At 62.5% G+C, this 111,799-nt stretch carries 105 protein-coding genes and 5 pseudogenes (2 of these 110 running past the window's edge); 72 read left to right on the forward strand and 38 right to left on the reverse strand.

Features of this window, described 5'->3' with window-relative positions; genetic code table 11:
- Nucleotides 1–601, forward strand: partial view of a multicopper oxidase family protein gene (locus JNA92_RS08645; protein ID WP_241804301.1) — the final stretch only. 785 nt of this gene lie to the left of the window's left edge; 601 of the gene's 1,386 nt are visible here — the last part of the coding sequence; the start codon falls outside the window, past its left edge; the stop codon is at nt 599–601.
- On the forward strand, nt 601–1,080 hold the full coding sequence (gene tadA, locus JNA92_RS08650) for a tRNA adenosine(34) deaminase TadA (protein ID WP_241804302.1): 480 nt from the start codon (nt 601–603) through the stop codon (nt 1,078–1,080). The genes JNA92_RS08645 and tadA overlap by 1 nt, the downstream gene beginning before the upstream one ends.
- Nucleotides 1,081–1,188: 108 nt before the next feature.
- Here tadA and mltF read toward each other — a convergent pair whose 3' ends face one another.
- The gene (gene mltF / locus JNA92_RS08655) at nt 1,189–2,646 is read right to left on the reverse strand and encodes a membrane-bound lytic murein transglycosylase MltF (RefSeq protein ID WP_241804303.1); all 1,458 of its coding nucleotides are present in this window, start codon (nt 2,644–2,646) and stop codon (nt 1,189–1,191) included.
- Nucleotides 2,647–2,942: 296 nt separating this feature from the next.
- Here mltF and purL point away from each other — a divergent pair, with 296 nt between their 5' ends.
- Both purL and JNA92_RS08665 read left to right on the forward strand, forming a co-directional pair.
- On the forward strand, nt 2,943–6,842 hold the full coding sequence (gene purL, locus JNA92_RS08660) for a phosphoribosylformylglycinamidine synthase (RefSeq protein WP_241804304.1): 3,900 nt from the start codon (nt 2,943–2,945) through the stop codon (nt 6,840–6,842).
- A gap of 3 nt (nt 6,843–6,845) precedes the next feature.
- Entirely contained in the window at nt 6,846–7,157 is a 312-nt protein-coding gene (locus JNA92_RS08665; RefSeq protein WP_241804305.1) for an NGG1p interacting factor NIF3, read from the forward strand.
- Nucleotides 7,158–7,169: 12 nt separating this feature from the next.
- Here the strand turns inward: JNA92_RS08665 and JNA92_RS08670 are convergent, their stop codons facing one another.
- From JNA92_RS08670 to tatA, 4 genes are all read right to left on the reverse strand, one after another.
- A complete protein-coding gene (locus tag JNA92_RS08670) occupies nt 7,170–9,290 on the reverse strand; it encodes a Het-C domain-containing protein (protein ID WP_241804306.1) in 2,121 nt (706 codons plus the stop codon).
- A 96-nt stretch (nt 9,291–9,386) separates the two neighbouring features.
- Complete coding sequence (gene tatC, locus JNA92_RS08675) at nt 9,387–10,136, reverse strand: twin-arginine translocase subunit TatC (RefSeq protein ID WP_241804307.1); 750 nt, start codon at nt 10,134–10,136, stop codon at nt 9,387–9,389.
- Nucleotides 10,133–10,423, reverse strand: a complete 291-nt coding sequence (tatB, locus tag JNA92_RS08680) for a Sec-independent protein translocase protein TatB (RefSeq protein WP_241804308.1) — start codon at nt 10,421–10,423, stop codon at nt 10,133–10,135. The genes tatC and tatB overlap by 4 nt, the downstream gene beginning before the upstream one ends.
- A complete protein-coding gene (tatA, locus tag JNA92_RS08685; RefSeq protein WP_241804309.1) occupies nt 10,423–10,656 on the reverse strand; it encodes a twin-arginine translocase TatA/TatE family subunit in 234 nt (77 codons plus the stop codon). The genes tatB and tatA overlap by 1 nt, the downstream gene beginning before the upstream one ends.
- Nucleotides 10,657–10,801: 145 nt before the next feature.
- On the opposite strand from tatA, the gene gspK reads away from it, so the two are divergent.
- A complete protein-coding gene (gene gspK / locus JNA92_RS08690) occupies nt 10,802–11,767 on the forward strand; it encodes a type II secretion system minor pseudopilin GspK (RefSeq protein ID WP_241804310.1) in 966 nt (321 codons plus the stop codon).
- Nucleotides 11,768–11,846: 79 nt separating this feature from the next.
- On the opposite strand, the gene JNA92_RS08695 is transcribed toward gspK, so the two are convergent.
- The gene (locus JNA92_RS08695) at nt 11,847–13,907 is read right to left on the reverse strand and encodes a PhoX family protein (RefSeq protein WP_241804311.1); all 2,061 of its coding nucleotides are present in this window, start codon (nt 13,905–13,907) and stop codon (nt 11,847–11,849) included.
- Between the two features lie 223 nt (nt 13,908–14,130).
- Between JNA92_RS08695 and JNA92_RS08700 the strand changes: the two genes are divergently transcribed.
- The 12 genes from JNA92_RS08700 to gspN are packed head-to-tail and all read left to right on the forward strand — an operon-like array spanning nt 14,131 to nt 24,773.
- Nucleotides 14,131–15,771: a lipoprotein UxpA gene (locus JNA92_RS08700; protein WP_241804312.1), complete on the forward strand. Its 1,641-nt coding sequence runs from the start codon at nt 14,131–14,133 to the stop codon at nt 15,769–15,771.
- Nucleotides 15,768–16,193 (forward strand): pilus assembly protein PilZ, encoded by a 426-nt coding sequence (locus JNA92_RS08705; RefSeq protein WP_241804313.1) that lies wholly within the window; start codon nt 15,768–15,770, stop codon nt 16,191–16,193. Before JNA92_RS08700 ends, JNA92_RS08705 begins: the two co-directional genes overlap by 4 nt.
- A gap of 3 nt (nt 16,194–16,196) precedes the next feature.
- Nucleotides 16,197–18,149 carry a type II secretion system secretin GspD gene (gene gspD, locus JNA92_RS08710; RefSeq protein ID WP_241804314.1) on the forward strand — a complete coding sequence of 651 codons (1,953 nt, stop codon included), beginning with the start codon at nt 16,197–16,199 and terminating at the stop codon, nt 18,147–18,149.
- A complete protein-coding gene (locus JNA92_RS08715) occupies nt 18,149–19,597 on the forward strand; it encodes a GspE/PulE family protein (RefSeq protein ID WP_241804315.1) in 1,449 nt (482 codons plus the stop codon). The genes gspD and JNA92_RS08715 overlap by 1 nt, the downstream gene beginning before the upstream one ends.
- A 3-nt stretch (nt 19,598–19,600) precedes the next feature.
- The gene (gene gspF / locus JNA92_RS08720; RefSeq protein WP_241804316.1) at nt 19,601–20,803 is read left to right on the forward strand and encodes a type II secretion system inner membrane protein GspF; all 1,203 of its coding nucleotides are present in this window, start codon (nt 19,601–19,603) and stop codon (nt 20,801–20,803) included.
- Nucleotides 20,804–20,821: 18 nt separating this feature from the next.
- Nucleotides 20,822–21,256, forward strand: coding sequence for a type II secretion system major pseudopilin GspG (gene gspG / locus JNA92_RS08725; RefSeq protein ID WP_241804317.1), 435 nt, complete (start codon nt 20,822–20,824; stop codon nt 21,254–21,256).
- A 3-nt stretch (nt 21,257–21,259) separates the two neighbouring features.
- On the forward strand, nt 21,260–21,697 hold the full coding sequence (gene gspH, locus JNA92_RS08730; protein ID WP_241804318.1) for a type II secretion system minor pseudopilin GspH: 438 nt from the start codon (nt 21,260–21,262) through the stop codon (nt 21,695–21,697).
- A complete protein-coding gene (locus tag JNA92_RS08735) occupies nt 21,694–22,062 on the forward strand; it encodes a type II secretion system protein GspI (protein WP_241804319.1) in 369 nt (122 codons plus the stop codon). The genes gspH and JNA92_RS08735 overlap by 4 nt, the downstream gene beginning before the upstream one ends.
- Nucleotides 22,059–22,649 carry a PulJ/GspJ family protein gene (locus JNA92_RS08740; protein ID WP_241804320.1) on the forward strand — a complete coding sequence of 197 codons (591 nt, stop codon included), beginning with the start codon at nt 22,059–22,061 and terminating at the stop codon, nt 22,647–22,649. Before JNA92_RS08735 ends, JNA92_RS08740 begins: the two co-directional genes overlap by 4 nt.
- Nucleotides 22,646–23,734: a GspL/Epsl periplasmic domain-containing protein gene (locus JNA92_RS08745; protein WP_241804321.1), complete on the forward strand. Its 1,089-nt coding sequence runs from the start codon at nt 22,646–22,648 to the stop codon at nt 23,732–23,734. The genes JNA92_RS08740 and JNA92_RS08745 overlap by 4 nt, the downstream gene beginning before the upstream one ends.
- Complete coding sequence (gene gspM, locus JNA92_RS08750; protein WP_241804322.1) at nt 23,731–24,117, forward strand: type II secretion system protein GspM; 387 nt, start codon at nt 23,731–23,733, stop codon at nt 24,115–24,117. Before JNA92_RS08745 ends, gspM begins: the two co-directional genes overlap by 4 nt.
- On the forward strand, nt 24,114–24,773 hold the full coding sequence (gene gspN / locus JNA92_RS08755; RefSeq protein WP_241804323.1) for a type II secretion system protein N: 660 nt from the start codon (nt 24,114–24,116) through the stop codon (nt 24,771–24,773). The genes gspM and gspN overlap by 4 nt, the downstream gene beginning before the upstream one ends.
- Nucleotides 24,774–24,834: 61 nt before the next feature.
- Here gspN and JNA92_RS08760 read toward each other — a convergent pair whose 3' ends face one another.
- From JNA92_RS08760 to JNA92_RS08775, 4 genes are all read right to left on the reverse strand, one after another.
- On the reverse strand, nt 24,835–29,361 hold the full coding sequence (locus JNA92_RS08760) for a hemagglutinin repeat-containing protein (protein ID WP_241804324.1): 4,527 nt from the start codon (nt 29,359–29,361) through the stop codon (nt 24,835–24,837).
- Nucleotides 29,362–29,388: 27 nt separating this feature from the next.
- The gene (locus JNA92_RS08765) at nt 29,389–31,068 is read right to left on the reverse strand and encodes a ShlB/FhaC/HecB family hemolysin secretion/activation protein (RefSeq protein ID WP_241804325.1); all 1,680 of its coding nucleotides are present in this window, start codon (nt 31,066–31,068) and stop codon (nt 29,389–29,391) included.
- Nucleotides 31,069–31,228: 160 nt separating this feature from the next.
- The gene (locus JNA92_RS08770; RefSeq protein WP_241804326.1) at nt 31,229–31,783 is read right to left on the reverse strand and encodes a L,D-transpeptidase family protein; all 555 of its coding nucleotides are present in this window, start codon (nt 31,781–31,783) and stop codon (nt 31,229–31,231) included.
- A gap of 18 nt (nt 31,784–31,801) precedes the next feature.
- Complete coding sequence (locus JNA92_RS08775) at nt 31,802–32,353, reverse strand: NUDIX hydrolase (RefSeq protein ID WP_241804327.1); 552 nt, start codon at nt 32,351–32,353, stop codon at nt 31,802–31,804.
- 126 nt (nt 32,354–32,479) lie between these two features.
- Here JNA92_RS08775 and JNA92_RS08780 point away from each other — a divergent pair, with 126 nt between their 5' ends.
- The 5 genes from JNA92_RS08780 to purT all read left to right on the forward strand — a co-directional run bounded on the left by JNA92_RS08780 (nt 32,480) and on the right by purT (nt 35,622).
- On the forward strand, nt 32,480–33,079 hold the full coding sequence (locus JNA92_RS08780) for a CoA pyrophosphatase (protein WP_241804328.1): 600 nt from the start codon (nt 32,480–32,482) through the stop codon (nt 33,077–33,079).
- Nucleotides 33,080–33,119: 40 nt separating this feature from the next.
- Entirely contained in the window at nt 33,120–33,644 is a 525-nt protein-coding gene (locus JNA92_RS08785; protein WP_241804329.1) for a gamma carbonic anhydrase family protein, read from the forward strand.
- Nucleotides 33,637–33,837 (forward strand): DUF1289 domain-containing protein, encoded by a 201-nt coding sequence (locus tag JNA92_RS08790; RefSeq protein WP_241804330.1) that lies wholly within the window; start codon nt 33,637–33,639, stop codon nt 33,835–33,837. Before JNA92_RS08785 ends, JNA92_RS08790 begins: the two co-directional genes overlap by 8 nt.
- A gap of 59 nt (nt 33,838–33,896) precedes the next feature.
- Nucleotides 33,897–34,364 carry a VUT family protein gene (locus JNA92_RS08795; protein ID WP_174142354.1) on the forward strand — a complete coding sequence of 156 codons (468 nt, stop codon included), beginning with the start codon at nt 33,897–33,899 and terminating at the stop codon, nt 34,362–34,364.
- A 76-nt stretch (nt 34,365–34,440) separates the two neighbouring features.
- Nucleotides 34,441–35,622, forward strand: coding sequence for a formate-dependent phosphoribosylglycinamide formyltransferase (purT, locus tag JNA92_RS08800; RefSeq protein WP_241804331.1), 1,182 nt, complete (start codon nt 34,441–34,443; stop codon nt 35,620–35,622).
- A 100-nt stretch (nt 35,623–35,722) separates the two neighbouring features.
- Here the strand turns inward: purT and JNA92_RS08805 are convergent, their stop codons facing one another.
- The 3 genes from JNA92_RS08805 to JNA92_RS08815 all read right to left on the reverse strand — a co-directional run bounded on the left by JNA92_RS08805 (nt 35,723) and on the right by JNA92_RS08815 (nt 39,326).
- A complete protein-coding gene (locus JNA92_RS08805) occupies nt 35,723–37,024 on the reverse strand; it encodes an MFS transporter (RefSeq protein ID WP_241804332.1) in 1,302 nt (433 codons plus the stop codon).
- 277 nt (nt 37,025–37,301) lie between these two features.
- A complete protein-coding gene (locus tag JNA92_RS08810; protein ID WP_241804333.1) occupies nt 37,302–38,507 on the reverse strand; it encodes a transporter associated domain-containing protein in 1,206 nt (401 codons plus the stop codon).
- A gap of 9 nt (nt 38,508–38,516) precedes the next feature.
- Nucleotides 38,517–39,326, reverse strand: coding sequence for a cytochrome C assembly family protein (locus JNA92_RS08815; protein ID WP_241804334.1), 810 nt, complete (start codon nt 39,324–39,326; stop codon nt 38,517–38,519).
- 295 nt (nt 39,327–39,621) lie between these two features.
- Between JNA92_RS08815 and ffh the strand changes: the two genes are divergently transcribed.
- From ffh to JNA92_RS08845, 6 genes are all read left to right on the forward strand, one after another.
- A complete protein-coding gene (gene ffh / locus JNA92_RS08820; RefSeq protein ID WP_241804335.1) occupies nt 39,622–40,998 on the forward strand; it encodes a signal recognition particle protein in 1,377 nt (458 codons plus the stop codon).
- Nucleotides 40,999–41,233: 235 nt separating this feature from the next.
- A complete protein-coding gene (gene rpsP / locus JNA92_RS08825; RefSeq protein ID WP_012315971.1) occupies nt 41,234–41,485 on the forward strand; it encodes a 30S ribosomal protein S16 in 252 nt (83 codons plus the stop codon).
- A gap of 5 nt (nt 41,486–41,490) precedes the next feature.
- Nucleotides 41,491–42,027, forward strand: a complete 537-nt coding sequence (rimM, locus tag JNA92_RS08830; protein ID WP_241804336.1) for a ribosome maturation factor RimM — start codon at nt 41,491–41,493, stop codon at nt 42,025–42,027.
- Nucleotides 42,028–42,030: 3 nt separating this feature from the next.
- Nucleotides 42,031–42,783: a tRNA (guanosine(37)-N1)-methyltransferase TrmD gene (trmD, locus tag JNA92_RS08835; protein ID WP_008094486.1), complete on the forward strand. Its 753-nt coding sequence runs from the start codon at nt 42,031–42,033 to the stop codon at nt 42,781–42,783.
- Nucleotides 42,784–42,825: 42 nt separating this feature from the next.
- A complete protein-coding gene (gene rplS / locus JNA92_RS08840) occupies nt 42,826–43,176 on the forward strand; it encodes a 50S ribosomal protein L19 (protein ID WP_008094487.1) in 351 nt (116 codons plus the stop codon).
- A 94-nt stretch (nt 43,177–43,270) separates the two neighbouring features.
- The gene (locus tag JNA92_RS08845; RefSeq protein WP_241804337.1) at nt 43,271–43,678 is read left to right on the forward strand and encodes an acyl-CoA thioesterase; all 408 of its coding nucleotides are present in this window, start codon (nt 43,271–43,273) and stop codon (nt 43,676–43,678) included.
- A 4-nt stretch (nt 43,679–43,682) separates the two neighbouring features.
- Here JNA92_RS08845 and JNA92_RS08850 read toward each other — a convergent pair whose 3' ends face one another.
- A complete protein-coding gene (locus tag JNA92_RS08850) occupies nt 43,683–45,509 on the reverse strand; it encodes a cation:proton antiporter (protein WP_241804338.1) in 1,827 nt (608 codons plus the stop codon).
- Between the two features lie 68 nt (nt 45,510–45,577).
- Between JNA92_RS08850 and xerD the strand changes: the two genes are divergently transcribed.
- The 6 genes from xerD (at nt 45,578) to JNA92_RS08880 (ending at nt 51,229) form a co-directional block, all read left to right on the forward strand.
- Complete coding sequence (gene xerD, locus JNA92_RS08855; RefSeq protein ID WP_241804339.1) at nt 45,578–46,474, forward strand: site-specific tyrosine recombinase XerD; 897 nt, start codon at nt 45,578–45,580, stop codon at nt 46,472–46,474.
- 152 nt (nt 46,475–46,626) lie between these two features.
- Nucleotides 46,627–47,388, forward strand: coding sequence for a bifunctional protein-disulfide isomerase/oxidoreductase DsbC (gene dsbC, locus JNA92_RS08860; protein WP_241804340.1), 762 nt, complete (start codon nt 46,627–46,629; stop codon nt 47,386–47,388).
- Between the two features lie 82 nt (nt 47,389–47,470).
- Nucleotides 47,471–48,775 (forward strand): homoserine dehydrogenase, encoded by a 1,305-nt coding sequence (locus tag JNA92_RS08865; protein ID WP_241804341.1) that lies wholly within the window; start codon nt 47,471–47,473, stop codon nt 48,773–48,775.
- A gap of 158 nt (nt 48,776–48,933) precedes the next feature.
- Entirely contained in the window at nt 48,934–50,343 is a 1,410-nt protein-coding gene (gene thrC, locus JNA92_RS08870) for a threonine synthase (protein ID WP_241804342.1), read from the forward strand.
- 126 nt (nt 50,344–50,469) lie between these two features.
- Nucleotides 50,470–50,868, forward strand: a complete 399-nt coding sequence (locus JNA92_RS08875; RefSeq protein WP_241804343.1) for a histidine kinase — start codon at nt 50,470–50,472, stop codon at nt 50,866–50,868.
- 79 nt (nt 50,869–50,947) lie between these two features.
- The gene (locus JNA92_RS08880; RefSeq protein ID WP_241804344.1) at nt 50,948–51,229 is read left to right on the forward strand and encodes a DUF3509 domain-containing protein; all 282 of its coding nucleotides are present in this window, start codon (nt 50,948–50,950) and stop codon (nt 51,227–51,229) included.
- Nucleotides 51,230–51,357: 128 nt separating this feature from the next.
- Here the strand turns inward: JNA92_RS08880 and JNA92_RS08885 are convergent, their stop codons facing one another.
- Together JNA92_RS08885 and JNA92_RS08890 are read right to left on the reverse strand one after the other, a co-directional pair.
- Nucleotides 51,358–52,218, reverse strand: a complete 861-nt coding sequence (locus JNA92_RS08885) for a TIGR02285 family protein (protein WP_241804345.1) — start codon at nt 52,216–52,218, stop codon at nt 51,358–51,360.
- 14 nt (nt 52,219–52,232) lie between these two features.
- Complete coding sequence (locus JNA92_RS08890; protein ID WP_241804346.1) at nt 52,233–53,432, reverse strand: CaiB/BaiF CoA transferase family protein; 1,200 nt, start codon at nt 53,430–53,432, stop codon at nt 52,233–52,235.
- Nucleotides 53,433–53,564: 132 nt separating this feature from the next.
- Here JNA92_RS08890 and JNA92_RS08895 point away from each other — a divergent pair, with 132 nt between their 5' ends.
- Both JNA92_RS08895 and recJ read left to right on the forward strand, forming a co-directional pair.
- Entirely contained in the window at nt 53,565–54,107 is a 543-nt protein-coding gene (locus JNA92_RS08895; RefSeq protein WP_046784361.1) for a YaeQ family protein, read from the forward strand.
- Nucleotides 54,108–54,119: 12 nt separating this feature from the next.
- Complete coding sequence (recJ, locus tag JNA92_RS08900; protein ID WP_241804347.1) at nt 54,120–55,829, forward strand: single-stranded-DNA-specific exonuclease RecJ; 1,710 nt, start codon at nt 54,120–54,122, stop codon at nt 55,827–55,829.
- A 112-nt stretch (nt 55,830–55,941) separates the two neighbouring features.
- Here recJ and JNA92_RS08905 read toward each other — a convergent pair whose 3' ends face one another.
- On the reverse strand, nt 55,942–56,205 hold the full coding sequence (locus tag JNA92_RS08905; protein ID WP_115274004.1) for a DUF3077 domain-containing protein: 264 nt from the start codon (nt 56,203–56,205) through the stop codon (nt 55,942–55,944).
- Between the two features lie 139 nt (nt 56,206–56,344).
- Nucleotides 56,345–56,626 carry a hypothetical protein gene (locus JNA92_RS08910; RefSeq protein ID WP_241804348.1) on the reverse strand — a complete coding sequence of 94 codons (282 nt, stop codon included), beginning with the start codon at nt 56,624–56,626 and terminating at the stop codon, nt 56,345–56,347.
- Nucleotides 56,627–57,078: 452 nt separating this feature from the next.
- Here JNA92_RS08910 and JNA92_RS08915 point away from each other — a divergent pair, with 452 nt between their 5' ends.
- Nucleotides 57,079–58,185 carry an NADH:flavin oxidoreductase/NADH oxidase gene (locus JNA92_RS08915; RefSeq protein WP_241804349.1) on the forward strand — a complete coding sequence of 369 codons (1,107 nt, stop codon included), beginning with the start codon at nt 57,079–57,081 and terminating at the stop codon, nt 58,183–58,185.
- A 9-nt stretch (nt 58,186–58,194) separates the two neighbouring features.
- On the opposite strand, the pseudogene JNA92_RS08920 reads toward JNA92_RS08915, so the two are convergent.
- The 6 genes and pseudogenes from JNA92_RS08920 to ydcS form a co-directional block, all read right to left on the reverse strand.
- A pseudogene (locus JNA92_RS08920) lies at nt 58,195–58,391 on the reverse strand (toxin-antitoxin system HicB family antitoxin); the annotation flags it as partial.
- A 126-nt stretch (nt 58,392–58,517) separates the two neighbouring features.
- Complete coding sequence (locus JNA92_RS08925; RefSeq protein WP_241804350.1) at nt 58,518–59,942, reverse strand: gamma-aminobutyraldehyde dehydrogenase; 1,425 nt, start codon at nt 59,940–59,942, stop codon at nt 58,518–58,520.
- A gap of 17 nt (nt 59,943–59,959) precedes the next feature.
- Nucleotides 59,960–60,766 carry an ABC transporter permease gene (locus JNA92_RS08930; protein ID WP_241804351.1) on the reverse strand — a complete coding sequence of 269 codons (807 nt, stop codon included), beginning with the start codon at nt 60,764–60,766 and terminating at the stop codon, nt 59,960–59,962.
- Nucleotides 60,756–61,679, reverse strand: a complete 924-nt coding sequence (locus JNA92_RS08935) for an ABC transporter permease (RefSeq protein ID WP_241804352.1) — start codon at nt 61,677–61,679, stop codon at nt 60,756–60,758. Before JNA92_RS08935 ends, JNA92_RS08930 begins: the two co-directional genes overlap by 11 nt.
- A gap of 1 nt (nt 61,680) precedes the next feature.
- The gene (locus JNA92_RS08940; protein ID WP_241804353.1) at nt 61,681–62,721 is read right to left on the reverse strand and encodes an ABC transporter ATP-binding protein; all 1,041 of its coding nucleotides are present in this window, start codon (nt 62,719–62,721) and stop codon (nt 61,681–61,683) included.
- Nucleotides 62,722–62,837: 116 nt separating this feature from the next.
- On the reverse strand, nt 62,838–63,989 hold the full coding sequence (gene ydcS, locus JNA92_RS08945) for a putative ABC transporter substrate-binding protein YdcS (protein WP_241804354.1): 1,152 nt from the start codon (nt 63,987–63,989) through the stop codon (nt 62,838–62,840).
- Nucleotides 63,990–64,195: 206 nt separating this feature from the next.
- On the opposite strand from ydcS, the gene JNA92_RS08950 reads away from it, so the two are divergent.
- The 9 genes and pseudogenes from JNA92_RS08950 (at nt 64,196) to wspR (ending at nt 73,381) form a co-directional block, all read left to right on the forward strand.
- On the forward strand, nt 64,196–64,885 hold the full coding sequence (locus JNA92_RS08950) for a tellurite resistance TerB family protein (protein ID WP_241804355.1): 690 nt from the start codon (nt 64,196–64,198) through the stop codon (nt 64,883–64,885).
- Nucleotides 64,886–65,073: 188 nt separating this feature from the next.
- Nucleotides 65,074–65,490, forward strand: a pseudogene (locus JNA92_RS26060) (MCP four helix bundle domain-containing protein); the annotation flags it as partial.
- Nucleotides 65,464–66,636 (forward strand): annotated as a pseudogene (locus JNA92_RS08955) (methyl-accepting chemotaxis protein); the annotation flags it as partial. The pseudogenes JNA92_RS26060 and JNA92_RS08955, both read left to right, overlap by 27 nt.
- A 5-nt stretch (nt 66,637–66,641) precedes the next feature.
- A complete protein-coding gene (locus JNA92_RS08960; RefSeq protein WP_241804357.1) occupies nt 66,642–67,148 on the forward strand; it encodes a chemotaxis protein CheW in 507 nt (168 codons plus the stop codon).
- A complete protein-coding gene (locus JNA92_RS08965) occupies nt 67,145–68,389 on the forward strand; it encodes a CheR family methyltransferase (RefSeq protein ID WP_241804358.1) in 1,245 nt (414 codons plus the stop codon). The genes JNA92_RS08960 and JNA92_RS08965 overlap by 4 nt, the downstream gene beginning before the upstream one ends.
- On the forward strand, nt 68,386–69,051 hold the full coding sequence (locus JNA92_RS08970; RefSeq protein WP_241804359.1) for a chemotaxis protein CheW: 666 nt from the start codon (nt 68,386–68,388) through the stop codon (nt 69,049–69,051). The genes JNA92_RS08965 and JNA92_RS08970 overlap by 4 nt, the downstream gene beginning before the upstream one ends.
- Nucleotides 69,048–71,315: a hybrid sensor histidine kinase/response regulator gene (locus tag JNA92_RS08975; RefSeq protein ID WP_241804360.1), complete on the forward strand. Its 2,268-nt coding sequence runs from the start codon at nt 69,048–69,050 to the stop codon at nt 71,313–71,315. Before JNA92_RS08970 ends, JNA92_RS08975 begins: the two co-directional genes overlap by 4 nt.
- Nucleotides 71,312–72,325, forward strand: a complete 1,014-nt coding sequence (locus JNA92_RS08980) for a chemotaxis response regulator protein-glutamate methylesterase (protein ID WP_241804361.1) — start codon at nt 71,312–71,314, stop codon at nt 72,323–72,325. Before JNA92_RS08975 ends, JNA92_RS08980 begins: the two co-directional genes overlap by 4 nt.
- Nucleotides 72,326–72,376: 51 nt before the next feature.
- The gene (gene wspR / locus JNA92_RS08985; RefSeq protein ID WP_241804362.1) at nt 72,377–73,381 is read left to right on the forward strand and encodes a Wsp signal transduction system regulator diguanylate cyclase WspR; all 1,005 of its coding nucleotides are present in this window, start codon (nt 72,377–72,379) and stop codon (nt 73,379–73,381) included.
- Nucleotides 73,382–73,420: 39 nt separating this feature from the next.
- Here the strand turns inward: wspR and JNA92_RS08990 are convergent, their stop codons facing one another.
- Complete coding sequence (locus JNA92_RS08990; protein WP_241804363.1) at nt 73,421–73,816, reverse strand: hypothetical protein; 396 nt, start codon at nt 73,814–73,816, stop codon at nt 73,421–73,423.
- Nucleotides 73,817–74,027: 211 nt separating this feature from the next.
- On the opposite strand from JNA92_RS08990, the gene prfB reads away from it, so the two are divergent.
- From prfB to JNA92_RS09025, 7 genes are all read left to right on the forward strand, one after another.
- Nucleotides 74,028–75,123 (forward strand): peptide chain release factor 2 gene (gene prfB, locus JNA92_RS08995; protein ID WP_241804364.1). Its coding sequence is split into 2 segments (ribosomal slippage): nt 74,028–74,099 and nt 74,101–75,123, totalling 1,095 coding nucleotides; the frame shifts between segments, so codons are not numbered across the junction.
- Between the two features lie 89 nt (nt 75,124–75,212).
- The gene (gene lysS / locus JNA92_RS09000) at nt 75,213–76,715 is read left to right on the forward strand and encodes a lysine--tRNA ligase (protein ID WP_241804365.1); all 1,503 of its coding nucleotides are present in this window, start codon (nt 75,213–75,215) and stop codon (nt 76,713–76,715) included.
- 259 nt (nt 76,716–76,974) lie between these two features.
- Nucleotides 76,975–77,679, forward strand: a complete 705-nt coding sequence (locus tag JNA92_RS09005) for a TetR/AcrR family transcriptional regulator (RefSeq protein ID WP_241804437.1) — start codon at nt 76,975–76,977, stop codon at nt 77,677–77,679.
- A 29-nt stretch (nt 77,680–77,708) separates the two neighbouring features.
- Nucleotides 77,709–78,257 (forward strand): hypothetical protein, encoded by a 549-nt coding sequence (locus JNA92_RS09010; protein ID WP_241804366.1) that lies wholly within the window; start codon nt 77,709–77,711, stop codon nt 78,255–78,257.
- 74 nt (nt 78,258–78,331) lie between these two features.
- Nucleotides 78,332–79,609, forward strand: a complete 1,278-nt coding sequence (locus tag JNA92_RS09015) for a flavohemoglobin expression-modulating QEGLA motif protein (protein WP_241804367.1) — start codon at nt 78,332–78,334, stop codon at nt 79,607–79,609.
- Nucleotides 79,581–80,504, forward strand: coding sequence for an alpha/beta hydrolase (locus JNA92_RS09020; protein ID WP_241804368.1), 924 nt, complete (start codon nt 79,581–79,583; stop codon nt 80,502–80,504). The genes JNA92_RS09015 and JNA92_RS09020 overlap by 29 nt, the downstream gene beginning before the upstream one ends.
- Complete coding sequence (locus JNA92_RS09025) at nt 80,501–80,827, forward strand: hypothetical protein (RefSeq protein ID WP_241804369.1); 327 nt, start codon at nt 80,501–80,503, stop codon at nt 80,825–80,827. The genes JNA92_RS09020 and JNA92_RS09025 overlap by 4 nt, the downstream gene beginning before the upstream one ends.
- Before the next feature lie 73 nt (nt 80,828–80,900).
- Here JNA92_RS09025 and JNA92_RS09030 read toward each other — a convergent pair whose 3' ends face one another.
- From JNA92_RS09030 to JNA92_RS09040, 3 genes are all read right to left on the reverse strand, one after another.
- On the reverse strand, nt 80,901–81,689 hold the full coding sequence (locus JNA92_RS09030) for an OmpA family protein (protein ID WP_241804370.1): 789 nt from the start codon (nt 81,687–81,689) through the stop codon (nt 80,901–80,903).
- A 50-nt stretch (nt 81,690–81,739) separates the two neighbouring features.
- A complete protein-coding gene (locus JNA92_RS09035) occupies nt 81,740–82,153 on the reverse strand; it encodes a DUF4398 domain-containing protein (protein WP_241804371.1) in 414 nt (137 codons plus the stop codon).
- Nucleotides 82,154–82,423: 270 nt separating this feature from the next.
- Nucleotides 82,424–82,768 (reverse strand): pilin assembly protein, encoded by a 345-nt coding sequence (locus tag JNA92_RS09040; protein ID WP_241804372.1) that lies wholly within the window; start codon nt 82,766–82,768, stop codon nt 82,424–82,426.
- 169 nt (nt 82,769–82,937) lie between these two features.
- On the opposite strand from JNA92_RS09040, the gene ppc reads away from it, so the two are divergent.
- The 7 genes from ppc (at nt 82,938) to JNA92_RS09075 (ending at nt 90,078) form a co-directional block, all read left to right on the forward strand.
- On the forward strand, nt 82,938–85,565 hold the full coding sequence (ppc, locus tag JNA92_RS09045; RefSeq protein ID WP_241804373.1) for a phosphoenolpyruvate carboxylase: 2,628 nt from the start codon (nt 82,938–82,940) through the stop codon (nt 85,563–85,565).
- Nucleotides 85,566–85,822: 257 nt separating this feature from the next.
- Nucleotides 85,823–86,473 (forward strand): adenylate kinase, encoded by a 651-nt coding sequence (gene adk, locus JNA92_RS09050; protein WP_241804374.1) that lies wholly within the window; start codon nt 85,823–85,825, stop codon nt 86,471–86,473.
- A gap of 87 nt (nt 86,474–86,560) precedes the next feature.
- Nucleotides 86,561–87,235, forward strand: coding sequence for a tRNA (adenosine(37)-N6)-threonylcarbamoyltransferase complex dimerization subunit type 1 TsaB (gene tsaB / locus JNA92_RS09055; RefSeq protein WP_241804375.1), 675 nt, complete (start codon nt 86,561–86,563; stop codon nt 87,233–87,235).
- 129 nt (nt 87,236–87,364) lie between these two features.
- The gene (locus tag JNA92_RS09060; RefSeq protein ID WP_241804376.1) at nt 87,365–87,652 is read left to right on the forward strand and encodes a hypothetical protein; all 288 of its coding nucleotides are present in this window, start codon (nt 87,365–87,367) and stop codon (nt 87,650–87,652) included.
- A gap of 3 nt (nt 87,653–87,655) precedes the next feature.
- Complete coding sequence (locus tag JNA92_RS09065) at nt 87,656–88,525, forward strand: DUF72 domain-containing protein (RefSeq protein ID WP_241804377.1); 870 nt, start codon at nt 87,656–87,658, stop codon at nt 88,523–88,525.
- 29 nt (nt 88,526–88,554) lie between these two features.
- On the forward strand, nt 88,555–89,385 hold the full coding sequence (locus tag JNA92_RS09070) for an isocitrate lyase/PEP mutase family protein (protein WP_241804378.1): 831 nt from the start codon (nt 88,555–88,557) through the stop codon (nt 89,383–89,385).
- A gap of 6 nt (nt 89,386–89,391) precedes the next feature.
- On the forward strand, nt 89,392–90,078 hold the full coding sequence (locus JNA92_RS09075; protein ID WP_241804379.1) for an extensin family protein: 687 nt from the start codon (nt 89,392–89,394) through the stop codon (nt 90,076–90,078).
- A gap of 2 nt (nt 90,079–90,080) precedes the next feature.
- Here the strand turns inward: JNA92_RS09075 and JNA92_RS09080 are convergent, their stop codons facing one another.
- Nucleotides 90,081–90,701, reverse strand: coding sequence for an energy transducer TonB (locus tag JNA92_RS09080; protein WP_241804380.1), 621 nt, complete (start codon nt 90,699–90,701; stop codon nt 90,081–90,083).
- Between the two features lie 104 nt (nt 90,702–90,805).
- On the opposite strand from JNA92_RS09080, the gene JNA92_RS09085 reads away from it, so the two are divergent.
- Entirely contained in the window at nt 90,806–91,582 is a 777-nt protein-coding gene (locus tag JNA92_RS09085) for a class I SAM-dependent methyltransferase (protein WP_241804381.1), read from the forward strand.
- 53 nt (nt 91,583–91,635) lie between these two features.
- On the opposite strand, the gene JNA92_RS09090 is transcribed toward JNA92_RS09085, so the two are convergent.
- From JNA92_RS09090 to JNA92_RS09100, 3 genes are all read right to left on the reverse strand, one after another.
- Nucleotides 91,636–92,265: a TetR/AcrR family transcriptional regulator gene (locus JNA92_RS09090; protein WP_241804382.1), complete on the reverse strand. Its 630-nt coding sequence runs from the start codon at nt 92,263–92,265 to the stop codon at nt 91,636–91,638.
- A 191-nt stretch (nt 92,266–92,456) separates the two neighbouring features.
- The gene (locus JNA92_RS09095) at nt 92,457–94,091 is read right to left on the reverse strand and encodes a phosphoethanolamine transferase (RefSeq protein ID WP_241804383.1); all 1,635 of its coding nucleotides are present in this window, start codon (nt 94,089–94,091) and stop codon (nt 92,457–92,459) included.
- Nucleotides 94,092–94,358: 267 nt separating this feature from the next.
- Nucleotides 94,359–95,042 carry a response regulator transcription factor gene (locus JNA92_RS09100; RefSeq protein WP_241804384.1) on the reverse strand — a complete coding sequence of 228 codons (684 nt, stop codon included), beginning with the start codon at nt 95,040–95,042 and terminating at the stop codon, nt 94,359–94,361.
- Nucleotides 95,043–95,210: 168 nt separating this feature from the next.
- Here JNA92_RS09100 and JNA92_RS09105 point away from each other — a divergent pair, with 168 nt between their 5' ends.
- The 4 genes from JNA92_RS09105 (at nt 95,211) to JNA92_RS09120 (ending at nt 98,198) form a co-directional block, all read left to right on the forward strand.
- Nucleotides 95,211–95,969, forward strand: coding sequence for a phosphatase PAP2 family protein (locus JNA92_RS09105; RefSeq protein ID WP_241804385.1), 759 nt, complete (start codon nt 95,211–95,213; stop codon nt 95,967–95,969).
- Nucleotides 95,970–96,120: 151 nt separating this feature from the next.
- The gene (locus JNA92_RS09110; protein WP_431312457.1) at nt 96,121–96,510 is read left to right on the forward strand and encodes a hypothetical protein; all 390 of its coding nucleotides are present in this window, start codon (nt 96,121–96,123) and stop codon (nt 96,508–96,510) included.
- Between the two features lie 135 nt (nt 96,511–96,645).
- Nucleotides 96,646–97,335 (forward strand): histidine phosphatase family protein, encoded by a 690-nt coding sequence (locus tag JNA92_RS09115; RefSeq protein WP_241804386.1) that lies wholly within the window; start codon nt 96,646–96,648, stop codon nt 97,333–97,335.
- A 2-nt stretch (nt 97,336–97,337) separates the two neighbouring features.
- Entirely contained in the window at nt 97,338–98,198 is an 861-nt protein-coding gene (locus JNA92_RS09120) for a phosphatase PAP2 family protein (RefSeq protein WP_241804387.1), read from the forward strand.
- Nucleotides 98,199–98,820: 622 nt separating this feature from the next.
- Here the strand turns inward: JNA92_RS09120 and JNA92_RS09125 are convergent.
- Nucleotides 98,821–99,159, reverse strand: a complete 339-nt coding sequence (locus JNA92_RS09125) for a hypothetical protein (protein WP_241804388.1) — start codon at nt 99,157–99,159, stop codon at nt 98,821–98,823.
- Between the two features lie 379 nt (nt 99,160–99,538).
- Between JNA92_RS09125 and JNA92_RS09130 the strand changes: the two are divergent.
- Nucleotides 99,539–99,979: pseudogene (locus JNA92_RS09130) on the forward strand (IS66 family transposase); the annotation flags it as partial.
- Here JNA92_RS09130 and JNA92_RS25915 read toward each other — a convergent pair.
- From JNA92_RS25915 to JNA92_RS09150, 4 genes and pseudogenes are all read right to left on the reverse strand, one after another.
- Nucleotides 99,980–100,174, reverse strand: a pseudogene (locus JNA92_RS25915) (cysteine hydrolase); the annotation flags it as partial.
- 497 nt (nt 100,175–100,671) lie between these two features.
- Nucleotides 100,672–101,691, reverse strand: a complete 1,020-nt coding sequence (locus JNA92_RS09140; protein ID WP_021782306.1) for a zinc-binding alcohol dehydrogenase family protein — start codon at nt 101,689–101,691, stop codon at nt 100,672–100,674.
- Between the two features lie 10 nt (nt 101,692–101,701).
- The gene (locus JNA92_RS09145) at nt 101,702–101,995 is read right to left on the reverse strand and encodes a putative quinol monooxygenase (RefSeq protein WP_021782307.1); all 294 of its coding nucleotides are present in this window, start codon (nt 101,993–101,995) and stop codon (nt 101,702–101,704) included.
- A 563-nt stretch (nt 101,996–102,558) separates the two neighbouring features.
- Nucleotides 102,559–103,467, reverse strand: a complete 909-nt coding sequence (locus JNA92_RS09150) for a LysR family transcriptional regulator (RefSeq protein WP_028697238.1) — start codon at nt 103,465–103,467, stop codon at nt 102,559–102,561.
- Between the two features lie 121 nt (nt 103,468–103,588).
- On the opposite strand from JNA92_RS09150, the gene JNA92_RS09155 reads away from it, so the two are divergent.
- A complete protein-coding gene (locus JNA92_RS09155) occupies nt 103,589–104,332 on the forward strand; it encodes an SDR family oxidoreductase (RefSeq protein ID WP_021782309.1) in 744 nt (247 codons plus the stop codon).
- A 448-nt stretch (nt 104,333–104,780) separates the two neighbouring features.
- Entirely contained in the window at nt 104,781–104,975 is a 195-nt protein-coding gene (locus JNA92_RS09160; RefSeq protein WP_021782310.1) for a hypothetical protein, read from the forward strand.
- 167 nt (nt 104,976–105,142) lie between these two features.
- Here JNA92_RS09160 and JNA92_RS09165 read toward each other — a convergent pair whose 3' ends face one another.
- The gene (locus JNA92_RS09165) at nt 105,143–107,359 is read right to left on the reverse strand and encodes a putative bifunctional diguanylate cyclase/phosphodiesterase (protein WP_241804389.1); all 2,217 of its coding nucleotides are present in this window, start codon (nt 107,357–107,359) and stop codon (nt 105,143–105,145) included.
- Between the two features lie 334 nt (nt 107,360–107,693).
- Here JNA92_RS09165 and JNA92_RS09170 point away from each other — a divergent pair, with 334 nt between their 5' ends.
- From JNA92_RS09170 to JNA92_RS09185, 4 genes are all read left to right on the forward strand, one after another.
- Nucleotides 107,694–107,993, forward strand: coding sequence for an Hsp20 family protein (locus JNA92_RS09170; protein WP_241804439.1), 300 nt, complete (start codon nt 107,694–107,696; stop codon nt 107,991–107,993).
- 104 nt (nt 107,994–108,097) lie between these two features.
- Complete coding sequence (gene clpK, locus JNA92_RS09175) at nt 108,098–110,869, forward strand: heat shock survival AAA family ATPase ClpK (RefSeq protein WP_241804390.1); 2,772 nt, start codon at nt 108,098–108,100, stop codon at nt 110,867–110,869.
- A 58-nt stretch (nt 110,870–110,927) separates the two neighbouring features.
- A complete protein-coding gene (locus JNA92_RS09180) occupies nt 110,928–111,398 on the forward strand; it encodes a phosphate-starvation-inducible PsiE family protein (protein ID WP_103444535.1) in 471 nt (156 codons plus the stop codon).
- A 189-nt stretch (nt 111,399–111,587) separates the two neighbouring features.
- On the forward strand, nt 111,588–111,799 hold the beginning of the coding sequence (locus JNA92_RS09185; RefSeq protein WP_021782314.1) for an Hsp20/alpha crystallin family protein. It continues 244 nt past the right edge of the window; only the first 212 of its 456 coding nucleotides appear in the window; its start codon is at nt 111,588–111,590; its stop codon lies beyond the right edge, outside the window.

Consider the following 111,799-nt stretch of genomic DNA (forward strand, 5'->3'; position numbering starts at 1 on the left):
CGAGTACTGGCTGGGGCCAGGCATGCGTATCTGTCTGGCGATCCGCATCCCCCAGGCAGGTGAAGAAATTTCCCTGCGCGATGGCTTCGTCCGCTTGGGCACGTTGCGCTCGGTGCCCAGCAATGATGCGCCCAGCGACTGGCCGCCTGCCTTGCCACCGAACCCGGTGGCCGAGCCGGACCTGGAGAATGCCGAAAAGCTGAACTTCAATTTCGAATGGGTGGGCAAGGTTTCGGTCAACACCGACAATGGCAGGCCGCCTAGCCTGTGGCAGATCAATGGTCAGGCCTGGGACATCACCGACAAGACCTGCGCCGACCGGCCGATCGCCACGCTGCAAAAAGGCAAGAGCTACATCTTCGAGTTGAAGAACATGACCCAGTACCAGCACCCGATTCACCTGCATGGCATGAGCTTCAAGGTGATTGCCTCCAACAGGCACAAGATCGTCGAGCCGTGGTTCACCGATACCTACCTGCTTGGCAAGAACGAGCGGGCCCAGGTGGCGCTGGTGGCCGATAATCCAGGTACCTGGATGTTCCACTGCCACGTCATCGACCACATGGAAACCGGCCTGATGGCCGCGATTGCGGTGGTCTGATGCGCCCACAGATCATCGATCGCAGCCATGATCAGGCGTTCATGCGCCTGGCCCTGGACCTGGCTGCACAAGGTGCAGCGCTGGGCGAGGTGCCGGTGGGGGCGGTGCTGGTGCAGCACGGCCAGGTCATCGGGCAGGGCTTCAACCGGCCTATCATCGACAGCGACCCCAGTGCCCATGCCGAAATGGTCGCCATCCGTGCGGCGGCGAAATCCGCCAGCAATTACCGGCTGCCGGGCAGCACCTTGTACGTGACCCTGGAGCCTTGCAGCATGTGCGCGGGGTTGATCGTGCATTCGCGGGTGGCGCGGGTGGTCTACGGTGCGCTGGAGCCCAAGGCGGGCATCGTGCAGAGCCAGGGGCAGTTCTTCAGCCAGGGCTTTCTGAACCATCGGGTAATGTTCGAGGGCGGGGTACTGGCTGAAGAATGCGGGCAGATCCTCAGCGACTTCTTCAAGGCCCGGCGGGCCAAGGCCTAGCCTGTTTTTGCCGCATCGCCGGCAAGCCGGTAGCTACAGGTGCGGCGCAACGACAAGACTGGCGCTGACCCTGTGGAAGCCGGCTTGCCGGCGATAGGGCCTTGAGCGTCACATCGGCGGCGACTGCTCTGCCGGCTTGTCCTTGTTCACGCCAGGCACATGCAGGCTGCCCTCGGCCACCTGGCCTTCCAACTGCGGCTGGGTCACCCAGGTGAGGATGTCGTAGTAACGGCGGATGTTGGCCACGAAATGTACCGGCTCGCCACCCCGGGCGTAACCGTACTTGGTCTGGCGGTACCACTGTTTCTGCGCCAGGCGCGGCAGCATCTTCTTCACGTCCAGCCACTTGTTCGGGTTGAGCTTTTCCCGTTTGGCCAGCGTGCGCGCGTCTTCAAGGTGGCCGCTGCCGACGTTGTACGCCGCCAGGGCGAACCAGGTGCGGTCTGGCTCCTTGATGCTGTCATCGAGCTGCTGCTTGACCAGCATGAAGTATTTGGCGCCACCTTTGATGCTCTGCCTGGGGTCCAGGCGGTTGAACACGCCCATCGCCTGGGCGGTGCGCTGGGTCAGCATCATCAGGCCGCGTACGCCGGTCTTGGACGTGACTTCCGGTTGCCACAGCGATTCCTGATAACCGATCGCGGCCAGCAGGCGCCAGTCCACCTGTTCAACCTTGGCGTAGCTCTTGAAGTATTTTTCGTACTTGGGCAGGCGCTGCTGCAAATGCTGCGCAAAGGTGTAGGCGCCCACGTAACCGAGCACGTCGACGTGGCCGTAATAACGCTCTTTCAAGCGCTGCAGCGTGCCATTTTTCTGGGATTTGTCGAGGAACTCGTTGACTTCGTTCAGCAGGCTGTTGTCTTCGCCTGGGGCCACTGCCCAGCGTTGGTTGCGGGTTTCGCCAAGGTCGAAGGCTACCCGCACGTTGGGGAAGTACACCTGGTTCATCGCCAGTTCGTTGGAGTCGACCAGGGTCAGGTCGATCTGCCCTTCATCGACCATGCGCAACAGGTCGACCACCTCGACCGCGTCGGACTCTTCGTATTCCAGGCCCGGATACCGCCTTTTCAATTCAGCCAGCTGGTCGGCATGGCTGCTGCCTTTGAGCACCATGATCTTCTTGCCGACCAGGCCCTGGGGGGCGGTGGGGCGCGAGCGGCCGTTGCGATAGATGACTTGAGGGGTCACTTCCAGGTAAGGATGGGAGAACCTTGCCTGGGTCTTGCGCCGTTCGCTGCTGACCAGGCCGGCCGCTGCCAGCACAGGGCCTGACGGTTTGCCCAGGTCGTCGAACAATTCGTCGAGGTTGTCGGCGGTCTCGATCTCCAGCTTCACGCCAAGATCGTCGGCGAAACGCTTGACCAGCTCGTACTCGAAGCCGGTTTCGCCGTTGCGGTCCTGGAAGTAAGTGGCCGGGCTGTTGCGGGTGATCACGCGCAGCACGCCGTCCTCCTTCACGCGCTCGAGGGTGCTGGGTTTTTCAACGCAGGCACCGAGCAACAGAAAGAGACCGGTTGCGAAAAGCCATTTGGCGCAACGCTGGCGCAAAGCAGTATGGGCGAACATAGCTTGCAGTATACGCAAAGGACGGGGGGCGCCATATCTCGACAACTGCCAGGTTGTCTGGTAGCGCGTTCTGTGATGCTGGCTCCCGGCAGCACGGCGCAAGCGGCAGGAAAAAAGCGACCTGCGCGGCACCTGTTTTTTCCTGCAGCGTGCAGCGTGCGGGCTGTCGCTTTTTTTGACCCCGAAGTCCGGTTCCGCCGCCCGGCAGCATTGCCCTCTGGCGGGTGCCGCAAGCCGCGGAATTAGGCTAGAATGCACGGCCTCTAAGCACACCCCTTCCTGAGGCTGTCCCGACGATGTTGATCCTGCGCGGCGCTCCTGCCCTTTCTGCCTTTCGCCACGGTAAATTACTCGAGCAACTGAGCCAGAAAGTCCCCGCTGTTACTGGTTTGTATGCCGAATTTGCCCACTTCGCCGATGTCGACGGCGAGCTGACCGCCGACCAGCAGCAGGTGCTGGGCCGTCTGCTCAAGTACGGCCCGAGCGTGCCGGTGCAGGAGCCGACTGGCCGCCTGTTCCTGGTCGTGCCGCGTCTGGGCACCATCTCGCCTTGGGCCAGCAAGGCCAGCGACATCGCCCACAACTGCGGCCTGCAGTCGATCCAGCGCCTGGAGCGCGGCATCGCCTACTACGTTGCCGGTGAGCTGAGCGATGCCGACGCCGCCGTGGTCGCCGCCGAACTGCATGACCGCATGACCCAGCGCGTGCTGGCCCAGCTGGAGCAGGCGAGCGACCTGTTCAGCCACGCCCAGCCCAAGCCGATGACGTCGGTCGATATCCTGGCCGGTGGCCGCGACGCGCTGGCCAAGGCCAACATCGAGCTGGGCCTGGCCCTGGCCGAAGACGAGATCGACTACCTGGTCAACGCCTTCCAGGGCCTCAAGCGCAACCCGAACGACATCGAGCTGATGATGTTCGCCCAGGCCAACTCCGAACACTGCCGCCACAAGATCTTCAACGCTAGTTGGGACATCGACGGCCAGGCTCAGGAAAAGAGCCTGTTCGGCATGATCAAGAACACCTACCAGATGCACAGCGAAGGCGTGCTGTCTGCGTACAAGGACAACGCCTCGGTGATCGTCGGCAACGTTGCCGGCCGCTTCTTCCCGAACCCTGAAACCCGCCAGTACGGCGCGGTGCAGGAGCCGGTGCACATCCTGATGAAGGTCGAGACGCACAACCACCCGACCGCCATCGCGCCGTTCTCCGGTGCCTCCACCGGCTCGGGCGGCGAAATCCGTGACGAAGGTGCTACCGGCCGTGGCGCCAAGCCCAAAGCCGGCCTGACCGGCTTCACCGTGTCCAACCTGCGTATCCCGGGCTTCGAACAGCCATGGGAGCAGGCCTACGGTAAACCTGAGCGGATCGTTGACGCCCTCGACATCATGATCGAAGGCCCGCTGGGTGGCGCAGCGTTCAACAACGAATTCGGTCGCCCGGCGCTGACCGGCTACTTCCGTACCTTCGAGCAGGCCATCAACACCCCGCACGGTGAAGAAGTGCGCGGCTACCACAAGCCGATCATGCTCGCTGGCGGTATGGGCAACATCCGTGAAGACCACGTACAGAAGGGCGAAATCACCGTCGGCGCCAAGCTGATCGTGCTCGGTGGCCCGGCCATGCTGATCGGCCTGGGCGGCGGCGCCGCTTCGTCGGTGGCCACCGGTGCCAGCTCCGCAGACCTGGACTTCGCCTCGGTGCAGCGCGAAAACCCGGAAATGGAGCGTCGTTGCCAGGAGGTCATCGACCGTTGCTGGCAGTTGGGCGACAACAACCCGATCGCCTTCATCCATGACGTCGGCGCCGGTGGTATTTCCAACGCCTTCCCTGAGCTGGTGAACGACGGTGGCCGCGGTGGCCGCTTCGAACTGCGCAACGTGCCCAACGACGAGCCGGGCATGGCCCCGCACGAAATCTGGAGCAACGAATCGCAAGAGCGTTATGTACTGGCCGTCAGCGCCGTCGACTTCGAACGCTTCCAGGCCATCTGTGAGCGCGAGCGCTGCCCGTTCGCCGTCGTTGGCGAGGCCACCGAAGAGCCGCACCTGACCGTGACCGACAGCCACTTCGGCAATACGCCGGTGGACATGCCGCTTGACGTGCTGCTGGGCAAGCCGCCGCGCATGCACCGTTCGGTCACGCGCGAAGCCGAGCTGGGCGATGATTTCGACCCGAGCAAGGTGGACCTGGACACCGCCGTGCAGCGTGTTCTGAACCACCCGGCGGTCGCCAGCAAGAGCTTCCTGATCACCATCGGCGACCGCACCATCACCGGCCTGGTGGCCCGCGACCAGATGGTCGGCCCGTGGCAGGTTCCGGTCGCCGACTGCGCCGTCACGGCCACCAGCTTCGACGTGTACACCGGTGAAGCCATGGCCATGGGTGAGCGCACGCCGCTGGCAGTGCTCGACGCGCCTGCGTCCGGGCGCATGGCGATCGGTGAAACCCTGACCAACCTGGCTGCCGCGCAGATTGAAAAGCTGTCCGACATCAAACTGTCAGCCAACTGGATGTCCGCTGCCGGCCACCCAGGCGAAGACGCCCGTCTGTACGACACCGTCAAGGCTGTCGGCATGGAGCTGTGCCCGGAGTTGGGCCTGACCATCCCGGTCGGCAAGGACTCCATGTCGATGAAGACCAAGTGGAGTGAAGAGGGCGTCGAGAAGAGCGTCACTTCGCCAATGTCGCTGATCATCACCGGCTTCGCCCCGGTCAGTGACATCCGCAAGACCCTGACCCCGCAACTGCGCATGGACAAGGGCGAGACTGACCTGATCCTGATCGACCTGGGCCGCGGCAAGAACCGCATGGGTGCGTCGATCCTGGCCCAGACCTACGGCAAGATCGCCGCCCAGGCGCCGGACGTCGACGACGCCGAAGACCTCAAGGCGTTCTTCGCCGTGATCCAGGGCCTGAACGCCGACGGCCACCTGCTGGCCTACCACGACCGGTCCGACGGCGGCCTGCTGACCACCGTGCTGGAAATGGCCTTCGCCGGCCACTGCGGCCTCGACCTGCAACTGGACCCGCTGACCGACAACAGCAAGGACGTGCCGGCCATCCTCTTCAACGAAGAGCTGGGCGCTGTCATCCAGGTTCGCCAGGATGCCACCCCGGACGTGCTGGCGCAGTTCAGCGCCGCTGGCCTGGGCGAAGGTTGCGTGGCGGTGATTGGCAAACCGGTCAACAACGCCGAGGTGTCCATCAGCCTGAACGGCCAAGTGCTGTTCGACGACGACCGCCGCATGCTGCAGCGCCAGTGGGCCGAGACCAGCTACCAGGTCCAGCGTCTGCGCGACAACGCCGACTGCGCCGACCAGGAGTTCGACGCCCTGCTCGAAGAAGACAACCCTGGCCTGTCGGTCAAGGTGGGCTACGACGTCAACGAGGACATCGCAGCGCCGTACATCAAAAAAGGCGTGCGCCCGCAAGTGGCGATCCTGCGTGAGCAGGGCGTCAACGGCCAGGTCGAGATGGCTGCCGCCTTCGACCGCGCCGGCTTCGCCGCCATCGACGTGCACATGAGCGATATTCTCGCTGGCCGCGTCGACTTCGAAGCCTTCAAGGGCCTGGTTGCCTGCGGTGGCTTCTCCTACGGTGACGTGCTGGGGGCCGGTGAAGGCTGGGCCAAGTCGGCCTTGTTCAACGCCCGTGCCCGTGATGCCTTCCAGGCCTTCTTCGAGCGTACCGACAGCTTCGCCCTGGGCGTGTGCAATGGTTGCCAGATGATGTCCAACCTTCACGAGCTGATCCCTGGCACCGAGTACTGGCCGCACTTCGTGCGCAACCGTTCGGAGCAGTTCGAAGCCCGCGTGGCCATGGTCGAGGTGCAGAAGTCCAACTCGATCTTCCTGCAGGGCATGGCGGGTTCGCGCATGCCGATCGCCATCGCCCACGGCGAAGGCCATGCCGAATTCGCCAGCGAAGAGGCATTGCTGGAAGCCGACCTGTCCGGTTGCGTGGCCCTGCGCTACGTCGACAACCACGGCAAGGTCACCGAGGCCTACCCGGCGAACCCGAACGGCTCGCCGCGCGGTATCACCGGCCTGACCAGCCGCGACGGCCGCGTGACCATCATGATGCCGCACCCGGAGCGCGTGTTCCGCGCCGTGCAGAACTCCTGGCGCCCGGATGAGTGGCAGGAAGATGCCGCGCTGATGCGTATGTTCCGTAACGCGCGCGTCTGGGTGAACTAAGGCGTGTACAAGCTCGCCTTCTTCGTCCCGGCCAGCCACGTCGACGTGGTCAAGGCCGCCGTATTCGCCGCCGGTGGCGGGCGTATCGGCGACTACGACCACTGCGCCTGGCAAACCCTCGGCCAGGGCCAGTTTCGCCCGTTGGACGGCAGCCAGCCGTTCCTCGGGCAAACCGGCCAGGTCGAGGTGGTCGAGGAGTGGAAGGTGGAGCTGGTGGTGGCTGATGACCTGATCGCTCAGGTCGTCGCTGCGCTGCGGCTGAGCCATCCGTACGAGACGCCGGCCTTTGAGGTCTGGCGCCTGCTGGATTTCTGAAACCGGTGGTTTTCAGCCAAAGGGCGAAGGGCCCGCGTCCGGGCTGTTGACGATGCTCCAGAAGCTCGTATCGGTTATCTGTTCTATTTCCTCGACGTGCTTGACGACAGTCTCCAGCGCCTCCCCTATACCCTTCATTGCTTCTGCCAATTCGTCTGTCTGCAACTGCCTGAGCGTTTCGACGGACGCCCCCTGCTCGATCCGTTGTGGATTGGCGAGCGCCCAGTCCTTGACGATCTGATCGAATCGGTCGGTGTCGTAGGGGTGAACAATCATGCCCTCAGCCAATACACGGGGGTCGCCAGACGCTGCGCTGTTTTCCTGCCAGTGATCGAACATCGCTTGGCCTACGACCTTCACGGCTTCTGTTGCCATCTGTACCGCCAGGGTGTGGAAGGGATGCGTGTCGTGGTCCTTGGCCAGTTGTGAATGGGTTGCCAGGGCGCTGGCATCGCTGTTGGGGTCAGTGTCCAGCAGTGTTTGCAGGGTTGCGATGTGATCGCCTGCCCATTTGAGCAGGGGCTTCTTGATCAGGTTGGTGGCGTAGCCAATCGCCTCGTTGGGCAACTGAGCGACTTTTGTCACCTGGTTGATCCAGCGGTAGATCTCGTTTTTACGTACGTTGTCGCGGGCCTTCAGGTAGAGCTCATACGCATTGCGCAGCAGAGGATCCTCATCCTCGAGCAATATCAGCATGACCTGGTCGAAATCGCTGCGTTCGCCAGGCTCGGGCGTGGGGGATGACTCATCACCATAGAGCAAGTTGGCCAGCGGGTCGGCGACGCTACCGACGATGTCCAGAGCGCCGAACATGCCGGTGACCACAGGCCAGGCATGCCTGCTGTTTTCTCTGGCCTCGATCCCCGTGGTCCAGACCAGCACCTTGTCGTGCCCCAGTTTTTTCAAGCTGAGCTCGACAAAGTTCGAATGGGCAAAGTAGTCCTCGAGCACGTGCAAGGCCTCGCCAAAGTGGCGCATGCCCTCGGTAGTCATGCCCTCCTTCTTGGCCGCCTCCAGCTGTTTGACCATGTAGGCGATCGATCGGCGGATGTAACGTTTCATCGAACGCTTGGGCAGCACCGCATTCTGCTTGTGTTCAGGGAACACAAGGGCAGTGAAGTCTTTGTCGATGCTGCGCGGGTCGAAGGCATTGCGGTCCAGCGTGGTCGGGTTGTCGATGTGTTCGTGGGCCCGGTAGACCCCAAGCATCTGTGGGGTCACCCGGTAGTGTGCGCGGTCTTCGGGTGTCTGCTGCAGGCTATGGAATTCCTTCAGGGCAAACAGGTCGACAATGGCTGTCAGCTTCTTGCGCGAGACTCTCGGCAGTTGGCCTTTGGCGATGCTCTGAATGATTTCAGCGGTATCGACGCCTGCACCTTGCACCGGATGAACCAGTTTTGGGTCAATCAGTTGCGAGTAGTCCCGCAACCAGTTGCCGAAGTAGATGGCCTTGCGCTGGGCGCTGTCGAAGCCGGCGACCTCCAGTGCGTCCTCAATCGATTCATGGCCGAAGGATCTATGGCTGGCCTTCTTGTCGCCCCGGCCGGCACCGAATTCGTCAGTGTGGGGTGGCTCCTGGGTCGGGAACGCCACAACCAACGGTGTTTCAGTGCCTGAGTGGGTAAAGATCGCGAACGTCCTACCCGCTTCGATCGGCTCATTGTAGAAGAGCAGCGTCTGGGCAAAGGCGACCCCGAGGTTTTCTGCTGGGGGCTCGGTTGCCGGTTCGGTGCCTGCTGCGCCCTCATATCGACGAAGCAGCTTGTGAACATGCAGGGCAAAAACCTGCATCAGCGCCAACAGCAACGTGGCGGTGATCTCCGGATTTTCAAGTGCCTGATCTATGACTTCGCGCTGTACCTGGATCTGTTCCGCGTCCGGGTCATAGGCGGTCCATGTCGGCAGGCCCGTCTCGACCCTGAATGCGGGGTTGGCCAGCGTGTCGTCAGCCAGATGCCGTTGCAACTCGACAAATACCGCAGGCGCAAAGCCACTGCCGAACACCGACCTGAACAGGTGGGTGAACAGCTGGGCATCGAGGGTTTTGGCGAGATTGCCCAACTGCTCCAGGGCAAGGCTGCTGCTGAATGTGGTGTCGCCAATGACGTCTGAAGTTTCAAGGGGCTCGTTCATGGTGTTCCTCGCGATGGGATCGGATGAACAAGCAGCATGTAGACGAGGCATTACGAAGTTAACGAGGCAGCGCTACCGAATCAGCTGATGCTCCTCTCACGTTGTCGGCCCACCCGCCTTGCTGTGGACCAGCGCGCAGGCCACCAGGCCCAGCTCGAACAGTATCCACATGGGCACCGCCAGCATCGTCTGCGAAAACACGTCCGGCGGTGTAAGAATCATCCCCACCCCAAAGCACCCAACGATCACGTAGGGCCTGCTACGCCGCAACGTGGCCACATCGGCCAGCCCCACCCACACCACGATGAACGTTGCCACCGGGATTTCGAACGCCAGGCCGAACGCCAGGAACAGCGCCATGATGAAATCCAGGTACTGGCTGATGTCCGTCATCATCGCCACGCCATCGGGCGTCACGCTGGCAAAGAAACCGAACATCATGGGGAATACCAGGTAGAACGCGAAGGCCATGCCGGCGTAGAACAGCACGATGCTCGACACCAGCAAGGGCAGGGCGATGCGCCGTTCGCGCCGGTAAAGGCCCGGCGCAAGGAAGCCCCAGGCCTGGTGCAGCAGCAGCGGCATGGCCAGGAACAGCGCGCACATCGCCGTCAGCTTGAACGGTGTGAGAAAGGGCGAGGTGACACTGGTGGCGATCATGCTGGCGCCTTCCGGGAGGAAGCGGCGCAGCGGTTCGGAAATCAGTGTGTAGAGCTGTTGGGCGAAGGGGAACAGGCCGGCGAACACTACCGCGACCAATAGCAGGCAGCGCACCAGGCGCTTGCGCAGGTCGCGCAGGTGCCCGGTGAGCGGCATGTGTGCCGCTGGGTCCAGGGCGATGCTCATGAGGTGGTCTCCCGAATGACGGTAACGGGTGCAGCGTCAGGCGCCGGTTCCGCCTTCAGGCTGATGCCCTGGCGCAGTTGCTGCTCGAGGCGCTGCAGTGGCGCGCTGTCGAGGTCGGGCATGTCGATTTCCCGTTCCATCTGCGCGCGCAGCCCCCGCATTGCCCGGCGCGCCTGGCCCAGGCCACGGCCCAGCGTACGCGCAGCGACGGGCAAGCGTTCCGGGCCAAGCACCAGCAGCGCGACGATGCCTACCAGCAGCATCTCGCTGAAGCCTACCTCGAACATCAGGCCTGCCGATCCGCGTGCGGTTGTGGGGTGGGCGAACGGGTCAGTGGCTCCTGTTGTACCTGCTGCGGTGCGGCTGCGGTGCTGGCATCGCTGTCACCGCCCATGGACTTGCGAAAGCCCTGGATCGCTTCGCCAACATCACTGCCCAGGCCCTTGAGGCGCTTGGTGCCAAACAGCAGAAACACGATCAGCAGTACGATCACCAGTTGCCAGATTCCGATGCCACCCATTACGACCACTCCTGTAAGGCCATGAAAAGAAAGGCCAATCCTGCCTCGCGTAGATGACGCGAACATGACTGCAAGGTATTTGCAATGTGCCTGCAACAACGCCCCTGTTGACTGGCGCCTTGTCTGGTAAGAGGAGTGCTGCGCCATGGGTGGCAAGCGACAGCAGGGCGCTGCACTGCTGATGGTGTTGGTGGTACTGGCGATGCTCGCGGCGGGGATGGCCTGGCTGGTGGAGGATGGGCGGCGTCAGGTCGATGACGTGCAGTTGCTACGCCAGCGGGTACAGGTGCGGGCCATGGAACAGGCTGGCCTGGCCTATGCCGAGCAGGCCTTGCGTGACCCCGCCTGGCGGCTTAGCCCGCTGTTCTGGCAGGCGCTGCGGGGGCAACCGCTGAAATACGACTTTGGCGCCGGCCAGGCACAGCTGCGGGTGTACGACCAGCACACCTGTTTCAACGTCAATGCGCTGTTGGGGGATGACGGTGAACGTGCCGAACGCCAGCTACGGCGTTTGCTGGGTGACAACATGGCCGCGCAACGTCTGGTCGACGCCTTGGCGGACTGGCTCGACAGCGACAGCGATGCGCGCCTGCAGGGGGCCGAAAGTGCCCAGTATCTGCGCCAGCAGCCGCCTCGTCTGGCGGCCAACCAGCCGATGCTCGATACCAGTGAGTTGAACCTGCTGCTCGAGCCAGATGCCTCGCGCCAGCACCGTTATCCAATGTTGTGTGCGTTGCCGCAGACCACCGGCTGGCGCCTGAATGCCAATGCCGTAGGGCTGGAGCATCTGCCATTGCTCGAAGCGCTTTATGAAGGGCGGTATCCCCGTTCGTTGCTCAGCCGCATCGTCAGTGGTCGGCCGGCGTCAGGCTATGTAGATGCTGCGGCATTGCGCCAGGCGCTGGGGGCGGTGGACGACGAAACATTCGAGCGGTTGAGCGAGGGGTTGCTGCTCAACAGTGGGCATTTTCAGTTGCAGCTTTCGTTCGAAGAACAGGGCAGGACGATACGCAGCGCGTTTGAGCTGGAGGCCGTGGGGGTGGTGCAGTGGCATGCACGGGTGCCGGCGCAGCAGGTGCGGGTGAAGAGTCGGGCGCCGATGGTCTGGTGATCATGTTCAATGGCTGCCGTGCAGCCCATCGCCGGCAAGCCGGCGATGGGCTGCAAAGCGGCCCTGATGCACAAACCGATCAGGCAGTCCCGATTTCCCCGCCATCATCACGCTGGATCACCACGGTCGAAGCTCTCGGCCGTACCGTGGTCCCGGCCGGGGTCACATCGGTGGCCTTGTCGGTGTAAGGCCAGTTCTGCGGGTGCTGGATGTTGACGAACATCGACTTGTTGTCCGGGCTGAAGGCAATGCCGGTCACCTCGCAGCCGTTAGGCCCGACGAAGAAGCGACGTAAATCCACCTGGTTCTGGGCATTGACCGGTATCTGTTTGCCAGTGGCATCCACCAGGTCGGTAGGGATCACCGCCAGCACCTGATCATTGGTGTAATCGGTGACCGTGCTCTCGCCGTTGTCCGTCTCGAACCACAACACGCCACGGCTATCGAAGCTCATGCCGTCGGGGCTGGCGAACTGGTTGAGCTCGGTCAGGCCCGAGCGGTTGATATCGGCGGTACCGGCAGCGTTGGCGCCGAACACGAAGATGTCCCAGGTGAAGCTCAGGTGATCGTCGCTGTCGTGCCAGCGGATGATGTGGCCGTGGCGGTTCGGGCCACGCGGGTTGGCCGCATCGACTTTGTCCGGAGTGCGCGCGCTGTTGTTGGTCAGCGTCAGGTAGACATCGCCATTGAGCGGGTGGACCGCTGTCCATTCCGGGCGGTCCATCGGCGTTGCACCCACTGCATCGCCCGCGCCGCGGGTGTTGAGGATGATGCCTGCCAGGTCACCGTACAGCGCCCCGAGGGTGCTGCCGCCAGTGGTAGCGGTGGCCACGTCGAGCAGAATCCACTCGCCTGTGCCGTCTGCATTGAAGCGGGCCACGTAGAGGTTGCCCTGGTCCATGTACTTGGCGCCGGTGGCCAGGCGGTCGGCCGGGGTTGCGTCGGCGGCATCCCACAGCGCGGTGGAGACGAACTTGTACAGGTACTCGTTGTTAGAGTCGTCGCCCATGTACCAGACCAGCGGTTTACCGGCCACCGCCAGGCCCGGGCAGCAGCCCTCGTGGCGGAAGCGGCCGAGCGCGGTACGCTTGGTGGCCAAGGTGCTGCTGTTGTACGGATCGATCTCGACGATGTAGCCATAGGTGCTGGCTTCGTTGCGGTAGTCGTCGGTGGCGCTGGCCCCTTTGATGGTCACGTCGAAGCGGGCGAACTCATCGCTTTGTTCGGTGCTGTCACCGGCAGCGGTCTCCCACTTGTACTGGCCGCTGGAGGTGCCGACGCCGATGCGTCGCTGGTCTTCCGGGCGGGTGTCTTTGTTGACGAAGATGCCCGGCCAGTTCTCTTCGCAGGTCAGGTAAGTGCCCCACGGGGTGTAGCCGTTGCCGCAGTTGTTGTTGGTGCCGCGGCAGTGGGTACCGTCAGCCGAGTACTTGGTCTTGACGTGGTCGGTGCCGCGCAAGGGGCCGGTGATTTCCATGCGTGAGGCGGTCGTGAAGCGGCGGTTGAGCGGGTCGTTGTCGACCACCTGCCAGCGCCCGTTGAGCTTCTGCAGGCGCACCACGCCAGCACCGTGGGCGTTGATTTCCTTGCGCACTTCTTCGGCCGGGCGATTGCCGCTGGCGTCGGTGGTCGGGCCGTTGGGATGCAGGGCGGCGGCATCGATGTATTCGAAGTTGATCGCCAGCAGGCCGTCTTCGGAGCTGCCATTGATAGGGAAGAAATGCATGCCGTCATGGTGCATGCCCATGGCGTTGGCCTGGTCGCTGGAGGTATTGCTGCCGTCCGACTTCCACGGGTTGCCGTTGCTGTTGATCGGCGTACCCCACGGTGCCAGCACGTAGGCACTGTAGCCTGCGGCGACGACACAGGCATCGGTGCGTGAGCCCGCGATGGACTGGAAGCCCAGTGCCAGTTTCGGTACTTCAGGTTCGGTAACCGGCGGCTCGGTTGCCGGGTCATCGTTGTCGGAATCGCCACTGTCGAAGCAGCCGGTCAGGCCGGTACCGGCAATCATGGCGATAGCGGCACCCAGGCTGCCACGCATCACGCTGCGACGGCTTAGGTAGGCGTCCATGACGCTGGCCATCGGCAGGTTGCCACTGTGGTTGCGGTCCAGGTTGTCGCCGGTTTCTCGACTCATCAGGGTGTCCTTGTATTGGCTGAGTTGGAGGAAACCGCGACTTTAGAGCGCAAAGATGATGATTCTTTGGCAGAAATATTAACGTCGCTTTAAAACTTTAAGTTCTTATCGCTTGGTCAGAAAGAACAATCTGGAATGGTTGTCGGATTTCTGCCATCAAACTGTAATGCCAACGCCGCAACATCCGGGGCCCAGAAAGAACTCGATAAGGATGGCGGGCCCGATGGTAAGCAGTGTGTACAGGCGCGAGATGATCAGATGGATGGGTGTCGGTGCCCTGGCACCGTTGCTCGGTGCCTGTTCTGCATTCCCGGGCCAGCGCGGCGGCAATGCCAGCCTGGACCTGTTGTACGTCGCCGACACCCTCGATGCGCGCCAGCCCGGCCGGCCCGTGGTGCCGGCAACGCGCCTGGGCCCGGTCAGCCACCTGGGCCGGGCACCGTGGATGACCGGCGCCAGCGCCAGCGCGGCTCACCCTGAGCTCGCGCCTTTGCTCGATGCCAGCCAGGCGGCCAGCGTGCAACTGGGTGGCTATGCCGTGCTCGCGGCCCTGTTGGAACAACTGCGCGCCGAGGCGGGGCCGGGCAATAGCCTGACCCTCGAGAATGGCCAGGGCTGGAACGGAAGTGGCCTGGCCTATCTGACCCAGGGCGAGAGCGGTGTGCAGGGGAGCCAACTCTTGGGTAGCGAAGCGCGTGTGAGCAGTGATGAGCGCGTGCTCTGGCCACAGCGCAGTGCCGCGCTTTACCACCAGTCTTCGGCGATGACGCTTGCTGCAGGCATTGCCGATGAACAACGCAAAACCTTGGGCCTGGAGCCTTTGCACGTCTTCGAGCGCGGCGGTGCACGCATCGCCGTGGTGGGCGTCACCGACCCTTACGCCCAGGACCAGAAAGCCTCCCTCAAGCAGTGGTACCAATCGCTGCTGCCGACCTTCGAGCAGGCCCGCCGCGAAGCGGACCTGGTGGTGGCGCTGGCGGATGTCGGCACCGGCCCAGGCCTGTGGCTGGCCGAGCGCGTGGCGCAGATCGATGTGCTGCTCTGCGCGCGGGGCCAGGACCTGTGGCCCACACCGGTACAGGCGACCCAGGCCAGTGGCCGGCGCATACCGGTGTTGTTTGCCGGTTGCCGGGGCAGCGGTGCATTCCGCCTGCGCTGCCAACAGGTCGCTGGGCAATGGCAGTTCGATGGGCGTTTTGTTCCGGCAGTGGCCCAGCAACTCTCAGCCGCAGCGCAGTTGCGCGCCAGCCAGTTGCAGGCCGAGTTGCGTCAGCAGCGTGCAGGCCATGCAGCGTGGCTCGACCAGCCGCTTGCGCTTGCGCCCCAGGCGCTGTGGCGTCGCGACACGCGTGGCGGCAGTTGGGACGCGTTGCTGCACCAGGCCCTGGCCGATGACAGCAGTATGCCGGTGCTGTTGCCGGGCCTTCGCTATGACTACCCATTGGCCGCTGGCGAGGCCATCACGCGCGAGCACCTGATCAGCCTCACCGGTGGCTACCCGGCACCGGTGGTCGAGGCGCCGGCCCGGCAGGTCGAGCAGGTGCTGGAAAACGCGGCCGAGCAACTGTTCGGTGACCCTTTGCTGCTGGACAACAGCCAGGACCTGCCACGCTGGCAGAGCCAGGCCTGGGGGGTGAGCTACAGCCCACAAGGCAAACGCATCACTGGCCTGGAGCCGGTGCAGGGCCTGTGCCGCACCTTTGGCCTGCAATTCGAGCAGCAGGCGGGTGAGCCGTTGTGGCAGCGGGTCGAGGCCTGGCTCGGGCGACAGCGGCCGGGTTGGCAACTGGCGGCCTTGCAGGTACCGCAGGTGCGCTACGTGCAAGGCCACCCAGGCTGGCACCCACGGCAGCTGATGTCATGACACTCGCCGCTCGCCTGATGACCGGCAGCCTGCTCACGCTGGCCGGGTGGCTTGCCGCCCAATGCGTGCTGCAGCTGGCGCGCCAGCCGCAACCGGCCAGCGCCCCGGTCGCCCGCGACGCGCCGCTGCCGGGGTTGCTGGTCGGCCATTGGCAGGCCCCAGGCGACGATGGCTCGATTGCGCTCACCCGCTTGCCATTGCAGTACCTCGGCGGCCTCAAGGCACAGCCGTTGTCGGCCAGCGTCGTGGTGCTGCGCTATGGCCAGCAGGTGCGTACCTTGGGCCGTGGCCAGCGCCTGGCACCAGGGATCGTATTGCAGGACATCGACGCCGATGGCCTGATTTTCGACAACCAGGGGCGGCGCGAACGCTTGCCCTGGCCGCCACGCCCCGTCGTGACCGGCTTCAAGCGGCAAGGATGAACGATGCGGGTGAAATATTGCGTGGCCGCTGCCTTGGCCCTGGCCCTGTCTGCGGCCTGGGCAGAGGAACCGGAAACCTTCGATGACAACGGCTCACCGCTTTACGAGGTGAACTTCGTCGACACCGAGCTGGGCGAGTTCATCGACAGCGTGTCGCGCATCACCGGCACCACCTTCATCGTCGACCCGCGGGTCAAAGGCAAGGTCACGGTGCGTACCGTCGACCGCCACGATGCCGATGCCATCTACGATATCTTTCTTGCCCAGCTGCGTGCCCAAGGCTATGCCGCGGTCGATCTGCCCAATGGCAGCGTGAAGATCGTCCCCGACCAGGCCGCGCGCCTTGAGCCGGTGCCGGTGGAGGCCGCCGGCAAGCCCAGCGAAGGCAGCGATGGCGTGGCCACCCGCGTATTCAATGTGCGTAACGCCGCCAGCGAGCAGATGCTCGGTATTCTCAAGCCGCTGATCGACCCCCGTGTCGGTGTGATCACTCCTTACCCTGCGGCAAACCTGCTGGTGGTCACTGATTGGCGCAGCAACCTCGAACGCATCGACAGCCTGTTGCGCCAGCTGGACCAGGTCAGTGACGAACCCCTGAAGGTCATGCCGCTGCGCCATGCCAGCGCCGCCGATACCGCCCAGTTGCTGACCCGCCTGTTGGCCCGCGAGCAGGGCGCAGATAGCACCCAGGTGGTGGCTGACCCACGCAGCAATGCCTTGCTGGTACGTGGCAGCACCGACCGTGTGCGAGCCTTGTTGGGCCAGCTCGATCAGCCCAGTGAGAACCGGCACAGCAGCAACACCCAGGTGATCTACCTGCGCCATGCCAATGCTGGCGAGGTGGTGAAGGTGCTGCGCGGGTTGAGCCAGGAAGGCGTCGTGCCCAGCGAGGGCACAGGCGAGGGCGAGGCCAAGGACCAGCCGGTGATGGCCGCCGCCAGCGATTCGGGCATACGCCTGGAGTACGAGGAGGGCACCAATGCCGTTGTCATGGTCGGCCCCGACAGCGAACTGGCCGCCTACCGCTCCATCGTCGAGCAGTTGGACATTCGCCGCGCCCAGGTAGTGGTCGAAGCAATCATCGCCGAAGTGTCCGACAGCCGCGCCCAGGAGCTTGGCGTGCAGTGGCTGTTCGCCGACGAAAAGTTCGGCGCTGGCATCGTCAACTTCGGCAGCAACGGGGTGAACATCGCCAACATCGCGGGCGCCGCCGCCAGTGGCGACAACGAAGCGCTGGGTGACCTGCTGTCGGCCACCACAGGCGTGACGGCCGGTATCGGCCACTTCGGCGGTGGCTTCAACTTCGCCATGCTGATCAACGCACTGAAGGGCAAGAGCGGCTTCAACCTCTTGTCCACGCCAACCCTGCTGACCCTGGACAACGCCGAAGCATCGATCCTGGTCGGCCAGGAAGTGCCCTTCGTCACCGGCTCCGTGACGCAGAACAACGCCAACCCCTACCAGACCATCGAGCGCAAGGAAGTAGGGGTGAAGCTGCGCATAAAACCGCAGATCAATATCGATAACAGCGTACGCCTGGATATCGTTCAGGAAGTCTCATCGATCGCCGACTCCAGCGCCGCCAGCGACGTGATCACCAACAAGCGCGAGATCAAGACCAAGGTCATGGTCGAGGACAATGGCCTGGTGATCCTTGGCGGGCTGATCAGCGATGAGCTGAGCACCAGCGATCAACGTGTACCGTTTCTCGGTGATATTCCAGGGCTGGGCCGGCTGTTCCGGTCCGAGGCCAGCAAGAACACCAAGCAGAACCTGATGGTTTTCATCCGCCCGCGGATCCTGCGTGACGGGCCCAGCCTGGCGGGGTTGAGCGAAGACAAGTACCGCACCCTGCAGCAGACCACGCCGCTCAAGCTGCCAGGCCTTGCGCAGGACGGCCAGCTGCTGCGGGTGTTCCCCGCCAGCCGCGCACGCCTGGACGGGGGGGACTGGTGATGTTGCCCTATCGCCTTGCGCGTCAGGCCGGGCTGGCCATGGCGCCGTCCGAGGCTGGCTGGCAGTTGTGGCTGCGCCGCGATGCCGACAGTAACCAGCTGCAGGAGCTGCTGCGTGTGCACGGCCAGCCCGTGGCCCTGCACTACCTGGAAGCTGCGGCGTTCGACGAACGCCTCGGCCAGTTGTATCAGGCCGGGGATGCCGCCACCGAAGCACTGATCGAAGGCATCGGCGAACAGGTCGACCTGGACAGCCTGATGAGCGAAATGCCGCGCATCGAGGACCTGCTCGAAAGCGATGATGAAGCGCCGGTGATCCGCCTGATCAACGGCCTGTTCGGCCAGGCCCTGCGCCTGCGCGCTTCGGACATCCATATCGAGACCTTCGAGCAGAGCCTGGTGGTGCGGCTGCGTGTCGACGGCCACCTGCGCGAGGTGTTGCGCCCGCCGCGCGCGTTGTCGGCCATGCTGGTGTCGCGGATCAAGGTCATGGCGCGCCTGGACATCGCCGAGAAACGCCAGCCCCAGGACGGCCGTATCACCTTGCGCGCCGCCGGGCGTGAGGTGGACGTGCGCGTCTCGACCTTGCCCGGCATCCACGGTGAGCGCGTGGTCATGCGTGTGCTCGACAAACAGGCCAGCTTGCTGGCGTTGGACAACCTGGGCATGCCCCCGGCAGTACTGCGCGGCCTGCGCAGCTGCCTGACAAGGCCAAACGGCATCGTGCTGTCCACCGGGCCGACCGGGTCGGGCAAGACCACCACCCTGTACGCCAGCCTCAACAGCCTCAATGACGGCAGCCGCAATATCCTCACCGTGGAGGACCCGGTGGAATACGCCATCGCCGGCATCGGCCAGACGGCCATCAACCCGCGCGCCGGGCTGACCTTCGCCAGCGGCCTGCGTGCCATCCTGCGCCAGGACCCGGATGTGATCATGCTCGGCGAAATCCGCGACCAGGAAACTGCGCAGATCGCCGTGCAGGCGAGCCTCACCGGCCACCTGGTACTGTCGACGTTGCACACCAACAGCGCAGTGGGCGCGGTCACCCGCTTGCGCGACATGGGCGTCGAGCCGTTCCTGATCGCATCGTGCCTGCGCGGTGTACTGGCCCAGCGCCTGGTGCGGCGGTTGTGCCATTGCGCCGTGGCGCAGCCACTGCAGCCGGCCGAACGTGCGCTGTGGCCTGAGCTCGCGGCGCTGGGCAGCAGTTACCACGCGGTGGGCTGCGAGCAGTGCCAGAGCACTGGCTATATCGGCCGTTTGGGCCTGTACGAATTTATCGAACTGGACGCCGGTCTCATCGGCCTGCTGTATGACGGCGCCAGTGAACTGGCCATGCAGGACTACCTGGCCGAGCGCCGCCAGAGCCTGGTGGCGATGGCCAGTGACTGCCTGGCCCGCGGCGAGACCAGCCTGGCCGAAGTACTGCGTGTGGTGCAGGGCTGACCCATGCCGACCTTTCGTTACCAGGCCGTTGATCTGGCCGGCAAGACCCACAAAGCCAGCCTGCAGGCCGATAGCGAACGCCACGCACGCCAGTTGCTGCGCGAGCAGGGTTTGTTCCCCCGCCAGTTGCAGCGCTTGGAAAACGGTGCCCGGCAGCCTCGCCGACAACGCTTGAGCCGTGCCCAGCTGTGTGAGCTGACACGCCAGCTGGCGACCTTGACCGGCGCGGGCATCCCCCTGGTCGATGCCTTGGCGACGCTTGAACGCCAGTTGCGTCAGCCAGCCCTGCACGGGGTGCTGGTGGCTGTGCGGGGCTCGCTCGCCGAAGGCCTTGGCCTGGCCCGCAGCCTGGCCCGCCAGGGCGCGCCTTTCACCGGCCTGTACTGCGCGCTGGTCGAAGCCGGTGAGCGCTCGGGGCGGTTGGCCCAGGTGCTTACCCGGCTTGCAGACCACCTGGAACAGGTACAGCGCCAGCAGCACAAGGCGCGGACCGCACTGATCTACCCCTGCGTGCTGATGGGGGTGTCGCTGGCGGTGGTGATCGGCCTGATGACCTTCGTCGTACCCAAGCTCACCGAACAGTTTGCCCATGCCGGGCAGAGCCTGCCGCTGATCACCTCCTTGCTGATCGGCCTGAGCCAGGGCCTGGTGCACGCCGGCCCCTGGCTGCTGGGGCTGGCGGCCCTCACGTCGCTGCTGGCCAGCTGGTTGCTGCGCAAGCCGCACTGGTGCCTGCGCCGCGACGACCTGCTGTTGCGCCTGCCGCGCGCAGGCGGGCTGTTGCAGGTGCTGGAAAGTGCCCGCCTGGCGCGCAGCCTGGCGATCCTCACCAGCAGCGGCGTCGCGCTGCTCGAAGCCTTGCAGGTGGCCACTGAAACCGTCGGCAACCGGCGCATCCGCCTGGCCATGGAGCAGGTGCGCCAGCAGGTGCAGGGCGGCACCAGCCTGCACCGGGCGCTGGACGCCTGCCAGCAGTTCCCGCCCTTGCTGGTGAACATGGTCGGCAGTGGCGAGGCCAGCGGCACCTTGGCCGACATGCTCGAGCGGGTGGCCGACGACCAGGAGCGTGGCTTTGCCCGCCAGGTGGATACGGCCATGGCGCTTTTCGAACCCCTGATGATCCTGGTGATGGGCGCCGTCGTGCTGTTCATCGTGCTGGCGGTGCTGCTGCCGATCATGCAACTCAACCAGGGCCTGCAACTGTAGATGACTAGGAGCAACCCCATGCAGCATCGACGCAAGCGCCAACACGGCTTCACCCTGATGGAAATCATGGTGGTGATTTTCATCATCGGCCTGCTGATCGCCGTGGTTGCGCCCAGCGTGCTGGGCAACCAGGACAAGGCCATGCGGCAGAAAGTCATGGCCGACCTGAGCACGCTCGAGCAGGCGCTGGACATGTACCGGCTGGACAACCTGCGCTTTCCCAGCAATGAGCAAGGCCTGGCTGCGCTGGTGAAAAAACCGGCCCAGGAGCCGCTGCCGCGTGCCTGGCGCAGCGATGGTTATGTACGCCGCCTGCCGGATGACCCGTGGGGCACCCCGTATCAGTACCGTATGCCTGGCGAGCATGGCCGGGTCGATGTGTATTCGTTGGGCGCCGATGGTGTGCCGGGCGGCGAAGGCCAGGACGCCGACCTGGGCAACTGGGCGCTGTGAGCGATGCGCCTGCAGCGCGGTTTCAGCCTGCTCGAATTGCTGGTGGTGCTGGCCATTGCCGGCCTCATGACCGGGCTTGCCGTGGCCTGGCTGGACAGCGGCAAAGCCAGCGTCGATCAGGCGTTGCAGCGGCTGGCTGTGCAGGTCCGCTCCCAGGCTGCACTGGCCCGGCATGCCGGGCAACTGCGCGGGTTGCGCTGGACCGGCCAGCGCCCAGAGTTCGTGCGGCGTGAGCGCGAGGGCTGGGTGGCCGAACCCGCGAGCGTTGGGGACTGGCCCAAAGGGCTGCGCCCTGACTGGCCGGCCAGCCTGCAGCCGCCTCTGCAGTTCACGCCGCAAGGGTGGGCTCAACCGGGTTCGGTGCGTTGGCACTGGGCGGGCGGCAGTCAGCGCTGGGCGTGGGGGCGTAACGGCCAGTTGCGTGTGGGGCTGGAACCATGAAGCGCAGGCAACAGGGCTTCACCCTGCTGGAGGTGACCGTGGCCCTGGCGATTGCCGCCGTGCTGGCGGTGATCACCAGCCAGGTTCTGCGCCAGCGCCTGGCCGTTCAGGACAGTGTGCAATGGCATCGCCTTGGCGTGCTGTGCGCTCGCGAGCTGCAGGCACGCTTTGCCGTGGAGCAGTACTGGCCGGCCAGCAACCAGCCCAGTGGTGTGTTGAACCAGGGCGGGCGGGCGTGCCACTGGCAGCTGCAGCTGCGCCGTACCGGAGTGCGCGACCTGCGTCGCGGCGAGATGCAACTGTATGCCGACCGCGATCAGCGCCTGCCGCTGGGCCAGTACACGGTTTTTCTGGAGCGTCCATGAAGCGGCGGCAGGCAGGCTTGACCCTGATCGAACTGATGGTGGCCATGGCCTTGACTGCGCTGCTTGGGGTCATGCTCGCGGCGCTGGTCAATGGCTGGCTCAAGGTTCGCGAGCGGCTGCAGGTGACGGGCCAGGAGAACAGTGTGCTGGAGTTCTGCCTGGCCCTGGAGCGGCGCTTCGACAGCCCGGTACTGCGCCGGGTGTATGAGCAACGCCTGCCACTGGCCAGCCGCTGGCTCGACTGGCAGCCCGACCGCCAGCAGTTGCTCTGGGTGGCTGCCACGGCTGTGCCTGAGGCCGAAGGTGGCTCGCGCCTGCAGCGCCAACGCCTGCGCTTCGACGCCCGTGAGCAGCGCCTGATACTGGAAACCTCGGCAGACTTGTACGCGGCCAGCGAACCCCGTTGGATCCTGCGTGAGCAACTGCAGCAGGTCAGTGCGCTGAATGTGCTTTATCACCAGGGAGGCCGCTGGCTGCCCTGGCCTTCTGATCAACCCGCGCACCCCGGCCGGGGTGTGCGCGTGCAATTGCAGCGCGACGGAGCCCCCTATGTCTGCACCTTCACGCTCCCTTGGGGGCGTTCATGAAGCCTGAATGGCGTCGACGTGTGCCAGCGCGGCCATGGTTGCTGCTGCGCCCGGGCGTGGTCTGGGACTGGCTGTTGGTCGAAAACGGTGTGGCCCAACGGCAAGGGCAGGGCGAACCCCCGGCGAACCTGGGCGCACGGGTAGCGCTGATCATCCCGGGCGAGCGGTGCAGCCAGTTTCAGCTGGCCGCACCGCCAGGCCTCAAACGTGACGAGTGGCCCATGCTGCTGGAAGACCACTTGCTGGAGAGCGCCGAACAGGTGCAGTGCGCTTGCCTCGCTCGCCAGGCAGGGCAGTTGCGCCTGTTGGCGGTAGCGCGGGCAGCGCTGGAGGGATGGCGTGGGCAGTGCAGCCAATGGGGGCTTGAGATCGAGCGCTGTTGGGCCGAGTTCCAGCTGTTGCCCACGCCTGAGCCCGGGACGGGCTGGCAGTGGCAGCGCGCACCTGGCTTGTGCCTGTACCTGGGGCACAGCGAAGAGGGGCATGCCCATTGGCTGGCCTGGCCTGACGCGCTGGGTGAGGTGCCGCAGCAGCCCTGGGGTAGCCTGCGTAATACCAGCCAGGTCGGGCGCTGGCCAGGTACCCTGGCGCCGCTCGACACCCTCCCAAGCCTGTTCCAGCGCCCCCGTCAGGCACGCTCCGCGCCCCGAATGCCTGCCCTGCCGCGTGGGCTTGTTGTCGCCTGCCTGATGCTGGCCGTGGTGTGGTGCGGGCTATGGGCGGGCCAGCAATGGCGGCAGGTGCACACCTGGCGCGCGCAGGTGCTGGCCGTCACCGGCGCCCAGGCCAGCCCTGGGCAAGCGGCGCAGGCCCTCAAGCGCCTGCGCGAAAGCGAGCTGCAACAGCACCTGCGCGAGCGCCAGCTTCAAGACCTGCAGGCACGTCTGCAGGCCTGGCTGCATGAGCACCCAGGCTGGCGCTTGCAAGCGGTGCGCTATGACGGCCAGCGCTGGCACCTGCGCCTGCAGGGCGAGGGGGGCGAGCCGCCCTGGCACGAAATGGCCAGCGCCGCCGCAGCGGCGGTGCAGGTACTGAGCGCTGCACCCTCGGCACACGTGGTTTTCGATCTGGGAGCGCCAACATGACCCGCGAGTGGTTTGAGCGTCATCGAATGTTGCTTGCCGGGTGCCTGATCGGCGTTCTGCTGGCGTTGCTGGTCCTGCGCCAGGGCGTGTCGCAATGGCGCGAGCTCAGCCAGTGGCATGGGCTGGCAGTGCAGGCCGCCGCCTTCCACAGCGGACCAGCCGTGAGCCTGGAGCGGCTGCGGCAGTCTGCCCAGGCCCGGCGCATCGACGTGGCCGAGGTCGAGGTGCAAGGCAAGGTGTGGCAGCTGCGCGGCCTGGTGGCCGATGAGCAGGTGTTGCAGCGCTGGCTGCAGGCGTTGCGCGCAGAGGGGGCTCAGCCGTTGCAGTGGGGCTTGGAGCAGGATGCCAAAGGCCTGCGTTTCGACGTGGTGGTGCAGCCATGAGCAGCCGTGGTCTGCTGTGGGCCGGGCTGGTGTTCAGCCTGACGTTGCTGGTGCAGTTGCCGGCATCCTGGGTTGCACTGGGCTTTGGCCTGCCGATGCAGGGGGTCAGCGGCAGCCTGTGGCAGGGCCAGGCGCAGCAGATCGGGCCTGTCGGGCCGGTGCGCTGGGCGTTGCAGCCGTGGCGCTTGCAGGCCAACGCACAGCTGGGCTTTCAGGGCCAGGGCTGGCAATTGCAGGCCGAAGGCTGGCCATGGCGCTGGCGGATGCACGTTACCGCAGAGGCTCCCCAGGCGAGTGTGCAGACCGCCTACCGCCTGGCCGGGCAGTGGCAGGGCACGCTGCGCCTGCAAGGCGCGGGGCGGCAGTGCCGTACCAGCGAAGGCCGCATCGCGGTCACTGACCTGGCTTTGAGCGAACCGTGGTCGCTGGGGTTGGGGCAGGGCTGGGTAGAAATGGATTGCCGCACAGGCTGGCGCCTGCATGGGCAGCTGATACACCAGCGTGAGCATCGGTTGGCGCTGGATGCAGACCTTCTGGGGCGCCAGGCAGTGATAGCGGCCGAACTGCAGCCAGACGCCGCACTTACACCGCTGCTGCGTGCTGCTCGGCTGCTGGGGCCACAGGCATTGACGGGGCAACAGACGTGGCGTTGGTAAGCAGCGGTTGCCGGGCAGCTCATGGCCCTGTCGCCGGTTTGCCGGCGACAGGGGCTCTGGGTCAGTTGGCTTTGCCTTCAACCCCTGCAGCCCACTGCTCACTGCGGCTATGCCCACTGGTGCGTAGCAGGCCTAAGTCCAGTGCATTTTCGCCGTCTGCGGCGCCTTTGCCTTTGCTGATCTGGGCAATGGCGGTACCCAGGTCTACCGGCGAATTCGACGCATCGATCGATACATCGCGGCGGTAATCATTGCCGCTCAGCGTTTGCTGGGTCACCGCGCTGGCGGTGAGTGTGACGTCACCCATGGCCGATTGCACGCGTGCGCCCGTCAGGTGAGCGTCACCACCCACCGCAAGGTCTACCCCCTCGCTGCCCTTGAGCGTCGTCTGCTGGGCAACGCCATCACGCTGAACATGCGACACATCGAGACTGAAGGTTGGCGAAACGCCAGGGTCGACCTTGGCCAGGGCAGAACCTGCTTTTTCGCTGACCTTGCCTCCCAGCGGCCCCGCGACGGCCGTGGCAGCGTTCACATAGCCCTGCGGGTTTTGCTCTTTGCTCAGCCGTGCATCGCCGTTTACGGTCAGGGTATCGACGCTGTCCTTGCGGCTGGCAATGCGCAGGTCGCCATCGATTGCGCCGCTGATGCGCCCGGCCTCCAGGCTCACGCCTTCGATGCGGGTGTCGCCGCGGCTGTGCAGGCCGATACGCTCGGCGCGCAGGTTGCCGGCGTTCCAGATCAGGTTGTCGCGTTTGTCCAGGTCGACCCGGGCACGCCCATGCAGCCCAAGGGTGTCGGTGTCGCCCTTGGACGTGTTGAAACCGGCGCCAGCGGTGATGTCCAGGTTGTCGCGGCGCTCGACAGTGGATGACGCTTCGACCAGCACACCGCCCTTGGCGGCGTCGATGTCGATGTACTCGGCCGATGCCTGCAGGCCCGCCAGGTGCACAGCGATGTCCTCGCGAGCGCGGCTGCCGAGGGTCAGTTTGCCCGCGCTTTGCAACTGCGCATCGATTGCCTGGCGAGCATCCTCGTTCTTCTTGCCGTGGTTGAAGTGGCCCCCGATGGCGCCACCTTGGGTGGTGCCGGTCTTCACGGCCAGCTCCAGACCGCCGCCCAGGCCCCCGCCGGTGGCCTGTTGGGTATTGCTCGCAGCCTTGATGTGCAAGCGGCCAGCGCTTTGCAGGAGGGTGTCACCGACCTTGGCCTCGCGGCTGCCGATACGCGTGCCTTCGAGCAGCATGTCGCCCCCGCTGGACAGGCGCACTTGGCCTTTGCCGTCGATCTGCGCCACCTGGGCATGGGTTTGGGTTGCCTGCTCCCAGGCATGGTTGAGATAGCCCCGGCCGTCGACGCCAGTACTGCCCGGGCGGTTGCCGACCTTGGCCCAGGCGTTGCCATCGAGCTGGCGTGAGCGCTGTTGGGTGTGGTCGGTGGCTTGGGGCAGTGACAGGGTACCGGCACTCTGGATCAGCACATCACCTTCACCGCCCTCGATGCGCGTGCCTTCGTAGCGGCCATCGCTGCCCAGCTGAACTTGAATACCCTGTTGCCCATACAGGCTGCCCGGCACTGCAGTGCGGGCGACCGCCTGTTTGTCCTGCGAGCCGCCCTTGCCGGAAACGCGTACGTTCAGGTCACTCCCCGAACTGGTATCCACGCGCAGGTCGCCACCGTAGGACAGGCGCTGGAGGCTATCCTCCCGGGTGTTTTCGGCGGCGCGCAGTTGGTGGTGCTGCGCGTCGACCTGCAGGGCGCCGGCGTTGGCGCGCCAGGCGGTGCCCTGGTCATCGAGGGTATCGGCCTTGACCTTCACGCTTGCCCCTGCCAGTTCGCTCACCTGGGCAAAGCCGCGGCGCTGGTTTTCCAAGCGCTTGAGGTGGTCGAGGGTCATGTCGCCGCCACCGCTCGGTGCCACCATTGCGTCTTCGGGCGAGGCCTGCTGGAAGCGCGCTGCTTCTTCACCCTGGACCAAGCGTTCGATCGGCCGGGTCACGTCACGGTACTCCAGGCTGGCGCCGAGGCTGCCTGCCCCGTCATTGCGTTGCACTTCACGGTCATGGGTGTCCTGCACGGCACGGTTGTCGATGCGTTTGGCAGTGATCTCGAGGGTGTTGCCTGCGTTGGCGCTTGCCGCTTCGGTGATCAATTCGTCGGCGCTGAGCTTCAGGTCGCCGCTGGCCTGCAAACGGGTGCGTTGCGTCTTGCTGTCGCGCTCGGTGACGCCTTCGTTGTTGCGATGGCCTTCGAACAGGCTGCCCAGCCGGTCGATACCGCCAGTCACCTTCAGGCCGTTGCCGCTGTGGGTAGAGCCGCTGGACGACTCGCGCTCGTTGCGTGTGGCGCCAAGGGTCAGCTGTTTGGCCTGCACGTCCAGGTCGCCGGCTTTGGCCTGTACGCTGGAGCCGTTGACCTGCAGGTGCGCGCCGCTGTTCAGGCCAACCGTAGCGCCCGTCAATTCGCTGGCCACCTGCGATGTTTCACGCTGTTGGGCTGTGGTGGTGACGACTTCGTAAGCAATGCCTGCGGCGTACTGGCGCGACTCGGGCTTGCCGTCTTCGGCCGTTTCGGTCTGTTTGGCGCTGGCCGTGAAACCGCGTCGCTGGCTGCTTGTTTGGCTTTCACCGCGTGACTGCGTGCTGCCAATCGACAGGCCGCCCTTGGCCTCGACCTGCAGATGCCCGCCGGCCGTCACTTTCGAACCCTGGATACGCAATTCTTCAGCACTGGCCAGCCGCAGGTTGCTGGCAGAGCTGACGTCACTGCCCAACACCTGCTGCTTGTGTTGCGTGCGCTCGCGATCGTTGCCGATCAGGCCGAACAGCTTGCTGTTGCTGTCGCGCTCGGTGGCAACGGTGCTGGCGTGGTCTGCGTCGATCGCCAAGGCGCCTTTGTCGCTGTGCAGCACCGCGTCTTGGGCGCCGTGGACGTTGCTGCCCTTGATGCTCACCTGTTCGGCCGCAACCTTCAGCTTGGCATCGGCCGTGACCGCGCTGCCGGCCAGGCGCTGCCCTTGGGTATCGTTGCCCTTGCGGCCACCAAAGAAAGTGCCCGATACCAGGTCGCCTCTGTAGTTGCGGCCTGTGCCCTGCTCCTGCAGCGCCGTAGTACCGATGTCGAGGTTCCTGGCGTTGATGTCCAGGTCGGCGCGGCTGTGCAGCTTGCTACCTTGCACGGTGAGGGTGTCATTGGCCTTGACCGTCATGCGCGCGGCATTGAGCGTGCTGCTTTGTGCCGACTCCTGGTACTGGCTGGTATCACTGTCGCCGCGCCACAGGTCTTTGCGGTGGCGTACCTGCTCCTCGATACGTTGGCTGGTGGTGCCAGCGGCAATGCCCAGGTCGGCAGCGCTGTCGAGCGTCAGGTCGCCCCCTGCAACCACGTCGGCTGCCACCAGGCGCATGTCGGCGCCGGACTTCAACAGCACGCTGTCACTGGCTTGCAGCTGTGCGCCGCGCACGTGCTGGTCGGTGGTGGTACGTTCGCGTTGGTAGGTCTCGCGGGTGATGAACAAAAACTTCTTGTTCCAGCTTTCCTGCTCGCGGGCGATGCTCTGGCGGCTTTCGGCGTCCAGGGTGAGCTTCTTGCCTGCCTTTATCTCGATGCGCTCGGCCTTGCCGTCGACCGCGCCAAGGCGCAGGTCATCGGCGGCGGTGAGTTGCAAGGCGCCGTGGTCGGTGCTCAGTTCCCCTGGCTGGTCTGCATGGCCGCTGACCTGCAGCGCGCCGGCAGACTGCAGGGTGATGCCCTGGTCGGCCTTGAGCTGCACCGGCCCCACCCGCACCCCCGCGCCCTCGGCAGTGCTGACGACACGAATGCGCCCAGCGCGCATGGCCCCGAACAGGTTGGCGTCGATGCTCGACGGCGTACCCGGCAGATGCTCGATGACCTGACCGTCGTCGTGGCGCAGGCGGTTACGACCAACGGTGACGTTGAGGTCGCCCTGGGCCAGGAGTACGCCTTTGCTGTCGAGCTGTGGCGCGATCAGGTCAAGCGCACCTTCGGCATTGCGCTGCCCGCCTGCGAGCACTTGCAGAGTGCCGCTGGCATTGAGGGTGTTGAGGTGTTTGAGCTGTTCGTCCTGCAACTCCGGCGTACCGACCAGGAACCCGGCCCGGGTGGTGTTGATGAAGCTCCCGCCGTTGAGGGTGATGCCGTTCGGGTTGGCCAGGATGTAATCGGCCGGGCGGCCGAAGACCTCCTGTGGGCCCTCGATCAGCGAGGCGTTGCGGCTGATCACCTCGTTGAGGATGGTCGAGGCTGCGTGGCCCTGGAACTGGGGGTTGGCCGCCAGCGCGCCGGCCAGTTGCGACTGCCCGGCCTGGAGCGCGTTGTTCAATACCACGCCGGGGCGGGCGACGTTGTAATCGAGGAACTGGTTGTGCGACAGGCCGCTGGCATTGGGCGCGACGATGTCGATAACCGGTACGCCATGGTTGTTGTTGATGAGCGGTGTACCCCCAGGGCCGGTGGCCGCCTCCAGGCCGTTCTGGGCCAGCGCACTGGTGGAGGCGAGCAGGGCGAGAAAAATGGCCCAGCGCAAGGTATCAGGACGGATAGCGGGTATCTGCGAGCGTGTAAGCATGTTCTCGTTCTCTTTGTTGTGGGTCAGTCAGATGTTCAGGGCCCACTCAACTACCCAGAATCCGGGTTCGAGCATCGGGCGGTGCAGGTCGCTGGCATAGAGGGCACGCTGGTAGTCCAGGCGCAGCCGGCTGTGCGGCAGGGTCACTTCGATACCCGCCGTGGCACCTGCCAGCCGGCGCGGCGAAGCGCCTTGCGCCAGCCGTTCCCAGCCCAGGTCCAGGCCCAAGTAGGGGCGCACCGTAGCCGGTGTGGCCCAGGGCAGTGGCAGCGGTTGGCTGAAGGTATTGCGCCAGGCGGCGGCGCTGGCGCCACTGTAGGTACGCAGGCGAAAGCCACGCACGGCCGAATCGTCGCTCAACAACATCTGCTCGACGGCCGGCAAGGCATCGGTGCTGTACTGCACGCCAAGCTCGCTTTGCCAGCGCCACGGCCAGTTCGCAGGCCCCTGGCGCAGGTGCAGCAGGCTGGCGCGGTATTTTCGATAGTCGGGCTTCGGCGCTGTCGCGTGCCTGGCGGGTTGCTCGGCACCCAGCCAGTGGGTGCCTTGGGCGACGCCGATGTAGGCGTGCCACAGGCCGTGGTCCAGCCAGAGCAGGTTGAGCCCGGCCTCCACGCTGGTCAGGGTGGGGCTCTGCAGGCCGATGACGGCAGAGCCGGCGCGGTTGATCAGGCGTTTGCGGTCCAGCCGGGCGCTGGCGCTGAGCATGCCGTACTGGTTGCGCCAGAGCATGCGCTCGGCGCCGACGCTCTGGTAGCTGCTGCTGCCGTTGCTGTCGTACCGCCCCTGCGGAATCGGCGCGTTGTAGCGCAGCTGGCCGACATTCAGCGTGAAGGTCCATGGGCCGTAGGGCAGGCTGTAGTAGAGGGCGACGCCCTGGCTGCGCCCCGGCGCATCGATGACCGTGGTCGACAGCGACAGGCGCAGGTCGTCGTTCAGGCCCAAGGGGCTGTCCACGCCAAGGCCGAGGTTCAGGCGGTGACGCCCGGTCAACGGGCTGCCCCGGTTATCGAAGCGGCTGTCCAGGTGCCAGCGTGAAGCCACGTGGCGAGGCTGCAGCAGCACCCGCGTGCCGCCCTGCAGTTCGCCTGGTAGCAGGTCGACACTGAGCTCGTAGGCGCGCAGGCGGTTGAGCTGGTCCAGCCCCTGCTCGAGGTCTGGCAGGTACAGGGGGTTGCCCAGCAGATCGGGGAATGCGTTGTGCAGGGAAAGCGGCAGCTCGGCATCCAGCTCGATCGATTCGACGAAGCCTTCGATGATGACGATGTCCAGCGGTGCGTCATGCGCTGGTGCTTGCCGCAAGTAGGGGCGGCTGGCCGGGTAACCGGCGAGCACATAGCGCTGGGTGATGGCCTTGAGCACGCGATTGATGTCGGCGATGCCCATGCAGGGTTTTGTCAGTGCCTGGATGGCCGGCTCAAGGGCCTGTGCCGAAAGCTGGCGGTTGCCGGCCAGACGAACACCGGTGATCGCCCAGCAGTGGCTGTCGCGGTGTGGGTTCGGCGGGAGGGGGGCGTCGGGTCGCGCCGCTGGAGGGCGTTGCCAGCGCTGCAGCCGTTGCTGCTGCTCGAACTGGCGCAGTGTGCGCTGTTGATCCCGCAGTTGCAGGCTGGCAGGGTCGTCCGCCAATGCTTGTGGCAGGGCCAGCAAGCTGGTCATGCAGCAGGCAAGCAGCCTGCTGGCGATGTGGCGGTATCGGGATGGCATTGGGGATCCCCGCAAATGGCGTACGGCCTGCGTACTCGTTTGCGTGGATGCTAAAAATTTTGCCAGTCGATTGGATGCAGTCTGCTACCTACACTGCGGTAGGGCAGATGCTTGATTGAAGTGGGAAGGTTCCTACAGCATCAACCGGAATGCCGGACTATCAGGGCCGAATCTCGATCAATGTGCCGTCTGGTACCAGGTCCCAGACCTCGCGCATGTCCGAGTTGCGCATGGCGATACAGCCATCGGTCCAGTCAAGCGTATGGAAATACCATTCGGGATACTCGTCGTTGATCGGGGTGCCGTGGATCATGATCATGCTGCCGGCGCTCCAGCCTTCGCGTGTGGCACGGGCGGCGTCGCTGATGTTCGGGTAGGTGATGTGCATGGACAGGTTGAAACGGTCGCTTTGCTTGCGCCAGTCCAGCCAGTACAGGCCCTCGGGGGTTTTTTTGTCGCCTTCGCGCTGCTTGGCGCCCTTGGGCTGCTTGCCCAGCGAAATACGGTAGGTTTTCAGCGGTTCGCCACGGCTGATCAGTTGCAGGCGGCGCTCGGACTTGATCACCAGCACCTTGTCGATCAGCGGCTGCATGGCTGCCTGCGATTGCGATGTTGCCGGCAAAGGCGGCTGCGGCTTGCGAATGATGGTTTCGGTGAAGGCCGCCTGGGACACCGAGGTAACGCAAAGGCAGAAAAGGGCAAACAACCAGCGCATGAAGCGGTACCTGCAAGCTTAAGTGGTGGGCGAAACGTTCATCGGTGGCAGGTACTCATGGCCTATGGGGTAATGCTGCCCGATGCGGTCGCGATAATAGCATTCTAGTGTGCGTGTGACGGTCCGGAAAGCCAGCTCGCCCCACGGTATTTCGTGTTCGTCGAACAACCGCACCTCCAGGCTTTCGGTGCCGATGTCGAAGTCCAGGTCGGCCAGCTCGGCGCGGAAGAACACATGCACCTGGTTGATGTGCGGCAGGTCGAACAACTGGTACAGGGCCATCGCGCCGACCCGGGCGCAGGCTTCTTCGACAGTTTCACGGCGGGCGGCCTGGTCCAGTGTTTCGCCGTTCTCCATGAACCCTGCGGGCAAGGTCCAGAAGCCGCGGCGGGGCTCGATGGCTCGCCGGCACAGCAGCACCTGGCTGCCCCACACCGGCAACACCCCGGCAACGATGTTCGGGTTCTGGTAGTGAATGGTCTGGCAATGATCGCAGACATACCGCGGGCGGCTGTCGCCTTCGGGTATCCGCTGAATGACCGGCTGGCCGCACGCGCTGCAGAATTTCATGCTGTTCTTCCCTTGAGCCCAGGCTATCTTGGCGCGCCAGGCATGCCTGCCGCAAGCGTACAGGGCTTGGGTGCTTCGCGGCTTTGGTGCATCATGCGGGGCAGGCCTTGGAAACGAGAGTGCGCAATGCTGGACGAGCTACTTCGCCGAATGAGCAACCACCAACCAGCTTCACTGGAAACCGACCGACGGTTCCCCGAGGCTGCGGTACTTTTGCCCATTACCCGTAGCGAAGCGCCCGAGCTGGTCTTGACCCTGCGTGCCAAGGGCCTTTCCACCCATGGCGGCGAAGTTGCCTTCCCCGGTGGCCGGCGCGACCCGGAAGACCCCGACCTGGTGTTCACCGCGCTGCGCGAGGCCGAAGAAGAGATCGGCCTGCCGCCAGGCCTGGTGGAAGTACTCGGCCCCCTGAGCCCGCTGATTTCCCTGCACGGGCTGAAAGTGACGCCATTCGTCGGGGTTATCCCCGATTTCGTCGAATACCGCGCCAATGATGCAGAGATCGCGGCAGTATTCAGCGTGCCGCTCGAATTCTTCCGCCAGGACCCGCGTGACCACACCCACCGTATCGATTACCAGGGCCGCAGTTGGTATGTGCCCAGCTATCGATATGGCGAATACAAGATCTGGGGGCTGTCGGCGATCATGATCGTCGAACTGGTCAACTTGCTGTATGACGCGGGCATCAGCCTGCATCAGCCACCCGAGCGTTATGTAGAGATCTGAACGGCGCCCCCCTTCGCCGCTGATACCCTGAGGAGCGAGAATGAAATACCGCCTGGGCGACCTGCGGGTCGAGAGCCATGCCACCAGTTGGGCCGCCCCCAATGCCATGCTGATTGGCAAGGTGCGCCTGCAGGCGCGCGCCAGTGTGTGGTTCGGCGCCGTGCTGCGCGGTGACAACGAGTTGATCGACATCGGCGAGGACAGCAACGTCCAGGACGGTACCGTGATGCATACCGACATGGGTTCGCCGCTGACCTTGGGCAAGGGCGTGACCATCGGCCACAACGCCATGCTGCATGGTTGCACGGTTGGCGACTACAGCCTGGTCGGCATCAACGCGGTGATCCTCAACGGTGCGCGCATCGGCAAGCACTGCATCATCGGCGCCAATGCGCTGATCCCCGAGGGCAAGGAAATCCCCGATGGTTCGCTGGTCATGGGTTCGCCTGGCAAGGTCGTGCGCGAGCTCACCGAGCAGCAAAAACGCCTGCTCGAGGCCAGCGCCGCGCACTATGTGCACAACTCCCAGCGCTATGCGCGGGACCTGGAGATGGACGATGAGTGAGGTGATCGCCGCTGAGCGCCCGGTCGCTTCGCCCTGCGTGAGCATCTGCGCGCTGGACGAGCAGGATGTCTGCACCGGGTGCCAGCGTACCGTGGCAGAGATCGGCCGTTGGGGGCGGATGGACAATACCGAACGCCGGGCGGTGCTCAAGCGTTGCCATGAGCGGGCGGTGGCTGCCGGATTGATCATGTAAGCGCTGCGGTTGACTCGAAAATCAGGTAATCTGTGCCGCTTGCCGGACGGTCACTGCCCATGTTCTTTCTAATCGCTTACATCAGCAGCGTTGTACTGATCAACTTTGCCTTTTCCAGCGCCCCGCATCTGGACGTGATCTGGTCCGCCTGGGGCGGGCTGGTGTTCATCCTGCGTGACATGGTGCAGACCCGCTACGGCCATGGCGCGCTGATCGCCATGCTGCTGGCCCTGGTGCTGTCGTACGTGACGTCCGAGCCGGCCATTGCCCTGGCCAGCGCCACTGCGTTCTTCGTTTCCGAGCTGATCGACTGGCTGGTGTTCAGCATCACCCGGCGCCCCTTGCGTGACCGCTTGTGGTTGAGCTCGGCACTGAGCATCCCGGTGGATACCTTCATTTTCTTCGGCATGATCGGTGCCCTGACACCGGCCGTGATCGGCACCGCAATGGCCTCCAAGTTCGCCGGCGTGACTGCGGTGTGGCTGGCCATGGCATTTCGTGCGCGGCGGGCTGCCGTGGCCGGCTGATGGTGTAGAATACCGGTCCTTTTTCAGCGGGCGGCGCTAAGACTGGCGCGGCCCCGGACGCCTTCGAGGACCTGAAATGACCCGTATCGGAACCCCATTGTCGCCTACCGCGACCCGTGTACTGCTCTGCGGCTGTGGCGAGCTGGGCAAGGAAGTGGTGATCGAGCTGCAGCGCCTGGGCGTCGAAGTGATCGCCGTGGACCGCTACGCCAACGCACCGGCCATGCAGGTCGCGCACCGCAGCCACGTGGTCAACATGCTCGATGGTGTCGCCCTGCGCGCCATTATCGAGGCTGAAAAACCGCATTACATCGTCCCCGAAATCGAAGCCATCGCCACCGCTACGCTGGTCGAGCTGGAGAACGAAGGGTTCAACGTCGTGCCGACCGCCCGCGCCACCCAGTTGACCATGAACCGCGAGGGCATTCGCCGCCTGGCGGCCGAAGAGCTGGACCTGCCAACCTCGCCGTACCACTTCGCCGACACCTTTGAAGACTACGCCAAGGCCGTGGCCGATGTCGGATACCCGTGCGTGGTCAAGCCGGTGATGAGTTCGTCCGGCAAGGGCCAGAGCCTGCTGCGCAGCGATGCCGACCTGCAGAAGTCGTGGGACTACGCTCAGGAGGGTGGCCGCGCCGGCAAGGGCCGCGTGATCATCGAAGGCTTCATCGACTTCGACTACGAGATCACCTTGCTGACCGTGCGCCATGTTGGCGGCACCACGTATCTTGCGCCAGTCGGTCACCGTCAGGAGAAGGGCGACTATCAGGAGTCGTGGCAGCCCCAGGCGATGAGCCCGAAAGCCTTGGCCGAGTCGCAGCGTGTGGCGAAGGCGGTCACCGATGCGTTGGGCGGCCGTGGTTTGTTCGGCGTCGAGCTGTTCGTCAAGGGCGATCAGGTGTGGTTCAGCGAAGTCTCGCCACGCCCGCACGATACGGGCCTGGTCACCCTGATTTCCCAGGACCTCTCGCAGTTCGCGCTGCATGCCCGTGCCATTCTGGGCCTGCCGATCCCGGTGGTACGCCAGTTCGGCCCTAGCGCTTCGGCGGTGATCCTGCCTGAAGGCCAGTCGCAGCAGACCAGCTTCGCCAACCTCGGCGCAGCGTTGAGCGAGCCGGATACCGCGATCCGCCTGTTCGGTAAGCCGGAAATCAACGGCCAACGCCGCATGGGTGTGTGCCTGGCACGTGATGAGTCGATCGAAGCGGCGCGCGCCAAGGCGACCCGCGCGGCGCAGGCGGTCAAGGTCGAGTTCTAAGCTTTGAGCTGCAAGCTGCAAGCTGCAAGCTGCAAGCTGCAAGGGGATGCCTTTGCTTGCAGCTTGAGGCTTGAGGCTTGAAGCTTGCAGCTTCTAGCCTTCAAAGCTCCGTATGGCGGGTCTCTTTCAGGCACAGCACAGCGATCAGGCTGATTACCGCCGCAACCGATACATACCCCCCCACCCAGCTCAGCCCGCCCATGCTCACCAGCTTCTGAGCAAAGAACGGCGCCGCCGAAGCTCCGACGATGCCGCCCAGGTTATACGCCGCCGATGCGCCGGTGTAACGCACGTGAGTAGGGAACAGCTCTGGCAGCAATGCGCCCATCGGTGCGAACGTCACGCCCATCAGAAACAGCTCGATGGCCAGGAACAACGCAACCCCTGTGGTCGAGCCAGAGGTCAGCAAAGGCTCCATGGTGAAGCCCGAGGCCACCGCCAGCAGACCGCCGACGATCAGCACCGGCTTGCGCCCGTAACGGTCGCTGAGCCAGGCCGACAGCGGCGTGGCCAGGGCCATGAAGACCACGGCCAAGCAAAGCAGGCCAAGGAAGGTCTCGCGGCTGTAGCCCAACGTCGTGACGCCGTAGCTCAGCGAGAATACCGTCGAGATGTAGAACAGCGCATAGCACACCACCATGGCCGCGGCCCCCAGCAGTGTCGGCAGCCAGTACTTGCTGAACAGGTCCACCACCGGCATTTTCACCCGCTCGTGGCGGGCCACGGCCTTGGCGAACACCGGGCTTTCTTCAAGCTTGAGGCGTACGTACAGGCCTACCAGCACCAGCGCGGCACTGAGCAGGAACGGAATGCGCCAGCCCCACTCACGGAACTGCTCGTCGCTGAGCAGCAGGGCCAAGGTCAGGAACAGGCCGTTGGCCGCCAGGAAGCCGATCGAAGGGCCTAGCTGCGGGAACATCCCGAACCAGGCACGCTTGCCCGCCGGCGCGTTCTCGGTGGCCAGCAACGCCGCACCACCCCATTCCCCGCCCAGGCCAAGGCCCTGGCCGAAGCGCAGCAGGCACAGGATGATCGGTGCCCACACACCGATGCTGTCGTAGCCTGGCAGCACGCCTATCAGCGTGGTGGATACCCCCATCAGCAGCAGCGAGGCGACCAGCGTCGACTTGCGCCCGATGCGGTCACCGAAGTGCCCGAACAGTGCGGAACCCAGCGGGCGGGCGAGGAAGGCGATGCCGAAGGTAAGAAAGGCCGCCAGCATCTGCGCGGTGCCCGACCCCGAAGGGAAGAACACGGGCCCGATCACCAGCGCGGCGGCAGTGGCATAAACGTAGAAATCGTAGAACTCGATGGCGGTGCCGATGAAACTGGCAGTGGCGACCCGCGCGGGGGAGTTGACCGGCGCGGCAGGCGCTTGGGCATACGTGCTGCTGGTTGTCATTAAGTAGGTCCCTAACAGTCTGGTCGTGCTCCATGGGCTTTGCCCGCGAAGGTTTCCGCCGGCCAGTAAAGGGCAGGTACGGTTCGCGGACGCCGGAGCGTATTGTTCTGGTGCGCCCGACTGACGATAGCCCAAGGGGGATAGGGGCGGGAGCGGGCACTGTTCAGGGTGTTGAAGCAGGACCGCAGGGCGCGTCAGTGGGGCGCGCTGGCCGTGAGGCGCCGGGTGCGGGTAGCGGGCGGGACGGCAGGGCTGGGTAAGCGTGACCCGAGTATAGCTAGCGGGTCACGGTCCACACCAGTACCTTGCTGGCGCAATTGTCCTCTGTTTCGAGGATTTCCAGGCGATAGCGGCCGATCTTCAGGCACACAGCGCTTTCCGGGATGCTTTCCAAGGCCTCGGTGACCAAGCCGTTCAGGGTCTTCGGCCCACCGTCGCTGGGCAGGTGCCAGCCGAGAGTGCGGTTGATTTCGCGCAGCGAAGCGGCGCCCTCGATGACGAAGGTGCCATCGGGCTGTGGGTGAACATGGGGGTTGTCGAGGCTGTGCTCTTCCTCGAACTCGCCGACGATCTCTTCGAGTATGTCTTCCAGGGTGACGATACCCAGTACCTCACCGTATTCGTCTACCACCACGCCTAGCCGGCGCTGCTGCTTGTGGAAGTTCAGCAGCTGCAATTGCAGGGGCGTGCTTTCGGGGACGAAGTAGGGCTCGTAGCAGGCATCGTGGAGTTTCTCCAGCGTCAGCTCGGCCTTGGGCAGCAGGTGGCTGATCAGCTTGGTGTTCAGGATGGCTTCGACCTGGTTGATGTCGTTGTGATACACCGGCAGGCGCGTGTGGCGGCTGAGGATCAACTGCTCGATGATGCGTTCGATCGGCTCGTCGAGGTTGATGCCGTCGACCTCGTTGCGCGGCACCAGAATGTCGTTGACGGTGACCTTGTTCAGCGAGTGCAGGCCATCGAGCAGGCCGTGGCGCGGCATGTCGTGGTCTTCATCGTCGCTGAAGTCATCATCTGCCTGCGGGTGCAGGGCCACTGCGGTGGGCGGCACGCGAAACGGCCGCAACAGCAGCCTGGCGCAGCCGTCCAGCAGGCAGGCCAAGGGTTGCAGCAGCGCCAATGGCAGCTTCAGCAGGCTGACGCCCAGGCTGATGAAGGCCTGCGGATTGCGCCGCGCCAGGCGCCGCGGCAGGTACTCGGCAAAAATCAGCAAGCCAGCGGTGGCGGCCAGGCCTGCCAGCCAGAAACCGTGCTCGCCGTTGAAGCGTTGGCCCAGCAGGCAGGCCAGGCCCAGCACCAGAAGCTTGCCCGCGCTGGCACAGAGCACCAGGGCTTGGGCTGGCAATACAGGTTGCTCGTCGTGACCGGGGCGTAACGAGCCGTTGAGCTGCAGGCGGGCGGCATCTACCGCGCTGAACAGCGCCGACCACAGCAGCGCCAGTGCCAGAGTGCCGAGTAGCGGAGCGTACGGCAGGGTGTCCATGGGCGACCGTCAGATATGCAGGATGAATTCGCGAACCAGCTTGCTGCCGAAATAGGCCAGCATCAGCAGGCAGAAACCGGCCAGCGTCCAGCGGATCGCCTTGTGGCCACGCCAGCCCAGGCGGGTGCGGCCCCACAGCAGTACGCTGAAGACGATCCAGGCCACGCAGGCCAGCAGGGTTTTGTGCACCAGGTGCTGGGCAAACAGGTTGTCCAGGAACAGCCAGCCGGAGATCAGCGACAGCGACAACAGGCACCAGCCCGCCCAAAGGAAGCCGAACAGCAGGCTTTCCATCGTCTGCAGTGGCGGGAAGTTGCGGATCAGCCCGGAAGGGTGCTTGTTTTTCAGCTGGTGGTCCTGCAGCAGCAGGAGCAGCGACTGGAACACCGCGATGGTGAACAGCCCATAGGCCAGGATCGACAGCAGGATATGGGCGAGAATCCCCGGCTCTTCATCGATCAGCGGAACGGTGCCGGGTGGGGCGAACTGGGCCAGCAGGGCCGTGATGGCGCCGAGCGGGAACAGCAGCACCAACAGGTTTTCCACCGGTATGCGCAGGCAGGCCAGCAGGGTCAGGGTAATGACCGCCACGGCGATCAGGCTGGCGGCGCTGAAGAAGTCCAGGCTCAGCCCCAGCGGGGTGATCAGTTGAAAGAACAGTGCGCCGCTCTGGGCGATCACGGCGAGGGCGCCGAGCAGGCCGAGCAGCCGTTTGTCGGCTTTGTTCGACTGGGCCAGGCGCGAACCCTGATAAACGGTCGCCGCTATATATAGGCCGGCGGCGATCAGGTTGGGGATGAGGCTGGGTGAGGAGACCATAAGTCCTGGTGGGCAAGCCTTAAAGAAACGGAGTTTGGCATAGATCGCGCTGGGGGGGCTAGTGAGCTGCATGCTTCAAGCGGCACGCCGCAAACGAAGGCAGATGCGTGTGGGGAGGGGATTTTCTGATGGTTCGCGGCTTGCGCCTGGCAGCTTCAACGGTGCCGCCGGGAAGCTGAGGTGTGCGCCGCCGCCGCTCTTCGCTATAATCGCCGCCTTGCTGTGCCCAGCGCGTGTGCATATTCATCTGGGCGCCTGACAAACCTCGGCTTTTACTTGGCCTGAAAGGATCACCATGTTCGAAAACCTGACCGACCGCCTGTCACAGACGCTGCGCCATGTCACCGGCAAGGCCAAGCTGACTGAAGACAACATCAAGGATACGTTGCGCGAAGTGCGCATGGCCCTGCTCGAGGCCGACGTTGCCCTGCCGGTGGTCAAGGATTTTGTCAACAGCGTGAAAGAACGCGCCGTCGGCACCGAGGTGTCGCGCAGCCTGACCCCGGGCCAGGCGTTCGTGAAGATCGTCCAGGCCGAGCTGGAAAGCCTGATGGGCGCGGCCAACGAAGACCTCGCGCTCAATGCTGCCCCGCCTGCCGTGGTGCTGATGGCCGGCTTGCAGGGTGCGGGCAAGACCACCACCGCCGGCAAGCTGGCGCGCTTCCTCAAGGAGCGCAAGAAGAAAAGCGTGATGGTCGTTTCAGCCGACGTTTACCGCCCGGCAGCCATCAAGCAGCTGGAAACGCTGGCCAACGACATCGGTGTGACCTTCTTCCCGTCCGATATCAGCCAGAAGCCTGTCGCCATTGCCGAAGCGGCGATCCGCGAGGCCAAGCTCAAGTTCATCGACGTGGTCATCGTCGACACCGCCGGCCGTTTGCACATCGACGCCGACATGATGGACGAGATCAAGGCGTTGCATGCTTCGGTCAAGCCGGTCGAGACCCTGTTCGTGGTCGATGCCATGACCGGCCAGGACGCCGCCAATACCGCCAAGGCCTTCGGTGAAGCCCTGCCGCTGACCGGCGTGGTGCTGACCAAGGTCGACGGTGATGCCCGTGGCGGTGCTGCGCTTTCGGTGCGTGCCATCACCGGCAAGCCGATCAAGTTCATCGGTATGGGTGAGAAAACCGAGGCGCTCGAGCCCTTCCACCCGGACCGTGTGGCATCGCGCATCCTCGGCATGGGTGACGTGCTCAGCCTGATCGAGCAGGCCGAGCAGACCATCGACAAGGCCAAGGCCGACAAGCTGGCCAAGAAACTGAAGAAGGGCAAGGGCTTCGACCTCGAAGACTTCCGCGATCAGCTGCTACAGATGAAGAACATGGGCGGCTTGGGCGGCCTGATGGACAAGCTGCCGAGCATTGGCGGGGTGAACCTGTCGCAGATGGGCAATGCCCAGGGCGCGGCCGAGAAGCAGTTCAAGCAGATGGAGGCGATCATCAACTCCATGACCCCGGCCGAGCGTCGCGACCCTGACCTGATCAGCGGTTCGCGCAAGCGCCGGATCGCCCTGGGTTCTGGTACCCAGGTGCAGGATATCGGGCGGCTGATCAAGCAGCACAAGCAGATGCAGAAGATGATGAAGAAATTCTCCGCCAAGGGCGGCATGGCCAAGATGATGCGCGGCCTGGGCGGGATGCTGCCGGGTGGCGGCATGCCTAAGCTGTAACCCTTATTCCGAGCGCTTGTCTTTTGCAGGATGAGCGCTCAGAACCCCCGCTGCGGCGGGGCAACGGCCACGCAATCCGTGGCTCAACCGGCAAATCTGGACGGCAGGGCGAGGCCTTGTCGAAAAAGTCATTTGCAAATGTCCGTGTATTCCCCGAGAATATGCGGCCTTTTGGGCACCCGTGTGCCTATTTGGCATTCAGATTTGCAGCACCGACTATAGGAACGATGTTCACATGGTAACCATCCGTCTTGCCCGTGGCGGCTCGAAAAAGCGCCCTTTCTACCACCTGACCGTGACCAACTCGCGTAACGCCCGTGACGGCCGTTTCGTTGAGCGCGTAGGTTTCTTCAACCCGATCGCTGCTGGCGCTGAAGTCAAGCTGTCGGTCAACCAAGAGCGCGTCAGCTACTGGCTGAGCCAAGGCGCACAGCCGTCTGAGCGTGTTGCTCAGCTGCTGAAGGACGCTGCCAAGGCCGCTGCCTGAGCAATATGAACGCGACGCCAGAAAAGGCTGACGACCTCATCGTCGTTGGCAAGATTTTTTCGGTTCACGGCGTTCGCGGCGAGGTGAAGGTGTATTCCTTTACCGATCCGATTGAAAACCTGTTGGATTATCCAAGCTGGACGCTTCGGCACGAAGGCAAGGTAAAGCAGGTCGAGCTGGTCAGCGGTCGTGGCTCCCAAAAGGGCCTGGTCGTTAAACTGAAAGGCCTCGATGATCGTGATGAAGCGCGTCTTCTGAGCGGCTACGAAATCTGCATTGCGCGGAGCCTTTTGCCCAACCTGGCCGCAGACGAGTACTACTGGTACCAGCTGCAGGGCCTGAAGGTCATCAACCAGGACGAACAGCTGTTCGGCAAGGTCGATCACCTGTTGGAGACCGGTGCGAACGATGTCATGGTGGTCAAGCCCTGCGCAGGCAGCCTGGATGATCGCGAGCGTCTGTTGCCCTATACGGCGCAATGTGTGCTGGCAATCGACCTGGAAGCAGGCGTGATGCGGGTTGAATGGGACGCGGACTTCTAAACGATGGGTAACCTTCGCGTAGACGTCATCACGTTGTTCCCCGAGATGTTCTCGGCCATCACGGAGTACGGCATTACCAGCCGCGCGGTAAAACAGGGGTTGCTTCAGGTGACCTGCTGGAACCCGCGGGACTACACCACAGATCGCCACCACACGGTGGATGATCGGCCGTTTGGCGGTGGCCCGGGCATGGTGATGAAAATCAAGCCTCTGGAAGACGCCCTGGTTAGCGCCAGGCAAGCGACCGGAGCATCGGCAAAGGTGATTTACCTTTCGCCGCAAGGCCGCAAGCTGACTCAGCAAGCGGTCAAAGGCCTGGCCGAACAGGAATCGCTGATCCTGATCGCCGGTCGTTATGAAGGCATCGACGAGCGTTTTATCGAAGCTCATGTCGATGAGGAGTGGTCGATTGGCGACTATGTGCTTTCCGGTGGCGAGCTGCCGGCCATGGTACTGATCGATGCGGTTACACGGCTGCTGCCCGGAGCTTTAGGGCATGTGGACTCGGCGGAGGAAGACTCCTTCACCGACGGTCTGCTCGATTGCCCGCACTACACCCGACCTGAGGTGTATGCGGATCAGCGTGTTCCCGACGTGTTGCTAAGTGGCAACCATGCACACATCCGGCGTTGGAGGATGAAGCAGTCCCTTGGTAGGACCTTCGAACGACGCGCCGATCTTCTGGAAAGTCGCTCGCTTTCTGGAGAAGAGAAGAAGCTGCTCGAGGAATATCTCCGCGAGCGGGACGATAGTTAAACGTATCGATGGTGGATCACGTATCCATCTTAGGAGCACAGCATGACCAACAAGATCATCCAGCAGCTCGAAGCCGAGCAGATGAGCAAGGAAATCCCGACCTTCGCACCAGGCGACACCATCGTCGTTCAGGTTAAAGTGAAGGAAGGTGAGCGTTCCCGTCTGCAGGCGTTCGAAGGCGTCGTTATCGCCAAGCGTAACCGTGGCCTGAACAGCGCCTTCACCGTGCGCAAAATCTCCAGCGGCGTTGGCGTTGAGCGTACCTTCCAGACCTACAGCCCGCAGATCGACAGCCTGGCCGTGAAACGTCGTGGTGACGTGCGTAAAGCCAAGCTGTACTACCTGCGCGACCTGTCCGGCAAAGCCGCTCGCATCAAGGAAAAACTGTCCTGAGTACAGTTTGCCCGGTGGCTCTGGCCGCCTAGCGAGAAAAAAGCAGCCTTCGGGCTGCTTTTTTGCGTTTTGAAACCCGAAAGAAGTGACGGACATGACCAGCCGAGACCAGGAAATTCAGCGCCGCACCGAGTTGTCGGTGACCCGCGTGACCAAAGCGGTATTCCCTAGCACCACCAACCACCACAACACCTTGTTCGGCGGCACTGCGCTGGCCTGGATGGACGAAGTGTCGTTCATCGCCGCTACGCGCTTTTGCCGGTTACCGCTGGTGACCGTCTCTACCGACCGCATTGACTTCAAGCACCCGATCCCGGCGGGCACTATCGTCGAGCTGGTGGGCACGGTGATCAAGGTCGGAAACACCAGCCTGCAGGTTCAAGTGGACGTATTCGTCGAGAACATGTACCTGGATGGGCGCGAGCGGGCGATCCATGGTGTGTTCAGCTTTGTCGCCATCGACGAGGACAAGCGCCCGGTGCCGGTGTTGTCACAGGCCTGAGGGCTCAACCCGGCGCGGCAGTCGTCTCGGTGACGGGGGCCGGTTCTACCAGTGCCACCAAGGTCCAGCCAGGTTGCGGCGCAAGCGGGTTCTCGGGGCTTGATACATGCACCCAGCCCTGGGTATCCCGGGCAAACAACAGATGTGCGCGCTCGCCATGCAGCGCCTGGTAATTGCCCCAGTCGAAGCCCTCGGTCAGGTGGGTGCTGTACAGCTCCGCGCCATGATGCAGGCGATTGGCCATTTGCTGGTAGGTCATCGGGCTGGAGCCCAGCAGTTGGCCGCGGTGCTCTTCGCTGGCCCGGTGTTTGTCGCTGCGCTGCTTCTCCAGGCCGCTGGCCAGCACATACAAACGGCCGTGGCCGAAGTCATGGCGAAAGCGCGCACAGGCCAAGGCGTTGATTTCCCCAGCAGGTGACAGCCCTAGCAGGTGGCCGAGGCCTACCAGGTCCAGGTGCGCGTCGGCATGTTGCGAAGCCGGGTTGCCAAAGTAGGTCGGCAGCCCCTCCATGCGTGCCGCACGAATGTTTTCCCAGCTCGAATCGGTCAGCAACACACGGCAACCCAATTGCTGCAGAGCCTTGCCGAGGGTGCGTGCAGGCTCGTTGGCGCCGACGATGAGAAAACCGCTGGGCGCAGGCTCCGCCACTTTCAGCAGGCGCGCCAAGGGGCGCGCCGTCGCGCTCTGCAGCACGACCGTGCCGATGATCACTGCGAAGGTGAGCGGCACCAACAGCAGTGCGTCCTGATGCCCGGCCTCATCCAGGCGGATGGCGAATATCGCCGACACTGCGGCGGCTACGATACCGCGCGGTGCGATCCAGGCCAGCAGCGCCCGTTCCCGCCAGTTCAGCGTGGAGCCCAGCGTTGACAGCAAGACATTCAACGGCCGCGCCACCAGCTGGATCACCAGCAGCAGTGCCAGTACGGCCGGGCCCAGCCCCAGCAGGGCGTGCAGGTCGAGCCGAGCGGCCAGCAGGATGAACAGGCCAGAGATCAGCAGTACGCTGAGGTTCTCCTTGAAGTGCAGGATCTGCCGTACATCCACGCCACGCATGTTGGCCAGCCACATGCCCATGACCGTCACCGCCAGCAGCCCGGACTCGTGAACGATCTGGTTGGCGGCGATGAAAATACCCAGTACGGCAGCCAGCGACGCCAGGTTGTGCAGGTATTCCGGCAGCCATTGCTCGCGCATGATCTGCCCCAGTAGCCAGCCGCCGGCGGCGCCCAGGGCGCTGCCGCAGAAGATCACCCCGGCAAAGGTGCCCAGGCTCTGGCTCAGGCCATCGCCATCGGCGCTGGCGATGATGAAGCTGTACACCACGACGGCGAGCAGGGCACCGATCGGGTCGATGACGATGCCTTCCCAACGCAGGATGTTGGCAATGGTCGCCTTGGGCCGTACCACGCGCAGCATCGGTACGATGACCGTAGGGCCTGTCACCAGGGTCAAGGTGCCGAACAGGATTGCCAGCGGCCAGTCGAACCCCAGCAGCCAGTGTGTGGCCAGGGCGATCACCAGCCAGGTCGCCAGGGCGCCGACGGTGACCAGTCGGTGCACCACGCTGCCGATCTCCCGCCATTGCGAGAGGTGCAGGGTCAGGCTGCCTTCGAACAGGATCAGTGCCACCGCCAGTGATACCAGAGGCATCAGCAGCGGGCCGAACAGCGCTTGCGGGTCGAGCCAGCCGAGCAACGGCCCGAGCGTTATGCCGGCCAGCAGCAGGAAGAGAATCGCCGGAAGCTTCAGGCGCCAGGCCAGCCACTGGCAGGCGAGGGCGGCGGCACCGATACCGCCCACACTGAGAAGGATCTGCTGTTCGTTCATGCGGGCTCCCTATGCCGGCGTTGTTATGAAAGACTAAGCGTCATTTCGTCGTTTGCCACCGAGTTTTCATGCCTGCCCTTGACCACCCCTTGATCGACCAGTTCCTTGATGCCCTGTGGCTGGAAAAAGGCCTTTCCGACAACACTCGCCTCTCCTATCGCAGTGACCTGGCGCTGTTCAATGGCTGGCTGCAGGATCACGGCCTGGCCTTGCCTGAGGCCGGTCGGGAGCTGATCCTCGATCACCTGGCCTGGCGCCTGGATCAGGGTTACAAACCCCGTTCCACAGCGCGTTTTCTCTCCGGTCTGCGTGGCTTTTTTCGCTACTTGCTGCGGGAAAAGCTCATTGCCGTCGACCCGACCCTGCAGATAGAGATGCCGCAGCTGGGCAAGCCCTTGCCCAAGTCGCTGTCGGAAGCCGACGTCGAGGCCCTGTTGCAGGCCCCCGACCTTGGCGAAGCCATTGGCCAGCGCGACCGTGCCATGCTTGAGGTGCTGTATGCCTGTGGTCTTCGCGTTACCGAACTGGTCAGCCTTGCCCTGGACCAGGTCAACCTGCGCCAGGGCGTGCTCCGGGTGATGGGCAAGGGCAGCAAGGAGCGCCTGGTGCCCATGGGCGAAGAGGCGGTGCTGTGGCTGCAGCGCTACCTGCGCGACGGGCGCGCCGAGCTGCTCAGCGGGCGCCCCAGCGATGTGTTGTTCCCCAGCCTGCGCGGGGAGCAGATGACCCGCCAGACGTTCTGGCACCGCATCAAGCATCACGCGCGGGTTGCCGGTATCGACAAGCCCCTGTCGCCGCACACCTTGCGTCACGCCTTCGCCACCCATCTGCTCAACCACGGTGCCGACCTGCGCGTGGTGCAGATGCTGCTGGGGCACAGCGATCTGTCGACCACGCAAATCTATACCCATGTGGCCAAGGCCCGCCTGCAGCAACTGCACGCACAGCACCACCCACGTGGATGAATGATTTTCATGTTCCGCCGGCCGGTACTCGCAGACCCCTTCACCGGTAGCGTGTTGTGGTAGGCTTGGGCGGTTTGCACCAAGGGCCGCACGGTCGCCGCGTTTTTCCGCAGGTGACGCCCCTCGGCCCCTGTCCGCCTTCAGGAGTTCCCATGCGCGTGACCCAGATTTTCGCCGCCGCCGCGTTGGCGCTGGCCAGTACCTTTGCCGTTGCCGCGGCGACCGACAGCAATGCCGCTGCCGAGCAGGCGATTCGCAAGTCGTTGCAGAACCTTGAGCTGGAGGTGCCGGTCGAGAGCGTGGCCAGCAGCCCGCTCAACGGCCTGTATGAAGTCAAGCTGCAGGGCGGCCGTGTGCTGTACGCCAGCGCCGATGGCCAGTTCGTCATGCAGGGCTACCTGTACCAGATCCAGGACGGCAAGCCGGTCAACCTGACCGAGAAGACCGAACGCCAAGGGGTCGCCAAGCTCATCAATGGCATTCCAGCCGCCGAGATGGTGGTTTATCCTGCAAAGGGCCAGACCAAGTCGCACATCACCGTATTCACCGACACCACCTGCCCGTATTGCCACAAGCTGCACGCCGAAGTGCCAGAGCTCAACCGTCGCGGTATCGAAGTGCGCTATGTCGCCTTCCCGCGCCAGGGGCTCGGTTCGCCGGGTGACGAGCAGCTGCAGGCCGTGTGGTGCTCCAGTGACCGCCGCGCAGCGCTGGACAAGATGATCGACGGCAAGGAAATCAAAGCCGCCAAATGCACCAACCCGGTCGGCAAGCAGTTCCAGTTGGGCCAGTCGATCGGCGTCAACGGCACGCCGGCGATCGTGCTCGAAAATGGCCAGGTGATTCCAGGTTATCAACCGGCACCGCAAGTGGCCAAACTGGCCCTGGCCGGCCAACAGCAGGCCGCCAAGTAAATCATTCAGTACGCCGTCGTCATGGGGTGACGGCATGTTTCACGGTCGGCGCAGGTGCCGGCCGTTCAATGGGGAGTTCACAGTGAAACCGGTCAAAGTAGGCATCTGTGGGTTGGGGACCGTCGGTGGCGGAACCTTCAATGTACTTCAGCGCAACGCCGAGGAGATTGCCCGCCGTGCCGGGCGCGGTATTGAAGTGGCACAGATCGCCATGCGCTCGCCTAACCCGAACTGCCAGATTACCGGTACCCCCATTACCGCTGATGTGTTCGACGTTGCGAGCAACCCGGAGATCGACATTGTCATCGAGCTGATCGGTGGCTACACCATCGCCCGCGACCTGGTGCTCAAGGCCATCGACAACGGCAAGCACGTGGTCACCGCCAACAAGGCGCTGATCGCCGTACACGGCAACGAAATCTTCGCCAAGGCCCGTGAGAAGGGCGTGATCGTCGCCTTCGAAGCCGCAGTGGCAGGTGGCATCCCGGTGATCAAGGCGATCCGCGAAGGCCTGTCGGCCAACCGCATCAACTGGCTGGCCGGGATCATCAACGGCACCGGCAACTTCATCCTCACCGAGATGCGTGAAAAAGGCCGCGCCTTCCCCGACGTGCTGGCCGAAGCGCAGGCGCTGGGTTATGCCGAAGCCGACCCGACTTTCGACGTCGAAGGTATCGATGCCGCGCACAAGCTGACCATCCTGGCATCCATCGCCTTTGGTATCCCGCTGCAGTTCGACAAGGCCTACACCGAAGGCATCACCCAGCTGACCACCGCCGATGTGAACTACGCCGAAGCCCTGGGCTACCGCATCAAGCACCTGGGTGTGGCCCGCCGCACTGCAGAAGGCATCGAGCTGCGCGTGCACCCGACGCTGATCCCGAGCGACCGTCTTATCGCCAACGTCAATGGCGTGATGAACGCCGTGATGGTCAATGGCGATGCCGCAGGCTCCACCCTTTACTACGGCGCCGGCGCCGGCATGGAGCCCACCGCCTCCTCGGTGGTCGCCGACCTGGTCGACGTTGTCCGCGCCATGACCAGCGACCCTGAAAACCGCGTACCGCACCTGGCCTTCCAGCCGGATTCGCTGTCGGCGCACCCTATCCTGCCGATCGACGCCTGCCAGAGCGCCTACTACCTGCGTATCCAGGCCAAGGATCACCCGGGCGTGCTGGCCCAGGTGGCGAGCATCCTCTCGGAGCGTGGCATCAACATCGAGTCGATCATGCAGAAGGAAGCCGAGGAACAGGACGGCCTGGTGCCGATGATTCTGCTGACCCACCGTGTGGTCGAAAAGAGCATCAACGACGCCATCGTTGCACTGGAAGCCTTGCAGGACGTGGTCGGCAAGGTCGTGCGCATCCGCGTCGAACAGCTCAACTAAGCGGCAAGCTTCAAGCTGCAAGCTGCAAGAAAAAGCAGTTCGGTGTTGAGGCTTTTAACAGTTTAAATTTGCGGCAAGGGCAGTGCAGGGCGTAAGAGAAATGCCGATCGGCTTTTTCTTGCAACTCGCAGCTTGCCGCTCAAACCGAAGGTTTGCATATGCGCTATATCAGCACCCGCGGCCAGGCACCGGCCCTGAATTTCGAAGACGTCCTGCTGGCTGGCCTGGCCAGCGATGGCGGCCTGTACGTGCCAGAGAACCTCCCACGCTTCACCCAGGAAGAAATCGCTTCCTGGGCGGGCCTGCCGTATCACGAGCTGGCTTTCCGTGTGATGCGCCCGTTCGTCGAGGGCAGCATTGCCGACGCCGACTTCAAGAAGATCCTGGAAGAGACCTACGGCGAGTTCGCCCACGCCGCGGTCGCTCCGCTGCGCCAGCTGAACAGCAACGAGTGGGTTCTTGAGTTGTTCCACGGGCCGACGCTGGCCTTCAAGGACTTCGCCCTGCAGCTGCTCGGGCGCCTGCTCGATCACGTGCTGGCCAAGCGCAACGAGCGCGTGGTGATCATCGGCGCGACCAGCGGCGACACCGGCTCTGCCGCGATCGAAGGCTGCCGCCGCTGCGACAACGTCGACATCTTCATCCTTCACCCGCACCAGCGCGTGTCGGAAGTTCAGCGCCGCCAGATGACCACCATCTTCGGCGACAACATCCACAACATCGCCATCGAAGGCAACTTCGATGACTGCCAGGAGATGGTCAAGGCCAGCTTCGCCGACCAATCGTTCCTCAAAGGCACCCGCCTGGTCGCGGTCAACTCGATCAACTGGGCGCGGATCATGGCCCAGATCGTTTACTACTTCCACGCTGCCCTGCAGCTCGGCGGCCCGGCGCGTTCGGTGGCGTTCTCGGTGCCGACCGGCAACTTTGGCGACATCTTCGCCGGTTACCTGGCACGCAACATGGGCCTGCCGGTCAGCCAGCTGGTGGTTGCCACCAACCGCAACGACATCCTGCACCGCTTCATGAGCGGCAACCAGTACGTCAAGGAAACCCTGCACGCGACCTTGTCGCCGTCGATGGACATCATGGTCTCGTCCAACTTCGAGCGCTTGTTGTTCGACCTCCATGGTCGCAACGGCGCGGCTATCGGCGAATTGATGGCCAACTTCAAGCAGGGTGGCGGTTTCAGCGTCGACCAGGACCGCTGGACCGAGGCGCGCAAGCTGTTCGATTCGCTGGCCGTCAGCGACGAGCAGACCTGCCAGACCATCGCCGAGGTCTTCGCCAGCACAGGTGAAGTACTCGACCCGCATACCGCGATCGGCGTGAAGGCCGCGCGCGAATGCCGTCGCAGCCTGGATACCCCGATGGTGGTGCTGGGCACCGCGCACCCGGTCAAGTTCCCGGAGGCCGTGGAGAAGGCGGGCGTCGGCAAGGCGCTGGAGCTGCCTGCGCACCTGAGCGACCTGTTCGGCCGTGAGGAGCGCTGCACGGTTTTGGCCAACGACCTCAAGGCCGTCCAGGCCTTCGTCAGCCAGCACGGTAACCGCGGCAAGCCGCTTTAATCGTGATGAAGGGGGCCGCTGCGCGGCCCCGCTTTTAGACTTTTCCCTGGTTTTATTCAGATTTTTCCTATGTAAAACGCGTTAAGCGCTGCATACAGTGGCCCGTCCTTCCCTCAGGAGTGGCTCATGCATCAGCCCTACGTGTTGATTCACCAGGCTCGGCCTTCCCACCAGATTCTCCTGCATCAGGCGTGCAATGCCCTGGGCGTGTTCGACGTGCGCATCACCCATGATCTGCTTGACCTCAATACCTGCCTTGCACGCAAGCGCGGTGCAGACCTGCTGATCCTCGACCATTCGATGAAAGGCGGCCAGGCCCTGCTCGAACGTCTGCAGCGCAACCGCTGTTCACGCGCCTTGCTTTTTGTCGGCTGTGCCAGCGAGCACCGTCCCAACCTAGCCGAGCAAGCACGCGAGCGTGGCCTCTGGGTGCTGGCCGATTTGCCGTGGCCGCTGCCGGTGCGGCGCTGGCAACAGGCCTTGCAGCGTATTCAAACGTTCACATCCCCCACGCATGCTGATTGAAACAGCTCAAGCGTAACGAACTTTCCGCTGCGCTTGCTGGTCAGTTTCTTCATAGACCACCACGCAGCGAGTGATCCGGATGGAAAGAATCTGCAGACTGCTTAATGATGCACTGAGCCCTTATCAGACCCAGCTTGGCGCCGCCGATGCCAGTGGTAATCGGCAACTCACCGTTGTCGACAGCCTCGGTGGCATGACCTTGCGCCGAACGGTCAGCCAACGCCAGTTACAGGAGCAGCGCCTGCTGATCGACCTGGTCGATGGCCTTCACCGTGACCTGCAGATCGCCGAGGGGCGCCTGCAACCCTGTGTCATCGCGGCTTTGCAGCAACGCCAACAACCTGCGGGAACCTTTGCCTGAGTGGCGCATCAGACACAGTAGGGCAGCCAGCCAGCACACAGCTCCGGTGATGGCGGGTTGTCACGGGAAGTCCATGAGGACTTTCGATTGGCCCCGGGCGTCCTCCCCAGCGTCCCGGGGTTTCTTTTTTAGCGCCCCTCGAAAAAATGCCTGCTCTGCTCCAGGTACTCTGTCTGGAACTCCGGGTCCAGCCACCTGGCATAGAGCGCTGGAAGGGTGTCCTGGCGCAGCGCGGACAGCAGTTGGTCTATATGCGCGACGGCTGCGCGCCCCGATGGCGTATCGGAGCAGCCCACATGCAGGAACTGAAAGCGGTCCACGCCTTGTATCGGGTGAAACTGATAGTCATCGAGCGAGCCGCCTTGTTGCTGGATCAGGTAGCGCACTTCCGGCCAGTAGCCGAGCACCAGTTGCAGGCGCCCGAGGCGCTGCATCTGCAGTAGATTGGCAGTAGCATCGTTACCATAGTGGCGGCTGAAAACCGAGTCGGGAAGCGGGTGCAGGATCGCATCGATCTGGGTGCTGTAGCTGCGCCCGGCGACGATGCCGAGCTTCAGTTGCGTATCGCTCAACAAGCGCCTGAGATCGATCTGCGCGCCATCCAGAAACGGTGCCAGCAGCGGTCCGGCTTGCTTGCGCACGACCAGGCCACCGCTCATCGCCCCCAGCGCCGGTTTGGAGAAGTGCACGAACTTCGCGCGCTCCGGTGTCCACAATAACGTCGGATCGCAGGTGAAGCTGGCAGGGTCCTGCAGCATCTGTATGCCGCGCGCCCGAGTGACGCGCACGATGTCGTGGTCGTATTCGGGCATCTGCTCGATCAGCAGCGCCAGCATCCGGTCGATCGCACCTTGGCCTTTGGCCGCACCCTCCAGGATGGTGAAAGGCGGCAGGTCGCGGACCAGCCATAGCAGGCGTTCCTTGGCCTGCACTGGCGCGATGACCATGGCGAGCAGCAGCCCGCACAGCAGGGACAGGCGCGCGCGCACGGGTGGAGGCGACCTCAGACCGCGCCGGCCTGGCGCAAACGGGCGATGGCGGCGGCGTCATACCCCAGGGTGCCAAGCAGGGCATCTGTGTGTTCGCCTAGCGCCGGGCCCACCCACTCGGCCGAGCCGGGTGTCTCGGACAGCTTGGGTACGATGCCTGGCATCTTGAACGCTTTACCGTCTGGCAGGCGGGCCTGCAGGAACATTTCGCGGGCCAGGTACTGCGGGTCGCTGAACATGTCTTGCGCCGAATAGATGCGGCTGGCCGGAACATCGGCGACGGTCAACGTCTGCATCAGCTGCTCCAGCGGCAAGCTGTTGGCCCAGCGGTCGATAACGCCATACAGCTCGTCACGCCGTGCATCGCGGCCATCATTGCTGGCCAGCGTCGGGTCGTCGGCCAGGTCGTGACGGCCGATGGCCTGCATGAAGCGTTTGAAGATCGCATCGCCATTGGCACCGATCTGCACGTGCTTGCCGTCGGCGCTGGTGTGGATGGAGGAGGGCGTGATGCCTGGCATGATGTTGCCGGTGCGTTCGCGAATGAAGCCAAACACATCGAACTCCGGGACCATGCTTTCCATCATGGCGAAGATTGCCTCGTACAGCGCCACGTCCACTACCTGGCCCTGGCCGCCGTTGACTTCGCGGTGACGCAGCGCCATCAGTGCGCCGATCACGCCCCACAATGCCGCGATCGAATCGCCGATGGAGATGCCGGTGCGTACCGGTGGGCGGTCATCGAAGCCGGTGATGTAGCGCAGGCCACCCATCGACTCGCCCACGGCGCCGAAGCCTGGCTGATCCTTCATCGGCCCGGTCTGGCCGAAGCCTGAGAGGCGCACCATCACCAGTTTCGGGTTGAGCTCGTGCAGCACATCCCAGCCCAGGCCGAGCTTTTCCAGCACGCCCGGGCGGAAGTTCTCGATGAGAATATCGGCCTCGGCCAGCAGCCGCTTGAGGACCTCGCGGCCATCGGGGTGCTTGAGGTTCAGGGTCAGCGACTGCTTGTTGCGCGCCTGCACGAACCACCACAGCGACGTACCTTCGTACAGCTTGCGCCATTTACGTAGCGGATCACCGCCGTCGGGCGACTCGACCTTGATTACCTCGGCCCCGAACTCGGCGCAGATGCGCGAGGCGAACGGGCCAGCGATCAGGGTGCCAAGCTCGATCACTTTCAGGCCGGCGAGGGGTTTGCTCGGTGTAGGCATGGGGCATCCGGGGCGAATGGGCAGAGGCGTGGTTTTATCATAGGTCGTTGGCGGCAGATACTGCTGCGGCGCAACGAAGAGCAGGATCGGGTAGACTGTGTGACTTTTCTTTGCGCAAGAAGCCCGTCGACCATGGCCCAGCCGTCCACCACCTACAAATTCGAACTGAATCTGACCGATCTCGATCGCGGCGTGTACGAAAGCGTCAAGCAGACCATCGCCCGTCATCCTTCGGAAACCGAGGAGCGCATGGCCGTGCGGCTATTGGCCTACGCACTTTGGTACAACGAGAATCTGTCGTTCGGCCGCGGCCTGTCGGATGTCGACGAGCCTGCCCTGTGGGAGAAGAGCCTGGACGACCGCGTGCTGCACTGGATCGAAGTGGGCCAGCCTGACGCTGATCGCCTGACCTGGTGTTCGCGCCGTACCGAGCGCACCAGCCTGTTGGCCTACGGCAGCTTGCGGGTATGGGAGTCCAAGGTGGTGGGCGCGGTCAAGAACCTGAAAAACCTGAACATCGCCGCTGTACCGCAAGAGGTGCTCGAAGTGCTGGCCACGGACATGCCGCGCAGCATCAAGTGGGACGTGATGATCAGCGAAGGCACGGTGTTCGTCACTGATGACCGTGGCCAGCACGAAGTGCAGCTGCAGTGGCTGCTCGGTGAGCGTGGCTGAGCCAACCGACCCATGCGTATCGAACCCCGCCCGCTGCCGCCGACACTGCCGTTTCTCGGTAACCTGCCACCCTTGCTGACCCGACTGTATGCCGCCCGTGGCGTGCAATCTGAGGCAGAGCTGGACAAGAGCCTGGCGAGGCTGTTGCCGTACCAGCAGCTAAAAGGCATTGATGCCGCGGTAGACTTGCTGGTCGAAGCGCTCGACCAGCGCCAGCGCATCATCATCGTCGGCGACTTCGATGCCGACGGCGCCACCGCCAGTACGGTCGGCGTACTCGGGCTGCGCCTGCTGGGGGCAGCCCATGTCGACTACCTGGTGCCCAACCGTTTCGAATATGGCTACGGCCTGACGCCAGAGATCGTCGAGGTGGCGCTGCAGCGCCAGCCACACTTGCTGATCACGGTCGATAACGGCATTTCCAGTGTCGAGGGTGTGGCGGCAGCCAAAGCGGCCGGGCTCAAAGTGCTGGTCACCGACCACCACCTGCCAGGCCAGCAGTTGCCGGACGCCGACGCCATCGTCAACCCGAACCAGCCAGGTTGCGGCTTCCCGAGCAAGTCGCTGGCCGGCGTCGGGGTGATCTTCTATGTGCTGATGGCCTTGCGCGCCCGCCTGCGCAGCCTGGGGCGCTACGAAACAAAACCACAACCGAACATCGGTGAACTGCTCGACCTGGTCGCGCTGGGCAGCGTTGCCGACGTGGTGCCGCTGGATGCCAACAACCGCATTCTGGTGCACCAAGGCCTTGAGCGCATCCGCGCCGGCCGGGCACGGCCGGGGCTGAAGGCGATTCTGGAGGTGGCACGTCGCGACCACCGGCGTATCACCTCCACCGACCTGGGCTTCATTTTAGGCCCGCGGCTCAATGCCGCCGGGCGCCTGGACGACATGAGCCTGGGTATCGAGTGCCTGTTGTGCGAGGACGAGGCGCTGGCCCAGGACATGGCGCAGCAGCTCGATGGCCTGAACCAGGACCGCAAGTCGATCGAGCAGGGCATGCAGCGCGAAGCGTTGGCCCAGCTCAAGGATTTGCCGGTCGAGGCCATGCCGTACGGCCTGTGCCTGTTCGATGCCGAATGGCACCAAGGTGTGATCGGCATTCTTGCCTCGCGCCTGAAGGAGCGTTACCACCGCCCGACCATCGCCTTTGCCGATGCTGGCGACGGCATGCTCAAGGGCTCCGCACGTTCGGTGCCGGGGTTCCATATCCGCGATGCGCTGGATGCAGTGGCGGCGCGCCATCCGCAGTTGATCAGCAAGTTTGGCGGCCATGCCATGGCTGCAGGCCTGTCGTTGCCCGAAAGTCATTTCCCGGCGTTCGCCGAAGCGTTCGATGAAGAAGTCCGTCGCCAGTTGCGCGAAGACGATTTGACCGGCCGTCTGCTTTCGGACGGCAGCCTGGCGGTGGAGGAATTTCACCTGGACCTGGCCAAGGCCCTGCGTAATGCCGGGCCTTGGGGGCAACACTTCCCCGAACCACTGTTCCATGGCGTGTTTCAGTTGGTCGAGCAGCGTGTGGTCGGCGAGCGGCATTTGAAGGTGGTGCTCAAGAGCGAATGTGGCTCGGTTCGTCTGGACGGCATCGCCTTTGGCATTGACCGCGAAGTGTGGCCCAACCCGACCGTGCGCTGGGTGGAGCTGGCGTACAAGCTGGATGTGAACGAGTTCCGCGGAAACGAAAGTGTGCAGTTGATGATTGCGCATATGGAGCCGCGCTGAGGAGCCTGCAGGTGCCTGACTTGTCTTTGAGGGGCGGCGCTCGATTGCCCTGGCGCCGTAAACCTAAAGGTCAAGACCTAGGCTCCCTGACACTTTAGCCATCCGAAGAAAGTTAGCCTGTCATGCCTAACTCGGCATCATCCATCAGTGCCTTGGCCATGGCACTGAGGTAGTGGGATGCCCAGATCATCATCGGTTTTTCATCCATCAGGCCGATGATGGTCAGCTCTCGTACATAACCCATCAATTCCGAGGCCTGCTCACGGGCATCGCGGCAGGGAATCCCTGGCTCGATGCGGAACAGTGGGTGAGTCTGGTGTTCACCTTGAAAGAAGGTGGTCTTCCCGACAGTAAAGTGGGTGTCGTCTGTGGTCATCGAATTCCCTCCCGAAGTTTCTCGATTGCTTGTTCTGGCCTCTTTTTGGGCAAGCTCCCACAGGTCATCTGCAAGTTTTGAGGATTGGGATGCCCCGGTGGCTGCGGGGTTACCCGCGAAGAGGCCAGTGGATCCAACCTCAATGCAGGGTAGTAGTACGCTCCAAGGCCAATGACAGCGCATCCGCTTGGCCCCAGGCAATCTGCAGGGCACGCAGCCCATTCACAAGCGATTCCCGGGAGCTGTCATCTTCGACGGCATCGAGGACTCGATGGCAATGGTTGTAAGCGAGCATCAGGTAATGGGTGACATTCATCAACACGTGATCGATTGGCACGATGCCTTCGTTCACGGCGTTGGTCAGGGTCTTGTCGGAGGGAAGATCGAAATGGTGCGGTGGATCGGGGACTAGTTTTTTCATAGTGAACGACTCGTAAGGTTACTGATTGACCGACCTGTCCGATTCCACACGGATGGGTGGCAGTTGTACGCGGTGTGGAATCCAGGCTACGAGTAAACCCGGTAGGCTTTGCGGCCTCCCGCGCACAACTGCCATGACGACAGCAACTCAGTAATTGACAGGATTCCACTCCCGGACGCCAAACATCAGCGACGCAAGAAGCCTAAAGGGTGGGGTTTCCAGGGACAATCAGCCGCGAGTCGACAAGATTCGTAGGATATTTTCCTGATGTAAGTATCGCTAGCTCATATGTGTAGGAAATATCTGGTGCGCGCGTCGGAGCAGTCAGCAATCTGAGGGAACCTTCCCCCCCACCAATCTGGTCTAGTCTGATTAATGACCGGCACCGGGCCAGGGATGTGCACTTGAATGCCCGGGCCGGATCACCATTGGAGTCCTTGGGAGGTGCCCTCATGAGCCTGCTGCTCGAGCCTTACACCCTGCGTCAGCTGACGTTGCCCAACCGCATCGCCGTCTCGCCGATGTGCCAGTATTCAGCCGTCGATGGCCTGGCCAACGACTGGCACCTCGTTCATCTGGGCAGCCGCGCCGTCGGTGGCGCCGGGCTGGTCATCACCGAAGCGGTAGCCGTGACCGCCGAGGGCCGCATCACTGCCGAGGACCTTGGGCTGTGGACCGATGATCAGATCGCCCCATTGCAGCGCATTACGCGGTTCATCACTGCCCAGGGCGCTGTGCCGGGCATCCAGCTGGCCCACGCCGGGCGCAAGGCCAGCACCTACCGCCCTTGGCTGGGCAAGCATGGCAGCGTCAAAATCGAAGAAGGAGGCTGGCAGCCGGTGGGGCCGTCGAAAATTGCCTTCGACCCTGAACACACGGCGCCACGTGAGTTGAGCAAGGACGAGATCCAGGATGTGGTAGCCGAGTTTGTCAAAGCCACCGAACGCGCGTTGCAAGCGGGCTTCAAAGTGGTCGAAATCCACGCCGCCCATGGCTACCTGCTGCACCAGTTCCTCTCGCCGCTGAGCAACCAGCGCCGCGATGAATATGGCAGTTGCTTCGAAAACCGCATCCGCCTGACGCTGCAGGTGACCGAGGCGGTGCGTAAGGTCTGGCCGCAGGAACTGCCGCTGTTCGTGCGTGTGTCGGCGACCGACTGGGTAGAGGACGGCTGGAACCCGGACGAAACCGTGGAACTGGCCCGCCGGCTACGTGTGCTCGGGGTCGACCTGATCGACGTGTCCTCCGGCGGTACTTCGATGAATGCGGAAATCCCCACCGGCCCCGGCTACCAGACCCGTTTCGCCGAGCGTGTACGCAAGGAATCGGAAATCGCTACCGGCACGGTGGGCATGATCACCGAACCGGCCCAGGCTGAACACATCCTGCGCACCGGGCAGGCCGACCTGATCTTCCTGGCGCGCGAGCTGCTGCGCGACCCTTACTGGCCGTTGCATGCCGATGATGACCTGGGCGGTAACAGGGCTACATGGCCGGCGCAGTATCAACGGGCTACCAGCCGGGCAAATCCGATACATGAGTCGGATCTGCGCGACTGATTGACCCCCTCAGCTGTAAGCGGCCTTGCGCAGCCTATCGCTGACCCACTGATTGGTGCTTTTTTCCGCCAGCTCGGCCTTTGCGGCCACGCTGGCGTGAAGGGTGGGCTCAAGGCGCAGATTCAGCTTCGCCGAATAGGTCTTGTGCGGCTCACGGCCAAGGCGTTCACAGGTTTCGAAGTGTCATCAACGGCCTCCTCGACAGCCGGACTGTAGGAGATAGGGACCATGCTGAAGGAAAGGCCCTAGGTATCCATGCGAGGACGATCGCCACTTTGTACCGGCCTCCTTGCTGACTTGTCTCAGCAGAGGCCGGTAGCTTCACAGCACGTTCAGTGCTTGATCATCACATGCCGCACGCAGGTGTAATCCTCCAGCCCATACATCGACATGTCCTTGCCATACCCCGAATGCTTCTGCCCGCCATGGGGCATTTCGCTGACCAGCATGAAGTGGGTATTGACCCAGGTGCAGCCATACTGCAACCGCGCCGCCAGGCGGTGGGCGCGGCCGGTGTCGCGGGTCCACACCGACGAAGCCAGGCCGTACTCTGAGTCGTTGGCCCATTCCAGCGCCTGCGCTTCGTCAGTGAAGCGTGTTACCGACACCACTGGGCCAAACACCTCGTGACGCACGATCTCGTCATCCTGCAGCGCATCCGCCAGCACTGTTGGCTCGAAGAAGAAACCCTCCCCCGGTAGTGCCTTGCCTCCGGTGACCAGGCGAATGTGCGGCTGGGCGATGGCGCGCCCGACCAGGCCGGCTACCTTGTCACGGTGCTGAGCGCTGATCAGCGGGCCGAGTTCGGTGTCCTCGGCATCCTGCAGGCCGGTTTTAAGGCTGGCCACGGCTTTGCCGAGGCGTTCGACGAAGCGTTCGTAGATGCCCGCCTGCACATACAGGCGGCAGGCCGCAGTGCAGTCCTGCCCTGCGTTGTAGAAACCGAAGGTGCGGATGCCGTCGATGGCGGCATCGATGTCGGCATCGTCGAACACCAGCACCGGCGCCTTGCCGCCCAGCTCCATGTGCATGCGTTTAACGCTGCCCGCCGTGGCGCCGATGATGTGCGCGCCGGTGGGGATCGAACCGGTCAGCGAGACCATACGCACCTTGGCGTGGGTCACCAGTGGGCTGCCCACCGTCTGGCCGCGGCCGAAGAGGATGTTGAGCACGCCGGCCGGCAGTAGGTTCTTGGCCAGTTCGCCGAGGCGCAGGGCGGTCAGCGGGGTGAGTTCGGACGGCTTGATGACCACGGTATTGCCAGCCGCCAAGGCGGGGGCGATCTTCCACGCCAGCATCATCAGCGGGTAGTTCCAGGGGGCGATCGAGGCCACTACGCCCAGCGGGTCGCGGCGGATCATCGACGTGTGCCCGGGCAGGTATTCACCAGCCGCCGAGCCACCGAGGCAACGGGCGGCGCCGGCAAAATAGCGGAACACGTCGGCGATGGCCGGTATCTCGTCGTTCAGGGCCGCAGCGAACGGTTTGCCGCAATTCTGCGACTCCAGCCTGGCCAGCTCATCGGCATGCGCCTCGATCGTGTCGGCCAGCGCCAGCAGGGCCAGCGAGCGCTCTTTCGGGCTGGTCTGCGACCAGCTGTCGAAGGCCTGGTCGGCGGCGCGCACTGCCGTATCGACCTGGGCCTCGGTGGCTTCGTTGATCTGTGCCAAGGCACTGCCTTCGGCGGGGTTGAGCACGGTCCAGGCCGGGCCATCGCCTGCGACCAGGCGACCGTTGATCAGCATGTTGGTTTGCATCGGGGGCTCCTTGTGGGTCATTTGCCGCTGCCCGCAACGCTTTCACCGCCGCGGGTCAGGTAATAGGCGCCGAGGATCGGCAGCATGGTCACCAGCATCACCAGCATGGCAACCACGTTGGTCACCGGCACGTCGCGCGGGCGGCTGAGTTGGTTGAGCAGCCAGATTGGCAGGGTGCGCTCGTTCCCGGCAGTGAAAGTGGTGACGATGATCTCGTCGAACGACAGGGCGAAGGCCAGCATGCCGCCGGCCAGCAGCGCCGAGCCCAGGTTGGGCAGGATGATGTAGCGGAAGGTCTGCCAGCCATCGGCTCCCAAGTCCATCGAGGCCTCGATCAGGCTTTGCGAGGTGCGCCGTAGGCGGGCAATCACGTTGTTGTAGACGATCACCACACAGAAGGTGGCGTGGCCGACCACGATGGTGAACAGGCCAGGCTCGATACCCAGGGTCTTGAACGCCGACAACAGGGCGATGCCGGTAATGATGCCGGGCAGGGCGATCGGCAAGATCAGCATCAGCGAGATGCTCTCCTTGCCGAAGAAGCTGCGCCGGTACAGTGCCGCCGAGGCCAGGGTGCCGAGCACGAGCGCGATGAGCGTGGCCAGGCTGGCCACCTGCAGCGACAGCTTGATGGCTTCGAGCACGTCCGGCCGGGCGAAGGCGACGGCGATCCATTTCAGGGTGAAGCCTTTGGGCGGGAAGCTGAACGCCGCCTCTTCGGTGTTGAAGGCGTACACGAAGATGATGAGGATCGGGAAGTGCAGGAACAGTAACCCGCCCCAAGCCGCCAGGCGCAGGCCTGTGGACGCTTTTTCAGAGTGCATCGAAGGCCCCCAGGCGCTTGACGATGGACAGGTACACCGCGATCAGCACGATCGGCACCAGGGTGAACGCCGCGGCCATCGGCATGTTGCCGATCGCGCCTTGCTGGGCGTAGACCATGCTGCCGATGAAGTAGCCGGGCGGGCCGACCAGTTGCGGCACGATGAAGTCGCCCAGGGTCAGCGAGAAGGTAAAGATCGAGCCGGCCGCGATGCCGGGTATCGACAATGGCAGGATCACTTGGGTGAAGGTCTGCGCCGGCCGTGCGCCAAGGTCTGCCGATGCCTGCAGCAGTGAAGGCGGCAGGCGCTCCAGCGACGCCTGCACGGGCAGGATCATGAACGGCAGCCAGATGTACACGAACACCAGAAAGCGCCCGAGGTGCGAGGTCGACAGCGTGCTGCCACCCACCGCAGGCAAGGTCAGGAGGGCCTGCAGCAGGCCTTCGAGGTGCAACTGCTGGATGAACCACTGAGCCACACCCCCCTTGGCCAGCAGCAGGGTCCATGCGTAGGTCTTGACGATGTAGCTGGCCCACATCGGCAGCATTACGGCGATATAGAAGAATGCCCGGGTCTTGCCGCGGGTGTAGCGCGCCATGTAATAGGCGATGGGGAAAGCCAGCATGGCGCAGGCCAGCGAGACTGCCACGGCCATGGCCAAGGTGCGCAGGATGATGTCGAAGTTCGACGGGTTGAACAGCGCGGCGAAGTTGCCCAGGGTCAGTTGCGGGGTGACTGCCATGGTGAAGTCGTCGAACGTGTAAAAGCCTTGCCACAAAAGGTTGAGCAGCGACCCTAGGTAGATCGCGCCGAACCAGGTCAGCGGTGGGGTCAGCAGTAACAGCAGGTACAGGTTGGGGCGGCGGTAGAGCAGGTTGGAAAACCTGCGTGACGGGCTCAGGGCCAGGCTCATGTCACTGGCCCTCGGTCAGGACAGTTTCCTGCAGCACCGTCATCGCTTCACGTGGCCAGTGGGCCTGTACCCGTTGGCCGGGTTGCAGGGGGTGTGGCTGGTCGTGCCAGCGGTCGTTGGCCTGGCTGACCGCCAGCGATTGGCCGCTGTCCAGCTGCACTTCATAGCGGGTGGCACTGCCTTGGTACTGGATATCACGCAGCAGGCCGCTGACCTGTACATCGCGGCCGGCCTCGGGCTGGCCGAGCAGGCGAATATGCTCGGGGCGAATGGAGAACGGCGTCCGGCTGCCGCTCAGGTGCTGAGCCAGATCGCCGCGCACCACGTTGGAGGTGCCGACGAACTGGGCGACGAAGGTGGTAGCCGGTTTCATGTACAGCGTGCGCGGTGCATCGACCTGTTCAATACGGCCGCGGTTGAACACCGCTACCCGGTCCGACATCGACAGCGCTTCGGTCTGGTCATGGGTGACGAAAATGAAGGTGATACCCAGCTGGCGCTGCAGCTTTTTCAATTCGCCCTGCATCTGTTCGCGCAGTTTCAGGTCGAGGGCGCCGAGCGGCTCGTCGAGCAGCAGCACCCGCGGCCGATTGACCAGGGCGCGGGCCAAGGCAACACGCTGGCGCTGGCCGCCGGAAAGCTGTGCCGGTTTGCGCTCACCGTAGCCTGCCAGGGCTACCATCGCCAGGGCCTCTTCGGCGCGGGCATGGCGTTCGGCCTTGGCTATGCCTTTGACCTTCAGGCCATAGGCGATGTTGTCGCGCACGTTCATGTGCGGGAACAGTGCGTAGTCCTGGAATACGGTATTGACGTCGCGCTGGTAGGGCGGCACGCCAGCGGCTTCGACGCCATGGATGCGGATCGAGCCGCTGTCGGGCTGCTCGAAACCGGCTATGAGGCGCAGGCAGGTGGTCTTGCCCGAGCCTGAGGGGCCGAGCATCGAGAAGAACTCACCATCGATGATGTCGATGCTGACCTGGTCAACGGCCTTGACCTCACCGAAGGTGCGCGACACCTGGGTGAACTGGACGGCTAGGGGCATAAAGGGCTCCAGGTTGAAGCTGGGGCGCTTTGCGCCCCTTTGGCGACACAAGGCCGCTGCTGGAGAAACCGGGCGGCCCTTGTTCCTTCAGGCAATGCCACGATGCTCCGGGGGCGCTAGCGCCCGCCCATTATCGCAATGTAATCCTGGGTCCAGCGGCTGTACGGCACGAACTTGCCGCCCTGTGCCTGCGGGGTTTTCCAGAAGGCGATTTTGTCGAAGTTGTCGAAGCCATTGGTCTTGCAGCCCTCGGGCCCCAGCAGTGCATTGCCGTTGCAGGCCGCAGGTACTGCTGGCAATGAGCCGAACCAGGCCGCCACGTCACCCTGCACCTTTGGCTGCAGCGACCAGTCCATCCATTTATAGGCGCAGTTGGGGTGCTTGGCCTCGCTATGCAGCATGGTGGTGTCGGCCCAGCCGGTGGCACCTTCCTTGGGCAGGGTGGAGGCCACCGGCTGGTTGTCCGCCTTGAGGCTGTTGACCATGTAGCCCCAGGAACTGGAGGCGACCACGCCTTCGTTCTTCACATCGCTCATCTGCACCGTGGCGTCATGCCAGTAGCGGTGGATCAGCGGTTGCTGCTGGCGCAGCAGTTCGAGCACTGCCTTGTACTGTGCTTCATTCAGTTCATAGGGGTCCTGAATGCCCAGTTCGGGCTTGGCCGACTTCAGGTACAACGCCGCGTCGGCAATGTAGATGGGCCCGTCATAGGCCTGAACGCGGCCCTTGTTCGGTTTGCCGTCGGGCAGGTCCTGTGGTTCGAATACCACGCTCCAACTGGTTGGGGGCTGCTTGAAGGTGTTGGTGTTGTACAGCAGTACATTCGGCCCCCACTGGTACGGGGTACCGTAGACCTGTTTGTCGACCACGTACCAGCCACCGTCCTGCAGGCGCGGGTCGAGGTTTTTCCAGTTGGGAATCAGCGCGGTATTGATCGGCTGCACCTTCTTGCCGGCGATCAGGCGCAGCGAGGCATCGCCGGAGGCGGTGACCAGGTCGTAACCGCCCTTGTTCATCAGGCTGACCATTTCATCGGAGGTGGCTGCGGTCTTGACGCTGACCTTGCACCCGGTTTGCTTTTCGAAGCCTGTGACCCAGTCATAGGCCTTGTCGCTCTCGCCGCGCTCGATATAACCGGGCCAGGCGACGATATCCAGCCGGCCTTCGCCGGCACCGAGGGCCTTGGGCAACTCGGCAGCCTGCAGGCCTGCACTGGCCAGCAGTGCGCCGGTCACGGCGCCGAGCAATGCGGTTTTGTGCGCTGACATGGTGTTCCCTCTTTTGTAGAGCTTGGTCGGGGCAGTCATCAAGCAAGCAGTGGAGCGATCGTCATAGGTGTAAAGCGCTTGTGGCGAAATCGAGTCTAGTTGGCTTTTTGCCTACCGATGCAACATCCGGAAGCAAATCCACGGGTGGCCCCGGTCCCTGCAGGCCTTACTCTGAACGTCATTTTCCGCAGCGTGGAGCCATGCCAATGAATACTCGGGGTCTGCTCGATCAACTGCTCAAATCCGGCCAGGAACTGCTGAACAAACAGGGCGGCGCAAGCAAGCCGGCCGCAGGCTCAGGCGGCCTGGGCAGCCTGTTGTCCGGCGCTGGGGGCGGGGCGCTGGGTGCCGGCGCCCTGGGCTTGCTGTTGGGCAACAAGAAGGCGCGCAAGTACGGGGGCAAAGTGATCACCTACGGTGGCCTCGCCGCGCTCGGTGTGCTGGCCTACAAGGCCTATGGCAACTGGCAGGCCCGTCAGGGCGCAGGGCAGGGGGCCGAACCGCAAACCCTCGATCGCCTGCCCCCGGCCCAGGTCGAGCAGCACAGCCAGGCGGTACTGCGGGCGTTGGTGGCAGCGGCCAAATCCGATGGTCACATCGATGACCGTGAGCGTGCGTTGATCGAAGGCGAATTCACCCGCCTGGACAGCGACCGTGAACTGCAGCACTGGTTGCACGCCGAGCTGAACAAACCGCTGGACCCGGCCGAAGTCGCGCGCGCCGCACAAACACCAGAGATGGCTGCCGAGATGTACCTGGCCAGCCTGATGATGGTCGATCAGGAGAACTTCATGGAGCGTGCATACCTGGACGAACTGGCCCGCCAGCTTCGCCTGGACCCAGCCTTGCGTCAGGAACTGGAAAGCCAGGCCCGCCTTGCCGCCGCAGGTCAATGACGTGCACATGATCTGATCTCAAGGCAGGGATGCCTGATTACCCCGTATATTCAGCCGCCTAAGCGTAGGAAGCCTGGGCTATACTTCGGCGATTTTTCCCGCTCGTTGTGAATTCCTGAGGGCTGAATGTGAAGAACTGGACCTTGCGCCAACGGATCCTGGCAAGTTTCGCCGTGATCATCGCCATCATGTTGCTGATGGTCGTAGCTGCTTACTCGCGGCTGGTGGCGATCGAAAGTGCCGAGGAGGCAGTGGGTACTGACAGCATCCCCGGGGTCTACTACAGCTCGATGATCCGCAGTGCCTGGGTCGACAGCTATGTCACCAGCCAGCAGTTGGTGGGGTTGTCCGACCACCGCGAGATCACAGCCGCCGACATGGAGCTGTTCAAAAGCTTCGACGAACGCCTCAAGCAATATCTGGCCAGCTACCAAGGCACCATTCACGAAAAGGACGACCAGGCCCATTTCGACAGCTTCATCCAGATGGAGGCGGACTATACCCAAATCATCGGCCAGGTGATCGAAGCCTACCGTCAGCGTGATTATGCCGAGGCAGAGCGCTTGATCAAGGACGTGCTGGCACCGGTCTGGTCGCAAGGCCGTAATCATCTCAACACGATGATCGAGTACAACCGCGAAGCCGCTGACACCGCTAACCACCAGATCGTCGGTGCCGTGAGCACTGCCAAAGGCAGCATGATCGTTTCGCTGTTGTTGGCAATCATCGCAGCGGGCATCTGCGGCCTGCTGCTGATGCGCGCCATCACCGCCCCGGTGCAGCGCGTGGTGCACGCCCTCGACAAGCTGCGCTCGGGCGACTTGAGCATGCGCCTGAGCCTGGAGCGCAAGGACGAGTTCGGCGCCATCGAAAGCGGCTTCAACGAGATGGCCGAGGCGCTGGCCAAGCTGGTGTCCCAGGCTCAGCGTTCTTCGGTGCAGGTGACCACATCGGTCACCGAAATTGCCGCCACGTCCAAGCAACAGCAGGCCACCGCCACCGAAACCGCTGCTACTACCACGGAAATTGGTGCCACTTCGCGTGAAATCGCCGCCACCTCGCGCGATCTGGTGCGCACCATGACCGAAGTCACCAGTGCCGCCGACCAGGCCTCGAGCCTGGCCGGTTCCGGCCAGCAAGGCCTGGCGCGCATGGAAGACACCATGCACCAGGTCATGGGTGCAGCCGACCTGGTCAATGCCAAGCTGGCGATTCTCAACGAAAAGGCCAGCAACATCACGCAGATGGTGGTGACCATCGTCAAGGTCGCCGACCAGACCAACCTGCTCTCGCTCAATGCTGCCATCGAAGCGGAAAAAGCCGGCGAGTATGGGCGCGGCTTTGCCGTGGTAGCCACCGAAGTAAGGCGCCTGGCGGACCAGACGGCTGTGGCCACCTACGACATCGAGCAGATGGTGCGGGAAATCCAGTCGGCGGTATCGGCAGGGGTGATGGGCATGGACAAGTTTTCCGAAGAAGTACGCCGAGGCATGTTCGAAGTGCAGCAAGTGGGCGAGCAACTGAGCCAGATCATTCATCAGGTACAGGCGCTGGCGCCACGGGTGTTGATGGTCAACGAAGGCATGCAGGCCCAGGCTACGGGGGCCGAGCAGATCAACCAGGCACTGGCTCAGCTCAGCGATGCCAGCACACAGACGGTGGAATCGCTGCGCCAGGCCAGCTTCGCCATCGACGAGTTGAGCCAGGTGGCCGCGGGCCTGCGCGGTGGTGTATCGCGCTTCAAAGTCTGACCGCCATGAGTGACCTGTACTCGCATGCGGCAGTAACGGCCAGCGCCAAGGGCAAGCTGTACCTGCTGTTTCGTCTCAGCGAGCAACGCTTCGCCCTGGATGTGCGCGAGGTGATCGAGGTGCTGCCGCGCCGGCCACTCAAGCCGATCGCCCAGGCGCCGGCCTGGGTTGCTGGGATTGTCGCCCATCGAGGCGTGCTGGTGCCGGTGGTCGACCTGTCGGCCCTGAGTTTCGGCCAGCCTGCCACTGCGCGCACCAGCACACGGCTGGTGCTGGTGCACTATCGCGGCGAGCATCAGTTGGGGCTGATCCTCGAACAGGCTACCGAGACCTTGCGCTGCCTCGCCGAGGAGTTTCAGCCCTATGGGCTGGACAACCCCGACGCGCGTTACCTGGGCCCGGTTCGCCAGGACGCCGATGGCCTGCTGCAGCGTATCGAGGTCGATGACTTGCTGTCGGATCCTGTGCGCGAACTGCTGTTCCCACCAGCATCGGGGCAGGTGTCGGCATGAGCGAGCAACGGTTTTTCCGCTTTCTGCAAGCGCGCATCGGCCTGGATGTCGAGTCGGTTGGCGTGCCCATGGTCGAGCGTGCCCTGCAGCAGCGCTGTGTCGCGGTCAATGCTCAAGACCTGCACGACTATTGGCTGTACTTGCAGCGGTCCGCAGAGGAGCAGCAAGCGCTCATCGAAGCGGTGATCGTCCCGGAGACCTGGTTCTTCCGCTACCCAGAGTCGTTTACCGCGCTGGTCGGGCTGGCCCACAAACGCCTGCACGAACTTGCCGGCGAACGGCCGCTACGCTTGCTGAGCCTGCCGTGCTCCACGGGCGAAGAGCCGTATTCCCTGGCCATGGCCCTGCTCGATTCGGGGATGAACCCGGCTGCGTTTCGCATCGACGGTATCGACATCAGCCCCAACTCGGTGGCCAAGGGCGTGCAGGCGATCTACGGTCGCAACTCGTTCCGCGGCGCTGACCTGGCCTTTCGCGAGCGCCACTTCAATGCGCTTGCCGAGGGCCATGAGTTGAATGAGCGGGTGCGCGCACAGGTGGACCTGGCCGTGGGCAACGTGCTCGATCCGGCGCTGGGCAGCCGTAACGGCTGTTACGACTTCGTGTTCTGCCGCAATTTGCTGATCTACTTCGACGTGGCGACCCAGCAGCGAGTCTTCGAGGTGCTCAAGGGCCTTACCCACGAGCACGGCGTGCTGTTCATCGGGCCGGCCGAGGGTAGCCTGCTGGCAAGGCTGGGGATGCGGCCGCTGGGCATTGCCCAGTCGTTCGCCTACGTCCGCCAGCCGTTGGAGACGCCAGTCCAGCCTCGGCTCAGCCCGCCGGTGCCACTCGCACCGAGCCGTCCCGTGCCGGCCCCGGCGCCCATTTTGCGGCCATTGCGTTCGGTGCCGGTTGCCCCGCCCACAGCCGTGCAGCGCGAGAGCGCCAGTGAGTTGCTGGCCCTGATCGCGAAGCAGGCCAACGCCGGGGAGGGCGCGCAAGCGCGTGCCAATTGCCAGCGCTACCTGCAACAGTTCGAACCCACGGCTCAGGTGTATTACTGGCTGGGACTGCTCAGCGATACCGAAGGCGATGCCCGGCAAGCCCAGACTCACTACCGCAAAGCCCTGTACCTGGAGCCGCAGCACCCTGAGGCGCTGCTGCACCTGGCCATGTTGCTGGCGGCCCAAGGCGACGAAGCAGGCGCCCGCCGCTTGCAGGAGCGCGCGACACGCGCTGGCAGGGGGGCTGAACGATGAGCGTTGAAGACGCGATTGCACTGCTCGCCGAGGACGTTGAGCGTATCGATGATTGCTGGAACCGGATCGGCGTGCACGGCAACAAGCAATGCCCGCTGCTGGAAAGGCATATCCACTGTCGCAACTGTGAAATCCATGCGGCGGCCGCTACCCGTCTGCTGGACCGCTATGCATTGGTCCAGGACGATCATGTGCAGGAGGCGGCGCAGGCCGAGCCCTGCGTCGGGCGCTCGCTGCTGCTGTTTCGTCTGGGGGAGGAGTGGCTGGCCCTGGCCACTGCCTGCCTGGCCGAGATCGCCCCGGTGCAGCCGGTGCATTCCTTACCGCATCAGCGCTCCCGAGTGCTGCAAGGGGTGGCCAATGTGCGTGGCGCACTGGTGCCGTGCCTGTCGCTGAGCGAACTGCTGGGGGTGGCGCAATTCTCCGAGCCTGCGCACAGCAGCCGGGCGATGCCGCGCATGTTGATTCTGGCGGCGGCAGGCGGGCCAGTGGTGCTGGCGGTGGACGAGATCGACGGTATTCATCGCCTGGAGCCCACACTACCGGGGGGCACTGAAGATAGCGCACCCTTCACCGCCGCCGTACTGCAGTGGCGCGGGCGCAGCGTGCGTGTGCTGAACGATCAACAACTACTGTCTGCCGTGCAGCGGAGCCTGTCATGACCCCTGAGCAAATGCGCGACGCATCGTTGCTCGAGCTGTTCAGCCTGGAAGCGGAAGCTCAGACCCAGGTGCTCATCACCGGGCTGATGGCACTGGAGCGTGACCCGACCCAGGCCGATCAGCTGGAAGCCTGCATGCGTGCTGCGCACTCGTTGAAAGGGGCTGCGCGCATCGTTGGCATCGACGACGGCGTCAGCGTGGCCCATGTGATGGAAGATTGCCTGGTAGCGGCCCAGGAAGGCCGGCTGCTGCTGCGCGCTGAACATATCGACGCCTTGCTGCGCGGGACCGACCTGCTGCTGCATGTCGCCACACCCGGTGACCCCGCCGGGGAGAGCGCGGTACCCGGTTTTCTGGCCCAGATGTCTGGCCTGCTGGGCCCTTCCAGTGCACCTGCGCCTGCCACGGAGCCGCTGCACAAACCATTAGCTGCGGCCGACCCGATCACTGCCGAGCCTGAGCCAGAAGCAGAGCCGCTTGTGCCGCGCAAAACAGGCAAACGCAGCGCACCAGGTGGCGAGCGGGTGTTGCGGGTAACCGCCGATCGACTCAACAGCCTGCTCGACTTGTCGAGCAAGTCGCTGGTCGAGACGCAGCGCCTCAAACCCTACCTGGCCACGCTGCAGCGCCTCAAGCGCATGCACGGCCAAGGCATGCGCGCCCTCGATGGCCTGAAAGCCCAGTTGGAAGGCAGCGGCCAGAGCCTGCTGGTGCTCGAAGCACTGGCCCAGACGCAACGGTTGTTGCTGGAAACCCAGCAGATCCTGCAGCAGCAGACCGCCGACCTCGACGAATTCGGCTGGCAGGCCAGCCAACGCGCCCAGTTGCTGTACGACACCGCCTTGGCCTGCCGCATGCGCCCGTTCGCCGATGTGCTTACCGGCCAGAGCCGTATGGTGCGGGACCTGGGCCGCTCGCTGGGCAAGCAGGTGCGTCTGCAGATAGACGGTGAAAAGACCCAGGTCGACCGTGATGTACTGGAAAAGCTCGAAGCGCCGCTGACCCATCTGCTGCGCAATGCAGTCGACCATGGTATCGAACTGCCTGAGCAAAGATTGCTGGCGGGCAAACCGCCAGAAGGTGCAGTACGTCTGCGGGCCTCCCATCACGCCGGCCTGTTGGTCCTTGAACTGAGCGATGACGGCGCCGGTATCGACCTGCAACAGCTACAGCGCAGTATCGTTCAGCGCGGCCTGTCCCCGGCCGATACCGTGGCGCAGATGAGCGAGGCGGAGCTGCTGACCTTCCTGTTCCTGCCGGGCTTCAGCATGCGCGACAAGGTGACCGAAGTCTCCGGCCGTGGTGTCGGCCTGGACGCGGTGCAGCATCTGGTCCGGGACCTGCGCGGCTCGATCGAGCTGACGCAGCAGGCCGGCCAGGGCTGCCGTTTCCATCTTGAAGTGCCGTTGACGCTTTCGGTGGTACGCAGCCTCGTGGTGGAAGTCGGCGGTGAGGCTTATGCGTTCCCGTTGGCGCATATCGAGCGCACCTTGGAAGTGACGGCCGAGCAGATCGTGCAAATCGAGGGGCGGCAGCATTTTTGGCATGAGGGCCGGCATATCGGCCTGGTGGCGGCCAGCCAGTTGCTCAACCGGCCCGCCGTGCAAGGTGACGAAAGCGGTTTGCCGGTGGTGGTGATCCGCGAACGTGAACAGCTGTACGGTGTGGCCGTGGAGCGGCTGATCGGTGAGCGGGTGCTGGTAGTGATGCCGCTCGATGCACGGCTGGGCAAGGTCCAGGACATTTCTGCGGGGGCGCTGCTGGACGATGGTTCGGTGGTGTTGATCGTCGATGTCGAAGATGTGCTGCGCTCGGTCGAGAAGCTGCTCAGCACCGGCCGCCTGGAGCGCATCGAGCGCGGCGTGCAGGCCGGCCGTGGCGCCAGCCGCAAGCGCATTCTGGTTGTCGACGACTCGCTCACCGTACGCGAACTGCAACGCAAGCTGCTGAGCAACCGCGGCTTCGAGGTGGCCGTGGCGGTCGACGGCATGGACGGCTGGAATGCACTGCGTAGCGAGGATTTCGACCTGCTGATCACCGACATCGACATGCCGCGCATGGACGGTATCGAGCTGGTCACATTGGTGCGCCGTGACCAGCGCCTGCAGTCGCTGCCGGTGATGGTGGTGTCGTACAAGGACCGCGAAGAAGATCGACGGCGGGGCCTGGACGCTGGCGCCGACTACTATTTGGCAAAAGCCAGCTTCCACGACGATGCGTTGATCGATGCTGTGATCGAACTGATCGGAGGTGCTCAAGGATGAAGATCGCCATCGTCAACGACATGCCCCTGGCGGTAGAAGCGTTGCGCCGGGCCCTGGCCCTGGAGCCTGCGCATGAGGTGATCTGGGTGGCCAGCAATGGCGCCGAGGCCGTGCGCCAGTGTGCCCAGGCAACGCCCGACCTGATACTCATGGACCTCATCATGCCGGTGATGGATGGGGTGGAAGCGACCCGGCAGATCATGGCCGAAACGCCGTGTGCCATCGTCATCGTCACCGTCGACCGCAAGCAGAACGTGCACCGCGTGTTCGAGGCCATGGGCCACGGGGCCCTGGATGTGGTCGACACCCCGGCGCTCGGCGCGGGTGATGCGCGTGAGGCAGCGGCCCCGTTGCTGCGCAAGATCCTCAACATCAGCTGGTTGATCGGCCAACAGCGGCCCAGCGCGACCAAACCGGTCGCCGCGCCTTTACGCGACGCCGCCCAGCGCCGCGGCCTGGTGGCGATCGGCTCTTCGGCCGGGGGACCTGCGGCCCTCGAGGTACTGTTGAAAGGGTTGCCCAAGGGGTTTCCGGCATCCATCGTGCTAGTCCAGCATGTTGACCAAGTGTTCGCTGCCGGCATGGCCGAGTGGCTTGGCAGTGCCTGTGGCATGCCGGTGCGCCTGGCCCGTGAAGGCGAACCGCCGCAGCCTGGGCAGGTCCTGCTAGCGGGCACCAACCACCATATACGCCTGCTGCACAACGGCCAGTTGGCCTACACTGCCGAACCTGTCAACGAGATCTACCGGCCCTCGATCGATGTGTTCTTCGAGAGTGTGGCGCGCTATTGGCGCGGGCAGGCGGTGGGCGTGCTGCTCACCGGCATGGGGCGCGATGGTGCCCAAGGCTTGAAAATGATGCGCCAGCAAGGTTTCCTGACCATTGCTCAGGACCAGTCAAGCAGCGCAGTCTACGGTATGCCCAAAGCCGCCGCGGCAATCGATGCAGCGGTGGAAATCCGTCCGCTGGAGCGAATCGCCGGGCGCCTGATGGAAATCTTTGCACAATGACGATATGTATTGAGTCACACCGCTCCTGCGGCCGTGATCAGGTGAAAAGGGATGATTGATCTACCGATCGAAGGGTTTGCGACCGCCAATGAAAATTCGGCGATGGTCTTGCTGGTCGACGACCAGGCGATGATCGGTGAAGCGGTGCGGCGTGGCCTGGCCCAGGAGGAAAACATCGATTTCCATTTCTGCGCCGACCCCCATCAGGCCGTGGCCCAGGCCATGCGCATCAAGCCCACGGTGATCCTCCAGGACCTGATCATGCCGGGCCTCGACGGCCTGACCCTGGTGCGCGAATACCGCAACAATCCGGCTACCCGGGACATCCCGATCATCGTGCTGTCGACCAAGGAAGACCCTCTGGTCAAGAGTGCCGCCTTCGCTGCCGGGGCCAACGACTACCTGGTCAAGTTGCCGGACACCATCGAACTGGTGGCCCGCATCCGCTACCACTCGCGCTCGTACCTGACCCTGCTGCAACGTGACGAGGCCTATCGGGCATTGCGCGTGAGCCAGCAGCAATTGCTCGATACCAACCTGATGCTGCAGCGGCTGATGAACTCCGATGGCCTCACCGGGCTGTCCAACCGCCGCCATTTCGATGAGTACCTGGAGCTGGAGTGGCGCCGGGCCATGCGTGAGCAACAGCAGTTGTCGCTGCTGATGATCGATGTCGACTATTTCAAGGTCTACAACGACAGCTTCGGGCACCTGGCCGGCGATGAGGCGCTGCGCAAGGTGGCACAGGCCATTCGCGGTTCGTGTTCACGGCCTACCGACCTGCCGGCGCGCTACGGTGGCGAGGAGTTCGCGCTGGTATTGCCCAACACCTCCCCGGGCGGGGCGCGGCTGGTCGCGGAGAAACTGCGCCAGACCGTACATGGCCTGGATATCCCGCATACCGCGCCGCACGACGATTCGCGCCTGACCGTGAGCATTGGCCTGGCGACGCAGACCCCGGCTGTGGGCAGCCATTGCCGGCAGCTTATATCCGCTGCCGACAAAGGCTTGTACCTGGCCAAGAACAGTGGTCGGAACAAAGTCGGTATCGCATAAGGGCTTGGCTGGCGCGAGCGGGGTAGCCGCCAGTCAAGTTTACTTGGCGGCTTTTCTCTTGAGCCTGTAAGTCCGATCTGCAGAGCGGACGGTGAGTTCCGTTTCTTCGCCTGCGATCTTGAACCTGACGACCGCCCATATTCTGTAGCTCGCGGCCTCTTTCAGGACGGCGCCGGGTACATAGCCTTCAACGGTCTCTTCGCGCCGGGGGTCTGCAGGTGATCGTCCCGTTCCCCAATTATCGCCGTAACACCCGACGGTGACGCTTTCGAGCCCGGGAATCTCTTCCTTCAACCCCGGGTAATGTACTTTTACAGGGTTACGGGCGGGCGCTGGGTCGAACTCTAGCGTGTCGTTCACGGCGTTCGTGAATTCTGGAGGCAGAATTTCGAACCCCTCCAGCATTTTCAATGCGCGGTCAAAGTCATCACTCATTTTCATTGCTCCCATTGAGGCGGCGGACGATCCGCATGCCTGGGGGCAAGTCTTGCGTGGCTCGACGGCTGGGGGCTACTGGCAGAATTACCAGGAAATCACGCGCGGTCATGATCCGGCGCTGTGCGGGCTGCTCAACGGGCTGCCGTGCTTGGCTGTATGGGTTATACTCGCGGGCTTTTCACCGAATTCGTACGAGAGCCCCGCGCCCATGGAAATCCAACCGATCCTGAACACCATCAAGGACCTCACCGAACGCTCCCAGTCCATTCGGGGGTATCTTTGACTACGATCAAAAGCATGACCGCCTGATCGAAGTCAACCGCGAGCTGGAAGACCCCAACGTCTGGAACAAGCCTGAGTACGCCCAGGCCCTGGGCCGCGAGCGCGCCATGCTGGCGCAGGTCGTCGAGACCCTGGACAAGCTGTCCGGTGGCCTGGGGGACTGCAAGGACCTGCTCGACATGGCTGTCGAGGAAAATGACGAAGGCGCCGTCAGCGACGTCGTGACCGAGCTGGAAGGCCTGGAAGAAAACCTGGCCCAGCTTGAGTTCCGTCGCATGTTCAGCGGCGAGATGGACATGAACAACGCCTACCTGGACATCCAGGCAGGTTCCGGCGGTACCGAAGCGCAGGACTGGGCCAACATCCTGCTGCGCATGTACCTGCGCTGGGCCGACAAGCGCGGCTTCGACGCCACCATCATCGAGCTGTCCGAAGGCGAAGTCGCCGGCATCAAGGGCGCCACCGTGCACATCAAGGGCGAGTACGCCTTCGGCTGGCTGCGCACCGAAATCGGCGTGCACCGCCTGGTGCGCAAGAGCCCGTTCGACTCCGGCGCCCGTCGCCACACCTCGTTCTCGGCGGTGTTCGTGTCGCCCGAGATCGACGACAAGGTCGAGATCGATATCAACCCGTCCGACCTGCGTATCGACACCTACCGCTCCTCCGGTGCCGGTGGTCAGCACGTGAACACCACCGACTCCGCGGTGCGTATCACCCACGTGCCGACCAACACCGTGGTGGCGTGCCAGAACGAACGCTCCCAGCATGCCAACAAGGACACCGCCATGAAAATGCTGCGGGCCAAGTTGTACGAGCTGGAAATGCAGAAGCGCAACGCCGCTTCCCAGGCGTTGGAAGACAGCAAGTCGGACATCGGCTGGGGCCACCAGATCCGCTCCTACGTGCTCGATGACTCGCGCATCAAGGACCTGCGTACCGGCGTCGAGCGCAGCGACTGCAACAAGGTGCTCGATGGCGACATCGACCAGTACCTGGAAGCGAGCCTCAAGCAGGGGCTGTAAGCCGCACACCACCGCCGCGATGCCTGTACGCCGGCATCGCGTGCCCTGCCCGAAAAGGGCAACGAATACCTGATGGAAAGAATGACGACATGAGCGACCTCAAGACCGAATCGCAAGACCTGCAACAGGAAGAAAACACCCTGATCGCCCTGCGCAAGGAAAAGCTTGCCGCCGAGCGCGAGAAGGGTCAGGCCTTCCCCAACGACTTCCGCCGCGACAGCTACTGCAACGACCTGCAGAAACAGTACGCGGACAAGACCAAGGAAGAGCTGGAAGCGGCAGCGATCCCGGTCAAGGTTGCCGGTCGCATCATGCTCAACCGTGGCTCGTTCATGGTCATCCAGGACATGACCGGGCGCATCCAGGTCTACGTCAACCGCAAGACCCTGCCGGAGCAAACCCTGGCAGCGGTCAAGACCTGGGACCTGGGCGACATCATCGCCGCCGAAGGCACCTTGGCCCGTTCCGGCAAGGGCGACCTGTACGTCGAGATGACCAACGTACGCCTGCTGACCAAGTCGCTGCGCCCACTGCCGGACAAGCACCACGGCCTGACCGACACCGAGCAGCGCTACCGCCAGCGTTATGTCGACCTGATGGTCAACGAAGAAACCCGCCACACCTTCCGTGTGCGTTCGCAGGTGATCTCGCACATCCGCAAGTTCCTCATCGACCGCGACTTCCTCGAAGTCGAAACGCCGATGCTGCAGACCATCCCTGGCGGCGCCGCGGCCAAGCCGTTCGAAACCCACCATAACGCCCTGGACATGGCCATGTTCCTGCGCATCGCGCCGGAGCTGTACCTCAAGCGCCTGGTGGTCGGTGGTTTCGAGAAGGTGTTCGAGATCAACCGCAACTTCCGTAACGAAGGCGTTTCGACCCGGCACAACCCCGAGTTCACCATGCTCGAGTTCTACCAGGCCTACGCTGACTACCGCGACAACATGGACCTCACCGAGGAGCTGTTCCGCGAGCTTGCCCAGCTGGTGCTGGGTAGCACCGATGTGCCCTATGGCGACAAGGTGTTCCACTTTGGTGAGCCGTTCGTGCGTTTGTCGGTGTTCGATTCGATCCTCAAGTACAATCCGGAGCTGACCGCAGCGGACCTTCAGGATGTCGAGCGGGCCCGCGAAATCGCCAAGAAAGCCGGTGCCAAGGTACTGGGCCACGAAGGCCTGGGCAAGCTGCAGGTGATGATTTTCGAAGAGCTGGTCGAGCACAAGCTGGAGCAGCCGCACTTCATTACCGAATACCCGTTCGAAGTGTCGCCGCTGGCCCGTCGCAACGACGACAACCCGGCCGTGACCGACCGCTTCGAGCTGTTCATCGGTGGCCGCGAGATCGCCAACGCCTACTCCGAGCTCAATGACGCCGAGGACCAGGCAGAGCGTTTCCTGGCCCAGGTGGCCGAGAAGGACGCCGGTGATGACGAAGCCATGCACTACGATGCCGACTTCGTTCGCGCCCTGGAGTACGGCATGCCACCGACTGCCGGTGAAGGTATCGGCATCGATCGCCTGGTGATGCTGCTGACCAACTCGCCGTCGATTCGCGACGTGATCCTGTTCCCGCACATGCGCCCACAGGCCTGAGTGGATTGAACAAGCCGCCTTTCGGGGCGGCTTTTTATTGCCTGAAGCCTTATTTTGTTTGTCAGAGCCCCTTCGCCGGCAAGCCGGCTCCCACAGAAACCGCACTGCGCTTGAACAGAGCGGGGTGTTTGGGCGGCCCCAGGACGTCGGACACCTATCCAATGTCGTTGGGCAGTGCCCGTTGTGGAAGCCGGCTTGCCGGCGATAGGGCCGGTGCAGTCACCCCCAAGATCGATGAGGTACACCCGTGACCCCCGCAATGGCCCAGCAAGGCGCCGCCGGCATTGCCACCGCCGTCGCCGAAAGCGTGCAATACCAGGGTCGCAAGACCGCCCGCCAAGGCAGCGAACAGCGCCGCCAGTTGATCCTCGACGCCGCCATGCGCATTGTCGTGCGTGATGGTGTGCGTGGCGTGCGCCACCGTGCCGTTGCCGCCGAAGCCGGTGTGCCGCTGTCGGCCACCACCTACTATTTCAAGGATATCGAGGACCTGCTCACCGATACCTTCGCCCAATACGTCGAACGCAGTGCCGCCTACATGGCCAAGCTGTGGGCCAATACCGAAGTGGTGCTGCGCCAGCTGCTTGCCCAGGGGGATGGCAGTGCGCAATCAAGGGCGCGCCTGGCTGACGAAGTGGCGCAGATGACTGCCGACTACGTTTCCCGTCAGTTGGTCACCCGCCGCGACTTCCTGATGGCGGAGCAGGCCTTCCGTCAGGAGGCGCTGCTGTGCCCGCGCCTGGCCGAGTTGGTGTGTGCCCACGAGCAGATCCTGCTGCATGGCACGCGCCAGCTGTTGCAGGTGGTCGGTTCGCAGCAACCGGAACAGGACGCCCAGATGTTGACGGCGATCATCGAGCAGATGGAATATCAGGGCCTGCTCAAGGATGCCGATGCGCAAGCCGATGGGCAGATGCTCGCTATGCTTACCCGTTACCTGCACTTGGTGCTGGCATCGGGCTGAGCCGAGAACGAACTTTCAAGGAGAACTTGATGAAAGCCTGGCGTGTGGTGTTGTTGACGTTGTCATTCCTCCTGCTGGGCGGTTGTCTGGTGACCTTCCATGAGCCATTGCCGAGCAATCAGGCGGCGCCCAAAGCCCTGCTCGGCACGTGGAGCAGCAAGGACGCCTGGGGCGAGCCACTCAAGATGGTCATCAGCCGCAGTGGCGCCGATGCCTATAAGGCCGTGGCCACTGCCAAAGGCAAGAAGCCCGAAGAGTACGTATTCACCGTGTCACGCCACGGCAACCGCTGGTACCTCTCTGCCGGTGTCCCCAAACGCCTGGGCGGCCATTTCCTGATTGGCGGTTTCGATATCGTCGATGGCAAGGAGCTGGTCATCTATAACCTTGATGTAGAACAGGTGCAGCAGGCGCTGGAGAAAAAAGAGCTGAGCGGGCGTAGGACCGAGGTACCAGAGGACAATGGCGAGGGCGTGTTGATCGACAGCCCTTCAGCGCGGGTGCTGGCCTACCTGGATGACCCGGCCAACTCCGACCTGTTCGTCGAGGTGGCGCGCTTCCAGCGAGTCGGCAAATGACCGTGCAGGCCCTGGCGCCGGCTTGCCGAGGCTAGGGCCAGTACAGGTGCCTTGTTCTAGAAAGGAGTTCCCCGTTGGACGAGTACCAGCAGACCATTCGCGCACTGTCCGATCGCATCGTCACCGCGCAGACCCCGATCCGAGTGCTCGATGCGGTCAAATGGGACGACAGCATCCGCCAAGGCTTTCTGAAGGCCAAGGGCAAAGAGCCGCCGGCCGTGGACCGCGCCTATTACCAGTCGCGGCCGCTGTCGTTCGATTCAAGTGCGGTCAAGGCCGAGTTCCAGAGCATCGAGCGCGACATCACCCGGCAATTGGGGCAGTTCAACCCGGTGGGGCAGATCATGCGGCGCATGTGCAAGGAGTACCGCATGGTGGTGCGCATGCTCGAGGCACGCGGCACCGAGGACTTCGGCCTGATCTCCCAGGAACTCTATGGCGCGGCGTCCGATGCCTTCCACGCTGGCGACCCGACGCTGGCCGACCTTGGCCTGATGCTTTCCGATTACCTGAACAACATCGACGGCCGTGGTGACCTCAAGGACGAGCCGAAAAACATCACTGCCAAAGAGACCGTGGATATCCTGCAGCATCGCCTGAACAAGGTGTTCGGCGAGGCTGAAGAGACCATCCGGGTGTTTGAGTCGGACGGGATCGTCGCCGATGCGGCGGCCGGTGCCGACTATATCAAGGTGCGCGCCGACGCCATGTTCAACAGCCGTGATGTGCGCGCGCTGGAAGTGCACGAGGGGCTCGTGCATGTGGGCACCACGCTCAACGGCCTGAACCAGCCGATCTGCACCTTCCTGGCCAAGGGCCCGCCTTCATCGACGGTGACGCAGGAGGGCTTGGCGATTCTCATGGAGGTGATCGCCTTCGCCTCGTACCCCAGCCGCTTGCGCAAACTCACCAACCGCACGCGCGCCATCCACATGGTCGAAGAGGGCGCCGATTTCCTTCAGGTCTTCGAGTTCTTCCGCGCCCAGGGTTTCGAAATGGCGCAAAGCTACAGCAATGCAAGCCGGGTATTTCGCGGGTCGGTGCCCGATGGTCTGCCATTTACCAAGGATTTGTCCTACCTCAAGGGTTTCATCATGGTTTACAACTACATTCAGTTGGCCGTGAGAAAGGGCAAGCTAGAGCAGATTCCGCTGCTGTTCTGCGGCAAGACTACCCTCGAGGACATGCGCACCTTGCGTCAACTGGTCGAAGAAGGCCTGGTGGAACCGCCCAAGTACCTGCCGGAGCAGTTCCGCGACCTCAATGCCCTGTCGGCCTGGATGTGCTTCTCCAACTTCCTCAACCACCTGAGCCTGGATCGCATTGAAGCCGACTACGCGAACATTCTTTGAGCGCTGCCGCTGCCTGGTCCTGGGCTTGGCGCTGCTGGGTCTGGGCGGCTGCAGCAGCCTGTTGTTCTACCCGGAGCCGGGCCAGCCGTTCACGCCCGAGCGTGCCAAGCTGCAGTACCGCGATGTCACCCTGACCACCGCCGACGGCGTTCGCCTGCATGGCTGGTGGCTGCCGGCCAAGGCCGGTGTCGAGGTCAAGGGCACGGTGCTGCACTTGCACGGCAATGGCGGCAACCTGGCGGGGCACCTGGGCGGTAGCTACTGGCTGCCGGAGCAGGGTTATCAGGTGCTGATGATCGATTACCGGGGCTATGGCCTGTCTGAGGGTAAGCCCGGTTTGCCGCAGGTCTACAACGACATCGCAGCGGTCATGGCATGGCTGGACCAGGCCCCCGAGGTCAAGGGTAAATCCCTGGTACTGCTGGGGCAGAGCCTCGGTGGGGCAATGGCCATCCATTATCTGGCAGCCCACCCCGAGCAGCGCCAGCGCTTCAGCGCACTGGTGTTCGATGGCGTACCGGCCAGTTACCGTAACGTCGGGCGCTTTGCGCTGAGCACATCGTGGTTGACCTGGCCCTTGCAGGTGCCGTTGTCCTGGCTCGTACCCGATGGCGACAGCGCGATCCGTTCCGTCGAGCGCCTGAGCAGCCCACCCAAACTGTTCTTCCATAGCATCGACGACAACCTGGTACCCATGGACAACGGCATCCGCCTCTACCAGCACGCACCGCCTCCAAGGGTGCTGCAGTTGACCCGTGGGGGCCACGTGCAGACCTTCGCCGACCCGGTCTGGCGCCAGGTGATGCTGCGTTTTCTTGATGATCCCAGCCATTTCAACGGCCTGCGGCGGCTGGCCGAAGTGCCCAACTACCCCGACGAGAAGAGTAAGCAATGAGTGAAGAACGCAACGCCATCCCGCTGATCCTGACCGGTGTCGGCAGCATCATCGTGACGGTGGGGGCTCTGTGGTACTACGGCTACCTGCATTTCGCCAAGCCGGAAGACGCGCTGTTGCTGCAGGATTTCACCATGCTCAAGACCGTTCCGGGCGAGGATTACAAGGTGTCCCTCGACCCTGCGCCGCAGGTGGCGCAGTGTGTAGAGGGTGTGCTGGTGCTGTTCGACACAGCGCAGAAGGGCCTTACCGGGGTACTGGTCGACAACCGCAAGCGTGCGGTGCGCTGCATGGGTGAACAAACCCCGCAACGCGTGCAATGACCCGTTCCAGCCAATGATCAAAAATGAAGAACCCCGCCATGAAGGCGGGGTTCTTTTTAGCGGCCTGTGAGCGTTACTGCACTTGGCTCACCGAGCGCGGCGCTACCGGCTGGTTGTCGTTGGAGATGGTCACCTCCACCCGGCGGTTCTGCGCACGGCCCGAGTTGCTGGAGTTGTCAGCAACCGGGTACTCCTTGCCGTAGCCCTGGGCGACGATGCGCGCAGGGTCCACGCCTGCACGTACCAGCGCCATGCGTACAGCACCGGCGCGACGTTCGGACAGGGACTGGTTGTAGCTGGCCGAACCGACGCTGTCGGTGTAGCCCTCTACGATGACCTTGCGCTCAGGGTTTTGCTGAAGGAACTGGGCCAGCTTGGTCACGTTAGGGTAGGCGCTGCTCTTGAGTTCGGCTTTGTTGAAGTCGAACAGAACATCGCCGAAGGTCACCAGCGTACCGCGGTCGGTCTGTTTCGCGTTCAGGCTCTCCTGAAGCTTGGCGATCTGCGCGTCGCGTGCATCAAGCTTGGCTTGGGCACGTTGGGCAGACGCGTTCTTCAGCTCGTTTTCGGCCGTGCGCAGGGCAATGGTCTGCTTGGCCACTTCAACGCGCTGGTTGGTCAGGTAGGCCAGCTGGTCGACTTTCTCGCTGTCTTCACGCTCCATGTAGGCCTTGTCGGCCTTGTTCAGCCAGTCCTGTGCGTCCTTGGTTTCAAGGGCTGCGACCTTGCTCGCCTGCGGGTCGCTCTGCAGCGAGGAGAAGTTGGTGCGGGCCGACTCCAGGTTGGCATTCGGGTCGTGCGAGCAGGCAGCGAGACCGACGCTCAGGGCCAGCAGGGCGGGAATCATGACGTGTTTGCGCATAGTGTTCATCCTTTGATCGAGTGCGAAGGCTAAGGCAGGTTGGGCAGCGTTCACTGAACGCTACGCAGGCCTTCCTGACGTACGTCTTGAACGCCTTGGCGGGCGTCCTGCACGGCCTTCTGGGCTTTGGCTGCCTGGGCTTTGCGTTCGGCGAGGCGAGCATCCCATTCGGCCTGCTCGGCCAGACGCTTGGCTTGCTCGTAGTTCTTGTCGTGCATGGCGATTTCGGCCTGCTTGAACTTGTCCTGCGCCGCTTTCATTTCAACGGCGGCAAACTCGGTACCGCCAGCGCTGACGGCGGAGTTCACGGCGGATTCGGTGACGGCATATTGCTCGGTGGGCGGGTTACCTGCACAGCCGGCCAGGACCAGGCTACTGCCCAGGGCCAGCGCGGCCAGCTTGAGCCCGCGCACATGAGTTGAGGAAAATTTCGAAGTGCGGGTCTTCATGGTGGTCAGCTCCATTGGATCACTCCTGATAACGACGATGTCCGTAGCAGTCCATCCCATCGCTCAATCCCTGGCATCGCCGTGTGTGTCAGCTCAAGGGTGCACAACGACTGTGTGCAGGGTTTTAGCGTGATGGCTATTGGCTGTGACTGAGTCGTTTTTTGAATAGTTCAGAAAAAAATGCCAACTATTTCTGACTGATCGGTCAGTGGTATGGGGGCGGAACTTCCACTGTCAGAAGCGGTATTCCGGGCTGGAGGGCAGCCCGGAACGGGGGCTGGCACGTCAGTTTCCGCTGTTCTCGCCGGGGTGGCTGAGCGTGTGCAGATGGCGCCGTGAAAGCGCCAGAAAGCGCGGGGTAGAGCCTATGTCCTCGTACAACGGGTCGCCTTCTTCGTCGGTGGAAATGACCTTGTTGCCCTGCACGTAGGGGAAGCTGGCCTCAAGCTCCTCAAGCGCCGCTGCGACCAGTTCACCGAGCAACTCCTCGGCGGTGCGCTTGGGGTACATGTCGATGAGCGCCGCCAGGCGCGCCTCCGATTCCAGGTCAAGGTGCAAGGTATGGCCGGTCGGGCTCAGGGTGCCGGCGGCATTCTGTTCCCAGTGCTGGGCGAGTTCGCGGATTTTCATGATGACCTCTGTCAACGCCTTGAAAAGGCTGCACTGCATCGGACTGCTACGTGTTTACTTTAGTTTGCTTTACCGGTCATGGCTTGCCATGGCAGCCCTGCTATGGGCACTCTTGGCCAGTGCTGTATCCGGAGCAGAGCGCGGGCGAGCCGTGCCGAAGAGAGGGCCAATGACTGATATCGATGTGCGCTTGCGTGAAGATGTCCATGTGTTGGGGGATTTGCTGGGCGAAACCATACGCCAGCAGCACGGTGACGCGTTCGTGCAGAAGATCGAGGACATTCGTCATAGCGCCAAGGCGGACCGGCGCAGCGCCGGCGAACAGCTGAGCTCTACGTTGGCGAACCTGGGCGAGGACGACTTGCTGCCGGTGGCGCGTGCCTTCAACCAGTTCCTCAACCTGGCCAACATGGCTGAGCAGTACCAGTTGATCCGCCGCCGCGACGCCGAGCAGCCAGAACCTTTCGAGGCGCGGGTGCTGCCTGAGCTGCTGGCGCGTCTCAAGCAGGCCGGGCACAAGGACGATGCCTTGGCCAGGCAGTTGGCCAAGCTCGACATCCAGTTGGTGCTCACCGCGCACCCGACCGAAGTGGCACGCCGCACGCTGATCCAGAAGTACGATGCCATTGCCGGCCAGCTGGCCGCGCAGGACCATCGCGACCTGACTCCGGTCGAGCGCCAGCAGGTACGCGAGCGCCTGCGCCGGTTGATCGCTGAGGCCTGGCACACAGAAGAAATCCGCCGCACCCGGCCAACGCCGGTAGACGAAGCCAAATGGGGCTTCGCGGTGATCGAACACTCCCTGTGGCATGCCATCCCCAGCCACTTGCGCAAGGTGGACAAGGCGCTGTTCGACGCCACTGGCCTGCGCCTGCCACTGGAAGCGGCCCCCGTGCGCTTTGCCTCCTGGATGGGTGGCGACCGTGATGGCAACCCCAATGTGACCGCCGCCGTGACCCGCGAAGTGTTGCTGCTGGCGCGCTGGATGGCGGCCGACCTGTTCCTGCGCGATGTCGACGCGCTGGCCGCGGAGCTGTCCATGCAGCAAGCCAGCAGCGCTGTGCGCGAGCGGGTAGGGGACACCCCTGAACCGTACCGCGCCGTTCTCAAGCGCTTGCGTGACCGCTTGCGGGCGACGCGCGCCTGGGCCCATGCGTCGCTCACCGCAACCCAGCCGGCCAGTGCCGAGGTGCTGGTGGACAACCGTGACCTGATCGCGCCGCTGGAGCTGTGCTACCAGTCCCTGCACGAATGCGGCATGGGCGTGATCGCCGATGGGCCATTGCTCGACAGCCTGCGACGTGCCGTGACATTCGGCCTGTTCCTGGGGCGGCTGGACGTGCGCCAGGATGCCGCCCGACACCGCGACGCACTGTCGGAGATCACCGAATATCTGGGCATGGGCAGCTATGCGGACTGGGATGAAGACAAGCGTATCGCCTTCCTGCAGGCCGAACTGAAAAACCGCCGGCCTTTGCTGCCGGCCCACTTCATGCCCCAGGCGGACACTGCCGAAGTGCTTGCCACCTGTCGCGAAATCGCTGCGGCGCCGGGTGCGTCGCTCGGTTCTTATGTGATCTCCATGGCCGGCGCGGCATCGGACGTGCTGGCGGTGCAATTGCTGCTCAAGGAAGCGGGGCTGACCCGGCCGATGCGGGTCGTGCCGCTGTTCGAAACCCTCGCCGACCTGGACAACGCAGGCCCTGTGATGGAGCGGCTGCTCGGCCTGCCGGGCTACCGCGCGGGCTTGCGCGGGCCGCAGGAAGTGATGATCGGCTACTCCGATTCGGCCAAGGACGCCGGAACCACTGCCGCGGCCTGGGCCCAATACCGGGCGCAGGAAAACCTGGTGCGCATCTGCCGTGAGCATCAGGTCGAACTGCTGCTGTTCCATGGCCGCGGTGGCACAGTCGGCCGCGGCGGTGGCCCGGCGCATGCGGCGATCCTGTCGCAACCACCGGGGTCGGTGGCGGGGCGGTTCCGCACTACCGAGCAAGGCGAGATGATCCGCTTCAAGTTTGGTTTGCCAGGCATCGCCGAGCAGAACCTCAACCTGTACCTGGCGGCGGTGCTGGAAGCCACCTTGCTGCCGCCGCCACCCCCGGAGCCGGCCTGGCGCGCCTTGATGGACCAACTGGCTGCCGATGGGGTCAAGGCTTACCGCGGTGTGGTGCGGGAGAACCCCGACTTCGTCGAGTATTTCCGCCAGTCCACACCCGAACAGGAACTGGGGCGTCTGCCGCTGGGCAGCCGCCCGGCCAAGCGCCGTGCCGGTGGAATCGAAAGCCTGCGGGCCATTCCATGGATCTTCGGCTGGACGCAGACGCGTCTGATGCTGCCGGCCTGGTTGGGCTGGGAGACCGCATTGGGCAATGCACTGGCACGGGGGCAGGGTGAATTGCTGGCGCAGATGCGTGAACAGTGGCCGTTCTTTCGTACCCGCATCGACATGCTGGAGATGGTCCTGGCCAAAGCGGATGCACAAATTGCCGAGGCCTACGACGAACGTCTGGTGCAACCGGAATTGCTTCCTTTAGGTGCACACCTGCGCGACCTATTGTCGCAGTCCTGTCAGGTGGTACTGGCCCTCACCGGCCAACAGGTGCTACTGGCGCACAGCCCGGAAACCCTGGAATTCATCAGCCTGCGCAACACCTACCTGGACCCGCTGCACCGGCTCCAGGCCGAGCTGCTGGCGCGCTCGCGCAGCCGCGAAGCCGCTCTGGACAGCCCGTTGGAGCAGGCCCTGCTGGTGACCGTTGCAGGGATCGCCGCAGGCCTGCGCAACACGGGCTGAGGCCCTGCCTGGGGGCTCGCCCGCAGGGCCTTGGTGGGGACCAGGCCAGGGCAGGGCAGGTGGTTGCGCTTGGCGCAACCATCCGCCGCCTTGGCTACAGATGGCCCATTCCTGCAACTTTGGGACGCTTGTCTGGCTGACGGGCGCTGTGTATCTTGAGCAGCCTTCTGACCGATTTATGGTCATACCCGATTTTCCGGACTTGGCCCTGGTTGCCGAATCCATTGAATTTCATAAAAAAATTTGAGGAGCACGAGATGCGCGTAATTCTGCTGGGAGCTCCCGGGGCCGGTAAAGGTACTCAGGCAAAGTTCATCACCGAAAAGTTCGGTATCCCACAGATCTCCACCGGTGACATGCTGCGTGCTGCCGTCAAGGCCGGTACCCCGCTGGGTCTGGAGCTCAAGAAAGTCATGGACGCCGGCCAGCTGGTCTCCGACGAGCTGATCATCAGCCTGGTCAAAGAGCGCATCGCCCAGCCAGACTGCGCCAACGGCTGCCTGTTCGACGGTTTCCCACGCACCATTCCACAGGCTGAAGCCATGGTCGCTGCCGGTGTCGACATCGATGCAGTGGTCGAGATCGCCGTCGACGACGAAGAGATCGTCGGCCGCATGGCGGGCCGCCGCGTGCACCTGGCCTCGGGCCGTACCTACCACGTTCAGTACAACCCGCCGAAAGTGGAAGGCAAGGACGACGTCACCGGCGAAGACTTGATTCAGCGCGACGATGACAAGGAAGAAACCGTGCGTCATCGCCTGTCGGTCTACCACAACCAGACCAAACCGCTGGTGGACTTCTACCAGAAGCTGTCGGCCGCCAACGCTGGCAAGCCCAAGTACAGCCACATCGAAGGCGTGGGTTCGGTAGAGGCCATTACCGCCAAAGTGCTGGCAGCCCTGAGCTGATCCATCACCGTGCGTCACGACGGCCCGCTTGCGGGCCGTTGTCGTTTATACTGCCGCTCTTTTCACTTGCTCCTGGATACCCGTTCGATGACCACCCTGCTGGCCCTGGATACCGCCACCGAAGCCTGTTCCGTCGCGCTGCTGCATGACGGCAAGGTAACCAGCCATTACGAGGTGATCCCGCGCATGCACGCGCAGAAGCTGCTGCCGATGATCAAGCAGCTGCTGAATGATTCCGGCGTGGCGCTCAATGCCCTCGATGCCATTGCCTTCGGCCGTGGCCCCGGCGCCTTCACCGGCGTGCGGATCGCCATCGGCGTGGTGCAAGGCCTGGCTTTCGCGCTGGAGCGCCCAGTCCTGCCAGTGTCCAACCTGGCCGCGCTGGCTCAGGGGGCCTTGCGCGAGCATGGCGCGCAGCAGGTAGCGGCGGCCATCGATGCGCGCATGGACGAGGTGTACTGGGGTTGCTACCAGGCGGTGGGTGGCGAGATGCGCCTGCAAGGCCTGGAAGCGGTGCTGCCACCGGAGCGCGTGGCGTTGCCAGAGGGCAGCGGCGGCGATTGGTACGGTGCCGGTACCGGCTGGGGCTATGCCGAGCGTCTGGCCGTGCAGGCCAGTGCCAGCAACCCGGCGGCATTGCCCAATGCGCTGGACATCCTCAGCCTGGCCAGCTTCGCCTGGGCACGGGGCGAGGCAATCGTCGCCGATCAGGCGCAACCGGTTTACCTGCGCGATAATGTCGCTACGCCCAAAGCCCGCTGACGGCTGTCCGTCGGTTATCGCGCTTGTCGATAAAACCTTTGGTGCAAACTGTGGTCCAGTTATCACTAGGGCATTAGCGACGGAACACTGATGCTGCTAAATTGCCATCATTGGTCCTGAGTGCTCATCATGCGTATCGACGGTTTCTCATCGCAGTCCTATCCGGTAAAGCGCGCGCCGCGTAAGGCGCCGGTGCGCGATGAGAGCATCGACGATGCCGAGCTCGTCGAAGAGGGCGATGCCGCTCAGGAAGCGGCGCCGCGCCGTCGCCCCGGTGGCCTGCCGGCCCGCCAGCAGGACATGGTGTTCCCACGGGCGCGTGACCGCCGCACGGCGACCGCGCTGGCCAGCTACCTCAGTACTGCCGGTTTTACCGATTGGGACATGGAAGTGCTGGGGCTGGACCTGTACATTTGAGGGATGAGTTCATCCCACCTGCCTTATTTCCTGGGTTGCCCGTCTTGGAGCGAAAGCGCCTGGCGCGACTACCTGTATCCCGCTGACGCCCGCACCGGCGAGTTTCTTGGCCTTTACAGCCAGGTGCTCAATGCGGTCGAGGGCAACACCACGTTCTATGCCCGCCCAGCGCCGAGCACTGTCGAGCGTTGGGCGCAGGTCATGCCCGCGCACTTTCGTTTCACTGCCAAATTCCCCCGCGATGTCAGCCATGAAGGCGACCTGCGCGAGCGACTGGAAGCAGCATTGGACTTCACCCGGCTGCTGGCGCCCCTCGGCCAGCGGGTGTCACCGTACTGGTTGCAATTGCCGGCGCAGTTCGGCCCGGCCCGGCTGGCTGAGCTGGGGCAGTTTCTCGATCAGATCGGTGTGCCTGTGGCGGTGGAAGTGCGTAATCAGGCTTTTTTCGCCAAGGGTGAAGAGGAGCGTCTGCTCAACCGTTTGCTTAATGAGCGCGGTGTTGAGCGTATCTGCCTGGACCCGCGTGCGTTGTTCAGCTGTACCTCGCGTGAAGCCGCCGTGCTCGATGCGCAAGCCAAGAAGCCCAAGGTTCCGCCGCGCCCCGCCGCGTTCAGCCAGCACCCACAGGTCCGCTTTATCGGCCACCCTGTGCTCGAGGCCAACGAAGCGTTCCTTTCGCCATGGGTTGAAAAGGTCGCCTGCTGGATCGAGGAAGGCCGTAGCCCTTACATCTTCCTGCACACCTCGGACAACCGCCTGGCCGCCGCGCTGGCCCAGCGTTTTCATCAGCGGCTGATGGCGCGCCTGCCGGGGCTGGCGGCGTTGTGGGAATTGCCACGGGCCCCGGAGGTCGAACAACTGGGGCTACTTTGACCCTCACCGACCAGTAGGAGGTTGTGACCATGGATGTACAAACCCTGCGTGCCGAAGCCTTCAAAGCCCTGCACGAGCGCGATGGGGCGTTCGTCATCCCCAACCCTTGGGATGCCGGCTCCGCCAAGCTACTGGCAGACCTCGGTTTCGAGGCCCTGGCTACCACCAGTGCAGGCCTTGCCTTCAGCCTTGGCCGAGCGGATGCCGAAGCGGCGCTGAGCCTGGAGGAAACCCTTGGCAACGCCGGGATGATCGTCGATGCCACTGCCTTGCCAGTTGCCGCCGACCTGGAAAATGGTTTTGGTGACCTGCCGGACGACTGTGCCCACGCTATCTTGCGAGCCGCCGAAGCAGGGTTGGTCGGCGGCTCGATCGAAGATGCCAGTGGGCGCCGCGACGCGCCGATCTATGACCTGGGCCTGGCGGTGGAGCGGGTGAGGGCTGCAGTGCAGGCGGCGCGCAGCCTGCCATTCCCCTTCACGCTTTGCGCTCGCGCGGAAAACCTGCTGCACGGGCGTATGGACCTGGATGACACCATCCTGCGTCTGCAGGCTTACGCCGAAGCGGGCGCAGACGTGCTCTATGCGCCGGGTTTGCGCTCTGCCGAAGAAATTCGCGCGGTGGTGCAGGCCGTGGCACCAAAACCTGTCAATGTGCTGATGGGGCTGGCGGGTGTGCCATTGAGCGTCAATCAGCTGCAGGACTTGGGCGTACGCCGCATCAGCGTGGGCTCTTCACTGGCACGTGCAGCGCTCGGTGCGTTCCAGCGCGCGGCGTTGGAAATTCGTGACCAGGGCACGTTCAGCTACGGTGAGCAGGCGCTGCCGTTCGCCCAGCTCAACGACCTGTTCCGGCGCTGAAGCGCGGTGCGCGCATGGGTGCTGCTGTGCGGGCTGCTGCTGGTAGCAGGCGTTTTATGGCAGCTGGGTTGGCGCCTGCCCCAGGCGTGGGATCCGTGGGCAGCACTGGACGTTGGTCAGCCGCCGAACCTGCTGACGCCTTACAAGCTTTCGCGTTTGCGCGATGACCCTCAGTTGTGCCGCCAAGCGTTGGCCACCACCAGCCTGCGCTATCGGGCGCAGGCCGATAGCCCGGCATCGGCCAATTGCCCATTGCAAAACGTCTGGCGGATAGAAAGAGGCCAGGCGCGGTTGAGCAGCAGTTTTCTGGCCAGTTGCCCGTTGGCGGTGGCCTATGCGCTGTTCGAGAAGCATGGCTTGCAACCTGCGGCGCAGCAGGTGTTCGGCCAGCCGGTGGCGCAGGTCGATCATCTGGGCAGCTTTGCCTGCCGCAATGTCTATCACCGCAAGCAGGGCCGGCTCAGTCAGCACGCCACGGCCAATGCGCTGGATATCAGCGGCTTTCGTCTACAAGATGGGCAGCGGATCGTGCTGGCGCGGGACTGGCAGGCAGGTGGACAAAAGGCAGCCTTCCTGCGGCAGGTACAGCAAGCGGCCTGCAAGAGTTTCAGCACGGTGCTGGGGCCGGAATACAACGCCGCTCACCGCAATCACTTTCACCTGGACATGGGCGTGTGGCAGGTCTGCCGTTGACATCAGGCGTGAACGCGAACGTTGTTCAGCACGACCGGCCGTGCCCAATGGATGTCGAACGCCAGGTCGTTCTGCTGCTTGGCCATGGTCGCGGCGTCGAAAGGCTCTGGCGCGGGGTCGAGCAGGGCAGTCTCGAACTCGGCGATAGGCAGGTGCAGCGGGCGCGGGGAGGGTGCAGGGCCTGGCTCGGCAAGCGGCTGCCCCTGGCTGATGACGACCGGGCGTAGCCAGCTGTTGGTGATGTCCAGTTGGCGCTGCTGCTGAATCATCTCGGCGGCGCTGAATGGCTCCGGCGCGGGCTCCAGCAGGTTGGCTTCGAGTTCGGCCTTGGGCAGGAACAGGGGCTCGGGTGGTGCAACGATGGTGTCGTGCACGGGGCAGGCGCGCTGGGCATCGATCAGGGCCAGGGCCCTCGCTCCGCCAATCGGCTCACCGCTGACGGTGTCATACTGCACCAGCGCCTGATGGCTGCTGTCTGCCTCATCCCCTTGCTGTTCGGCCATGGCGCGGGCAAAGAAATCCTGCCACAGGTGGCTGACGCCTCCCAGTGCCTGGGTATTCTGCCGACCGTAGTTGCCGACGGGCGACAGGTAGGTCAAGCCGATGGGAAGAGTATCTGTCATGGCAGTCGTGCGCGTTGTGCTCTGGCAGAATAGCGGGATATTGCCTGTATCGGCCGAGGGTGCCGATTCATTAAGGGCTTGGGTTGAATTTTCAGGTGTGGATGATGGAAGAGCAAGGCACGGGTATCAGAGTCGAAGCGATGTCGGCTGAGTATGCGCACCAGGCGGCGGCATGGGCCGAGCGCCTGGGCCTGCCGCTGCAGGACGATGCAGCCGGTTTCGCTGTGCAGGTAGGCGCCGATGGCTTGCAGATCCAGCAGTTGGGCCCGCAGGCGCCCGGGCCGGTGCGGGTGGACTTCGTCGAAGGCCAGGCAGCGCATCGGCGCCAGTTCGGCGGTGGCAACGGGCAGATGATCGCCAAGGCCGTGGGCATCGCGCAGGGCGTGCGGCCGCAAGTGCTCGATGCCACGGCAGGTTTGGGCAAGGACGCGTTCGTGCTGGCCAGCCTGGGTTGCCAGATGACCCTGATCGAGCGCCAGCCGCTGATCGCGGCCTTGCTGGAAGACGGCCTGACGCGAGCCCGGTCGGATGACGAGGTGGGGCCCATCGTCGGCCGCATGCGCTTGCTGACGGGCAACGCCATCGAGCGTATGCGCGACTGGGAAGGGGAGGCGCCGCAGGTGATCTACCTTGACCCCATGTTCCCGCACCGGGACAAGAGCGCCTTGGTGAAAAAGGAAATGCGCGTGTTTCGGCCATTGGTGGGCGATGACCTGGACGCCCCGGCTTTGCTCGCAGCAGCGCTGGCGTTGGCCAGCCACCGGGTGGTGGTGAAGCGGCCGCGCAAGGCACCGATCATCGACGGGCCCAAGCCCAGCCACAGCCTGGAAGGCAAGTCGAGCCGGTATGACATTTATCCAAAGAAGGCGTTGAAGGCCTGATCAGGATCGCGTGCTGACTCTACCGGCTCTATACCGGTACGGTCAGCCAGAACTCAGGGCCGAAACGCCCGAATGAACACCCCCACCACCTCGCGCACATGCGCCTCGGCCTCAGCTCCCTCCAATGGCCCCGCACACCCCAGCAGCAGCCGGTAATCGGGCGCACCTTTGACCAGGCAGAAGAAGTGCTCGGCCGCGCGCAACGGATTGTCGATGCGCAACAGGCCGCGCTCGGCGACCTCGCGCAGCAACCCTTCCATGCCTGCCAGCACCCGTTTCGGGCCGGCTTCGTAGAAGTACTCGCCAAAACCGGGGTCCTGGCTGCCCTGGGCCATGATCAGGCGGCTGAGTTTTACCGCTTCATCACTGCTGATCAACGCCTGGAAGCCGCGGGCAATGGTCAGTAGCACTTCTTCCAGCGCGACGCCCTCGGGGTACTCGAACAGCAGATCAGGCAACTGGATCTGGCAGGTGGCCATGACCGCCGAGCAGAACAGGGTCTGCTTGTCGGTGAAGTGGCTGTACACGGTGAGCTTTGAAACACCTGCCGCCGCAGCGACCGCATCCATGCTGGTGTTGGCATAGCCGAGGCTGAGGAACAGCGTCTTGGCCGCTTCGAGGATCGCCTCGCGCTTGGCAAGGTCCTTGGGGCGACCTGGGCCGATGGGTGCGTCGTTGGGCATTGGAGTCCATGTCTGGTTGAAGGGGCCCCCATCTTACCGGCTCGGTTGCCTTCCGGCTTCAGGGAATGGCCCATCGTTAACGTTGATTCATGGTTTTTCACTCATGATTGCAATTCCCTGCAGCAGGTTAGACATTCACCGGCGTTTTCACACAGCCCAGGTCGATAGTGTGCCGCTCCTTTGGTCTCTGCTTAGCCCACTGGAAATGCGGTCCGGCAGCCGGTGAAAAGATCCAGGGATGACTCGTAGACCCGCGTGTTCACCTTCAGTAGACCCAATAAAGAATGGAACAGATTGTCATGGCTGAACGCAGCATCACGCTTGGCCTGCAAACAGCTGCCGTCGAGTTGGAACGCCCGTTGATAACCCTTGGAAAACCAGGTAATCATCGGCACATGCTTCTGCTCCTCTGGAGCAAGCATATAAGGCGTTCCGTGAAGATAAAGGTTGTATTCCCCAAGCGATTCGCCGTGGTCGGCCAGGTAGATCATGGCGCTGTCTACCTTGCCGGCGTTGCGCCGTAGCACGTCGATCAGGGTAGCCAGCACGTGGTCGTTGTAAGCGATAGTGTTGTCGTAGGCGTTGATAATGCTTTCCCGGCTGCACGTTTCAAGCGCATTGCTGTGGCATACGGGCGTGAATCGTTCGAACGCGCGAGGATAGCGCTTGAAGTACTCCGGGCCATGGCTGCCCATCTGATGCAGGACCAGAACGGTGTCCTTGTCCAGGTGATCGATCAGTGGCTGCAGGCCTTGCAGCAGGATCTCGTCCCGGCATTCGTGGTCGGCGCACAACAGCGAATCCTTATTCTTGCTGACGTCTTGCAGCGTGACGCGGTCGCAGGTGCCCTTGCAGCCAGACTGGTTATCGCGCCATATCACCGCCAGGCCGGCACGCTTGAGCACATCGAGCAGACCCTCCTGGTTTTTTGCCAGCGCCGCGTCATAGTGCTTGCGGTCCATCTTGGAAAACATGCAGGGGACAGAGACCGCGGTTTCCGTGCCACAGGAAGTGACATGGCTGAATGCGACCAGGCCGTCTTCCTTGTTCAACTCCGGCGTCGTATCGCGTGGATAGCCGAGGATGCCGAAGTTTGCCGCCCGCGCGCTCTCGCCCACCACCAGCACAGTCAGGGACTTGCGCGAGTGGCTTGCCCAACTGCCATCGAGTCGGGCGTCCTGTGCAATCGGTATGAAGGGTTGCTGCGCGGTCTTGAGCTCTTCGCGTGCATAGCTGATCGAAGCACCGATGACATTGCTCGGCACGAGCATAAGGCGCAACTCGTGATGGTTGCGGAACAATGAAGACAAGCCCTTGTAGTTGAGCAGGCTGACGCCACCCATCAGCGATGCGCAGAGCAGAACGGTGAGGCCTTTACCCATCAGCTCCCGAGGCCACGGACGGTAGCGGATGGGCGTTTTCCAAAGAACGTAGCCAGGCAGTACACCCAGCGCCAGCAGGTAGCCCAGCAAGGTTGGCGACAGCAGGCCCTGGACCTCGCTGGTATCGGTTTGCGCGACATTGCGCATCATGCCGACATCGATCAGTACGCCATATTGGTTCATGAAGTAAGCAACACCCGCACTCATGATGAAGAGCAGCATGAGTATCGGTTTCAATGTGCGACCGAACGTGAAGAGTGTAATCAGCAGGTTGAACGCGCACGCTATCAACAACGCGAAAGCGAATCGCATCATCATGCCTGATCCATTGGGCTCTGTAATGGCGACCAGGTGCAGCCAGAGTTGCGTATTGAACCCCACCAGCATAAATCCAGTGGCAAGCATTACTACCAAGGAAGGGCGAACTGCTTTTATTTTGAACATAGAAACCTACGCGATCAAAACCTGGGGCATCAGCGCAGACCTGCGTTGATGGGAGGGCATGGGCGCGCAAGTTAGGGCATGTTTCGTGGTGTTTTTGTGAAAACGTCAGTGAAAAGATGTCTGGCCAAATGTGAACACTATCAGGTCAAGTTTCAGGCCGATGGTGCCTGGTCGGTGCTTGGGCGACATTACATTTTTTTCACAAGTTGCCAACATCCACGCCACACTCAGCGACTTAACATTCGCAGCGGCACCCTTGATGAACGCTCAAGGGTCAGGGCTGCAGATCTTATAGCCATCACCGCGTACGGTATGCAGCAGTTTTTTAGCGAACGGTTTATCTACCGCTTGCCGGATTTGATGAATATGGTTGCGGATACTGTCGCCTTTCCTGTTGTGCCAGGTCGACCCCCACAGCAACGCTTCAAGTGTCTGACGTTTGACGATGGCGGGGCTGCTTCGCATCAGCAATTCGAGTATTTTCAGATTGGCGGAACTGAGATTGACCAGCATGTTTCCTCTATGGACTTCCAGCGTGTCCAGATCAATTTCGAGATCAAGCAATTGAAGCTTGCGGCCGTTATGTCCGGTACGCCGGAAAAGGATGGCTTCGAGCCGGGCAAGTATCTCGGCCATGGCGAAAGGCTTCACCACGTAATCGTCGGCCCCTGCCTTGAACCCCATCAGCCGATCATCCAGTTCATCTCGCGCGGTGAGCATGATGATGGCGGCGGGTGACCTCGAGCGCATGCGTAAAAGGTGGCAGATCTCATTACCATCGATGCCAGGCAACATGATGTCGAGAATGATAGCGTCAAAGCATCCGGTCTCGGCCAAGTGCAAACCAGTCAGGCCGTCCCGTGCGCTCTCTACGGCATGCCCCCTGAGTTTGAAAAAATCAACAAGGTTGTCGTGGATGTCACGATTGTCTTCAACGATCAGAAGTTTCATTCGGGCGCTTTCCTAAAGGCCATGGCTAGCGTTGTCAGGTGGACTGGCTCAACAACGGGCTGGCATTTGAAGTCCTTGGCAGTCGCTGATGTGTCGACAAAATGTTAAGTATTCGTGAAAAGCCGTTGTTTGTAACTGACAAGGCGGCACGGTCCTGGGACTGACTACATGAAAAGATTCTCATTATCCGCACTACCTGTATCCCGCCCTTTCAACTTTAGACTTGCAGTCGGGCTGCCGGCTCTGGCCATGTTGGCGATGCTTGCTTGCAACGTAGCTGCCGCCGATTTTTATGTTGCGCGAATGTTCTATGTTCCTGGTCTCGGGTTCTATGGCAGGCACAGTTATTGGCTGGAAACCGTGCTGCATGAACGTGTCAAACAGGTCGTCATCCTGTTTGCCTTGGTATTGATCGCCGGCCTGTTGGCCAGCCTGGTCCACCCGAAACTCCGGCTATGGCGAAGACCGTTGGGTTACGCCGTTCTGACGATCGGGCTGTGCACCAGCATCGTGACGCCGCTCAAAGCACTGACCGAAGTGCAATGCCCGTGGAGCTTGCAGGCCTTTGGTGGCAGCGAACCTTACGTATCCCTGCTGGGAGACCGTGTGGATTCAGCCAAACCGGGCCGGTGCTGGCCGGGCGGGCATGCATCCACAGGATTTGGCCTCCTGGCCTTGTATTTCGCGTTGCGTGACCGCCATCCACGGGCCGGACGGGTGGCTCTTGCCGGGGCCTTGGGGCTTGGGACGCTGCTATCGGCGGGCAGAATGCTGCAAGGCGCGCACTTTCTTTCTCACAATGTCTGGACCCTGTTGATCGACTGGCTGATAGCGGTGTCGTGCTACCGCTGGCTGCTTTATCGGCCCAGCGCTGATGGCAACGAAGAAACACCAGTGCTGGGAGGCGATGAGGTGCGCAGTGTGTAACGAGCGCACTCGCTTCGACACAGACTTTTTTCACATCCGCTTCACCGCGTCCTAATGCGTCAGCACTTACCATTCGAGCATTCGAGAACTGCCTGCCGGAACGCCTTATCGGCAAGCTAATCAGCAATCTCGTGGCATTCAGGTGCAACAGATGAATATTTTGCGGTATTGGCAGCGCACCGCCTGTATGGGGGCAGCTGTCTGTTTCACGCTTGCATTGCTCAACGGATGTCAGAGCACCAGTCAGCGCCTCCTGGCTGAAGGTTATCCGGCGCCCTTCGTCAGCGGCTTCGATGACGGCTGTGCCAGCGGTCGACAAGCGGCCGGGGCACTGGGTGAATTCCGCAAAAAGGTCAACATCTACCTCCAAGACCCGCAATACGCTACGGGCTGGGACGATGGCTTTCGCCAGTGCCAGGCCAGTGCTGCCGCCGACATAGAGCGAAACTTGCAGCCCGAAAGCCAGGCTGATCGCGAATGGCGACATGAAAAGGCCCAGGCATGGGGCAGCACATTGAGAAAGTCGTCGAAAACGCCATGAACAGCGGCGCCCGCCTTTCAGGTTTTTTTCACATAGGCTTGACTGACGTGCCATGCATGCCTCCCTACAGTGCCGCGATTCGTAGGGGCTCGCGCTTGTTTGCTGCCTGCCTCGTCTACCAGTCGGAGCGACACCATGCAGCAAGGCATCATGCAGCGTCCCGCTGTTCCCCAGCGTTCACAAAAACGCCGGTTTCACTCGAGCAATTTGATGAAAGCTACGGTAGGCGCCCTCGTTGCGCTTGCTGCTGTTTGCACATGGTATGCCTCTCATACGCAGGTGTTGGATCTGAGCAGTGCGAAGGAAATGCACGAGAGCGGGATCTACACACAATGGGCCAAGGGCGAGGTGATGGTGCTGATCCGTCACGCCGAGCGCTGTGACCGCTCGCACAATGCCTGTCTGGGTGACCCGGCGGGTATTACTGTCGCCGGTAGCAAGGTGGCCGCTGATGTTGGCAAAGGGCTGGCACGGCTTGGGCTGGAGAATGCCGAGCTCCTGAGCAGCCCCAAGGTTCGCACTCAGCAAACGGCCCGCTTCATCTTCGGCAGGCCGATTCTCACGCAAACCTGGCTGGGCCAATGTAACAAGGGGTTCGCCGACGCCGCGCTTAGCCACAAGAACAGTGGGCACAATATGGTATTGATTACCCACAGCGGTTGCATCGATCAGATGGAGCGGCACTTTAAAGTGGCTGGGGGAGAGCGCTTCAGCGCTTACGCCAGCGCGCTGTTCATCTCTGTGGCCGATAAGGGCAAAGCACGCATTCTTGGCCAGATGAACGCCAGTGCCTGGCACTACTTTTATTCCAGGGCAGGATCGTAAGCATGCAGCTTTCTTACCGTACCGCCTTCTATGCATGCAACCTGGGCATACCGCTGTTGCTGGCCGTGGTCGTTTTCCTGCTATTTGATATGACTCACCTCGACCAACAGATCAGTAATTTGCTGCTCGACCCAGCGACCGGCCAATTCCCATTGCTGCACAATCAATGGTTCGAAAAAGCGACCCACAAGTTGCCACGTGTTCTGCCGAACTGGACAGGAGAACTGGCGATCATTGGCAGCCTGCTGTCATTTGTCTGGCCGCTAACCGCGAAGTTTCCTCGGCTGGCCTCAAGCCGGTTTTTTCAAGCAAGCCGCATCGGGACTGTTTTGCGATTCACCACGCGTCATCGCCGAGACTTTTTCTACGTCGTGGTGACGTTCGCGGCCTGTACTGGAGTGATCCATTACCTGAAGAGCCATACCGGCATCTACTGTCCAGTGGAGACGACCCTTTACGGTGGAGCAGCCCCTCACAAGGAATGGTTCACCCACTTCAATTGGCTGGATAAGACCCCAGGGGGCCGGTGCTGGCCGGGTGGCCATGCCTCCAGCGCCTTCACATTGCTGGCCGTTTATTTCGTGGCCTTACGACACCGATGGCCGCATACACGGAAGCTTCTGGTAGTTATCCTCTCGCTCGGTCTCTTGTATGGCACCGCCCGTGTATTGCAAGGCTGGCACTACATGTCACATACCTTATGGGCCGGGATTTTCGTCTGGCTAACTGCCTGGGTGAGCGCATTGTTGTTTTACGGGCGCCCCGCGTTGCAGCAAGCAGCACGGGAAAATGTAAGCCCCGCATCGGTATTCGTCATCGATGCTACTCAACCCTTGAGCAGCAAGTGGAATCGGTCTCTATGACGGGATGGCGCAGGGCCAACGGCCAAGCCGTTTACCGACAGGTCGTAATGCTCTGCCGCAATCCAATCTCCTCTCCCCATCGAACTTCGCCATCGACGGCAGCAAATTCAAACTGAGCAGAGCGTCGGCTGCTATCGAACAGCGATGAATCAGACGATCGCGCAGCGCCGCAAGTGGCAGAGGCCAAGACTGAGCGGTTGGAAGAAAAGATCGAGAAGCTAAAACAGCAGATGCGAGAACGCTAGGGTACCTGGCGCTTCGCAACGGAGCATCGTCATGCGTGAATCCGGGGCAACTGAAAAATCTCCGGGTAGGTGAAAAGCCACAGACTTCGTGGTTTTTCACGATCTTCTGGATCGACCGGCTTATGAAACAGAAGGTTAAGAGGGCGCTGGTCAGTATCGCAGAGAACGTTATTTCATCGAAGTTGAGATTTTTTGGGAAGTGAAGCGATAGGGATGCGATTGAGCAAATTGTTAGAGAGCTTGGCAGCTACGCAAATTTTCTCAAGAGAGCCGAAGGCGATCCATCTGTAGGGATAGGCCAATATTGGGTATCAGAAGCCATCAGAGGACTGAGGCAAGGAGTGGGGGAGGGGCGGGGAGCCGTTAGACACGGTTGTTTACATACCCGTAAAGATGTTCCGTTGCCGGCAAATCCTCAAGATGCCTTTTTCAGTGGCGTAATTCGCCGCCAGCCAGTCCAAAAAATCCTGCCTAGGAAATGTGATAAGTCCATTAAGATAATTGTTATCACTGCGGCTGAGTGGGTACAAGGCTTTGCTCTGTATCGAGTCTTCATCCTTGATGTTTACTTTGTGAATGCGAAGTGCTTCGCGGAAAGTAATGTATGTGTTGTGGTGTTCGATAACCTTTGCTGCATCATCTTTCGTTATCAGGGTGGAGGAGATGAGTTGAATGTAAGGTACGAAGTTGGTTTTGAGGTAAACATTGATCGTCATTTTGGCTGAGCATTATCAGATGGCCGCCGTTTGGCTGACGTTGCCTTGTCTCACTTCCTGTTGGTGAAAGTTGGTTGTATGCCTCGCTGCTTCCGCGGAGAAGATCTTTGGTCAAGGTAATCAAGTGCATTGATCATCCACAGCAACTGCTGTTCTTCACTCACTGTATGATGCATTAAGTCCAAACGATGGACGTCGGTACCGCTGGTGATGTTTTGTTTACTCACCTTGATCAGCAGAAACGTCGGCTGCTTTCGAGGTCCCCGTTACTGCACGCGCTGGGCTATTATGCCGACGATACAAAGTATGCCTGCAGAAGGAAGTCTGGACGGTGAGAGATGGCCTAATGTCGTGCACGGAGCGCGGGTAGGCGAGGGCGTACCGGCAGGAGAAAATCTTTGGTCGCGCCGGACTGGCCATCGCTCGCTCGACCTTGGCCCAGTGGGTTGGGCAAACTGGCGTGCGACTCCAGCCACTGGTCGATGCACTGCGTGAAGCGGTGCTGAGCAAGGGCGTAATCCACGCCGATGAAACACCGGTGCAAATGCTTGCGCCGGGCGAGAAGAAAACCCACCGGGCCTATGTCTGGGCCTACAGCACGACGCCGTTTTCGGCGCTTAATGCGGTGGTTTACGACTTCAGCCCAAGCCGTGCCGGCGAACATGCAAGTAACTTCCTGGGCGACTGGAACGGCAAGCTGGTTTGCGATGATTTCGCTGGCTACAAAGCTGGTTTTGAACAAGGCATCACTGAAATCGGCTGCATGGCTCATGCCCGTCGCAAGTTTTTCGAACTGCACACGGCGAACAAAAGTCAGCTGAACGTGATAGCTGGAGGTGGGATTCTCTTCATCATGCTTCACATGAAGGACAGGCCAGCCATTTGATCGCCAGTGCCGCAGAAGGCGCTGGATTACGGACAAATAGCCAGGGTGGCTTTTACCATTCCAAACAGGCTGATCGATAGCATCCTGAACATCGAGGATAATCAGTGGGATGCTAGGCGTGTCCTTCATGTGGGGGCGTCTCCTTACGATGGACGCTTAGTGTGCTGCAACGTATTCCGGTCAACAAGCAGCGCAGTCTCGCTAGGGTACCGGTGCTGACAAAGAGGCCACTAAGGAGGGGCTGATACCCCGTCAGTGGACTCCGGCCCAGCTCACGCAAGGTGAGTTGGGCGGACGCTTACGTTCCTCAAAGTTTTTGGCGAGAGCTACCAGAAGCTTGTGGCGAAGCCTTCATTGGTCGAAGGCATTGATTTGGAAGTCCCAGTTGATCTAATCGGATTGCCGAGCATGGACCTGGCTCCAGCCAACCGCGACCACCGCTGGGCCTTTATCGGTCCCTCTGGGGATCGAGTGGAGGTTCCTCACTCTCCACGTTTTGTCACTGCTGACCTAGACGCCCTAAACCGAGCCGCAGTCCAAGGCGTAGGTATCGTACAGATGCCTGAGGTTCGAGGGACGAGTTCAAGGTAACTGGACAGGGGTATAAGCTGTTTTAATCAACTCCCTCAAAAGCCTTCCAGCACGACTTTCCCCTTCGCCTTTCCGCTTTCCAGCAGAGCATGGGCACGACGAAGATTTTCTGCGCTGATGGGCCCATAGTTTTCGCCAACTGTGGTGCGCAAGTTACCCGCATCAATCCGCCGCGCAACTTCGTTAAGGATGTTGCGCTGCTCCTGCATGTCCTCTGTTTCGTAGAGCGAGCGGGTGTACATAAGCTCCCAGTGCAACGACAGGCTCTTGCGCTTCAGCGGCACGGCGTCAAGGGTGGCCGGATCATCTATCAGGCCCAGCTTGCCTTGAGGTTTCAGTGACTCGATGATTTGTTCGTAGTGCCTATCGGTCTGGGTCAGGCTTGCGACATGGCTGACCTGCGCTATACCGATGCGCTTTAGCTCTTCACTAAGTGGCTTGGTATGGTCGATGACATGATGCGCACCAAGCTCGGTAACCCAGGCCTGGGTTTCAGGGCGCGAAGCCGTACTAATGATCGTCAACCCTGTTAGCTGACGCGCCAGTTGAATTAGAATTGAACCTACCCCGCCTGCAGCGCCAATGATCAGCAGTGTTTCTCCTCGGTCGGTGGGATCCCGTGCAATACCTAGGCGATCAAAGAGTAATTCCCAAGCGGTCAGGGAAGTGAGTGGCAATGCCGCAGCTTGGCCGAATTCCAGCGACTGTGGCATTGAACCGACGATACGCTCATCCACCAGTTGCAGCTCACTGTTGCTCCCCGGGCGGATCAGTGATCCCGCGTACCAGACTCTGTCACCGGGTTTAAAAAACGTCACGTCGCTGCCGACCGACTTGACCACCCCGGCAGCGTCCCAGCCGAGGATCCGCGGCTGGCTTTCGTCCGCATGCGGCACATAGCCCTGCCGTACCTTGGTATCGACAGGATTGACCGACACGGCCTTTACCTCTACTAGCAAGTCGCGCGGCCCTGGCACTGGCTCGGGTATATCGATCTCCACCAAGGCGTCGGGATGTTCAATAGGCAGACATTTAAAGTGTGCAATGGCTTTCATTCGAAGCTCCTCAGGACATGCGATGCATTTTCGTGATCGAAAATTTTTCAGCAGCACGTTCGATGAGCGGGAGCGCTGCTCGAAAATGTGTTGTCGCTTCGTGAGCCGTTAGCGCCGCCTCGTCCCGCCACTGCTCGATCATGTGGAAAGTGCGCGCCTGCTCGGCATCACGGTGCAAGTCATACTGGATACAGTCCACTTCGCCCCGGCTTGAACCCTGCAGGGCCCGCAGCGTCTGTTCGAGCTCGGCTTCGAAGCCTGCCTTTGCGACCAAAGTGGCAATCAGTGTTAAAGGGGTGTTCATCAAACCTCCGGCCGATATGCATAAAAAAAATGGGACCTCGCTAACCGACACGTCTGAATAGAGGCCGTGCGGCCCGAAACTGCTCTCCAGGTGACGGCCTGACAATCAATATTGATCTCGGAGGCCGTGCGAGCGTCCTCACCCGGCGAGAGCACTTGTAGCGTTAAAACCAGTAGATCGGGCAAGTCCAGGTCACACGCTCCCTGCCCCCAACTCATGAGCGGCGAAATTGGACCAATCAGGATTGCCGAGATATGCCCGGCCAATAATCTCCAGGTCCGGTTGCAGTCCTTAAGCGCGTCTTCGCTGACGCTCAGCGTGCGTAGGTCCCTAGCCGAGGCTATTCAACCCATACCATCGGTAGCTTCGCGTCGTGAAACCTAGGCCTTGAGGGCTTTCTATACAACGATGTTGAGCCCGAAACTGACGCTGAGCAAGTCCAATCCACCATCCTTGAAACGACGTGTCCGGTCGACAGTCAATTTTCTCCGAGGGCTTATAATTCGATAATTCGATAATATTCGAAATATAAGCGTAGTGCAAACTCGAGCGTCCCTTCGAACTCAGCGATTGGTCCGCGCAAAAGCACGCGGATCAGAGAAACAGTTAACCAGGTGGTCGTATATCAGCCTCACTCGCGGTGCCACTGGCCCTGATTGAGGACGGTACATGATCAGTTCGGAAGGCGGCGGCGCTTCCTGTTGCATGACCTCGACCAGGCGCCCTTCAGACAGGTAGGGTTCTGCCAAGTAATCGGGCATTTGCCCAAAGGCGATTCCGGCCAGAACGATCTCTCGCTCGGTTTCCGGGTCATCGCAGCTGAAGGCAGGGGAGGTAGGCAGAAACGTTCGCCCCTCGGCAAGCACCCACGGCCAGGGGCGACCGTTTTTTCGATCAATCAGCATGGACAGCGGCAAGCGTTTCAGTTCTTCGATGCTGCCAGGGCGGTGCACGGTGGCGAGGAGTGACGGGGCCGCAACGATTTTCAGGCTGACATGGGCCACTGTTCTAGCGATATAGCGCCTATCACGCACCGCGCCGACACGAATACCGATGTCGATCTTGTTGGCCACCGCGTCGGTCAGTTGGTCATCCAGGCTCAGGTCGATGCTCAGGCCCGGGTTTTCCCGTATCAGCGGTTTCAGAAATTCGACCAGATACAGCTTGCCAATGGCGTGTGGGGCCGTGATGCCGACAACGCCTTTAGCCTCCTGTTTGCTGTGGGTGATAAACAACTGATCCACCCGGTCCAAGGTTTCCTGGGCCTGCAAGGCGAGTTTGGCACCAAAAGTGGTGACATGAACCTGCCGTGTGCTGCGGTGGAACAACAGCTCACCCAGCGTACTCTCCAGTTCCTTGATGGCACGTGTCACCGTCTGCGGTGAGGTGCCGAGGCGGGTGGCTGCATCGCGGAACGTGGTCGATTGTGCGGCCACTGTGAATATCCGAATCAGTTCCATGCGATTAGGCATAGCCCTCAACTCCCGTTCCAGAAAATGGAATTCTCAAATCCTAACACTTCCATTCTCTGACGAATAAAACCAGCGCAGACTGCAGTCTCCATCCCGACAGGTCTCAACAGGAGCGCTGAATATGAGTAAGAACATCCAGGATAAGGTGGTCGTCATCACGGGTGCGAGTAGCGGTCTAGGCGAAGCAACGGCGCGTCATCTGGCGGCGCTCGGCGCCCTTGTGGTGCTTGGCGCCAGGCGCCAGGACCGTCTGGACGCGATTGTCGCGGAGATCGCCACTGCAGGCGGCAAGGCGATTGCCCATCCGACCGATGTGACACGCAAGGAGGACTTGTCTGCGCTGGTTGCCAAGGCAGTCGAGGTATTCGGTCGCATCGATGTAATGATCAACAACGCAGGGTTGATGGCGATCTCTCCGATTTCGCAACTGCGCACCGACGAGTGGGATCGTATGATCGATATCAACATCAAGGGCGTATTGTATGGCATCGCGGCCGCATTGCCGTTTTTCGAACAACAGGCAAGCGGTCACTTCATCAACATTTCTTCGGTCGCCGGCATCAAAGTATTCAGCCCCGGTGGATCGGTGTACAGCGGCACCAAGTACGCGGTGCGCGCCATTTCCGATGGCCTGCGTCATGAAGTCGGCGCGAATATTCGCACGACGACTATCGAACCGGGCGCAGTGGATTCCGAACTGAAGTTCGGCAGCGGGTACCAGCCGAGCGCCGAGGTCGTTGGCGAATTTTACAAGAAGGCCATCCCGGCTGACTCGGTTGCACGGGCCATCGCTTATGCGATCGAGCAACCTGCAGATGTCGACATCAACGAGATTGTTCTGCGTCCGACTGCGCAAGACTTCTGACATTTGTCCTGTGCCGTTTGCGCCTGATCCACAGGCATGGACCCAAGCGACCAGGCTCTGGCGCTAAGAAATGGTTAACTCAGCCTATCCAGGCTGAAACTCTCGGCATGCCGAACGTCAATATCCAGCGCGCCAACACCACCATGTCCTAGCTGATTGATTGAGCTTCCAAAGGCGAGTCGTTCCTGATTCTCGGGTTCGGCAGGCGGCTCTGCCCGCCTAATGTACCCAACTGATCATATCGGACCCTGTTGCGAATGAAGCCACCTAAAGTTGCAGACTGGTTGCTACGGAGGGCGGCGGTGTAGTGGCAATAAGCCCGGTGTGAATCATCGTGCAATCGGAGGTGTTCGATACAGGAAGCCAGGGTCCCCATGGTGCTGCCAATGATGGGCATCGCTCACAAAGCAGCAAGAGGATATCAACCCGTCAAACTGAGGAAATAACCATGGCAATGTTGGTTTTTGACGGTACGGAAGACGCCATCGTCGAAGCCCGTATTCTGGTCGGGGCGCTGAATGAATGGTTGGCGGAACAGCAACCCTGTTGCCCCCTAAAATCCGTTCATGTGCAATTTTGCTATCGGCCCGATGGCACGTTGGATTCTGTATTGACCGTTGTAACAGACGTGGCCGTGGACTAATGACTGCTTTGATTGAACGGGCACTTGGTGCGGGTATTCCCTTGGCCGCAGATCCAGCAGGGTTTTGCTGTCGGTCGCCCGGTAGATCAGATCTGCTCGACGTTGGTCGACGAAGGCTGAAAACGCTGCATGAGTGGAATCGATCTTTTGGTTATTAAATAAACGTGTTAATTATAGGTTATCTGATCGGCCAAGAAAAACCTGAGTGCCTCATGCGACATGGGTCTAGCAAAGTAATATCCCTGGAAAATATCGCATCGACCACGTTCCAGGAAGTCCACCTGAGCCGCAGTTTCCACGCCTTCCGCGACCACTGACAGGCTGAGGTGATGGGCCATGGAAATAATGCCTTGAGTAATTGCTGCATCGTGTGGGTTAGCCGAGATGTCCTGGATGAAAGAGCGATCAATCTTGATTTTGTCGATGGGCAAACACTTGAGATAACTGAGGCTGGAAAATCCTGTACCGAAATCATCCAGCGCAATGCGTACACCCAAGTCTTTAAGGCGGTGCAAGGTTTCAATTGCGATTTCAACGTTGTGCAGCAGGAGCGACTCAGTTATCTCCAATTCCAATTGCCCTGCGCTAAGCCCGTATTTGTTCAGCACTGCCTGGATACATTCAACGAACTGACCGCGCTGAAAATGCACCGGCGAAATATTTACGGCCATCGAGATGCCGTTGAAACCCTGATCACATAGATTGCGCAACTGCGCGCACGCCGTATCGAGTACCCAGAGGCTCAGCGGGATAATTTGACCACTGTCCTCTGCCACCGGTACAAACTCCGCTGGAGAGATGTATCCTTTGATCGGATGCGTCCAACGCAACAACGCTTCGATTCCGACCACCCGACGCGTGTGGGCCTCTATTTGCGGTTGATAATGCAGGCTGAACGATTGAGTTTCGATAGCCTTTTGTAGGTCATTACGTAGGCTTCGGTGCTCGCAAACTCGATCGTTAAGATCGCTGGTGTACCACTGAAAGTTGTTCCTACCTTGTTGCTTGGCTTTGTACATGGCCATGTCAGCCTGCTGGGTCAGCTGCATCGGCTGTTCGAGGTGACCATCGCTTAGCGTAATACCGATACTTGCACTGACGTGCAGGTCAATGCCCTGGATACAGTAGGGTTTGCCAATGCTTTCCAGCAGTCGCTCGGCCACCGGGACAACGTCTTCGTCACGAAGCAGGTCCGTCAGCAGAACGACAAACTCATCGCCGCCCATGCGCACGACGGCATCAGCTGGACGGACTTGCTGAGTCATGCGCTGTGCCACCTCGATCAGCACCTGATCGCCGAAGTAGTGCCCGATGGAGTCGTTGATGGATTTGAATCCATCCAGGTCGATGTACATGACCGCTAGTTGACGCTTACGTTGAAGGCTGCTGCGACACTCTAGGACAAGCCGGTCTTCCAGGGACAGGCGGTTAAGCAAACCGGTCAGTCCGTCATGGCTGGCACTGATACTCAGCTGGCGCTCGTAATGCTTCTGCTCGCTGATATCCCGAGCGATACCGAATACCCCGACGATCTCTCCATTTACCATGATCGGCAGGTTTGCGATATCCATGGTCAACTGCTTGTCGTCGCTCTCGTCGCGCACCCTTGCCTCGAATCGCTGCGGCTCACCGGCGCGGGCCGCGGAAAAATGCTGATTCACTCGCGGCAGGTCTTCTTCGAAAACGAGGTAGGAGAAATGTTGACCGACAAGATCAGTTGCCGCGCCAGCGTTAAGCTTCAGGCCAGCCGGGTTCACACTCTGGATGTTGCCCGCCATGTCGAGGGCGAAAACCGGGTTGGGGTTGTAGGTGAACAATGAGCGAAACCGTTGTTCACTTTCCTCCAGGCGTTGGCCGTCACGCTCATGCCGGATAGCAATGGCAGCCAGGTGCGCCGCGCAGGTCAACCTTTGGATCTGCATCTCGCTTGGCGCAATCGCCTGATCTTGGTACAGCGCAAATGTCCCAAGTACGGAGCCCTGATGCGAGAGTAATGGCAACGACCAGCAGGAGCGCAGATTGTACCCTAGCGCCAGGCTGCGAAAACGCTCCCAGCTCGGATCCCGGGCTATATCTGCGGTCACCACCAGCTCGCGCCGGAATGCAGCCGTGCCACACGTGCCTTCCTGAGGACCGATGGGCATGCCATGGATCGCCTCGCTGTATGCAGGCGGCAGGCCAGGCGCGGCACCTTTGAGCAAATGCTTGCCTTGCGCATCGGTGAGCAGTATCGAACACAGCGTACCGGGATCCTGGGCGTCGATCATCAAGCAGATGGCGGTGAGGATGTCGTGCAGTTGATGATTGGTCGCGATCATACCGAGTATGTCGCGCTGAGACTCGGGAAGCACCATGCTGTGATAGCTCGTGCAGAAGGTGTTCATGGTGGGATTCCTGTGTGCTTGCGAGGCCTTCCGGTTCCCTGAGCGTCTGCAGAAGTGAGTGCCTGGGCGCAGTCCGATCGCACCCCGATCGCGAAATCTTTTAAAGCAGTGGGCCTGCCACGAGAAAGACTCAGGTGATCGATAAAAGAACGTATCAGATGGAGCGCATGCGGCTGAATTCGGCTTGCAGCGGCCTGACCACCGCCCGCTGACTTTCTCTGAGCAAACCGCAGATACTTCTTGACTTCCAGACTACCAGGCGCAGACTTTAGCGAGTATTGCAAAAGTTCCCTTGGGCTGGCCGCATCTGTTTGCGGCGCTCGCCCGCCCGCGCTTGCCTGCCAGGCATGCTGAAGCTGGCGCTGGACATCACGGATGCAGTGCTGGCTTTCCTTCGAATTGCCTGGTCTCAAGGAAAGAACATCCCGATCACGCCCGACTGCTACGAGAGCAGCAGAAGTGCGCCTTCCCTCGTGCCGAACGCTACAACGGCTGTTGTTCGCGACCCTTGAACCTGCCTGACGATGCCGATCAGGTTTTGATCAAGCGCCCATTCGACAATGGGCTGCTGACGATCATCCTCGACGAGCGCGAAGCGCGTGCATCGAAGCAAAGCCGTTTGATTCCGAATTGAAGCTGACTCGGAGATTCCATGGCAGTTGTCACGAAGGCCCTCCAGCAGACGAGGAGCTGCGGCAGGCTCCACTTCGTCGCCTCAATGATTCAAGGAGCGCCCGCATGGCCAGCAAACAGTGCCAGGTCTGTGGCCAACCCGCTACGACACGGGTGGAAGCCAAGGTCAATGGCCGCCACAGCACAATGCTGTTGTGTAATGATCACTATCGCCAATTGGTGCGCCAGCAAAAGCGCACCCTTTCCCCACTGGAGGCCCTTTTCGGCTCGCGCAGCGGTTTGTTTGAGGATTTCATCGGCAGCGATTTCTTCCGCAACGGAGGAGACTCAGTATCCGTTGCCGCGGGTGCCGATGATGTGGCCGAAGCGTCGTCTGGCGAACCTGCCCCCGCAGGGGCTGGCACGCCGCGGCGTCGTGGCAGCGGGCTGGCCAGCCGCATCAGCGAACACTCCGAGGCCCTGTTGCAGGAAGCTGCCAAGCGTGCCACGGAGTTCGGTCGGCCCGAAGTCGATACTGAGCACCTGCTGCTGGCCCTAGCCGACAGCGACGTGGTGAAGACCGTCCTCAGCCAGTTCAAGATCAAGGTCGATGACCTCAAACGCCAGATCGAGGCCGAAGCCAAGCGCGGCGACAAACCGTTTGAAGGAGAAATCGGCGTGTCGCCTCGCGTGAAGGATGCGCTCAGTCGCGCCTTTGTCGCCTCGAATGAATTAGGCCACGCTTACGTCGGACCCGAGCACCTTCTGATCGGGCTAGCAGAGGAGGGCGAAGGGCTGGCCGCCAACTTGCTGCGCCGCTATGGCCTCACGCCGCAGGCCCTGCGCCAGCGGGTAAACAAGGTGGTTGGCAAAGGGGCGGAGGATGGCCGCGCCGAGGCGCCGACCAATACGCCGGAGCTCGACAAGTATTCGCGCGATCTCACCAAGATGGCCCATGCGGGCAAGCTGGATCCGGTCATCGGCCGCGCGCAGGAAATCGAAACCACCATCGAGGTGCTGGCGCGGCGCAAGAAGAACAACCCCGTACTGATCGGCGAGCCTGGCGTGGGCAAGACCGCCATCGTCGAGGGATTGGCACAGCGCATGGTGGCCGGCGAGGTACCCGAGACGCTGCGCGACAAGCGCCTGGTCGAGCTGAACATCAATTCCATGGTGGCCGGCGCGAAGTACCGTGGCGAGTTCGAGGAGCGCGTGCAGAAGGTGCTGAAGGAGATCTCCGAGCACCAAGGCGAGATGATCCTCTTCATCGACGAGGTGCACACCATTGTGGGCGCCGGCCAGGGTGGTGGCGAAGGCGGCTTGGACGTGGCCAACGTCTTCAAGCCGATGATGGCGCGCGGTGAGCTGAACCTGATCGGCGCGACGACGCTCAACGAGTACCAGAAGTACATCGAGCAGGACGCCGCGCTGGAGCGGCGCTTCCAGCCGGTCATGGTGCCCGAGCCAACGGTGGCGCAGACCATCATGATCCTGCGCGGCCTGCGCGATACCTTTGAAGCGCACCACAAGGTCAGCATCACCGAGGACGCGATCATCGCTGCCGCCGAACTGTCCGACCGCTACGTCACCGCGCGCTTCCTGCCGGACAAGGCCATCGACTTGCTTGATCAGGCTGCCGCCCGCGTGAAGCTATCGGCGACGGCCCGCCCGGTGGCGGTGCAGGAAATGGAATCCGAACTGCACCAGTTGCGCCGGGAGCAGAACTACGCGGCTTCCCGCAAGCGATATGACAATGCGGCGCAGATCAGCAAGCGCATCGAAGCCAAGGAGGCCGAACTCAAGGAGCGCGTCGCGGACTGGGAGCGCGAGCGCGGTTCGGGCAGCGCCGAAGTCAAGGCGGAGCACGTTGCACAGATCGTCTCGCGTCTGACCGGCATCCCGGTCAATGAGCTGACGGTGGAGGAGCGCGAGAAACTGCTGCACCTGGAGCAGCGGCTGCACGAACGCCTGGTGGGGCAGGACGAGGCGGTACGCGCGGTGGCGGATGCGGTGCGGCTGTCGCGCGCGGGTCTGCGCGAAGGCAGCAAGCCCGTGGCCACGTTCCTGTTCCTGGGTTCCACTGGCGTCGGCAAGACTGAGCTCGCCAAGGCGCTGGCGGAATCCATCTACGGCGACGAGGGGGCCCTGTTGCGCATCGACATGTCGGAGTATGGCGAGCGCCATTCCGTGGCTCGGCTGGTGGGCGCGCCCCCCGGCTACGTCGGTTATGACGAAGGTGGCCAGCTTACCGAAAAGGTCCGGCGCAAGCCCTATAGCGTGCTGCTGCTCGACGAGATCGAGAAGGCCCACCCCGACGTCTACAACATCCTGCTGCAGGTGTTCGACGACGGGCGACTGACCGATGGTAAGGGGCGCGTGGTGGACTTCACCAACACCATTATCATCGCCACGTCCAACCTGGGCTCCGACATCATTCAGCGCCGGCTGAATGCGCCCGGAGCGGCTGGCGAGGAATACGAGAAGACCAAGGCCGAGGTGAAGGACGTGCTGCGCGGGCACTTTCGCCCCGAGTTCCTCAACCGCATCGACGAAATCATCGTCTTCCATGCCCTGGGCAAGCAAGAGATCCGCCACATCGTCGGCCTGCAACTCGATCGCGTGGCCCGTAATGCCGCGAGCCAGGGCGTGACGCTGACGTTCGACGAGACGCTGGTCGATCACTTGGCGGAAGAGGGCTACAAACCCGAATTCGGTGCCCGCGAGCTCAAGCGACTGATCCGCAGCGAGCTGGAGACGGCACTGGCGCGTGAAATACTCGGCGGCGGCATTGGCAAGGGTGATCAGGCCCATGCGCGCTGGGACGACAAGGCGGAGCGGGTCGGGTTCGACCGGCGGCAAGCCGTGCCGGTCAAAGAGCTCGACAGTGAAAATGCGTGAAGCGCTGCCGAAGGCTGCACTTTCTCGTTGCAATGATCTGCTGCTGAAGGGGTGACGCATGAAGGACAGCAATCAGCCCGAGACCACACGCATGCGACTGCGTCGCGAGTGGGCGGTGATGACGTTTTACGAGCGTTTCGAGCAGATCGTCGCCCACATTCTATCGATGGTGATCGCGCTGGTTATCGTGGTGTCGCTGGTGCAGCTGATCCAGATAGTCTTCAGCCTGCTGATCATCGATGCGTTCAATCCGCTGGACCACCGGACCTTCCAGAATGTGTTCGGCATGGTCATGACGCTGCTGATCGCGATGGAATTCAAGCATTCCATCGTGCGCGTTGTCTTGCGCCGTGACAGCATCATTCAGGTCAAGACGGTCCTGTTGATCGGGTTGATCGCGCTGTCCCGCAAGATCGTGATCCTTGATCCCGATGTCAGCCCGGCCAAAGTCGCGGCGCTTGCTGGCGCGACCCTGGCCCTGGGGCTGACCTATTGGCTGTTGCGTGAGCGCGATGATCGAGTTGCCTAGGCTCTGTGTGAATGGCGCCAAGGCAAAGATTCAAGGGGAAAAAGAGCGCGTATCTGTAATTCCATATTCGTTCAAACCGGGGCTTGAAAACCTCGAAATCGCTCACATAATTCCGTCGTCAGGGGCCGCAGCCCGGCGCTTCATGCCTCCTGTTCGAGATCATTTCAGTCAGCTTGAAGGAGGATTGTCATGTACGAGTCCCTTCTTAATCTGTCGAGCGATCCCATTGCCGAGTTCGAGAGGCTGCAGCGCGAACTGCAACATGTGCTGGGAACGGGTCTGGGGCGCCCAGGCAGTATTCGTGCCTTGGCCAGTGGTGCTTTTCCTGCCATCAATGTCGCGAGCACGCCGTCCAGCCTGGAGGTCTACGCCTTCGTTCCCGGCGTCGACCCGAGCGACCT

The organism is Pseudomonas putida, from assembly GCF_022627325.1.
GTDB classification, from domain to species: Bacteria; Pseudomonadota; Gammaproteobacteria; order Pseudomonadales; family Pseudomonadaceae; genus Aquipseudomonas; species Aquipseudomonas putida_X.

What these genes read in the sequence shown, in the direction of transcription:
- tadA (WP_241804302.1), top strand. Translation starts at nt 601, where the DNA reads ATGCGCCCACAGATCATCGATCGCAGCCATGATCAGGCGTTCATGCGC.
- mltF (WP_241804303.1), bottom strand. Translation starts at nt 2,646, where the DNA reads ATGTTCGCCCATACTGCTTTGCGCCAGCGTTGCGCCAAATGGCTTTTC.
- purL (WP_241804304.1), top strand. Translation starts at nt 2,943, where the DNA reads ATGTTGATCCTGCGCGGCGCTCCTGCCCTTTCTGCCTTTCGCCACGGT.
- JNA92_RS08670 (WP_241804306.1), bottom strand. Translation starts at nt 9,290, where the DNA reads ATGAACGAGCCCCTTGAAACTTCAGACGTCATTGGCGACACCACATTC.
- tatC (WP_241804307.1), bottom strand. Translation starts at nt 10,136, where the DNA reads ATGAGCATCGCCCTGGACCCAGCGGCACACATGCCGCTCACCGGGCAC.
- tatB (WP_241804308.1), bottom strand. Translation starts at nt 10,423, where the DNA reads ATGTTCGAGGTAGGCTTCAGCGAGATGCTGCTGGTAGGCATCGTCGCG.
- tatA (WP_241804309.1), bottom strand. Translation starts at nt 10,656, where the DNA reads ATGGGTGGCATCGGAATCTGGCAACTGGTGATCGTACTGCTGATCGTG.
- gspK (WP_241804310.1), top strand. Translation starts at nt 10,802, where the DNA reads ATGGGTGGCAAGCGACAGCAGGGCGCTGCACTGCTGATGGTGTTGGTG.
- JNA92_RS08695 (WP_241804311.1), bottom strand. Translation starts at nt 13,907, where the DNA reads ATGAGTCGAGAAACCGGCGACAACCTGGACCGCAACCACAGTGGCAAC.
- JNA92_RS08700 (WP_241804312.1), top strand. Translation starts at nt 14,131, where the DNA reads ATGGTAAGCAGTGTGTACAGGCGCGAGATGATCAGATGGATGGGTGTC.
- JNA92_RS08705 (WP_241804313.1), top strand. Translation starts at nt 15,768, where the DNA reads ATGACACTCGCCGCTCGCCTGATGACCGGCAGCCTGCTCACGCTGGCC.
- gspD (WP_241804314.1), top strand. Translation starts at nt 16,197, where the DNA reads ATGCGGGTGAAATATTGCGTGGCCGCTGCCTTGGCCCTGGCCCTGTCT.
- JNA92_RS08715 (WP_241804315.1), top strand. Translation starts at nt 18,149, where the DNA reads ATGTTGCCCTATCGCCTTGCGCGTCAGGCCGGGCTGGCCATGGCGCCG.
- gspF (WP_241804316.1), top strand. Translation starts at nt 19,601, where the DNA reads ATGCCGACCTTTCGTTACCAGGCCGTTGATCTGGCCGGCAAGACCCAC.
- gspG (WP_241804317.1), top strand. Translation starts at nt 20,822, where the DNA reads ATGCAGCATCGACGCAAGCGCCAACACGGCTTCACCCTGATGGAAATC.
- gspH (WP_241804318.1), top strand. Translation starts at nt 21,260, where the DNA reads ATGCGCCTGCAGCGCGGTTTCAGCCTGCTCGAATTGCTGGTGGTGCTG.
- JNA92_RS08735 (WP_241804319.1), top strand. Translation starts at nt 21,694, where the DNA reads ATGAAGCGCAGGCAACAGGGCTTCACCCTGCTGGAGGTGACCGTGGCC.
- JNA92_RS08740 (WP_241804320.1), top strand. Translation starts at nt 22,059, where the DNA reads ATGAAGCGGCGGCAGGCAGGCTTGACCCTGATCGAACTGATGGTGGCC.
- JNA92_RS08745 (WP_241804321.1), top strand. Translation starts at nt 22,646, where the DNA reads ATGAAGCCTGAATGGCGTCGACGTGTGCCAGCGCGGCCATGGTTGCTG.
- gspM (WP_241804322.1), top strand. Translation starts at nt 23,731, where the DNA reads ATGACCCGCGAGTGGTTTGAGCGTCATCGAATGTTGCTTGCCGGGTGC.
- gspN (WP_241804323.1), top strand. Translation starts at nt 24,114, where the DNA reads ATGAGCAGCCGTGGTCTGCTGTGGGCCGGGCTGGTGTTCAGCCTGACG.
- JNA92_RS08760 (WP_241804324.1), bottom strand. Translation starts at nt 29,361, where the DNA reads ATGCTTACACGCTCGCAGATACCCGCTATCCGTCCTGATACCTTGCGC.
- JNA92_RS08765 (WP_241804325.1), bottom strand. Translation starts at nt 31,068, where the DNA reads ATGCCATCCCGATACCGCCACATCGCCAGCAGGCTGCTTGCCTGCTGC.
- JNA92_RS08770 (WP_241804326.1), bottom strand. Translation starts at nt 31,783, where the DNA reads ATGCGCTGGTTGTTTGCCCTTTTCTGCCTTTGCGTTACCTCGGTGTCC.
- JNA92_RS08775 (WP_241804327.1), bottom strand. Translation starts at nt 32,353, where the DNA reads ATGAAATTCTGCAGCGCGTGCGGCCAGCCGGTCATTCAGCGGATACCC.
- JNA92_RS08780 (WP_241804328.1), top strand. Translation starts at nt 32,480, where the DNA reads ATGCTGGACGAGCTACTTCGCCGAATGAGCAACCACCAACCAGCTTCA.
- JNA92_RS08785 (WP_241804329.1), top strand. Translation starts at nt 33,120, where the DNA reads ATGAAATACCGCCTGGGCGACCTGCGGGTCGAGAGCCATGCCACCAGT.
- JNA92_RS08790 (WP_241804330.1), top strand. Translation starts at nt 33,637, where the DNA reads ATGAGTGAGGTGATCGCCGCTGAGCGCCCGGTCGCTTCGCCCTGCGTG.
- JNA92_RS08795 (WP_174142354.1), top strand. Translation starts at nt 33,897, where the DNA reads ATGTTCTTTCTAATCGCTTACATCAGCAGCGTTGTACTGATCAACTTT.
- purT (WP_241804331.1), top strand. Translation starts at nt 34,441, where the DNA reads ATGACCCGTATCGGAACCCCATTGTCGCCTACCGCGACCCGTGTACTG.
- JNA92_RS08805 (WP_241804332.1), bottom strand. Translation starts at nt 37,024, where the DNA reads ATGACAACCAGCAGCACGTATGCCCAAGCGCCTGCCGCGCCGGTCAAC.
- JNA92_RS08810 (WP_241804333.1), bottom strand. Translation starts at nt 38,507, where the DNA reads ATGGACACCCTGCCGTACGCTCCGCTACTCGGCACTCTGGCACTGGCG.
- JNA92_RS08815 (WP_241804334.1), bottom strand. Translation starts at nt 39,326, where the DNA reads ATGGTCTCCTCACCCAGCCTCATCCCCAACCTGATCGCCGCCGGCCTA.
- ffh (WP_241804335.1), top strand. Translation starts at nt 39,622, where the DNA reads ATGTTCGAAAACCTGACCGACCGCCTGTCACAGACGCTGCGCCATGTC.
- rpsP (WP_012315971.1), top strand. Translation starts at nt 41,234, where the DNA reads ATGGTAACCATCCGTCTTGCCCGTGGCGGCTCGAAAAAGCGCCCTTTC.
- rimM (WP_241804336.1), top strand. Translation starts at nt 41,491, where the DNA reads ATGAACGCGACGCCAGAAAAGGCTGACGACCTCATCGTCGTTGGCAAG.
- trmD (WP_008094486.1), top strand. Translation starts at nt 42,031, where the DNA reads ATGGGTAACCTTCGCGTAGACGTCATCACGTTGTTCCCCGAGATGTTC.
- rplS (WP_008094487.1), top strand. Translation starts at nt 42,826, where the DNA reads ATGACCAACAAGATCATCCAGCAGCTCGAAGCCGAGCAGATGAGCAAG.
- JNA92_RS08845 (WP_241804337.1), top strand. Translation starts at nt 43,271, where the DNA reads ATGACCAGCCGAGACCAGGAAATTCAGCGCCGCACCGAGTTGTCGGTG.
- JNA92_RS08850 (WP_241804338.1), bottom strand. Translation starts at nt 45,509, where the DNA reads ATGAACGAACAGCAGATCCTTCTCAGTGTGGGCGGTATCGGTGCCGCC.
- xerD (WP_241804339.1), top strand. Translation starts at nt 45,578, where the DNA reads ATGCCTGCCCTTGACCACCCCTTGATCGACCAGTTCCTTGATGCCCTG.
- dsbC (WP_241804340.1), top strand. Translation starts at nt 46,627, where the DNA reads ATGCGCGTGACCCAGATTTTCGCCGCCGCCGCGTTGGCGCTGGCCAGT.
- thrC (WP_241804342.1), top strand. Translation starts at nt 48,934, where the DNA reads ATGCGCTATATCAGCACCCGCGGCCAGGCACCGGCCCTGAATTTCGAA.
- JNA92_RS08875 (WP_241804343.1), top strand. Translation starts at nt 50,470, where the DNA reads ATGCATCAGCCCTACGTGTTGATTCACCAGGCTCGGCCTTCCCACCAG.
- JNA92_RS08880 (WP_241804344.1), top strand. Translation starts at nt 50,948, where the DNA reads ATGGAAAGAATCTGCAGACTGCTTAATGATGCACTGAGCCCTTATCAG.
- JNA92_RS08890 (WP_241804346.1), bottom strand. Translation starts at nt 53,432, where the DNA reads ATGCCTACACCGAGCAAACCCCTCGCCGGCCTGAAAGTGATCGAGCTT.
- JNA92_RS08895 (WP_046784361.1), top strand. Translation starts at nt 53,565, where the DNA reads ATGGCCCAGCCGTCCACCACCTACAAATTCGAACTGAATCTGACCGAT.
- recJ (WP_241804347.1), top strand. Translation starts at nt 54,120, where the DNA reads ATGCGTATCGAACCCCGCCCGCTGCCGCCGACACTGCCGTTTCTCGGT.
- JNA92_RS08905 (WP_115274004.1), bottom strand. Translation starts at nt 56,205, where the DNA reads ATGACCACAGACGACACCCACTTTACTGTCGGGAAGACCACCTTCTTT.
- JNA92_RS08910 (WP_241804348.1), bottom strand. Translation starts at nt 56,626, where the DNA reads ATGAAAAAACTAGTCCCCGATCCACCGCACCATTTCGATCTTCCCTCC.
- JNA92_RS08915 (WP_241804349.1), top strand. Translation starts at nt 57,079, where the DNA reads ATGAGCCTGCTGCTCGAGCCTTACACCCTGCGTCAGCTGACGTTGCCC.
- JNA92_RS08925 (WP_241804350.1), bottom strand. Translation starts at nt 59,942, where the DNA reads ATGCAAACCAACATGCTGATCAACGGTCGCCTGGTCGCAGGCGATGGC.
- JNA92_RS08930 (WP_241804351.1), bottom strand. Translation starts at nt 60,766, where the DNA reads ATGCACTCTGAAAAAGCGTCCACAGGCCTGCGCCTGGCGGCTTGGGGC.
- JNA92_RS08935 (WP_241804352.1), bottom strand. Translation starts at nt 61,679, where the DNA reads ATGAGCCTGGCCCTGAGCCCGTCACGCAGGTTTTCCAACCTGCTCTAC.
- JNA92_RS08940 (WP_241804353.1), bottom strand. Translation starts at nt 62,721, where the DNA reads ATGCCCCTAGCCGTCCAGTTCACCCAGGTGTCGCGCACCTTCGGTGAG.
- ydcS (WP_241804354.1), bottom strand. Translation starts at nt 63,989, where the DNA reads ATGTCAGCGCACAAAACCGCATTGCTCGGCGCCGTGACCGGCGCACTG.
- JNA92_RS08950 (WP_241804355.1), top strand. Translation starts at nt 64,196, where the DNA reads ATGAATACTCGGGGTCTGCTCGATCAACTGCTCAAATCCGGCCAGGAA.
- JNA92_RS08960 (WP_241804357.1), top strand. Translation starts at nt 66,642, where the DNA reads ATGAGTGACCTGTACTCGCATGCGGCAGTAACGGCCAGCGCCAAGGGC.
- JNA92_RS08965 (WP_241804358.1), top strand. Translation starts at nt 67,145, where the DNA reads ATGAGCGAGCAACGGTTTTTCCGCTTTCTGCAAGCGCGCATCGGCCTG.
- JNA92_RS08970 (WP_241804359.1), top strand. Translation starts at nt 68,386, where the DNA reads ATGAGCGTTGAAGACGCGATTGCACTGCTCGCCGAGGACGTTGAGCGT.
- JNA92_RS08975 (WP_241804360.1), top strand. Translation starts at nt 69,048, where the DNA reads ATGACCCCTGAGCAAATGCGCGACGCATCGTTGCTCGAGCTGTTCAGC.
- JNA92_RS08980 (WP_241804361.1), top strand. Translation starts at nt 71,312, where the DNA reads ATGAAGATCGCCATCGTCAACGACATGCCCCTGGCGGTAGAAGCGTTG.
- wspR (WP_241804362.1), top strand. Translation starts at nt 72,377, where the DNA reads ATGATTGATCTACCGATCGAAGGGTTTGCGACCGCCAATGAAAATTCG.
- JNA92_RS08990 (WP_241804363.1), bottom strand. Translation starts at nt 73,816, where the DNA reads ATGAGTGATGACTTTGACCGCGCATTGAAAATGCTGGAGGGGTTCGAA.
- lysS (WP_241804365.1), top strand. Translation starts at nt 75,213, where the DNA reads ATGAGCGACCTCAAGACCGAATCGCAAGACCTGCAACAGGAAGAAAAC.
- JNA92_RS09005 (WP_241804437.1), top strand. Translation starts at nt 76,975, where the DNA reads ATGGCCCAGCAAGGCGCCGCCGGCATTGCCACCGCCGTCGCCGAAAGC.
- JNA92_RS09010 (WP_241804366.1), top strand. Translation starts at nt 77,709, where the DNA reads ATGAAAGCCTGGCGTGTGGTGTTGTTGACGTTGTCATTCCTCCTGCTG.
- JNA92_RS09025 (WP_241804369.1), top strand. Translation starts at nt 80,501, where the DNA reads ATGAGTGAAGAACGCAACGCCATCCCGCTGATCCTGACCGGTGTCGGC.
- JNA92_RS09030 (WP_241804370.1), bottom strand. Translation starts at nt 81,689, where the DNA reads ATGCGCAAACACGTCATGATTCCCGCCCTGCTGGCCCTGAGCGTCGGT.
- JNA92_RS09035 (WP_241804371.1), bottom strand. Translation starts at nt 82,153, where the DNA reads ATGGAGCTGACCACCATGAAGACCCGCACTTCGAAATTTTCCTCAACT.
- JNA92_RS09040 (WP_241804372.1), bottom strand. Translation starts at nt 82,768, where the DNA reads ATGAAAATCCGCGAACTCGCCCAGCACTGGGAACAGAATGCCGCCGGC.
- ppc (WP_241804373.1), top strand. Translation starts at nt 82,938, where the DNA reads ATGACTGATATCGATGTGCGCTTGCGTGAAGATGTCCATGTGTTGGGG.
- adk (WP_241804374.1), top strand. Translation starts at nt 85,823, where the DNA reads ATGCGCGTAATTCTGCTGGGAGCTCCCGGGGCCGGTAAAGGTACTCAG.
- tsaB (WP_241804375.1), top strand. Translation starts at nt 86,561, where the DNA reads ATGACCACCCTGCTGGCCCTGGATACCGCCACCGAAGCCTGTTCCGTC.
- JNA92_RS09060 (WP_241804376.1), top strand. Translation starts at nt 87,365, where the DNA reads ATGCGTATCGACGGTTTCTCATCGCAGTCCTATCCGGTAAAGCGCGCG.
- JNA92_RS09065 (WP_241804377.1), top strand. Translation starts at nt 87,656, where the DNA reads ATGAGTTCATCCCACCTGCCTTATTTCCTGGGTTGCCCGTCTTGGAGC.
- JNA92_RS09070 (WP_241804378.1), top strand. Translation starts at nt 88,555, where the DNA reads ATGGATGTACAAACCCTGCGTGCCGAAGCCTTCAAAGCCCTGCACGAG.
- JNA92_RS09080 (WP_241804380.1), bottom strand. Translation starts at nt 90,701, where the DNA reads ATGACAGATACTCTTCCCATCGGCTTGACCTACCTGTCGCCCGTCGGC.
- JNA92_RS09085 (WP_241804381.1), top strand. Translation starts at nt 90,806, where the DNA reads ATGGAAGAGCAAGGCACGGGTATCAGAGTCGAAGCGATGTCGGCTGAG.
- JNA92_RS09090 (WP_241804382.1), bottom strand. Translation starts at nt 92,265, where the DNA reads ATGCCCAACGACGCACCCATCGGCCCAGGTCGCCCCAAGGACCTTGCC.
- JNA92_RS09095 (WP_241804383.1), bottom strand. Translation starts at nt 94,091, where the DNA reads ATGTTCAAAATAAAAGCAGTTCGCCCTTCCTTGGTAGTAATGCTTGCC.
- JNA92_RS09100 (WP_241804384.1), bottom strand. Translation starts at nt 95,042, where the DNA reads ATGAAACTTCTGATCGTTGAAGACAATCGTGACATCCACGACAACCTT.
- JNA92_RS09105 (WP_241804385.1), top strand. Translation starts at nt 95,211, where the DNA reads ATGAAAAGATTCTCATTATCCGCACTACCTGTATCCCGCCCTTTCAAC.
- JNA92_RS09110 (WP_431312457.1), top strand. Translation starts at nt 96,121, where the DNA reads ATGAATATTTTGCGGTATTGGCAGCGCACCGCCTGTATGGGGGCAGCT.
- JNA92_RS09115 (WP_241804386.1), top strand. Translation starts at nt 96,646, where the DNA reads ATGCAGCAAGGCATCATGCAGCGTCCCGCTGTTCCCCAGCGTTCACAA.
- JNA92_RS09120 (WP_241804387.1), top strand. Translation starts at nt 97,338, where the DNA reads ATGCAGCTTTCTTACCGTACCGCCTTCTATGCATGCAACCTGGGCATA.
- JNA92_RS09125 (WP_241804388.1), bottom strand. Translation starts at nt 99,159, where the DNA reads ATGACGATCAATGTTTACCTCAAAACCAACTTCGTACCTTACATTCAA.
- JNA92_RS09140 (WP_021782306.1), bottom strand. Translation starts at nt 101,691, where the DNA reads ATGAAAGCCATTGCACACTTTAAATGTCTGCCTATTGAACATCCCGAC.
- JNA92_RS09145 (WP_021782307.1), bottom strand. Translation starts at nt 101,995, where the DNA reads ATGAACACCCCTTTAACACTGATTGCCACTTTGGTCGCAAAGGCAGGC.
- JNA92_RS09150 (WP_028697238.1), bottom strand. Translation starts at nt 103,467, where the DNA reads ATGCCTAATCGCATGGAACTGATTCGGATATTCACAGTGGCCGCACAA.
- JNA92_RS09155 (WP_021782309.1), top strand. Translation starts at nt 103,589, where the DNA reads ATGAGTAAGAACATCCAGGATAAGGTGGTCGTCATCACGGGTGCGAGT.
- JNA92_RS09160 (WP_021782310.1), top strand. Translation starts at nt 104,781, where the DNA reads ATGGCAATGTTGGTTTTTGACGGTACGGAAGACGCCATCGTCGAAGCC.
- JNA92_RS09165 (WP_241804389.1), bottom strand. Translation starts at nt 107,359, where the DNA reads ATGAACACCTTCTGCACGAGCTATCACAGCATGGTGCTTCCCGAGTCT.
- clpK (WP_241804390.1), top strand. Translation starts at nt 108,098, where the DNA reads ATGGCCAGCAAACAGTGCCAGGTCTGTGGCCAACCCGCTACGACACGG.
- JNA92_RS09180 (WP_103444535.1), top strand. Translation starts at nt 110,928, where the DNA reads ATGAAGGACAGCAATCAGCCCGAGACCACACGCATGCGACTGCGTCGC.